The sequence below is a fragment of the Nonomuraea aurantiaca genome (assembly GCF_020215705.1).
In the GTDB taxonomy this organism is placed as follows: Bacteria; Actinomycetota; Actinomycetes; order Streptosporangiales; family Streptosporangiaceae; genus Nonomuraea; species Nonomuraea aurantiaca.
In genome coordinates this window covers 852876-967883 of the sequence record NZ_JAIWNB010000001.1, presented here as the reverse complement: position 1 = coordinate 967883, position 115008 = coordinate 852876, and the positions used below count along the sequence as shown (strand labels likewise).

At 70.0% G+C, this 115008-nt stretch carries 104 protein-coding genes and 1 pseudogene (2 of these 105 running past the window's edge); 50 read left to right on the top strand and 55 right to left on the bottom strand.

All coding sequences use genetic code 11. From position 1 onward, the window contains the following. A protein-coding gene (locus LDL49_RS04430; protein ID WP_225289580.1) for an alpha/beta hydrolase family protein crosses the window boundary here: on the top strand, positions 1-1293 show its 3' portion. The gene continues 201 nt to the left of window position 1, outside the view; the window shows 1293 of its 1494 coding nt (coding positions 202-1494); its start codon lies beyond the left edge, outside the window; it ends in the stop codon at positions 1291-1293. Between the two features lie 39 nt (positions 1294-1332). Here the strand turns inward: LDL49_RS04430 and LDL49_RS04425 are convergent, their stop codons facing one another. Both LDL49_RS04425 and LDL49_RS04420 read right to left on the bottom strand, forming a co-directional pair. Next, positions 1333-2247, bottom strand: coding sequence for an alpha/beta hydrolase (locus tag LDL49_RS04425; RefSeq protein ID WP_225289579.1), 915 nt, complete (start codon positions 2245-2247; stop codon positions 1333-1335). 1 nt (position 2248) lies between these two features. Then, positions 2249-3115, bottom strand: a complete 867-nt coding sequence (locus LDL49_RS04420; protein WP_225289578.1) for an enoyl-CoA hydratase-related protein — start codon at positions 3113-3115, stop codon at positions 2249-2251. A 141-nt stretch (positions 3116-3256) separates the two neighbouring features. On the opposite strand from LDL49_RS04420, the gene LDL49_RS04415 reads away from it, so the two are divergent. After that, entirely contained in the window at positions 3257-4684 is a 1428-nt protein-coding gene (locus LDL49_RS04415; protein ID WP_225289577.1) for an LCP family protein, read from the top strand. Here the strand turns inward: LDL49_RS04415 and LDL49_RS04410 are convergent. From LDL49_RS04410 to LDL49_RS04395, 4 genes are read right to left on the bottom strand one after another with little or no spacing between them, the layout of a single operon-like run. After that, positions 4659-5615, bottom strand: coding sequence for an asparaginase (locus tag LDL49_RS04410; protein ID WP_225289576.1), 957 nt, complete (start codon positions 5613-5615; stop codon positions 4659-4661). The two genes, LDL49_RS04415 and LDL49_RS04410, sit on opposite strands and share 26 nt — an antisense overlap. Next, the gene (locus tag LDL49_RS04405) at positions 5608-6441 is read right to left on the bottom strand and encodes an amino acid ABC transporter permease (RefSeq protein ID WP_225289575.1); all 834 of its coding nucleotides are present in this window, start codon (positions 6439-6441) and stop codon (positions 5608-5610) included. The genes LDL49_RS04410 and LDL49_RS04405 overlap by 8 nt, the downstream gene beginning before the upstream one ends. Before the next feature lie 16 nt (positions 6442-6457). Continuing rightward, complete coding sequence (locus tag LDL49_RS04400; RefSeq protein ID WP_225289574.1) at positions 6458-7102, bottom strand: amino acid ABC transporter permease; 645 nt, start codon at positions 7100-7102, stop codon at positions 6458-6460. After that, positions 7102-8007, bottom strand: coding sequence for a glutamate ABC transporter substrate-binding protein (locus LDL49_RS04395; RefSeq protein ID WP_225289573.1), 906 nt, complete (start codon positions 8005-8007; stop codon positions 7102-7104). The genes LDL49_RS04400 and LDL49_RS04395 overlap by 1 nt, the downstream gene beginning before the upstream one ends. A gap of 107 nt (positions 8008-8114) precedes the next feature. Here LDL49_RS04395 and LDL49_RS04390 point away from each other — a divergent pair, with 107 nt between their 5' ends. Further along, positions 8115-9251 carry an ROK family protein gene (locus LDL49_RS04390; protein ID WP_225289572.1) on the top strand — a complete coding sequence of 379 codons (1137 nt, stop codon included), beginning with the start codon at positions 8115-8117 and terminating at the stop codon, positions 9249-9251. A 161-nt stretch (positions 9252-9412) separates the two neighbouring features. Here the strand turns inward: LDL49_RS04390 and LDL49_RS04385 are convergent, their stop codons facing one another. Genes LDL49_RS04385 through LDL49_RS04375 form a run of 3 tightly spaced genes read right to left on the bottom strand, consistent with a single transcriptional unit; the run spans position 9413 to position 12684 of the window. Continuing rightward, positions 9413-10000, bottom strand: coding sequence for a cysteine hydrolase family protein (locus LDL49_RS04385; RefSeq protein ID WP_225289571.1), 588 nt, complete (start codon positions 9998-10000; stop codon positions 9413-9415). Between the two features lie 51 nt (positions 10001-10051). Next, complete coding sequence (locus tag LDL49_RS04380; RefSeq protein WP_225289570.1) at positions 10052-10873, bottom strand: alpha/beta hydrolase; 822 nt, start codon at positions 10871-10873, stop codon at positions 10052-10054. Positions 10874-10896: 23 nt separating this feature from the next. Next, positions 10897-12684: a class I SAM-dependent methyltransferase gene (locus LDL49_RS04375; protein WP_225289569.1), complete on the bottom strand. Its 1788-nt coding sequence runs from the start codon at positions 12682-12684 to the stop codon at positions 10897-10899. Positions 12685-13183: 499 nt separating this feature from the next. On the opposite strand from LDL49_RS04375, the gene LDL49_RS04370 reads away from it, so the two are divergent. Further along, positions 13184-13357, top strand: a complete 174-nt coding sequence (locus LDL49_RS04370) for a hypothetical protein (protein ID WP_225289568.1) — start codon at positions 13184-13186, stop codon at positions 13355-13357. 12 nt (positions 13358-13369) lie between these two features. On the opposite strand, the gene LDL49_RS04365 is transcribed toward LDL49_RS04370, so the two are convergent. Continuing rightward, on the bottom strand, positions 13370-14509 hold the full coding sequence (locus LDL49_RS04365) for a N(5)-(carboxyethyl)ornithine synthase (RefSeq protein WP_225289567.1): 1140 nt from the start codon (positions 14507-14509) through the stop codon (positions 13370-13372). Positions 14510-14572: 63 nt separating this feature from the next. Beyond that, positions 14573-15034 (bottom strand): respiratory nitrate reductase subunit gamma, encoded by a 462-nt coding sequence (locus tag LDL49_RS04360; protein WP_225289566.1) that lies wholly within the window; start codon positions 15032-15034, stop codon positions 14573-14575. Here LDL49_RS04360 and LDL49_RS59045 point away from each other — a divergent pair. Then, positions 15028-15390 (top strand): hypothetical protein, encoded by a 363-nt coding sequence (locus tag LDL49_RS59045; RefSeq protein ID WP_372470333.1) that lies wholly within the window; start codon positions 15028-15030, stop codon positions 15388-15390. The genes LDL49_RS04360 and LDL49_RS59045 overlap by 7 nt on opposite strands. Next, positions 15365-15715 (top strand): DinB family protein, encoded by a 351-nt coding sequence (locus LDL49_RS04355; protein WP_372470341.1) that lies wholly within the window; start codon positions 15365-15367, stop codon positions 15713-15715. Before LDL49_RS59045 ends, LDL49_RS04355 begins: the two co-directional genes overlap by 26 nt. A 36-nt stretch (positions 15716-15751) precedes the next feature. On the opposite strand, the gene LDL49_RS04350 is transcribed toward LDL49_RS04355, so the two are convergent. The 3 genes from LDL49_RS04350 to LDL49_RS04340 all read right to left on the bottom strand — a co-directional run bounded on the left by LDL49_RS04350 (position 15752) and on the right by LDL49_RS04340 (position 18961). Further along, complete coding sequence (locus LDL49_RS04350) at positions 15752-16756, bottom strand: enolase C-terminal domain-like protein (RefSeq protein WP_225289564.1); 1005 nt, start codon at positions 16754-16756, stop codon at positions 15752-15754. A gap of 21 nt (positions 16757-16777) precedes the next feature. Further along, positions 16778-18151, bottom strand: a complete 1374-nt coding sequence (locus tag LDL49_RS04345) for an MFS transporter (protein ID WP_225289563.1) — start codon at positions 18149-18151, stop codon at positions 16778-16780. 87 nt (positions 18152-18238) lie between these two features. Beyond that, entirely contained in the window at positions 18239-18961 is a 723-nt protein-coding gene (locus tag LDL49_RS04340) for a TetR/AcrR family transcriptional regulator (protein ID WP_225289562.1), read from the bottom strand. A 100-nt stretch (positions 18962-19061) separates the two neighbouring features. Between LDL49_RS04340 and LDL49_RS04335 the strand changes: the two genes are divergently transcribed. Then, complete coding sequence (locus tag LDL49_RS04335; protein ID WP_225289561.1) at positions 19062-20507, top strand: MFS transporter; 1446 nt, start codon at positions 19062-19064, stop codon at positions 20505-20507. 46 nt (positions 20508-20553) lie between these two features. Here LDL49_RS04335 and LDL49_RS04330 read toward each other — a convergent pair whose 3' ends face one another. The 6 genes and pseudogenes from LDL49_RS04330 to tnpA form a co-directional block, all read right to left on the bottom strand. Beyond that, complete coding sequence (locus LDL49_RS04330) at positions 20554-21723, bottom strand: VWA domain-containing protein (RefSeq protein WP_225289560.1); 1170 nt, start codon at positions 21721-21723, stop codon at positions 20554-20556. After that, the gene (locus LDL49_RS04325) at positions 21720-24107 is read right to left on the bottom strand and encodes a DUF5682 family protein (protein WP_225289559.1); all 2388 of its coding nucleotides are present in this window, start codon (positions 24105-24107) and stop codon (positions 21720-21722) included. Before LDL49_RS04325 ends, LDL49_RS04330 begins: the two co-directional genes overlap by 4 nt. Then, complete coding sequence (locus LDL49_RS04320; protein ID WP_225289558.1) at positions 24104-25168, bottom strand: ATP-binding protein; 1065 nt, start codon at positions 25166-25168, stop codon at positions 24104-24106. Before LDL49_RS04320 ends, LDL49_RS04325 begins: the two co-directional genes overlap by 4 nt. Next, complete coding sequence (locus tag LDL49_RS04315; protein WP_225289557.1) at positions 25165-26499, bottom strand: DUF5691 domain-containing protein; 1335 nt, start codon at positions 26497-26499, stop codon at positions 25165-25167. The genes LDL49_RS04320 and LDL49_RS04315 overlap by 4 nt, the downstream gene beginning before the upstream one ends. Then, complete coding sequence (locus LDL49_RS04310) at positions 26496-28145, bottom strand: SWIM zinc finger family protein (RefSeq protein ID WP_225289556.1); 1650 nt, start codon at positions 28143-28145, stop codon at positions 26496-26498. Before LDL49_RS04310 ends, LDL49_RS04315 begins: the two co-directional genes overlap by 4 nt. A gap of 33 nt (positions 28146-28178) precedes the next feature. After that, a pseudogene (tnpA, locus tag LDL49_RS04305) lies at positions 28179-28439 on the bottom strand (IS200/IS605 family transposase); the annotation flags it as partial. A 71-nt stretch (positions 28440-28510) separates the two neighbouring features. On the opposite strand from tnpA, the gene LDL49_RS04300 reads away from it, so the two are divergent. The 4 genes from LDL49_RS04300 to LDL49_RS04285 all read left to right on the top strand — a co-directional run bounded on the left by LDL49_RS04300 (position 28511) and on the right by LDL49_RS04285 (position 31801). Beyond that, positions 28511-29368 (top strand): RNA-guided endonuclease InsQ/TnpB family protein, encoded by an 858-nt coding sequence (locus LDL49_RS04300; protein ID WP_225289555.1) that lies wholly within the window; start codon positions 28511-28513, stop codon positions 29366-29368. A 188-nt stretch (positions 29369-29556) separates the two neighbouring features. Then, positions 29557-30111: a cupin domain-containing protein gene (locus tag LDL49_RS04295; RefSeq protein WP_225289554.1), complete on the top strand. Its 555-nt coding sequence runs from the start codon at positions 29557-29559 to the stop codon at positions 30109-30111. Positions 30112-30116: 5 nt separating this feature from the next. Continuing rightward, the gene (locus LDL49_RS04290; protein WP_225289553.1) at positions 30117-30674 is read left to right on the top strand and encodes an NUDIX domain-containing protein; all 558 of its coding nucleotides are present in this window, start codon (positions 30117-30119) and stop codon (positions 30672-30674) included. A gap of 476 nt (positions 30675-31150) precedes the next feature. Continuing rightward, on the top strand, positions 31151-31801 hold the full coding sequence (locus tag LDL49_RS04285) for a response regulator (RefSeq protein ID WP_225289552.1): 651 nt from the start codon (positions 31151-31153) through the stop codon (positions 31799-31801). On the opposite strand, the gene LDL49_RS04280 is transcribed toward LDL49_RS04285, so the two are convergent. The 5 genes from LDL49_RS04280 to LDL49_RS04260 form a co-directional block, all read right to left on the bottom strand. Then, a complete protein-coding gene (locus LDL49_RS04280; protein ID WP_225289551.1) occupies positions 31793-32965 on the bottom strand; it encodes an MFS transporter in 1173 nt (390 codons plus the stop codon). The genes LDL49_RS04285 and LDL49_RS04280 overlap by 9 nt on opposite strands. A gap of 52 nt (positions 32966-33017) precedes the next feature. Further along, a complete protein-coding gene (locus tag LDL49_RS04275) occupies positions 33018-33782 on the bottom strand; it encodes an SDR family NAD(P)-dependent oxidoreductase (RefSeq protein ID WP_225289550.1) in 765 nt (254 codons plus the stop codon). Positions 33783-33795: 13 nt separating this feature from the next. Next, positions 33796-34593: a family 3 encapsulin nanocompartment shell protein gene (locus tag LDL49_RS04270; RefSeq protein WP_225289549.1), complete on the bottom strand. Its 798-nt coding sequence runs from the start codon at positions 34591-34593 to the stop codon at positions 33796-33798. Between the two features lie 36 nt (positions 34594-34629). Continuing rightward, positions 34630-36414, bottom strand: a complete 1785-nt coding sequence (locus LDL49_RS04265) for a carbamoyltransferase family protein (RefSeq protein ID WP_225289548.1) — start codon at positions 36412-36414, stop codon at positions 34630-34632. 116 nt (positions 36415-36530) lie between these two features. After that, on the bottom strand, positions 36531-37895 hold the full coding sequence (locus LDL49_RS04260) for an FAD-binding oxidoreductase (RefSeq protein WP_225289547.1): 1365 nt from the start codon (positions 37893-37895) through the stop codon (positions 36531-36533). 195 nt (positions 37896-38090) lie between these two features. On the opposite strand from LDL49_RS04260, the gene LDL49_RS04255 reads away from it, so the two are divergent. The 4 genes from LDL49_RS04255 to LDL49_RS04240 are packed head-to-tail and all read left to right on the top strand — an operon-like array spanning position 38091 to position 42961. Then, entirely contained in the window at positions 38091-39323 is a 1233-nt protein-coding gene (locus LDL49_RS04255; protein ID WP_225289546.1) for a DegT/DnrJ/EryC1/StrS family aminotransferase, read from the top strand. Next, on the top strand, positions 39320-40237 hold the full coding sequence (locus LDL49_RS04250; RefSeq protein ID WP_225289545.1) for a sulfotransferase: 918 nt from the start codon (positions 39320-39322) through the stop codon (positions 40235-40237). The genes LDL49_RS04255 and LDL49_RS04250 overlap by 4 nt, the downstream gene beginning before the upstream one ends. Positions 40238-40256: 19 nt before the next feature. Continuing rightward, positions 40257-41819: an AMP-binding protein gene (locus LDL49_RS04245; RefSeq protein WP_225289544.1), complete on the top strand. Its 1563-nt coding sequence runs from the start codon at positions 40257-40259 to the stop codon at positions 41817-41819. Between the two features lie 2 nt (positions 41820-41821). Next, a complete protein-coding gene (locus LDL49_RS04240) occupies positions 41822-42961 on the top strand; it encodes an acyl-CoA dehydrogenase family protein (protein WP_225289543.1) in 1140 nt (379 codons plus the stop codon). On the opposite strand, the gene LDL49_RS04235 is transcribed toward LDL49_RS04240, so the two are convergent. Both LDL49_RS04235 and LDL49_RS04230 read right to left on the bottom strand, forming a co-directional pair. Beyond that, positions 42935-43612, bottom strand: coding sequence for an adenylate kinase family protein (locus LDL49_RS04235; protein WP_225289542.1), 678 nt, complete (start codon positions 43610-43612; stop codon positions 42935-42937). The two genes, LDL49_RS04240 and LDL49_RS04235, sit on opposite strands and share 27 nt — an antisense overlap. A 3-nt stretch (positions 43613-43615) precedes the next feature. Next, positions 43616-44860, bottom strand: coding sequence for an ROK family transcriptional regulator (locus tag LDL49_RS04230; protein WP_225289541.1), 1245 nt, complete (start codon positions 44858-44860; stop codon positions 43616-43618). Positions 44861-44990: 130 nt separating this feature from the next. Here LDL49_RS04230 and LDL49_RS04225 point away from each other — a divergent pair, with 130 nt between their 5' ends. The 5 genes from LDL49_RS04225 to LDL49_RS04205 are packed head-to-tail and all read left to right on the top strand — an operon-like array spanning position 44991 to position 49326. After that, positions 44991-46037 carry a sugar ABC transporter substrate-binding protein gene (locus LDL49_RS04225; RefSeq protein WP_225289540.1) on the top strand — a complete coding sequence of 349 codons (1047 nt, stop codon included), beginning with the start codon at positions 44991-44993 and terminating at the stop codon, positions 46035-46037. Positions 46038-46044: 7 nt separating this feature from the next. After that, a complete protein-coding gene (locus tag LDL49_RS04220) occupies positions 46045-47019 on the top strand; it encodes an ABC transporter permease (protein ID WP_225289539.1) in 975 nt (324 codons plus the stop codon). Then, positions 47016-47762, top strand: a complete 747-nt coding sequence (locus tag LDL49_RS04215; protein ID WP_225289538.1) for an ATP-binding cassette domain-containing protein — start codon at positions 47016-47018, stop codon at positions 47760-47762. The genes LDL49_RS04220 and LDL49_RS04215 overlap by 4 nt, the downstream gene beginning before the upstream one ends. A gap of 35 nt (positions 47763-47797) precedes the next feature. Then, entirely contained in the window at positions 47798-48673 is an 876-nt protein-coding gene (locus LDL49_RS04210; RefSeq protein WP_225289537.1) for a sugar phosphate isomerase/epimerase family protein, read from the top strand. Continuing rightward, positions 48670-49326 (top strand): nucleoside/nucleotide kinase family protein, encoded by a 657-nt coding sequence (locus LDL49_RS04205; protein WP_225289536.1) that lies wholly within the window; start codon positions 48670-48672, stop codon positions 49324-49326. The genes LDL49_RS04210 and LDL49_RS04205 overlap by 4 nt, the downstream gene beginning before the upstream one ends. 207 nt (positions 49327-49533) lie before the next feature. Here the strand turns inward: LDL49_RS04205 and LDL49_RS04200 are convergent, their stop codons facing one another. The 10 genes from LDL49_RS04200 to LDL49_RS58185 form a co-directional block, all read right to left on the bottom strand. After that, positions 49534-49743: a hypothetical protein gene (locus tag LDL49_RS04200; RefSeq protein WP_225289535.1), complete on the bottom strand. Its 210-nt coding sequence runs from the start codon at positions 49741-49743 to the stop codon at positions 49534-49536. Further along, complete coding sequence (locus LDL49_RS04195; protein ID WP_225289534.1) at positions 49733-51052, bottom strand: protein kinase family protein; 1320 nt, start codon at positions 51050-51052, stop codon at positions 49733-49735. The genes LDL49_RS04200 and LDL49_RS04195 overlap by 11 nt, the downstream gene beginning before the upstream one ends. Beyond that, entirely contained in the window at positions 51049-52662 is a 1614-nt protein-coding gene (locus LDL49_RS04190; RefSeq protein WP_225289533.1) for a WXG100-like domain-containing protein, read from the bottom strand. The genes LDL49_RS04195 and LDL49_RS04190 overlap by 4 nt, the downstream gene beginning before the upstream one ends. A gap of 89 nt (positions 52663-52751) precedes the next feature. Then, entirely contained in the window at positions 52752-53747 is a 996-nt protein-coding gene (locus tag LDL49_RS04185; protein WP_225289532.1) for a phosphotransferase enzyme family protein, read from the bottom strand. A gap of 53 nt (positions 53748-53800) precedes the next feature. Further along, positions 53801-54286 (bottom strand): DinB family protein, encoded by a 486-nt coding sequence (locus LDL49_RS04180; protein WP_225289531.1) that lies wholly within the window; start codon positions 54284-54286, stop codon positions 53801-53803. Positions 54287-54354: 68 nt separating this feature from the next. Further along, positions 54355-54822 carry a hypothetical protein gene (locus LDL49_RS04175; protein ID WP_225289530.1) on the bottom strand — a complete coding sequence of 156 codons (468 nt, stop codon included), beginning with the start codon at positions 54820-54822 and terminating at the stop codon, positions 54355-54357. Then, positions 54806-55606: a PAS domain S-box protein gene (locus LDL49_RS58190; RefSeq protein WP_225289529.1), complete on the bottom strand. Its 801-nt coding sequence runs from the start codon at positions 55604-55606 to the stop codon at positions 54806-54808. Before LDL49_RS58190 ends, LDL49_RS04175 begins: the two co-directional genes overlap by 17 nt. Before the next feature lie 93 nt (positions 55607-55699). Next, the gene (locus LDL49_RS04165; RefSeq protein ID WP_225289528.1) at positions 55700-57088 is read right to left on the bottom strand and encodes an amino acid permease; all 1389 of its coding nucleotides are present in this window, start codon (positions 57086-57088) and stop codon (positions 55700-55702) included. A gap of 17 nt (positions 57089-57105) precedes the next feature. Further along, a complete protein-coding gene (locus LDL49_RS04160; protein ID WP_225289527.1) occupies positions 57106-58068 on the bottom strand; it encodes a MerR family transcriptional regulator in 963 nt (320 codons plus the stop codon). A gap of 45 nt (positions 58069-58113) precedes the next feature. Further along, positions 58114-58824, bottom strand: a complete 711-nt coding sequence (locus tag LDL49_RS58185) for a GntR family transcriptional regulator (RefSeq protein WP_225289526.1) — start codon at positions 58822-58824, stop codon at positions 58114-58116. Between the two features lie 116 nt (positions 58825-58940). On the opposite strand from LDL49_RS58185, the gene manD reads away from it, so the two are divergent. Genes manD through LDL49_RS04135 form a run of 4 tightly spaced genes read left to right on the top strand, consistent with a single transcriptional unit; the run spans position 58941 to position 64132 of the window. Continuing rightward, positions 58941-60149: a D-mannonate dehydratase ManD gene (manD, locus tag LDL49_RS04150; RefSeq protein WP_225289525.1), complete on the top strand. Its 1209-nt coding sequence runs from the start codon at positions 58941-58943 to the stop codon at positions 60147-60149. After that, complete coding sequence (locus tag LDL49_RS04145; protein ID WP_225289524.1) at positions 60146-61678, top strand: mannitol dehydrogenase family protein; 1533 nt, start codon at positions 60146-60148, stop codon at positions 61676-61678. Before manD ends, LDL49_RS04145 begins: the two co-directional genes overlap by 4 nt. 13 nt (positions 61679-61691) lie before the next feature. Next, the gene (locus LDL49_RS04140) at positions 61692-63089 is read left to right on the top strand and encodes an MFS transporter (RefSeq protein ID WP_225289523.1); all 1398 of its coding nucleotides are present in this window, start codon (positions 61692-61694) and stop codon (positions 63087-63089) included. Next, complete coding sequence (locus LDL49_RS04135; protein ID WP_225289522.1) at positions 63086-64132, top strand: L-idonate 5-dehydrogenase; 1047 nt, start codon at positions 63086-63088, stop codon at positions 64130-64132. Before LDL49_RS04140 ends, LDL49_RS04135 begins: the two co-directional genes overlap by 4 nt. Positions 64133-64243: 111 nt before the next feature. On the opposite strand, the gene LDL49_RS04130 is transcribed toward LDL49_RS04135, so the two are convergent. Next, on the bottom strand, positions 64244-64513 hold the full coding sequence (locus LDL49_RS04130; protein ID WP_225289521.1) for a hypothetical protein: 270 nt from the start codon (positions 64511-64513) through the stop codon (positions 64244-64246). 248 nt (positions 64514-64761) lie between these two features. Between LDL49_RS04130 and LDL49_RS04125 the strand changes: the two genes are divergently transcribed. Then, positions 64762-65562: a type IV toxin-antitoxin system AbiEi family antitoxin gene (locus tag LDL49_RS04125; RefSeq protein WP_225289520.1), complete on the top strand. Its 801-nt coding sequence runs from the start codon at positions 64762-64764 to the stop codon at positions 65560-65562. On the opposite strand, the gene LDL49_RS04120 is transcribed toward LDL49_RS04125, so the two are convergent. From LDL49_RS04120 to LDL49_RS04090, 7 genes are all read right to left on the bottom strand, one after another. Beyond that, positions 65543-65821, bottom strand: a complete 279-nt coding sequence (locus tag LDL49_RS04120; RefSeq protein ID WP_225289519.1) for a hypothetical protein — start codon at positions 65819-65821, stop codon at positions 65543-65545. The genes LDL49_RS04125 and LDL49_RS04120 overlap by 20 nt on opposite strands. Position 65822: 1 nt before the next feature. Then, entirely contained in the window at positions 65823-71732 is a 5910-nt protein-coding gene (locus LDL49_RS58180) for a WXG100-like domain-containing protein (RefSeq protein ID WP_225289518.1), read from the bottom strand. A gap of 33 nt (positions 71733-71765) precedes the next feature. After that, positions 71766-72095: a hypothetical protein gene (locus tag LDL49_RS04110; RefSeq protein WP_225289517.1), complete on the bottom strand. Its 330-nt coding sequence runs from the start codon at positions 72093-72095 to the stop codon at positions 71766-71768. A gap of 110 nt (positions 72096-72205) precedes the next feature. Next, positions 72206-72853, bottom strand: a complete 648-nt coding sequence (locus LDL49_RS04105; protein ID WP_225289516.1) for a dienelactone hydrolase family protein — start codon at positions 72851-72853, stop codon at positions 72206-72208. A gap of 45 nt (positions 72854-72898) precedes the next feature. Then, positions 72899-74911, bottom strand: coding sequence for an erythromycin esterase family protein (locus LDL49_RS04100; RefSeq protein ID WP_225289515.1), 2013 nt, complete (start codon positions 74909-74911; stop codon positions 72899-72901). Positions 74912-75090: 179 nt separating this feature from the next. Then, positions 75091-81186: an RHS repeat-associated core domain-containing protein gene (locus tag LDL49_RS04095; protein WP_225289514.1), complete on the bottom strand. Its 6096-nt coding sequence runs from the start codon at positions 81184-81186 to the stop codon at positions 75091-75093. A 21-nt stretch (positions 81187-81207) separates the two neighbouring features. After that, positions 81208-85140: a LamG-like jellyroll fold domain-containing protein gene (locus LDL49_RS04090; protein ID WP_225289513.1), complete on the bottom strand. Its 3933-nt coding sequence runs from the start codon at positions 85138-85140 to the stop codon at positions 81208-81210. A gap of 377 nt (positions 85141-85517) precedes the next feature. On the opposite strand from LDL49_RS04090, the gene LDL49_RS04085 reads away from it, so the two are divergent. The 5 genes from LDL49_RS04085 (at position 85518) to LDL49_RS04065 (ending at position 89709) form a co-directional block, all read left to right on the top strand. Next, on the top strand, positions 85518-86684 hold the full coding sequence (locus tag LDL49_RS04085; RefSeq protein ID WP_308016063.1) for a protein kinase domain-containing protein: 1167 nt from the start codon (positions 85518-85520) through the stop codon (positions 86682-86684). A 182-nt stretch (positions 86685-86866) separates the two neighbouring features. Then, positions 86867-87091, top strand: coding sequence for a type II toxin-antitoxin system VapB family antitoxin (locus LDL49_RS04080; RefSeq protein ID WP_225289512.1), 225 nt, complete (start codon positions 86867-86869; stop codon positions 87089-87091). Beyond that, on the top strand, positions 87088-87489 hold the full coding sequence (locus tag LDL49_RS04075; protein ID WP_225289511.1) for a PIN domain nuclease: 402 nt from the start codon (positions 87088-87090) through the stop codon (positions 87487-87489). Before LDL49_RS04080 ends, LDL49_RS04075 begins: the two co-directional genes overlap by 4 nt. 347 nt (positions 87490-87836) lie before the next feature. Further along, positions 87837-88316 carry an RrF2 family transcriptional regulator gene (locus tag LDL49_RS04070; RefSeq protein ID WP_225289510.1) on the top strand — a complete coding sequence of 160 codons (480 nt, stop codon included), beginning with the start codon at positions 87837-87839 and terminating at the stop codon, positions 88314-88316. Between the two features lie 88 nt (positions 88317-88404). Next, positions 88405-89709, top strand: a complete 1305-nt coding sequence (locus tag LDL49_RS04065; RefSeq protein ID WP_225289509.1) for an MFS transporter — start codon at positions 88405-88407, stop codon at positions 89707-89709. A 15-nt stretch (positions 89710-89724) separates the two neighbouring features. Here LDL49_RS04065 and LDL49_RS04060 read toward each other — a convergent pair whose 3' ends face one another. Both LDL49_RS04060 and LDL49_RS04055 read right to left on the bottom strand, forming a co-directional pair. After that, the gene (locus LDL49_RS04060) at positions 89725-89991 is read right to left on the bottom strand and encodes a GntR family transcriptional regulator (protein ID WP_225289508.1); all 267 of its coding nucleotides are present in this window, start codon (positions 89989-89991) and stop codon (positions 89725-89727) included. A 117-nt stretch (positions 89992-90108) separates the two neighbouring features. Then, the gene (locus LDL49_RS04055) at positions 90109-90522 is read right to left on the bottom strand and encodes a GntR family transcriptional regulator (protein WP_225289507.1); all 414 of its coding nucleotides are present in this window, start codon (positions 90520-90522) and stop codon (positions 90109-90111) included. Positions 90523-90624: 102 nt separating this feature from the next. Between LDL49_RS04055 and LDL49_RS04050 the strand changes: the two genes are divergently transcribed. From LDL49_RS04050 to LDL49_RS04035, 4 genes are all read left to right on the top strand, one after another. Further along, a complete protein-coding gene (locus LDL49_RS04050) occupies positions 90625-90852 on the top strand; it encodes a hypothetical protein (protein ID WP_225289506.1) in 228 nt (75 codons plus the stop codon). A gap of 4 nt (positions 90853-90856) precedes the next feature. Beyond that, a complete protein-coding gene (locus LDL49_RS04045; protein WP_225289505.1) occupies positions 90857-91153 on the top strand; it encodes a hypothetical protein in 297 nt (98 codons plus the stop codon). Between the two features lie 271 nt (positions 91154-91424). Beyond that, entirely contained in the window at positions 91425-92960 is a 1536-nt protein-coding gene (locus LDL49_RS04040; RefSeq protein ID WP_225289504.1) for an aldehyde dehydrogenase family protein, read from the top strand. Between the two features lie 107 nt (positions 92961-93067). Further along, a complete protein-coding gene (locus LDL49_RS04035) occupies positions 93068-94432 on the top strand; it encodes a CehA/McbA family metallohydrolase (protein WP_225289503.1) in 1365 nt (454 codons plus the stop codon). A 67-nt stretch (positions 94433-94499) separates the two neighbouring features. Here the strand turns inward: LDL49_RS04035 and glnII are convergent, their stop codons facing one another. Then, a complete protein-coding gene (gene glnII, locus LDL49_RS04030; RefSeq protein WP_225289502.1) occupies positions 94500-95519 on the bottom strand; it encodes a glutamine synthetase in 1020 nt (339 codons plus the stop codon). Positions 95520-95724: 205 nt separating this feature from the next. Between glnII and LDL49_RS04025 the strand changes: the two genes are divergently transcribed. Then, positions 95725-96279, top strand: coding sequence for a hemerythrin domain-containing protein (locus tag LDL49_RS04025; protein WP_225289501.1), 555 nt, complete (start codon positions 95725-95727; stop codon positions 96277-96279). Here LDL49_RS04025 and LDL49_RS04020 read toward each other — a convergent pair. Both LDL49_RS04020 and LDL49_RS04015 read right to left on the bottom strand, forming a co-directional pair. Beyond that, on the bottom strand, positions 96276-99260 hold the full coding sequence (locus tag LDL49_RS04020; protein ID WP_225289500.1) for an AAA family ATPase: 2985 nt from the start codon (positions 99258-99260) through the stop codon (positions 96276-96278). The genes LDL49_RS04025 and LDL49_RS04020 overlap by 4 nt on opposite strands. Before the next feature lie 10 nt (positions 99261-99270). After that, on the bottom strand, positions 99271-99918 hold the full coding sequence (locus LDL49_RS04015) for a hypothetical protein (RefSeq protein WP_225289499.1): 648 nt from the start codon (positions 99916-99918) through the stop codon (positions 99271-99273). A 262-nt stretch (positions 99919-100180) separates the two neighbouring features. Between LDL49_RS04015 and LDL49_RS04010 the strand changes: the two genes are divergently transcribed. After that, positions 100181-100516 carry a carboxymuconolactone decarboxylase family protein gene (locus LDL49_RS04010; protein WP_225289498.1) on the top strand — a complete coding sequence of 112 codons (336 nt, stop codon included), beginning with the start codon at positions 100181-100183 and terminating at the stop codon, positions 100514-100516. On the opposite strand, the gene LDL49_RS04005 is transcribed toward LDL49_RS04010, so the two are convergent. Further along, the gene (locus LDL49_RS04005; protein ID WP_225289497.1) at positions 100476-100790 is read right to left on the bottom strand and encodes a PQQ-dependent sugar dehydrogenase; all 315 of its coding nucleotides are present in this window, start codon (positions 100788-100790) and stop codon (positions 100476-100478) included. The genes LDL49_RS04010 and LDL49_RS04005 overlap by 41 nt on opposite strands. A 96-nt stretch (positions 100791-100886) precedes the next feature. Between LDL49_RS04005 and LDL49_RS04000 the strand changes: the two genes are divergently transcribed. Further along, complete coding sequence (locus tag LDL49_RS04000; protein ID WP_225289496.1) at positions 100887-101072, top strand: hypothetical protein; 186 nt, start codon at positions 100887-100889, stop codon at positions 101070-101072. Between the two features lie 44 nt (positions 101073-101116). Here the strand turns inward: LDL49_RS04000 and LDL49_RS03995 are convergent, their stop codons facing one another. Further along, positions 101117-102049, bottom strand: a complete 933-nt coding sequence (locus tag LDL49_RS03995) for a trypsin-like serine peptidase (protein WP_225289495.1) — start codon at positions 102047-102049, stop codon at positions 101117-101119. Between LDL49_RS03995 and LDL49_RS03990 the strand changes: the two genes are divergently transcribed. From LDL49_RS03990 to LDL49_RS03965, 7 genes are all read left to right on the top strand, one after another. Next, positions 102042-102242, top strand: a complete 201-nt coding sequence (locus LDL49_RS03990; RefSeq protein ID WP_225289494.1) for a hypothetical protein — start codon at positions 102042-102044, stop codon at positions 102240-102242. The genes LDL49_RS03995 and LDL49_RS03990 overlap by 8 nt on opposite strands. Before the next feature lie 202 nt (positions 102243-102444). After that, the gene (locus LDL49_RS03985) at positions 102445-103230 is read left to right on the top strand and encodes a neutral zinc metallopeptidase (RefSeq protein ID WP_225289493.1); all 786 of its coding nucleotides are present in this window, start codon (positions 102445-102447) and stop codon (positions 103228-103230) included. 144 nt (positions 103231-103374) lie between these two features. Continuing rightward, positions 103375-103506 carry a hypothetical protein gene (locus LDL49_RS56620; RefSeq protein ID WP_263654472.1) on the top strand — a complete coding sequence of 44 codons (132 nt, stop codon included), beginning with the start codon at positions 103375-103377 and terminating at the stop codon, positions 103504-103506. A gap of 139 nt (positions 103507-103645) precedes the next feature. Next, positions 103646-104086, top strand: coding sequence for an Hsp20/alpha crystallin family protein (locus LDL49_RS03980; protein WP_225289492.1), 441 nt, complete (start codon positions 103646-103648; stop codon positions 104084-104086). 107 nt (positions 104087-104193) lie between these two features. Continuing rightward, positions 104194-104520, top strand: coding sequence for a MerR family transcriptional regulator (locus LDL49_RS03975; protein WP_225289491.1), 327 nt, complete (start codon positions 104194-104196; stop codon positions 104518-104520). 111 nt (positions 104521-104631) lie between these two features. Beyond that, complete coding sequence (locus tag LDL49_RS03970) at positions 104632-104946, top strand: hypothetical protein (protein WP_225289490.1); 315 nt, start codon at positions 104632-104634, stop codon at positions 104944-104946. A 138-nt stretch (positions 104947-105084) separates the two neighbouring features. Beyond that, positions 105085-105834: an SDR family NAD(P)-dependent oxidoreductase gene (locus tag LDL49_RS03965; RefSeq protein ID WP_225289489.1), complete on the top strand. Its 750-nt coding sequence runs from the start codon at positions 105085-105087 to the stop codon at positions 105832-105834. 161 nt (positions 105835-105995) lie between these two features. On the opposite strand, the gene LDL49_RS03960 is transcribed toward LDL49_RS03965, so the two are convergent. After that, positions 105996-107213 (bottom strand): ABC transporter ATP-binding protein, encoded by a 1218-nt coding sequence (locus LDL49_RS03960; protein WP_225289488.1) that lies wholly within the window; start codon positions 107211-107213, stop codon positions 105996-105998. A 171-nt stretch (positions 107214-107384) separates the two neighbouring features. Between LDL49_RS03960 and LDL49_RS03955 the strand changes: the two genes are divergently transcribed. Next, the gene (locus tag LDL49_RS03955; RefSeq protein ID WP_225289487.1) at positions 107385-108461 is read left to right on the top strand and encodes a LacI family DNA-binding transcriptional regulator; all 1077 of its coding nucleotides are present in this window, start codon (positions 107385-107387) and stop codon (positions 108459-108461) included. A gap of 128 nt (positions 108462-108589) precedes the next feature. Here LDL49_RS03955 and LDL49_RS03950 read toward each other — a convergent pair whose 3' ends face one another. Next, positions 108590-109075: a glutathione peroxidase gene (locus LDL49_RS03950; protein WP_225289486.1), complete on the bottom strand. Its 486-nt coding sequence runs from the start codon at positions 109073-109075 to the stop codon at positions 108590-108592. Between the two features lie 198 nt (positions 109076-109273). Here LDL49_RS03950 and LDL49_RS03945 point away from each other — a divergent pair, with 198 nt between their 5' ends. Beyond that, positions 109274-109696, top strand: coding sequence for an aggregation-promoting factor C-terminal-like domain-containing protein (locus LDL49_RS03945; protein ID WP_308016062.1), 423 nt, complete (start codon positions 109274-109276; stop codon positions 109694-109696). A 339-nt stretch (positions 109697-110035) separates the two neighbouring features. Continuing rightward, a complete protein-coding gene (locus LDL49_RS03940; RefSeq protein WP_225289485.1) occupies positions 110036-110605 on the top strand; it encodes an aggregation-promoting factor C-terminal-like domain-containing protein in 570 nt (189 codons plus the stop codon). Positions 110606-110624: 19 nt separating this feature from the next. Here the strand turns inward: LDL49_RS03940 and LDL49_RS03935 are convergent, their stop codons facing one another. Then, positions 110625-111275, bottom strand: a complete 651-nt coding sequence (locus LDL49_RS03935) for a TetR/AcrR family transcriptional regulator (RefSeq protein WP_225289484.1) — start codon at positions 111273-111275, stop codon at positions 110625-110627. 86 nt (positions 111276-111361) lie between these two features. Here LDL49_RS03935 and LDL49_RS03930 point away from each other — a divergent pair, with 86 nt between their 5' ends. From LDL49_RS03930 to LDL49_RS03920, 3 genes are all read left to right on the top strand, one after another. Next, positions 111362-112474, top strand: a complete 1113-nt coding sequence (locus tag LDL49_RS03930; protein ID WP_225289483.1) for a ferritin-like domain-containing protein — start codon at positions 111362-111364, stop codon at positions 112472-112474. A 97-nt stretch (positions 112475-112571) separates the two neighbouring features. Next, complete coding sequence (locus LDL49_RS03925) at positions 112572-113810, top strand: NAD(P)/FAD-dependent oxidoreductase (protein WP_225289482.1); 1239 nt, start codon at positions 112572-112574, stop codon at positions 113808-113810. A gap of 168 nt (positions 113811-113978) precedes the next feature. Beyond that, positions 113979-115008: the 5' portion of a DegT/DnrJ/EryC1/StrS family aminotransferase gene (locus LDL49_RS03920; protein WP_225289481.1), read on the top strand. The gene runs 113 nt beyond the window's last position; only the first 1030 of its 1143 coding nucleotides appear in the window; its start codon is at positions 113979-113981; its stop codon lies beyond the right edge, outside the window.

Here is a 115008-nt window from a genome sequence, read left to right as displayed (position 1 = left end):
CTCCAGGCGGAGGGCCAGACACTGGTCGGAACGGTCCGCGCCCCCACGACGCCGGGCCGGCATCCGGCGATGGTGTTCGTGTCGGGGTCGGGCAACGGCTCGCGGACGGAGTTCACGCCGCAGGCGGAGTTCCTGGCCAAGGCGGGCGTGGTGACGCTGGCGTTCGACAAACGGACGGTCGGCTACAACTTCCGCGACCGGGACTTCGGGCTGCTCGCGGACGACGCGCTGCGCATGGTCGAGTACATGCGCACGCGTCCCGACGTGGACCCCACGCGCACCGGGTTGTGGGGGGTCAGCGAGGGCGGCTGGGTGGTGCCCATCGCGGCGGCCAAGAGCCGCGACGTGGGGTTCGCGGTGCTGGTGTCGTCGCCGAACGTGTCGCCGCTCAGGCAGGTGGCCTGGGCGTTGAACGAGCAGCTGCAGCGCCTGCACGCGCCGATCGGCGTGCGCGACCTGCTCACCAGGGCGATGGGCGGGGTGGGCTTCAACTTCCTCCGGTACGACGCGATGCCCGCGCTGCGCCAGATCAGGCAGCCGGTGCTGGCGTTCTACGGGACGATGGACCCGTCCATCCCGTTCGTGGAGTCGTCCCAATCCCTGATCACCGCGCTCAAGGCGGCGGGCAACGACCAGTACACGATCCGCTTCATGGACAAGGCCGACCACGCCATGCGGATCAACGGCGGCCCGTTCGCGCACGGCTACCTGGAGACGCTGGCGAACTGGATCATCGGCCTGCCCGGCACGGCACGGCCCCCGCTGCACGTGGCGGGCGCGACGCCGGTGCAGCGCTTCGAGGCCAGCGACGTCCCCGCCGCTCCGTGGTACGCGGGCGGCACGATGCTGGGGCTGACGATCTGCCTGGCCGCCGTCGGCTACGTGGCGGGCCCCGTGGCCGCGATGGTGGTACGCCTGCGCGGCCGCCGGCAGACCCCGGCCGACACGAACGCCAGGCTCTGGCCGCCGATCAGGCGGAGGCTGCGCCGGATGGCGTGGACGGGGCTGGGGCTGCTGGTCTCGGTGCTGGCGTTCATCACGGTGCTGGTGCTGTTCTCGGTGAACCAGGCCGGAGCCTGGCCGGCCGTGCTGGCCGGCTGGCTGGTGGTGCGGGTGCTGGCCGTGCTGATGCTGGTGCAGGAGGTCACGGCGGTGGCGGCGGTCGTGGCGGGGCTGCGGGAAGGTATGCGGCCGAGCCGCTGGCAGCACGTGGCGATCGCGGGCGTGCTCGGCGGCACGGGGCTGCTGCTGGTGGCGGCGGCCTACTACGGGCTGTTCGCGTTCCCCTGGTAGAGGAGGGCGCTCAGCCACCGACCTGGTAGACGAACGCGCTCAACCTTCGGTCTGGTAGACGAAGGCGTTCAGCCAGCGGTCGATCTGGGCGAACACCTGCTTGCGCACCGGCTCGGCCGACAGCACCAGGTCGTGCATGCCGTCGGGGATGCGTACGCACGTGACGTGCGGGCCCACGCAGGTGGCCCAGCGGGCGATGTGGCGGGGATCGAGTACGGTGTCGGCCGAGCGGGCCTCGGGCACGAAGTCGCGTACCCGCAGGCCCGTGGCCGAGGCGAGCACGAGCACCGGCACGTCCACGGCCAGGCCGGCGTGCAGCCGCCGCTGCGCCCGGCGGATGGCGGCCAGCCAGGTGGCGTGCACGGAGAAGCCGCCGAGCGGCTTGAGCGCCAGGTCGTAGTCCCATTCGCCCTGTTCGGTGCGGTGCAGGCTCTGGCCATACGCGAGGCTGACGCCCAGCGGCAGCGCCCGGCTGGAGTACGACAGCGGCGTCTTGAGCAGGTCGGCGGCCAGGCGCAGCGGGGCGGGCACGTTCAGGTCGAAGAACGGGCTGTTGAGCACGAGCCCCTGCACCAGGCCCCGGCCACGGACGCGGTCGGCCCACAGCGCCGCGACCAGGCCGCCGGTCGAGTGCGCGTTGATCGTCAGCTCGTCGTGGTCGCCCTTGATGACGCGTACGGCCTCGTCGATCTCCGGGAAGTACTCCGTGACGCTCCTGACCAGGCCCCTGGTCTGGTGCGGCAGCAGCGACCTGCCGTATTTGCGCAGGTCGAGGGCGTAGAAGTCGACGCCGCGGCCGAGGTAGTGGTCGGCGAGGTGGTCCTGGAAGAAGTAGTCGGTGAACCCGTGAAGGTAGAGCACCGCCCTGCGGGAACCGGCTCGGCGGGAGATCAGCGTCGCTACGACGTCGCCTTCGAAGTCGGGCGGCATGGACAGAACGGTGGTGTCGTACATGCTAGACACGATAGGGATTTACCGGCCATGACGGCACACTGCCCGGCAGGTCCTCACTGATCTTCATCGGGAACTCGGCCGGCCGCTTCTCCAGGAACGACGTCACCCCCTCGACGGTGTCGGGCGCGGACCCGAGCTCGGCCATCAGCCGGGAGTCGGCCGCGTGCGCCTCCCAGGGCGACGAGGCCGACAGACCCGACCACATCAGCCTGCGGATCGCGGCGACCGACACGGCGGAGGTGTTGTCGGCGATCTCCCTGGCCAGCGCGTAGGCGGCGGGCAGCAGCTCCTCGGCGGGCAGCACGCGGGACACCAGACGGCCCTCCAGCGCCTCGGAGGCGGGGAAGACGCGCCCGGTGGCCACCCACTCCATGGCCTGCGCGATGCCGACGAGCCTGGGCAGGAACCAGCTCGACGCGGCCTCGGTGACGATCCCGCGGCGGGCGAACACGAAGCCGAACTTCGCCGTGTCGGCGGCCAGCCGGACGTCCATCGGCAGTGTCATCGTGACGCCCACACCGATGGCGGGGCCGTTGATGGCGCCGATGACCGGCTTGAGCGACCGGGCGATGCGCAGCGCGACCGTGCCGCCGCCGTCGCGCGGCGCGCCGTCGACGAGTTCGCCTTCACCGGGCTCGCGGCGACTGAAGGTGTCGCCGCCACCGCCCAGGTCGGCCCCGGCGCAGAAGGCCCGGCCCGCGCCCGTGACCACGACGGCGCGCACATCGTCATCGGCGTCCGCGAGGTCGAACGCCTTTACCAACTCTCCGCGCATGGCAAAGGTGAAGGCGTTCAGCCTCTCGGGGCGCTTCAATGTGATCGTGGCGACCCGGCTGGTCACGCCGTAGTCGATCTGGGAGAAGGACATACGCCGAATCTTATTCGGTTACTAATGTTCACTCTCCCCTAAAGACATATTTCGCATTCTGTCCGTAGGCTGCCGCCTCGATTCGGCCTACGGTGAAGTTCGCGGGGAAACGGGGATGGCGTGAGGCAGGCAAGGAAACCGGTGAGCGCCACGGCGGTTCTCGGCTGGCTGGTGCTGGCCGCGCTCGCGCCGGGGGCGGCGCATCTGCGCGCCGGATGGCGCAAGACGGGTCTGATACTGCTCGGCTGTTACGCGGCGGGGCTGCTCGCACTTCTCGCCGTCAGGCTGAGCACCGACAACCTGCTGGGCGATCTGACCCAGGACAGCTGGCTGACGGGCATCACCGCCGGCGCCGTCGTGCTCGGGCTGGCGTGGTTCGCGCTGATCGTCCACTCGTTCATCGTGCTGCGGCCCGGCAGCCTGCCGCAGGCCGGGCAGGTCCTGGTGGGCACGTTCGCGGGACTGCTCGCCGTGGTGGTCGTCATGCCGTTCGGGATGGTCACGAGTTACGTCTGGACGTCCCGGAACGCGCTCAACGACATCTTCGTGAACGAGGGCACCCCCGAGCCGCAGGCCGAAGAGACGACGACCCGCCCCGAGGACCCGTGGGCGGGCCGTACGAGGGTGAACATCCTGCTCATCGGCGGCGACGCCGACGACAACAGGATCGGTGTACGCACCGACAGCATGAACGTGGCCACCGTCGACGTGAAGACCGGCAACACCGTGCTGATCAGCCTGCCGCGTAACCTGGAGAACGTCCGGTTCCGTCCGGGCACGCCGATGGCCCAGCACTTCCCGGACGGGTTCCGCCTGCCGCCCGACCCGGGTGGCGGCCGCAGCGACCTGCTCAACAGCGTCTGGGAGTACGCCGACGCGCACCCCGAGATCTTCGGCGGCAAGCAGCACCAGGGCCCCAAGGTACTGATGGACACGATCGGCTACACCCTCGGGCTCAAGATCGACTGGTACGCCCTGGTCAACATGTGGGGGTTCGCCCGGCTGATCGACGCGATCGGCGGGGTCACGCTCACGGTCGAGCAGGACGTGGTGTTCGGCCGGTACAACGAGGGCCTGGTCAAGGCGGGCACGCGCAAGCTGAAGGGCGCCGACGCGATGTGGTACGCCCGCTCGCGTACCTTCAGCGATGACTTCACCCGGATGCGCCGTCAGCGGTGCGTGATCGGCGCACTGCTCGACCAGGCCGACCCGGCGACGGTGCTGACCAGGTTCAACCGGATCGCCGGGGCCACCAAGGAGCTGATCAGGACCGACATCCCCCGGCCGATGCTCAAGCACCTGGTGCCGCTGGCGCTGCAGGTCAAGAACGCCAAGGTGACGAGCATCCAGTTCGTGCCGCCGCTGATCAGCACCGTCTCCCCGGACTGGGCGAAGATCCGCGCCATCACCGAGAAGGCCATCCGCGATTCGGCGGGCGGCCGGCCCACCGCGGCCACGGCTTCACCGGAGTCTTCTTCGGCGCCGAAGTCCACCAAATCGCCCTCGTCCAAGAAGCAGAAAGAGAGCGACCCCACCAAGACCCTTACCGAGGGCTGCGGCTCGCTGTGAAGATCCGGCCGACCGGCGCGCCGCCGCCGAGCACGGCCACGCTCTCGAACGCGGCGGCCGACGACACCTCACACCCCATCTCGCGGAGCACGGACAGGGCGATGACCGTGGTGGCGCGCGGGCTGCCGTCGATGACCTTCACCGCGACCGAGTGCCCGGACTCCGTCGCCACGACCAGCACGCCTTCCGCGCCGCCCTTGACCAGGGCGCCGGGCAGGGCGCGCATGAGCTCGGTGTTCTGGTGGCCGGTCCCGCCGACGTACTCGGGGTGCTCGCGCATCGCGTCAGCGACCTGGCGCGGCGCGCTGCCAGGCGCGGCCAGCACGAGCGCCTGTACGGCCCGCGCCAGGCCGGTCAGTGAGAGCCCGAACAGGGGTGCCCCGCAGCCGTCCACGGCGACGTGGGCGGCCTTCTCCCCCGCCAGTTCCTCGGTGACCGAGCGCACCCGGAGCTGCACCGGGTGCTCGGCGGCCAGGTAGGAGTCCACGTCCCAGCCGTTGGCCACGGCGGCGGCCAGCATCGCGGCGTGCTTGCCCGAGCAGTTCATCCGCTCGCGGGAGACGCCCTGCTCCTGCCTGATCAGCGCGTGCATGGTGGCCTGGTCCTCGGGCCAGGTCGCCGGGCAGCCGAGCGCCCCGAAGTCCAGCCCGTAGTCGGCCAGCAGCTCGCCGACCAGCCGTACGTGGAAGTCCTCGCCCGTGTGGCTGCCCGCGGCGATCGCCAGGCGTGGCCCGGTCAGGGCGGCGCCCGCCACCAGGCAGGCCAGCGCCTGGAACGGCTTGGCCGACGAGCGGGGCAGCACCGGCGCCTCGACCCAGCCGAGCTCGACCGCGGCCCGGCCCGACGGGTCGAGGCCGACGGCGCTGCCGTAGTGGAGGCTCTCGACGAATCCGGAGCGCACGACCTCGGCGAGGAGGGCGAGTTCAGGCACGAGCGAATCTCCTTCTGGTTCTGGGGATGGCAGGGGCCGCGCGCCGGCGGGCCTCCAGCGTACGGGCCAGCTTGGACAGCGACGCGTTGACCACCAGGTAGACCAGCGCGACGACGAGGTAGGTCTGGATGAGATAGCCGTTGTAGGCGGCCAGGACCTTGCCGCTGTAGAGCAGCTCGGCGTAGCTGACGACGAACCCGAGCGCGGTGTCCTTGAGCAGCCCGACCGACTGGCTGACGATCGACGGCAGCACCCGGCGGGCGGCCTGCGGCAGCACGATCAGGCGCATGGTCTGGCCGTGGGTGAGGCCGACCGCCAGGCCCGCCTCGCCCTGGCCGCGCTCGATGGAGCGGATCCCGGCGCGGAAGATCTCGGCGAACGCCGCCGCGTTCGACACCGACAGCGGCACCACGAGCTTCCAGAACAGCGGCAGGTCCAGCCCGTACTTCGGCAGCGCGAACAGCACCACGTACACCAGCAGCAGCGCCGGGATGGTCCTGACCACCTCGACATAGGCGGCGGCGGGGACGCGCAGGAGGCGGTGGCGCGACAGCCGGCCCAGGGCCAGCACCAGCCCGAGCGCCATCGCCAGCGCGGCCGAGACCACCGCGGCCAGCGCGGTGGACCACAGCCCGGTCAGGAGATAGCGCCACATGGGCCAGGTGGCGTACGGCTGCCAGCGCGCGGCGTCGAGCTGCCCGTTGGCGGCGAACTGCCGGACGGCCAGCGCGAGCAGCGCCAGGGCGGCGAGCGTGCCGGCGACGGTCGCGATCCGGATCCGCCGCCGCGCCCGGGGGCCCGGCTCGTCGAACAGAGCGGTGCTCATGCCTTACCCCAAGTGCTCATCGCAGGATCGCCAGCCGTCGTTCGAGCCGGCCGGTGACGAAGCCCGCGCAGGCGGCGATCAGCGCGTACGCCGCGCCCGCGCCCACGAAGATCGGGATGGGCTGGGCCTCGAGGAGGTTCACCCGGTTGGCCGCCGCGGTCAGGTCGACGACGCCGACGGCCGCCGCGAGCGCCGTGTTCATGGTGAGCGCGATGAAGATGTTGCCGATCGGCTGCACCACCGTACGCAGCGCCTGCGGCAGGATGACGTGCCGCAGCGACTGGCCGAACGTCAGCCCGATCGCGCGGGCCGCCTCGCCCTGCCCCTTGGCCACCGAGTTCACGCCGGACCGCAGCGCCTCGCCGATGTAGGCGGCCTCGTACACGGCGATCACCGCGATGGCCGTCACCCGCAGGTCGGCCTTGATGCCGATCTCCGGCAGCCCGAAGAACGCCAGGACGAGCAGCACCAGCAGCGGCAGGTTCTGGAAGGTCTCGACGTACGCGGTGCCGAGGGCGCGCAGCACCCGTACCGGGCTCACCCGCAGGGCGGTGACCAGCACGCCCAGCACCGCCGCGCCGAGGAACGACGCGGCGGTCAGCTGGAACGTCACGAGCAGCCCCTGCCACAGCTCGGGCAGGTGGTCGAGGAGGACGGACATCAGGACCCCGGCACGGAGCCGATCTGGGGCGGCTGCGGAGCCTCGCCCACGACGACCGTGCCGATGGAGCTCTTCCAGATCTTCTGCCAGGCTCCGGCGTCCTGCATCTTCTTCAGCCAGGCGTTGGTGAACGTCTTGAACTGGTCGTCACCGTGCTTGAGCCCGATGCCGTAGGGGTCGACGGTGAAGGGCTTGGTGACGATCTGGATCGACGGGTCCTTCTTGGCGTCGGCGATCAGCAGCGTCTCGTCCTGGACGTAGGCGACGCCCCGGTCCTGCTTGAGCGCCTGGAGGCACTCCGGGTCGCTGCCGAACGTGATGATCTCCGCCTGCGGCGCGAACTTCTTGATCGCCGGGATGGCGGGCGTGTTGGCGCCCGCGAGGACCTTCTTGCCGTTCAGGTCCTCGGGCTTGGCGATGCCCGTCGCGCCCTTCTTGACCGCGATGGTCAGACCGGAGGTGTAGTACGGCCCGGCGAACGCCACCTGCTTCGCCCGTTCCGGCGTGATCGTGTACGTCTGGAAGACGACGTCCACGGTGCCGTTGGCGAGCAGCGCCTCGCGGGTCTCCGAGGCCGAGTTGACGATCTTCACCTTGGGCTGGCCGATGATGTACTTGGCCAGCGCCTTGCCCAGATCGGCGTCGAAGCCCTCGACCTGGCCGGTGGCCGGGTTCTGCTGGGAGAGCAACGGCGCGTCCAGCGAGCCGCCGACGATCAGCTCGCCGCGCTGCTTGATCTTCTCCATGGTGGAGCCGGGCAGGATGTCCGCGGCGGCCGCGACAGGCGCCTGCGCGAGGACGTCGTCCTTCTTGGCCTCTCCTCCGGGCACGGCGGGGCTGCTCGTCTCGCCGCAGGCCGCCAGGCCTAACAGGGAAACGGCGACGACAGCGACAAGTCTCTTCATGACCATCCACTTCCTTCGAAATCGAAGATGAAGCGGAACGTAGTGGCAGATTTCGTACGAAGTCAATACGTTGTCGCAGGAAGACCGGACATGATATTCCTCTCAGCATGAACCAGCGGCTGCCCGTGAGCGGGGCACAGGGGGACCTGCTGCGTCTCGTGGCCACCGGCCGGGCCGAGTCGCGGGCCGACCTCGCCCGCTTATCCGGACTGGCCGCCTCCAGCGTCTCGCTGCGGGTCGAGGAGCTGATCTCGCTGGGCCTGCTCGGCGAGGAGGGGTCGGGCGCCTCGCGGGGCGGGCGGCGGCCCCGGCGGCTGCGTCTGTCGCCGTCGGCGGGGGTGCTGGCGGTCGCCGACCTCGGCGCGCACCACGCGCGGCTCGGGCTGCTCGACCTCAGCGGCGCCCCTCTCGTGGTCGAGGAGCGGCCCTGCGAGATCGCCCGGGGTCCGGAGGCCACGCTGGACCTCCTGTCGGACGCCTTCGACGAGCTGCTGGCCGTACATGTGCCGGATGACGTGCCGTTACGCGGGGTGGGCACCGGCATCCCCGGCCCGGTGGACCCGGCCACCAGCCGGGTGGTCACGCCGTCGCGGATGCCGGGCTGGAACGGGTTCCCCGTCGCCGAGCACCTGGGCCTGCGCTACGACCTGCCGATCCTCGTCGAGAACGACGCCAACCTGATGGCCGCCGGCGAGGCCAGGCACTGGCCCGGCTGCGACAACCTCATGGTCCTCAAGGCCGGCACCGGCATCGGCTGCGGCGTGATCGTCAACGGCCACCTGCACCGGGGCCGGGGCGCGGCGGGCGACATCAGCCACGTACGGGTACGGTCCGACTCCTCCGTCCTGTGCGCCTGTGGCCACCCCGACTGCCTGGAGGCGTACGCCAGCGGGGCCGCCCTCATGTCGGCCCTGGCGGACGCCGGTATCACCGTGGCCCGTCCCGCGGACATCGTGAGCCTGGTGGACGACGCGATCCCCGAGGCCACCAGCCTGGTGCGGGGCGCGGGGCGGCGGATCGGCGAGGTCCTCACCGTGTTGGTCAACTTCTTCAACCCGGACGTGATCGCGGTGGGCGGCAGCCTGTCGGCGGCCGAGCCGCTGATCACCTCCATCAGGGCGGCGGTGTACGAGCGCTGCCTGCCGCTGGCGACCCGCGACCTGGAGATCGCCCCGGCCCGGGCCGGCCGGGACGCCGCCCTCCTGGGCGCCGGAGCGCTCCTGCTGGAAGCGGCGCTGGTTTAGGCGGCCATTCGCCCTTGCGACACACCGGAAGCACCGTCACCACGGTGGCGGGCGCTTTTACGCTAACGTGCCGCAATGTCTGGGCCCGCAAGCACTGGACCCGCCGCTGCTGACGCGGCCCCGTACTCGGCCGGCCCGTCCGCGCAGCGGGCGGGCCAGCACTACTCCTCGCCCACCAGGTCGAACAGCTCGCGCCATTTGCCGACCGTGGCGAACACCACGGACATCGCGGCCAGCGCCGGGTCGCGCGCCTCTCCGTAGGCGGTCGTGCAGTCGCTGGCCACGTAGGGGTCGAAGCCGCGCTGGTCGGCGGAGCGCACCGTGGTCTCCACGCAGACGTTGGTCAGGATGCCGACGGCAAGGAGCCGGTTGACCCCCAGGCCGCGGAGCAGGACCTCGAGATCCGTGTACAGGAAAGCGTCGTAGCGGTTCTTGTCGATGACGTGGTCGCCCTCGGCGGGTGCGAGCTCGTCGATGATGTCGGCGTCCCAGGAGCCCCGTACGAGCGGCTCCGGATCGCGCGGCCACAGATTCGCGGAACGGGCCGGCATGTCGATCAGGCCGGGCCGGAAGACATGCCGCGTGTAGATCACCGGCAGGTGAGCGGCACGCGCGGCGGCGAGCAGCTCCTCGTTCGCGGCGACGACCGAGGACAGGTCGGGCAGTTCGCCGCCCAGGGACGCGATGGAGCCTCGGGGGTGACAGAACCCGTTCTGCATGTCGACGACAAGGACGGCGGCGGCGTTCATCGGCGCGCTTCCTTCGGGATCGGCTTAAGGTCCGGAAGCCACACCAGACCCCTATCGCGGGATCAGCCCCCGGATGTCGGCGAAGAGCCGTTCGTGCGCGGCCGCCGCCTCTGGGCTGGTCAGGTCCATGCCCTGGATGAATCCGTGGACGAGGCCGGGTTCGCACCGGTGCGTGACGTCGACTCCGGCTTCGGCCAGGCGGCGGGCGTAGGCGTCACCCTCGTCGCGCAGCGCGTCGTGTTCGGCGGTCACCACCAGGGCGGCCGGCAGACCGGACAGATCCGGCTGGTGCAGGAGACTCGCCGACCGGCGCCCAGCCGGGTCAGGCACCCACTGGGCGACGAACCAGCTCAGTATGTCGGCGGCGAGCCCGTAGCCTGTCCCCTTTTCGGTGACGCTCGGCAGGGAGAGCGTGAGATCAGTGTTCGGACATATCAACATTTGTACGACAGGCAGCGGGGCACCCGCGTCCCGCAACCGCAGGCAGGCCATGGCGGCGAGATATCCCCCCGCGCTGTCGCCCGCCACGGCCACCGGCCCCGCCCAGCGGAGCACGTCGACGACGTCGTCGATCGCAGCCGGGTACGGATCCTCCGGAGCCAGCCGGTAGTCCACCGCCAGCACCTCGACATCGCACTCCTTGGCGATGCGGCGACAGGTCCTGTCGTGCGTCTCCAGGTCACCGAAGACCCACCCGCCACCGTGCACGAACACCAGCAGCGGGCGCGGCTCGGCGGAGGGCCGATAGTGGCGCAGCGGCAGACCTGAGGGGCTGGTCACGTCCGCGACGTGCGGCAGGCCGGGCCCCTTCGGCCGGGTGCCGTTCCTGCTCCGCGCGCTCTCACGGAGTTCACTGGCGAGAAATCGGGACACGCCAACGAATGATAGAGGCCCCCTCAAAGGGGAGGAATGCCACGGTCTTCCCCGCTGACGCTGCCGCGGTTCTCGTCGCTGACGCCGCTGCGGTTCTCCTCGCTGACGCCTTTGCGGTTCTCCTCGCTGACGCTGCCGCGGTCTTCCTCTCTGGCGGCGGGGCGGTGGAAGGTGGCGCGGCAGCGGTGGCGTTCGGGGTCGCGGAGGTCCTCGATGCGGTCCGCGACCAGACCCTCCGTTGCGAAGGACGCGATCTCGGACGGCGTGAGAGGCCACGGCGGCGCGAACACCGGCCCTCCCTCCTCACGCGCCGAGGCGATCACCAGAAGCGTGCCGCCCGGCCCCACGAAGTCGGCGATCGAGGCGACGGCCCGCGCGTGGAGGTGCTCCGGCAGGGCTTGGACGGTCATGATCTCCACCACCAGGTCGAACGCCTGCCGCCACTCGCCGGGCGGAGCGAGCAGGTCTGCGGCGCGATACTCCACCCGGGACCCGGGGAAGCGCTCCTGGGCCAGACGCACGGCCGACTCACTGACGTCGAAGGCGACCGTGTCGAAGCCGAACCGCGACACGTACTCGGCGTCGTCCCCCAACCCGCACCCGACCACCAGCGCTCGCCGACCCACTCCCGTTCCGGGCCCTATTTCCGCCCCGGAACCGGAGCCGAGACCGGAACCCGAGCCTGACTCCGAAGGGAGCCACTCGACGAGCAGTGGGTGGGGAGTCTGTGAGTCCCACGGGACGATCGCCTCACCCGTCTCCGACTCCGCGTACAGACGCTCGAACCACCCCGTCGGATCGCCGGCCGCCAGCGACTCCGCCGCCAGCCGCCGGGAGTCCTCATCCCGGTCCCGCTCCGTCAAAGGTCCTCCAAGTTCGAGTCCATACGGCAGGCCGCGCCCCGCTCTGTCGGCGAGTGCCACCAAGTCGACCGTATCGCCCAGCGGCCCGACAAAGCTGCGTTGCTGGAGGACCGGGGCGACGTACCCCAAACGCCACAACTCACCACCGAAGAACGGCATCAGCACGCAGACGGCCGGGCTGGGGTGCGGGCACGGGAGGTCGGCGTGCCACCAGGAGAGCTCCCCCGCCCGGCCGTCGACGGCCAGCTGGACGACGTCCCGCGCGGTGGCCTGCCGCCCGAGCAGCTTGCTCGCGGCGACGATGACCTGGTCCCGCCACTGCGCATGAAACGAGCCCCATCCGTCCCAGGGAATGTCATGCAGGGAGTGGAAGGCGCGCGGTGTGGCCCTGGTGCGTTCCCACAGGACGACCTGCCCGAGCCTGCGTTCCAGCTTCTCCGTGACACCGGCGACGACCGGGTCGGCGACGGCGTCAACGGGCTCGCCGGAGTTCCACCCGAGCTCCTCCAGCAGCCTCGCCTCGTGACGCTCGAAATCCTCTGCCACGAAGGAGTCGACATTCGGCTGCATCCGCCCGAGCAGACCGTCTTCCCTGATCTTCCAGAGGAAGCTCTGATAGATGTCCGCGACATAACCCCCGCCATGCGACATCGCCGGGCCCGCGTACCGCTCGAGGTGCCACTCGAAGGCACAGTCGATCATGCAGGCCCGCCGCGTGGCGCGGGCCAGGACGTCGCGTCCCACCAGCTCGGCGGTCGCCGACCAGAGGTCACTGCGGATCCGGTGAGCGTGTACGCGCAGCCACTCCCGCTGTGGCAGCGACTCACCCTCCGCCTCCCGAACGCGGTCCAGGAAATTGAGGTGGAGGATCCAGCGCACCCGCCAGGTCGCGGACGGAGCAAGGGTCAGCTCCCTGACGACCAGAGTACGCAGATCGTCCTCGTCCAAGCCTATGAGCAGCGGCAGGCCCAGGAAGAGGACACATCCGTCGCGCCGGTCGGGCCAGGCCGCCAGACCGCCCCAAGCCCCCGGGGTTCAGGCGCAGGATGGCGACCAGCGTCCGCCACCTGGTTAACGCCGGTACATCCCCCACATCAAGCCCCTTTATCGCGAAATTTCGGGATAAAGGTAGGGGGGCTAGATCACATAGCCGTCACGAGATACCGGTAAGAAACATGCCGTGAGCCCCGAACGGTCTTGTGACTTTGCCTGGTCAATGCTGGGCGGTCATGAAACACCCCGATGGAGCGGGTTGTGCCTGCGCATCCTGCAGGCCGCCCTCGTGTACCTGTTGACTGAACTAACGAGAGTGTTTGTCGAGTTCAGAAGACAGGCACTGAGAGGGGCGTCTATGGTCCCGGCTCGTGATCGAAAGGGACGATTCCCAGCGGGATCTCGCAGCGTTGGTCATGCCGAGGGTGGGTGCGTTCGTCGAGACGGGAGATGTGTGGGGCCCTACCGGCTGGTTGATCCGGCCGGGCAGGTAGTTGGGCCGGTCGCGGTGTACCTGAGCGATTTACAGGAGATCGGACGACCGCCGACGACGCAGCGCTCGTACGGGATGGACCTGCTGCGCTGGTTCCGGTTTCTGTGGGCGATCGAGGCCACGTTTTGTGAATGATCACGCAACGCTTCAGTTCGGATGCGGGTAGTCCGGTGAGCGATGCTGGAAGGACAGGATGGCGGGGTTCTGGATGACGCCGTCACGGATCTCGATGGCTTGCCGGATGGTGTCGCTCTCGTCCCAGGCCGTGGGGCCGGTGAGCACCGTCCGCAGATGCGGCAGTAGGGACTCGCTGATCTCCCAGGTGGCGGAGTCCCACAGGTAGGACGGGCTGTGGTCGACGGCGTAGTAATGGACCTTGTCCCCCACCTCGAACATCGGCTGGGTGAACGACGTGGGCCGCGCCCAGCTGAAGCCCATCCCCTCATCGCACGACACGTCCACGATGAGAGTGCCCGGCGCGAAGGCGGCCAGATCGTCATTGTTGGCGAACATCAGCGGATTGTCGGTGTTCTGGAGCACGCAGTTGACGACGATGTCATGGTCGGCGATGAACGAGGCGAGCGGTATCCGGCCGCTGTCGGTGAGCGCGTAACTGCGGTTGAGGTCGTCGGCCTCGTGCTCGAAACGCACGATGCGCGCCGAGTGGATGGGCGAGGCGACCGCGGTGACGTCGCGAAAGGTGAGCAGATCGATGTCGTTGACGCCGTGCGCGTTCAGGGCCGTCACCGCGCCCCGGCCGGTCGCGCCGAAGCTGATGACGACCGCCCGCAGCCGCCGCCCGTAGTCGCCGGTCTTCCCGGTGAGCGCCAGGGCGTGCAGAACCGAGCAGTAGCCGGCCATTTCATTGTTCTTGTGCAGGACGTGCAGGTTGAAGCTGCCGTCACTGTTCCAGTGGTTCATCGCCTCGAAGGCGATCAGAGTGAGTCGCCGGTCGATCGCGAGCTGGGTCACTTCCTCGTCCTGTACGCAGTGCGGCCAGCCCCACAGGATCTGTCCGTCGCGCAACTCCTTGAGGTCCTGGGCCAGGGGCTTGGGGAGCAGGATGACATCGCAACGCGCCACCAGCTCCTCCCGTGACAGCAACCCGGCCACGTGCGGCGCCAGTTGCTCATCAGAGATGCCGAAACGCTCGCCGTAGCCGCGTTCGAGGTAGATGAGGTGCTGAAGATCGGCTTCGATCCGCTCAAGGTGCAGCGGGTGGATGGCCAGCCGGTGCTCGTTCTCCTTGCGCGAGTGTGACACGACGCCGAGACTGAGCTGATCCATACGGGCTCCCTTGGGTTGACCCTATGTCTAGCAGGTCCACATCGGTGTTACGCGCAGTGGCCATCAGCGTGAGGGTTCCCAGCCGCGCCGAGGCGCGCGGGCGCCGGTGGTCTGGTCGGCGCGGCTGCGGTAGACGATGTAGGGGCGGGTCAGGTAGCCGATGGGCGCGGTGAGCATGTGCACCAGCCGGGTGAACGGCCAGATGGCGAACAGCAGCAGAGCGCTGAGCACGTGCACCTGGAACAGGATCGGCGCACCGGCCATCAGCGCGGGATCCGGGCTGAAGAAGAAGATCGACCGGAACCACGGCGAGCTGGTGGCGCGATAGTTGTAGCCGCCCCCGATGACGTTGGCCGCCACCGTGGCGGCCAGACCGAGCACGATGGTGATGCTCAGTACGGCGTACATGAGCTTGTCGTTGCGGGTGGTGGCGGTGAAACCGGTCCGACGGTGCGTCGCCGGTAGATGAGGACGGCCAGGCCGCCGAGGGTGGCGGCGCAGTGCTATGGGCTGCGATCGTGTCAAGTGCGGCGTCGCTCCTGTCTGTGGTCGGCCGGGCGGTTTTCGCCGCGGCAAGTTGGGCGCGGCGGCGGGCGTGCGGGCGCGCCGATCCCGCTGATGACCCACGATGGCCGGCCTCGGGGGCACGCACCCGCGTCGAGTACGGCCGCTGGTGCCGGCACGCGTGCGGCATGGCCTGCCTGCAGATGGCCCTCGATCACCGCGACGGGCACGCCCCGCCGCTGCAGGAGCTCCTGCATGGCTGCCGCGCCTACGGCGGCTACGTCGAGCACGACGACGGCCGGATCAAGGGCCTGTACTACGCGCCGTTCGCCGACTACGTACGCGCCGCGCATCGCCGGCGCGCTGGCCGGCGGTGAGCGCGCCAGCCGCGCCGTCCTGACCGCCCCGGCCGATCCCGCCGCCGCACCCACCGTCGAACGGCTCACCGCGTTTCGCGACACCGTCGCTGAACGCGTACACGCCCGGATGAACGACATCGCCGGCGGCCGCGTCACCGCGCCGGGCCAGCTCACCGTTGTCGCCCGCCACCTCCTGGTCGCCCTGATCAACCACGAGTATCAGCACGACCAGTGGATCGGCGAAGTCCGCGCCCATGACCTCGGCCACGCCCTTCCTCCTGACCCGGGCACCGGCCAGGTCTCCCGCTTGGACGGATACCTCGTTCTCAACCCGCTCGCCTGACCACACGCCAAAGGACCGCGAGCTCTTGGCACCGCGTCACGCGCGAAAGGAGTCCTTGGCCATCCGGCGTACCCGGGCCTCGTCGATGATGTGCCCCAGCCCCGCCTGCGTCAGCGGCACCGCCACCACCCCGCCGTTCGCCCCCACGATCGGCGTCACGATCTGGTTGTTGCGTGGCGGCTGCGTCACGTCGCACGGCAGCGTGCACCCCGGCAGGCTGGCCACCGCCACCGTGGCCGCCCGGGCCAGGCCGGCGCCCTGGCCGCCCGCGCACTGGATGTCCCAGCCGGCCGCGGCGGCCCGGTCGTGCGCCCGGCGGGCCTCGCTGAGCGACGGGAAGGCGGTGGGCCGCAGGATCAGCACCCGCGCGGCCCGCAGGGTCAGGTAGTCGTCGAGCTCCGCCGACGAGCGCACCTCGACCGCCACCGAGGCCGCCACCTCGTCCTGCAGCGAGGCGTGCGCGTAGACGTCGCCGACGGGGAAGGGCCGTTCGATGACCTCGACGCCGTAGGAGTCCAGCGCCACGAGCTGGCCGCCCTCGGAGTAAGCGCCGCCGCCGTCGACGGCCAGCGTCAGGGCCGGATAGGCCAGGCGTACGGCCCGCACCGGCTCGACGTCCCAGCCGGGACGAACGTCCAGCGTCACGTGGCCGTAGCCCGCGCAGACCTGCTGGTTGACCCGTGAGACCAGGCTCTCGAGCGACGGGTCCGGTTCGAGCCGGACGGTGGCCACCAAGGAGGTGCGGGTGCCGCCGATCGCCTCGGCGAGCGGCACGCCGCGCATCCTGGTCCACAGGTCCCAGCAGGCCATGTCGACGGCCGGGTCGCCGCTCGCGACGGCGTCGGGATGCTCCCAGTCGACGCCGATGAGCTGGGCGCTCAGCGACTCCTCCAGCCGGGTCCAGGTCTTGGGCTCCGGGTCCAGCGCCTCACCCCAGCCGGTCATGCCGGCGTAGTCGGTGAGCTTGACGAGCAGGCTCTCCGACCGCCTGCCATACGGCAGGACCAGCCGGAAGACCTCTAGCTCCCGCACTCGCGGCATGTACCCCCCTCTGCGACGAAGCTACGAAACGACTCCTTCCAGTGTGCCTGCCTTCGTGTGCTGGGCAAAACGCGGGGCGATGACGGCAGCCAGTACGGCGAGGGCGAAGGTGAAGGCGAGGCCCACCAGATAGGTCTCGCCGGTGGCGGTGAACAGGGCTCCGGTGACGGCGACGGCAACGACGGTGAACACGGACTCGCCGACGCCGAGGGCCGCGGTGTTCTGGCCCGCCTCTCCCGGCGCGGACATCTCCAGCACCAGTACGGACACCGTGGGGTGCAGCGCGCCGATGCCGAGCCCGGAGATGGCCATGGCCACGTACGCGAGGGCGATCGGCACGGAGTCGACCAGCACGAGCGACATCAGCGCGATGCCGGCGGCGATCATGATGGCGCCACCGCGCAGCGCGGCCAGGTGGCTGATGGCGCCGCGGCCCTTGATCCAGGATCCGGTGGACCAGCCGAGCGCGCCGACGGTCAGGACGATGCCGGCGCCGGTGGGCGTCAGGCCACGCTCGCTGATCAGCATGAGCGGGATGAGGACCTGGGCCGCCATCAGCGAGCCGTAGGCCAGGCCGCGGAGCACGGGAGCGCTCGGCAGCCCGCGGGCGGCCCGGAGCGAGCCGCGGGGCAGCAACCTGGGCAGGGACACAGCAAGCAGGACGATCCCGGCCGCGAGCAGGGGCAGGCCGCGGAGCTGGAGCGCGCTGCCGTACTGGATCAGCGCGGCGGCGACGGCGGTCAGCGTGGCCCAGACCAGCTTGCGCCCGAGGCCGGGGGCGGGCTCGGCGTCGCCGCCGCTGAGGCCGGCGCCCGCGGTGCCGCGCCACAGGAGCAGCGCGCTGGGCACGACGATCAGGGAGACGCCGAGGAAGATCCACCGCCAGTCGGCGTTCTCCACCACGAACCCCGCGATGGCCGGGCCGACCATGGAGGGCACCACCCAGGCGGCCGAGAACAGCGCGAACACCCTGGGATGCATCTCACCCGGATAGACCCTCGCCACGAGCACATAGAGGGCCACCTGGATCAGGCCCGCGCCGAGCCCCTGGATGAACCGCCCGGCGACGAACACCTCCATGTTCGGGGCGAACCCGGCCACCAGCAGTCCGGCCACGAAGCCCGCCACGCCGGTGCCGACCGGCGGCAGCGGGCCTTTCACATCGCTCCACCTGCCACCGAGCACGGTGGCGATCACGCTGGCCGCGAGGGTGGCGCTGAAGGCCAGGTTGTACAGGTGCATGCCGCCGAGCTCGCGCGCCACGACGGGCATCGCCGTCGCCACCGCCATCGCCTCGAACGCCACCAACATGACGAGCGCCACCAGCCCCACGCTGAGCGCCCGGTACTTCGCCGACACCACACTGACGGGAGGTGCTTCAAGAGTTGCGGTCATGTCCGGCAAACTATGCCGAACACCCCGGTCAGCACATCGGGCGCCGGCCCTAGGCCCTTGGGCTTAGGGAACCCGGGGCCTGCGGGCCTAAGGCATCCGGGAAGCGAGACCGTCGATCATCAGATCGAGGCCGTACTCGAAGCGCGCCCGCCCGCCCTCGGCGATCAGATCGTCGACGTGCTCGCTGATGTGCGGGAACTGCTCGGGAGGCAGGGCGCGGTAGTGGCTCTCGATGTGGCCGACGAACGACTTGAAGTATTCCTCCAGGCCGAGACCCGTGGCCCGCATCCTGCCGAAGTGCAGCGAGCCTTCGAAGGCGTCGCCGGAGATGTAGAGGGCGATCCGGTCGACGGCGAGCGAGGCGTCACGCGGCGACATGCCCGCGTCGATGAGCAGGCCGAAGACGTATTCGGCGATCCGCAGCGCGTTCGGGCCGATGGGGATGCTGGCCAGCGCGGCCCTGGCCACGTCGGCATGGCTGCCCAGCACCCGGTGGCACTCGATCGCGTACTCGCGCAGCTGCTCCTTCCAGCGCGCCGGGTCGGGGTCGGCCAGGTGGATCTCGCCGAGCACCCGGTCATAGATGAGCTCCAGGAGCTCCTCCTTGTTGGCGACGTGCGCGTAGAGCGAGGCGGGCCCGGTGTCGAGCTCCTGCGCGACGCGGCGCATGCTCAGCCCGTCGAGACCCTCGGCGTCAAGGATCCGCAATCCCGTCTCGACGATCAGGTCCTGGCTGAGCTGCCGCCTGAGCTGAACCGGCTTACGCGCCTTGCGCCACGGCGGGGTCGGGACGTTCTCGCTGCTTCCCATGACGAACATTGTACTTGACACGAACGCCGTTCGCCAATAAAACAGTGTTCGTAGCGAACAGTGTTCGTAGTATGAAACGGTGTTCTACCAAGGAGTCCTCATGACCGTCACCGCCCCCCAGGCGGGCTCGGAGGTCCAGCCCTACCGCTGGCGCTGGGTCGCGCTGTTCGTCATCCTGGCCGCCGAGGTCATGGACCTGCTGGACGCGCTGGTCACCTCCATCGCCGCGCCGACCATCCAGAAGGATCTGGGCGGCTCGTCGAGCCTGGTGCAGTGGCTGGTGGCCGGTTACACGCTGGCCATGGCGGTCGGCCTGATCACCGGTGGCCGGCTCGGCGACCTCTACGGCCGCAAGCGCATGTTCGTGATCGGCGCCCTGGGCTTCACCGCCGCCTCATTGCTGTGCGGGATCGCCGCGAACCCGGAGATGTTGATCGCCGGGCGCGTGGTGCAGGGCCTGTTCGGCGCCGTGATGCTGCCGCAGGGACTCGGCCTGATCAAGGAGATGTTCCCGCCGCAGGAGATGGGCAAGGCGTTCGGCATGTTCGGCCCGGTCATGACGATCTCGTCCGTGGGCGGTCCGATCCTGGCCGGCTGGCTGATCGACGCCGACCTGTTCGGCACCGGCTGGCGCATGATCTTCCTGATCAACCTGCCCCTCGGGCTGGCCGCCGCGCTGGCCGGGATGCGGTTCCTGCCGGAGTTCAGGCTCTCCAACGCCACCAAGCTCGACCTGGTCGGCATGCTGCTGGTGTCGGCCGCCGCGTTCCTGCTGATCTTCCCGCTCATCCAGGGCCGCGAGCTGGACTGGCCCGCCTGGACGTTCGTGTCGATGGCCGCCTCGATCGTGGTGTTCGCCGTCTTCGGCCGGTACGAGAGCCGCCGCGCCGCTTCAGGAAAGGACCCGCTGGTCACGCCGAGCCTGTTCCGCAAGCGCGCCTTCACCGGCGGGCTGGTGGCCGGGCTGGCCTTCTTCACCGGCATGATCGGCCTCAGCCTCGTCTTCACCCTCTACACCCAGGTCGGGCTCGGCTACAGCCCACTCAAGGCCGGCCTCACCGGTCTGCCGCAGGCCATCGGCGGCGTGATCGGCTTCGGCCTGGCCATGTCGGGCCTGCAGGAGAAGCTCGGCCGCGGCCTGCTACAGATCGGCACCGCGGTGATGGCGGTGGGAGCGGGGGTGCTGGGCCTGACCATCCACCTGGTCGACACCGACGTCAGCCCCTGGCAGCTGTCCCCCGGTCTGGCCTTCGTGGGCATCGGGATGGGGCTGACCATGGCGCCGTTCTTCGACATCGTGCTCTCGGGGGTCGAGCCGCACGAGTCCGGCTCGGCGTCGGGCACGCTGACCGCGACCCAGCAGCTCGGCGGCGCGCTCGGCAGCGCCCTGCTCGGCACGCTCTTCTTCAACCTGCTCAAGAGCCAGTGGAGCTTCGGCTCGGCGATGCAGGTCACCATCTGGGTCGAGATCGGGCTGCTGGTGCTGACCTTCCTGCTGGCGTACCTGCTGCCGCGCAAGGCCAGCGTGGAGCAAGCGGGGCACTGAGCTTCTCAAGGGCCGCGACCTGGCGTCGCGGCCCTTTCGCAGCGTTTCAGGAATCCATGCCGACGTGCCGTTCGGCCCACTGGGCGATGTCGCGGCGCTCGATCGCGGCGGCCATCAGGTCCGGGAACGCGTCAGGCGTGCACGCGAAGGCCGGGACTCCCATCGCGGCCAGCGCGGCGGCGTTCTCGTGGTCGTAGAAGGGCGCGCCCTCGTCGGACAGCGCCAGCAGCACGATCACCTGGACACCCGCCTGGGTCATCGCGGCGACCCTGCGCAGCATCTCCTGCCGCATGCCGCCCTCGTAGAGGTCGCTGATGAGGATGAAGATCGAGTTGGCCGGCCGCGAGATGAGGCCCTGGCTGTAGGCGATGGCCCGGTTGATGTCCGTACCGCCGCCCAGCTGCGTGCCGAACAGCAGCTCGACCGGGTCATGCAGCTGATCCGTCAGGTCCACCACGGCCGTGTCGAACACCACCAGCGACGTCTTGAGCGACCGCATCGAGGCCAGCACCGCGCCGAACACGCTCGAATAGACCACCGAGGCCGCCATCGACCCGCTCTGGTCGATGGCGAGCACCACCTCGCGTTGCACGGACCGCTGCCGGCGCGCGTAGCCGACGAGCTGCGAGGGCACGACCGTGTTCTTCTCGGGCAGGTAGTTCTTGAGGTTCGCCCTGATCGTCCGGTCCCAGTCGATGTCGGACACCCGCTTGGGCCGGTGGGTCCTGGCCGAGCGGTCGAGCGCGCCGGTGACGGCGGCCCGGGTCTTCTGGGCGAGCCTGCGTTCGAGCTCCTGTACGACCTTGCGCACCACCGCCCTGGCCGACTCGCGTGCCTGGTCGGGCATGACCCGGTTGAGCGCCAGCAGCGTGCCGACCAGGTGTACGTCGGGCTCGACGGCCTCCAGCATCTCGGGTTCGAGCAGCAGCCTGGTGAGGTTGAGCCGCTGGATCGCGTCCTTCTGCATGACCTGGACGACGGTCGAGGGGAAATAGGTTCTGATGTCGCCCAGCCACCGCGCCACCCGGGGCGCCGAGGCGCCGAGGCCGCCGACGCGGTCGTACACGGCGGCCAGCGCCCGGTCCATGTCCGCGTCGGCGCCCTCGAGCCCGCCGACGCCCGCACCGCCTTGGCGGCCGGCGCAGATGCCGTCGGCGTCGCCACCGCCCAGCACCAGCCGCCACCTGCGCAGCCGCTCGTCCATACGGTCAGTCATGCTCTCTCCCGCCGATCCGCGCTCTCCCCCGGGACCGCATGCTCTCCCCCGCCAACGCGCGCTCTCCCTAAGATCGCCAGTACGGTCCGCTCGGCCGCCGCCGCCCACTGTTCGTCCACGTCCTGCTCCCCTGCCCGCTCCGACCACTCCGACCGCTCCGCCGATCGGACGCGCTCGCCGATCGCCCGGCGTTCGGGTGCGGCGAAGCTCCCGAACGTACGGCGGAGCAGCGGCAGCACGTCGACGAACTGCGCGCCGTCCAGCCCGGTCAGCCAGGTGTCGACCAGGCCGAGCAGCCTCGGATCGTGGACCAGCAGCAGCCCGCCGCCGCCCAGGAAGCCCTCGATCCACGAGGCGGCCCTGGTGGGCGCGTGGCCCCGGGACATCGCCCGCGACATCCGGTCGTCGGCGTCGTCGAGCTCGCCGGCGTCGAGCAGGATCCTGGTCAGTCGCCCCTCGATCAGCCCGTGCAGGTCGGGGCGGTCACTCATCCCACGCAGTGTGACCAGCCACCGGCTACGCGGCGACGCCGCACGGGAGCCCGGAGCCGTCGGCTCCTCTGACATCAGTGCGACGGCCGTGTGGACGGCGTCGACGCCGCTGAGCAGTGCGGCGGCCGCCTCGTCGTCGAGGCCGGTGACCGCGACGGGCAGGCCGACGCAGATGCGGTCGAGCATGGATCGGACGATCACCGCCAGGCCCTCCGCCGACGTGCCGCGTACGTCGCCGTAGCGGTGGGCGCGGACCATCGCGGGCAGCGCGGCCATCAGGTGGGTGACGTCGGTGTCGAGCGCGGCCTTGGCCGAGAGGGCGGCCAGGACCTCGGGCAGCGCCTCCGGCAGGTCGGCCAGCAGGCAGCGTTCGACCAGCCCGGTCAGGTCGGCCAGCGTCACCGACTCCGCCGAGGCGAGGTCACGGGCCCGCTGGGCGGCGGCCGAGGCGACCGTGATGCCGAGGGCCGCCGCCTCCACGAGCGCCAGGTCGAACTCGGGCCGCCACTGCAGTGTCCACGTCTCCCTGAACGTCCCCTTGCCCCTGGCCTCCCCCAGCACCCCCCACTCCACGTCGAGCAGCCGCAGCCGGTGCAGCAGGTGGCTGCGGTCGAGGTCGAGCGGCTTGCGCAGGTCGAGCCCGAACTCCCGGTCCAGCGCCTCCGGCTTCAGCTTGAGCCGTCGCTGCTGCTCACGCAGGTCGCGCTGGAGCGGCACCATGGGCGTGCCGTCGGAGACGTGGCCGAGCCGATCGCCGACGACCAGGCGCCGCTGGATCAGCTCCACCGCCAGGTCGTCGCCCTCGCACAGCACCGCCCTGGCCGCCTCGGTGACCTCGCCGAGCCCGGCCAGCGGGCGTCCGCGCAGGGTGGCGAGGCTGTGCGCGAGGCGTACGGACTCGATGACGTGCGCGGACGACACCGCGAGGCCCTCCTCGCGGAGCACCGCCGCCGCTCCGGCCAGCCACCGCTCCACGGGCCGGTCGGGGGCGGTGAACAGGTGGTGGTACCAGCCGGGCGAGGAGATGCCCGCGCCGTAGCCGCTCCACGAGGCCAGCCGCCCGTACGTCCACGGCACCCACGTCAGCTGCGCCTTCACCTTGGGCAGGCCGCGCAGGAGGGCGTCGTCGGCCTTGGCCGGGGGCAGCGGGGCGGTCAGGGCGGGGACGTGCCAGGCGCCGCAGATCACCGCGATGCGGTCGTGGCCGTGTTTGATGGCGTTGCGGATGGTTTTGCGCATGTACGCCTCGCGCCTGGCCTCACGCTCGTCGGGCTCGTGGCCCTCGCGGACGGCGGCCATGGCCTCGGCGATCACTTCGAACGGGGTGTCGCCCCGGTGCTCGACGACGTCCTCCCACCAGCGCTCGGGATCGTCGTAACCGGCTGCCGCGGCCAGGGTGCCGATGGGATCGACCCGCAAACGCTCGGGGTCGGCGCCGGGCAGGGGCTCGGGCTCCGCCTCGGGGCCGAGCTCAGGGTCGGCGTTGGGAGGGTCGGCGTTGGGAGGGTCGGCGTTGGGAGGGTCGGCATCGGGGGTGTCGGCATGGGGAGGATCGGTGTTGGGGGTGTCGGCGGTGGGAGGGTCGGCCAGACTGTGGGCTGCCGGGAGGTCGCAGAAGCGTACCGGGATGCCGGCCGCCGTGCCGTACAGGATGGCCTGCCACTCGGGCGAGAACCCGGCGAACGGCCAGAAGGCCGCGCTGGACGCCTGGCCGGGCACGTGCGCGAGCAGCGCGACCGGCGGTTCGAGCTCGGGCGCCAGCGCGACCAGTGCGTCGGCCTCCGGCGGTCCCTCGATGAGGATCAGGTCGGGGCGGAGGCGTTCGAGCTCCGCCCGGACGGCGCGCGCCGAGCCGGGGCCGTGGTGCCGGACGCCGAGGATCGAGACGCTCATGAAGCCTCGCGGCAGGCGCGGTAGAAGTCGCGCCAGTCGGAGCGCTCGCGGACGACCGTTTCGAGGTATTCGCGCCACACCACCCGGTCGGACACCGGCTCCTGCACGACCGCGCCCACGATCCCGGCGGCCACGTCGGAGGGCCGTAGCACGCCGTCGCCGAAGTGGGCCGCGAGGGCGATGCCGCTGGTCAGCACCGAGATGGCCTCGGCCGTGGACAGGGTGCCGCTGGGTGATTTGACCTTGGTGCGGCCGTCCTCCGTCACACCCGTACGCAGCTCCCGGAACACCGTCACCACGCGGCGGATCTCCGCCAGCCCCGTGCTCGTCTCGGGCAGCTCCAGCGAGCGGCCGAGCTGGATGACGCGGCGCGAGACGATGTCCACCTCCTCCTCGGCGGTGGCGGGCACCGGCAGCACGACGGTGTTGAAGCGGCGGCGCAGGGCGCTGGACAGCTCGTTGACGCCCCGGTCGCGGTCGTTGGCGGTGGCGATGACGTTGAAGCCGCGTTCGGCCTGGACCTCGCGGTTGAGCTCGGGGATCGGCAGCGTCTTCTCCGACAGGACGGTGATCAGGGCGTCCTGTACGTCGGAGGGCATGCGGGTGAGCTCCTCGACGCGGGCGATCCGGCCCTCGGCCATGGCCCGCATGACGGGTGACGGGGTCATCGCCTCGACGGACGGGCCTTCGGCCAGCAGCCGCGCGTAGTTCCAGCCGTAGCGGATGGCCTCTTCTGCCGTCCCGGCCGTACCCTGCACCAAAAGGGTCGAGTCGCCGCTGATCGCGGCGGCCAGGTGTTCGGACAGCCAGGTCTTGGCCGTGCCGGGCACACCGAGCAGCAGCAGCGCGCGGTCGGTGGCCAGGGTGGCGACGGCGACCTCGACGATGCGGCGGGCGCCCACGTATTTCGGGGTGATCTGCCGGCCGTCGCCCAGGATGTACGTGGTCACGGCCCACGGTGACAGCTTCCAGCCGGGCGGCCTGATCCGGTCGTCGTCCTTGGCGAGCACGGCCAGCTCCTCGGCGTACTGGTCTTCCGCATGGGGGCGCAGAACGGTCATGAGAGCTCCTTCATCAGGTCGGCACGGAAGCGCAGCAGGGCGGCGACCTGCTGAATGGGCGGCACGGGCGAGTAGTTCTCGGCCAGTTCGGCGAGCGTCGGGTCGATGTGCTCGCCGGCCAGTTTGATCAGCTCGCCGAGGTTCCACGGCTGGGTGGTGGCCACCTTGGTGATCTTGCGGAGGACGGCCGTCGCCAGCTTCTCCCGCCAGTGCGAGGACACGCCGCCCAGCACCATGATCAATTGGCTGTCCAAGTCATGCTTTTTCACGAAATCGGCGGCAAGCTGCTGCTGCTCATCCGGCCCCAGCGCCTCCAGCAGGTCCGCGATCGGATCCCACGCGAACATCGCCCGCGCCCACTCCGGATCCCGCTGCAGCACGGCCGCGCGCACCCAGGCCGTCTTCACCTCGCCGTCCCAGTCGGGGATCTTCATCTTGAGCAGCTTGGCGGGGCTGCCCCAGAGCCCGAGGGGCGCGCGGGCGACGACCTGCTGGAGCCACCAGGCCCGCTCACCGGTGCCCCTCGGGGGCTTGGCCCGGATGCCGTCGCGCTCCATCGCCTTGTCGCACGCGGTGGGCGCCTCGACGAGGATCGTGCCCTTGGTGACGGTCAGGCAGCTTCGCGCGCGTACGGCCATGCGCTGGGCCAGGCGTGAGTCGGGGAGGCGGGTGAGGAGGTTGGCGGCCTGCTGGCGTACCTCTCGCCTGCGGTCGTCGAGGGCCTGCTCCAGGAACGGCTCGTCGTCCATCGACAGCCCGTCGGCCAGCACCTCGACGAACGCCGCCCGGTCGTCGGGCCCCTCGCGCTCCCAGCCGGCCTCCAGCAGTTCCCGAGCCTGCTTGGGCTCCTGCCTCCGGAGGTGGCTCAGGTAGGCGCGGCGGTCGGCCGGGCTGCCCAGCTCCCACGTCTCGCCGGTCGGCTCTTCGAGCAGGTACGCCCAGGCCGGGTTCAGGGCGGCCAGCCACCTGCCACGCTGCCCGGCGACCAGGCCGAGATTCGCTCTGATGGAGGGGTCGCGTCTGCCCCGGTCGAGCAGCTCGGGCAGAACGTATGGGGGCACTCTGCGCCCTGCGGTGGAGGCGGCGGCCAGCCATTCGGGGAGCAGGCGGTCGTACTCGCCGCCCAGGATCCTGGCCAGGCGCTCGGCGGCTTGGGCGGTCACGGCGGGCAACTCCTCATCGTTCGCCCGCTCCTGCTCGGCCGTCTCACCGAGCTGCTGACCGGCGCGACGGCGCACCACTTCAACGGCGGCGCTTTCCAGCAGGTCTCCCCCGTACGGCCTGCGGTCGGTGCCGACCAGTGCCGTCGATGCCAGGTCGTCCCAGGTCACAGGATCACCGCCGTTCCGTCGTCGGCCCAGGTGGTCAGTGGACGCAGGCCCAGCGGGGTCCATTCAGCGGCCACGGTCACCGGCCGGCCGCCGGAGACGGCGATCAGCCGCCACGGGTCACGTGACCTCGGGTGCAGCGGAAACCCGCCCACAGAAGTGCGGCCGGGAACCACGCCCGCCAGCACCACGGGCCAGGAGTCGGTCCACGGGTCGGCGGCCACGGCGGCGGCGATCTCGCCGAGCGCCTCCTCCGGCGACGTTCCGGGCGGGACCGGGCCGCCGAGATCACCCCGACCACCGAGATCACCCCGGCCCCCAAGGTCCACCCGGCCGGGGAGATCCGCCCGGCCGCCAAGGTCCGCCCGGTGGGCGAGATCCGCCCGGCCACCGAGATCCGTTCGGCCACCGAGGCCTGCTCGACCGTCGGGGACGCTCCGGTCGGAGGTGTCGCCCTGGCCGGCGATGGTAGTCCGGTCGGCGGGAAGGCTTCGAAGGGTGGCGTGGCGGGTGGCCACCAGGGCGCGGAGGGGTGCGGCGCCCGGGTAGAAGACGACGTCGGCGTCGATCGTGGTGCCGGTGACCAGCGAGGCGTCGAGCGGCTGGCCGGAGGCGGCGAAGGAAAGAACCAGCGCCGCCCGGCCCGTGTCGTGGCCCCGGAGCCAGACCCGGCGGGCGGTCAGCCGGTCGTGTTCCTCGTCGCGCCTGCCCACCACGTGCCACCGGTCGCGCACGACCGGCCGAACCAGCACGTCCTCCCGTGCGACGGGGAAGCCCGCGCGGATCAGGACGGTCTGGCGCAACGGCCCCGGCAGCTCGGCCCGCCGCCGGTAGGCGACCGCCAGCAGGTTGATCAGCGAGTATTCGGTCAGCAGCCGACTCGGCCAGTCGTCAGCCATGCGCACCTCCCGCAACCGGGAGAGCGCGTTGGCGACACCCGGCGCCTGGGCGTCGACGAGGCGCTTGGCCAGGTCGTCCCATTCGTCGGCATCGGTCCCCGCCAGGCCCTGCCGCACCTGGTCGGCCAGCCACCGTTCGAGCTCGGCCAGCCCGGCAGACACACGGGCATGCCGTACGAACTCAGCCCCCGCACCTCGCCCGCCACCCGACCTACCTGAGGACGACGCCCCGGCACCACCGACCGCCACGCCCGAGCCATGCCCATCTTCCGAGCCCGAGGCCGTGCCCGGCTCAGGGCCCTGGTGAGCGCCCTGCCCCTCGTCCGGTGCCTGTCCGTCGGCCGACTCCGGGTCGCTCTCGGCTTCCGCGGCCGCACGGGCGCGGGCGGCCTCGAGCTTGGCCGCCGCCTTGTCGGCGCGTTCCGTACGCTGAGCGATCCACTCCGCCGCCCACGGCGGCAGCGCATCGGCGGCGGGCACCCCGTCCGCCGACCACATGAGCAGCAGCCCGAGCGCGTGCTTGCACGGGAACTTCCGGCTGGGGCAACTGCACCGATATGCGGGCTCGGAGAGATCGACGCACGCCTTGTAGGGCGTGGCACCGCTCCCCTTGCACTCACCGAACAGCACGTCGTCAGTCGTGCCGCGCAAGCTCCATTTGCCAGGTGTCGCCACGCCCTGCGCCGCCTTCTGGGACGAGGCGTCGGGGGCGAGAGCGAGCACCTGATCACGGCTCCACCGTTCGATCACTTGCCGCAGACTAGCCAGCTCGACCGACAATTACCGAACGGTGAACTCCTTGCGCAGGTAGTGCGAGGAGACGCCCTTCAACGAGTTGACTCGTTTGCTGATCGCGACCTTGGGCGGGTAGTGAACGAGCAGGTGGATGTGGTCGTGTTCGCCGTTGAACTCGCGGAGTTCGGCCTCGAAACTGTCGCACACCTCGATCATGATGTCTTCGCAGCGGCGCAGCATCACGTCGTCGAACACGTTCTTGCGGTATTTGGTCATGAAGGCCAGATGGATGTGCGTCGCGGAAGCCACGTGTGTGCCGCAGCGGTTATTCCCCTTCCGAGCCCATTGGCCAGACGATAATGTGTTCGAGTCGGTGAGACGTGGACGTCGCGTGGGAGACGGGGGTGTTGCGCATGCTGGTGGGCCGGAAGTACCGCTTGGAGTTCGACTTCGGGCAGCGGGCGTTCGCCGAGAGGCTGGGCGGGATCTGCCGGGCCGTGTGGAACACCGGTCTCGAACAACGGCGGGAATACCGGCGGCGCGGGCAGTGGATCAACTATGCCGAGCAGTGCAAGCAGCTCGCCGAGGCGAAGAAGGACCCGTACTGCGGCTGGCTCGCCGACGCTCCCGCCCAGGTGATCCAGCAGACCCTCAAGGACCTGGACCAGGCGTGCCGCAAGCATGGCACGTGGAAGGTGCGCTGGAAGTCGAAGGCGAAGTGGCGGCCCTCGTTTCGGTTCCCCACCGCCCAACACCTGCCCGTGGAGCGGATCGGCCGCAGGTGGGGGCGGGTGTCGCTGCCCAAGTTCGCCGTCAAGCCGAAGCCCGACCCCGGCCGGCCGGGCAGGTTCCTGTGCAACGGCGCGGCGGCGAAGTCCGGGCTCAACAGGGCGATTCTCGACAAGGGTTGGTATGGCCTGGAGGTCGCGCTTCGCTCGAAGGCCCGTTACACCGGCAGTGTCATCCATAAGATCAATCCTGTGTACACGTCTCAGACGTGCCCGGAATCTGCGTGCGGGAAGGTGGACGAGAAGAGCCGCAAGAGCCAAGCGATCTTCTCCTGCACTTCTTGCGGGCACACCGAGCACGCCGACATTGTCGGGGCGAGAAACATCAAGAGCAAAGGGCAGGCGGCCGGGCTGGTCGTCTCAGGGCGTGGAGACCCACCCGGGTCCGCGAAACGTCAAGCACCCCGTTCCACAGCACGGGCCGCGCAAGCGGCACGAGCTGCCGCATAGCGGCACGGGAATCCCCGTCCCTTCAAGACGGGGAGCAGGTCAACGCCCGCTCCGACCGATAGAAAGAAGATTCACACGGCGACTGGTCAGGGTGAGACGACTTGCACCCGGCCATCCGTTCGCCACTGAGAGGCGGTCCGGCGGCGGCCTCACCGCCGCCGCAAACCCCAGCACGTAGGATCTCCCACGTGGAGCTGACGATCTATCCGGGCGGCCCGTCCATCCAGGTCGCCGACGAGGCTGAGGCCCTGGCCAGCGAGCTGGACGGCCAGCTGGTCCTCGACGGCACCCGATTCCTGCGCCGTGACGTCACCGGCGCGGCGATCGCGTTCGAGGATCGCCCGCCCATCGCCCGCGCCCTGGACCTGCTGCCCCATCCCGAGGGCGGCTGGTTCCGTGAGACCTGGCGGGCGCCCGTCTCCTTCCTGCCCGCCGGCTATCCCGGCTCCCGTTCCTCCGCCACCGGCATCTACTTCCTGCTGGGGCCCGGCGAGGAGTCGGTCCCGCACGTGGTCCGGTCCGACGAGGTGTGGCTGTGGCACCGGGGCGGTCCGCTGAGCCTGACGATCGGCGACGAGAGCGTCATCCTGGGCCCGCTGGTCGAGGACGGCCAGGTGCCGCAGGCCGTGGTGCCGGGCGGCGTGTGGCAGTCGGCCCGGCCCGCCGGCGGCGAGGAGGTCCTGGTCAGCTGCGTCGTCTCACCGGGGTTCGACTTCGCCGACTTCACCGCGCGTACCGAGTAGGAGCCATGGACGTACGACCGGACAGCGAGCATCCCATCAGGCGCCTCTCGACCGAGGTCGTGTACGAGAGCCCGTACCTGCGCATGCGCGAGGACCGCATCCGCCGCCTGGACGGTTCAGAAGGCATCTACTCCTACGTCGAGAAGCCCGACTACGCGCTGGTCATCCCGGTCGAGAACGACGGGCTGCATCTGGTGGAGCAGTACCGCTACCCGATCCGCGCCCGCTCGTGGGAGTTCCCGCAGGGCACGTTCCCGCAGATGCGGACCGGCGATCCCGAGCACCTGGCGCGCGAGGAGCTGCGCCAGGAGACCGGCCTGACGGCGGCGGACATGCGGCACCTGGGGCGGCTGAGCTGCGCCAAGGGCATGTCGTCACAGGGGTTCGACGTGTTCGTGGCCACGGGGCTGGAGCCGGGACCCAACGAGCTGGAGGTCGAGGAGCAGGATCTGCTGCATCGGTGGTTCAAGCGCGCGGACTTCGAGGTCATGATCCGCGACGGCGAGATCACGGACGCCGCGACGCTGGCGGCCTACACGCTGTTCCTGCTCTCGAGCCAGTAGGTCATCACGGCACCGCTCGAACGGCAGCAAGGGCAAAGGGCTCGATCGCCGACCTTTTAAGGACGGGATCGTCAAGAATTCACGATGGCCATCGATAGGACGGCATCTAAAGCGCCGTCTGCACAGCAGCACTGAGCCTTTTCGTCTCGCGGCGAGGGAGTGCGACTTCCTCACACCAGCAGGGTCCCGGCTCCGCGTGGCCACGCCGACGCTACCCGGCGATCGTAGCCGTTGGACGGCGGGCCGACAGGGCTATCCCCCCGCCATCCAGGCCGTGGAGACGGACAGTGACCATCTCTCACCCGCGCCCCGGCACATTACCCACTTGTCCAGCTCCAAGTCGGACCAAATGTCAAGATGCCGCACCCCCTAGAAATCCCTGATTTGGCGTGTACTAGGACGGCATAACCGAACAGATGTGACATGCTGCCCACAAATCACGGAAAAGAGTTCGCATGTGCGGTGCGTCACTAAGAGTGATTATCTGTGATAAATACGCGATAACCCGATTCGGCCTCCTGTCGATCCTGGCGTCCAGGGACGACGTCAACGTGATCGAGACCACCGACAGCGGAGTCCATGCGATCATGCTCGCCCGCAAGCATCATCCCGAGGTCGTGGTCACCGGGCTGACTCTCGGCGGGCTGTCCGGGCTGGAGCTGATCCAGCGATTACGGGCCGAGAAGCTGGACCCCGAGCCACGGGTGGTCGTGTTCACCGTCGACCACACCGATCAGACGGTCACCGACGTGCTGCGCGCGGGCGCGAACGGGCTGCTGACCCAGGATTCCACGCAGGACGAGGTCGTCGCCGTCATCAGGGCGGCGGGCCGGGGGCAGACCATGCTCTCGCCCGTCGTGACGCAGCGGCTGGTCGACTGGTTCAGGCAGCGGGAGCCCCCTCCCGCCGAGCTGGAGCAGCCCACGCTGGCCGGACTGACGCCGCGCGAGCAGCAGGTCCTTCTCCTGGTCGCGCAGGGGCGGTCGACCGAGGAGGTGGCGGGAGAGTTGTACATCGGGGTCAGTACGGTACGCACCCATTTGCACCGGCTCCGCGCGAAGCTGAAGGCCAAGGATCGGGCCCAGCTGGTCTCCTTCGCCTACCGCTCCGGCCTCATGTCAACCTGACGGCCGTTGGTCTCCTTCGCCCCTCGCCACTCCGGCCTGCCGGGTAGGGATCTGGCGCGTCGCCAGTGGGCCGAGGGCGAGTGAGCCGAGGACGACGGCCGCCGCCAGCGCGAACGTCCCCGGATAGCTGATGTCCGCGACCACCCCGCCGACCAGCCCCGCGAGCCCGAAGAAGATGTCGTACAGCGAGCTCAGCGCCCCCAGCGCCGCCCCCCGCTCCGCCTCCGGCGCCCGGCTGATCGTGATCATCGCGAGTGACGGGTAGAGCAGGGTGAACCCCGCCCCTGACAGCACCGCCCCCGCCGCCGCCACCCACCAGCCGGGCGCGAATCCGATCATGGCCAGACCGGCGGCCTCCGCGAGGCTCGACGCGACGATCACCGGCATCGGGCCGAGCCGGTCCGGGAGGCGGCCGGCCACGAGCCGGGTCGTGATGTACGCGGCGCTGAACACGCTGAGCAGTACGGGCCCGTTGGAGATCCCTCTGGAAGCCAGGGCCAGCGCGCCGAAACCCACCAGCACGCCGTACCCGAACGCCCCCATGCCCAGTGCCAGCCCCGGCAGCACCGCGGCGCCCGGGATGAGCTTGCGCGACACGACCGGCAGCCGCGCGCCGGACGGCAGCAGGCTCAGCACCGCGACGGCGACGAGCGGCAGGACCACGGCGGCGGCCCACACCGCCGGGTAGGAGCCGAGACGGTACAGCGCCTCGCCCAAGGCGGGACCGGCCATGAAGCCGCCCCACATGGCCAGGCCGTACCAGCCGACGATCTGTCCCCGGCGGTTCTCGGGCGCGAGCTGGACCGTCCACACCGACCCCGCCGTGAACAGCAACGCCTCGGCGACGCCCATGACGAGCCGGGTGGTGATGAGGCCGGGCAGGCCCCACGGGAGCGCGTACAGAGCGCCGACGACGGCGGCCAGGGCCGAGCCGGCCAGCATCAGCCGGCGACCGCCGAAGCGCTGCGCGAGCTGGCCGCCGTAGGGGCGCAGCGCCAGTGTCACCGCCGCCGTCGCGGTGAAGGCCGCGCCGACGGCGAACGGCGTGCCGCCCAGTTCCTCCGTCACCAGCCGCGGGATCACCGGCACCGCCGCGCCGAACGCCGTGAACGTGACGAACAGCGCCGCCACCAGCCCGGCGAACGTCCGCGCCCAAGTGGTCACAGGCCGCAGGCGCCGCCGTTCATCAGCAGGACCACTCATGAACGAGCACCGCTCACAGGCCGCGGGTGTTGCCGCCGTCAACCAGCAACACCACGCCCGTGATGAAGGAGGTGTGCTCGCTGGCCAGGAACGCGGCGATCGCCCCGAAGTCGCCCGGCCGCCCGATCCTGCGCATCGGCAGCCCCTCGGCCACCCGGGCCAGCGCCGCGTCCGCCTCGTCGCCGAACTGGTGGTCGAGCGCGGGCGTGCGGTGGAAGCCCTGGGCGAGGACGTTCACGGTGATGCCGCGCGGGCCGAGGCTCGGTACGAGCCCCTTGGCGAAGCCCAGCACGCCCAGCCGGGCGACGGCCGACAGGCCGGTCAGGGGCAGCGGCTGGCGTACCGCCTCGGAGGTGAGCATCAGCACCCTGCCCCAGCCGGTGTCCAGGTGCGGCAGGGCGGCCAGGACGACGCTCACGTGCGGGATCGTGTTCTCCTCCAGCGCCCGCCGGTACACGGGCACGTCGAACTCCTCCAGCGACCCGTGCGGCACCCCGCCCGAGCTGCTGACCACGATGTGCAGCGAGCCGAACTCGTCGGTGGTGCGCCCCACCCACTTGGCCACGGCCGCCTCGTCGCGCACGTCCACGCTGGTGCTGAGCACCCGTCCCGGACCCGCGGCGTCGATCTCGGCGTGCGCCCGCGCCAGCCGGTCGGGCTCGCGCGCGCAGATGGAGACGTGCGCGCCTTCGGCCGCCAGCGTGCGGGCCACGGCCAGCCCGAGCCCGCTGCTGGCCGCCGCCACGAGCGCGACACGTCCGTTCAACCCAAGGTCCATGACCAGACACCTCTCAGGAGAGCAGCAGGAAGTGCTGCGGCAGATGTACGGCCAGGCCGACGCGAGTGCTCGCCTCGATGACCTCGGTGTCCCGGCGCAGCCGCAGCGTGGACTGCGCGGGGTCGAGCAGCGTCACGGCCGCGCGGAAGTCGCCGAGCAGCGCGTCCCCCGCGCCGATCATGCGGGTGCGCGAGACGCGGATCCCGGCCGTCGCCAGCCGGTCGAGCGTCCCGTCCCGGACCAGCTTCCAGTACAGGCCCGGGTGGGTGACGATGCCGTCGCACGAGCCGCCGGTCTCCTCGACCTCGGCCGCCGCCGCGGTCAGCGCGTCCTCGGGATCGCCGTCGAACGGCGCGTGGCGCGAGTCCGCCAGGTGCAGCAGCCCGTCGATCGCGCCGTCGCCCGATCCGTGCAGCAGGATCTGGTTCTCGACCGTGGACAGCCGTACGAGCACGCGATAGTCCACGAAGGCGGCCAGCAGGCCGGGCTCGTCGAGCACGCCCTTCGGCACGGGCACGCCGACCTTGACCTCGGTCAGGGCGGCCACGCGGACGCTGGCGGCGAAGACGGACTCGGGCGTCTCGGCGTACGAGGTGCCCGACGGCGCCAGCTCGGGCGGCGGCGCCTCGTGCACGTAGGGCACCTGCCCGTCGCCCACCTTCGCGCTCTTCAGCAGGTGCCGGACCGTGTAGCGCGGCCGGGTCTTGAACAGCGGGAACGCCTCGGTCAGCGCCAGCCGGTACGGTACCTCGACGTCGCCGCCGTTCCGCGAGCCCGCCACCGCCCACGCGAACTCCTCGCCAGGAGACATGCCTTGCCCCTCCCCGAAAGACCGTTGAAATGGTTGTCAACGCTGAGCTGATTTGGTGGCTACAAACCGTCCGAGCACGAGGTAATCCATCTCGGTCTTCAGGAAGCAGTCCATGGCGTCGGCCGGAGAGCACACGATGGGCTCGCCGGCCACGTTGAACGAGGTGTTGATGAGACAGGGCACCCCGGTCAGCTCGGTGAAGGCACGGAGCAACTCCGCCAGCAGCGGGTTGTCCTCCTCGCGGATCGTCTGAATCCTGGACGTGCCGTCCACGTGCGTGGCTCCGGGAATCAGGTCGCGGTAGCCGGGCCGTACGGGGAAGACGAACGTCATGTACGGCGAGGCCCGCTTCTTTCCCATCTCGAACACCTCGGGGGCCACGTCCTCGAGGACGACGGGCGCGAACGGCCGGAACGGCTCCCGGTGCTTGATCCGGTCGTTGATGATGTCCTTGATATCGCCGAACCGGGGATTGGCCAGAATGCTCCGGTTGCCCAGCGCGCGCGGCCCGTACTCGGTCCGGCCCTGGAACCAGCCGAGCACGCACTTCTCCCGCAGCAGCGCGGCCGTCTCCCGCGCCACGTCGCCGGGTGCCAGCTCGCGCCATTCGACGCGCCCCGCGTGAGCGTCGAGCGTGGCGCGGATCTCCTCGTCGCCGTACGCGGGCCCCAGGTACGGCGAGCCGGAGACCCTCGGCTTGTCGCCCGCCTCCTGACTGGCGTAGAAGGCGGCGCCGATGGCCACCCCGGGGTCGCTGGCGCCGAAGCTCACCTCCATCTCGGTGAACCTGGACCCTTCGAGCAGCTTGGTGTTGTTGACGCAGTTCAGCGCCAGGCCGCCCTCGAACAGCAGCCGCGGGAGCGCGCTGCGCTCCTCCAGCGCGCGCAGCTGGTGGGCCGTCACCGCCTCGATCATCTCCTGGGCGGCCCCGGCTACCCGGACGCGCACGTCGAAGTCCTCCCGCCCGTCCGGGTCCGTGTCGAAGATCCGGTCGAACAGCGCGTAATAGGCGCGGACGGCCCGCGGCGCGTAGGGGATGGTGTAGCGGCCGTTGTCCGTCAGCGCCACCACGTGCTTGAGCAGCGGATTGGGCTCCGGCGGCGGGCCGTAGCCGGCCAGCCCCATGACCTTGTACTCGTCGTTGTTGGGCACGAAGCCGAGATACCTGGTCAGCACCGCGAACAGCAGGGCCAGCGAGTTGTCCCCGTCCACGGTCGCGTCGTCGAACAGGCGCACCTTGCCGTCGCGCACCTCGCCGAGGATCGCCGACAGCCACTCCGCCCGGCCGTCGCTGACCACGAAGGCCGCGTCCCCGCCCCCGGACAGGTGGTATCCCGTCATCAGGTGGGCGAGGTGATGCGGCACCGTGACCAGCTTCTCGGCCGTCAGCGGGTGTCCCGTGTGCTCGTGGAAGTCGGCGAGAATGGCCTCCCGGCTGAAAATCCGGGTATAGGTGTCGTCGAGCCGCCGCAGCCTGGCGAATTTCTTGTCCACCGGCGCGTCGGCGTCCACGATCTCGACGATCATGTTGTTCATGACGTCCTGGGAGAAACGCCAGGAATGCGCGAAGACATCGACCTCTTCGTATGTCTTCCCGGCCTCCCTTAAAACCCATTCGATGGCCTGGGCCGGAAACCGGGCGGTCTTCTTCTCGCGATTGAGCCGCTCCTCCTCGACGGCCGCGACCAATTCCCCGTCCACCATGAGGGCCGCCGAGGAATCATGGCCGTAAAGCATGTGGCGGTCGATTCCCGTCGACCCGTAATAACGCGCGAAGAGTTCGGCGACCTTACCGAACCCGTTGTATCCGAGGACGATCACGAGAACTCCTTGCGGTGAAGGACCCGAGTCCCACCAGTGAAGGTCATGCCGCCCTGGACGGCGTCCACTTGGTGATGACCCCGGGGGCGACGCATCGTTGAGCCGGTGGACGCGGCTCAGCGGACGGCCGAGGGCGCGACGTTGTAGTTGGCGCGGAAGAAGTTGTCCGGGTCCAGCCGCCGTTTCACCGAGGTCAGCCGGTCGAAGGCCGTCTCGCCGAAGGTCTTCCTGGCCCGGTCGCCGGTGGACGCATAGTTGATGTAGCCGTCGCCCCAGCGGCTGTACGGCTCGGCGGCGGCCGAGACGGACCGCGCCCAGGCGATCCGCTCCTCGTCGGCGGCCGGGTCGGCCCAGATGGCCGTGCCCGTGACGTTGAAGGCGGCGCCGCGGAAGGGCACGGCCGTGGCCTCGGCGGGCACCCGCCGCACCGCGCCGTGCAGCGCCTCCACGAGGATCCCGTCCCTGAAGGGCCCCAGCCACCGGCCGGCCAGGAACCGCTCGACCAGCGCGTCGGCCAGCGCGTCCGGCAGGGCGTCGGCGAAGCGGGCGCTCCAGTAGTGCCGGAGCCCGAACGCCAGGCGGCCGAGCGCGGCCTGCAGCGACAGGTACGACCTGGGCATGAGCTGCCAGTCGAGGATCTCCGGCCCGCGCAGCCGCTTCTCCAGCGCCGCCCGGTAGCCTTCGTCGTCGCCGCTGTAGGCCACGCAGATCACCGCCGCCGGGACGTGCGTGGGACCGTACCTTTTCAGGAACAGCGTGCAGTTGAGCTCGTCGGGCGCGTCGAGCATGAGCTCGCGGAACAGGCGCACCGCCCGGCCGAGCTCGGCGCGCGGATAGGCCACGCAGCCGCCGTACAGCAGGCCCACCGGGTGCGTACGGAAGCGGAACTCCGTCACCACGCCGAAGTTGTGGCCCGCGCCGCGCAGCGCCCAGTCGAGCTCGGGATCGCGCTCCGCGTCCACCTCGACCACCTCCCCGGCGGCCGTGACGAGCTGGTAGGAGAGGACGTTGTCGCAGGTCAGGCCGTATCTGCCCATCAGGTGTCCGAGGCCGCCGCCCAGGGTCAGGCCGCCGACGCCGGTGGTGTCGAAGGTGCCGCCCGTGGTGGCCAGCCCGTACGCGGTGGTCGCCAGGTCCACCTGGCTCCAGGTGGCGCCGCCGCCGACCGTGGCGATGCGCTCGCCCGGATCGACCGTCACCGAGCTCATCAGCCGCAGGTCGATGACCAGCCCGTCCTCGACGGAGGCGTACCCGGCGACGTTGTGCCCGCCGCCGCGCACCGCCGTGACCAGCCCGGCCTCGCGCGCGGTACGGATCACCGCCCGCAGCTCCGCGACGTCACGCGGCAGGCAGATCAGCCGCGGCCGCAGATCGTGCATGCCGTTGAAGAGCAGCCGCACCTCGTCATAAGCGGGGTGGCAGGGTCCGACCACCCGATCGGGACAGGCGGCGTTCAGAGCGTTCAGCGTGGAGACCGTCACTGGCTCGTTCCTTTCTCAGGTCGAGGTTCTTCGACGGCTTATCACGCATTTGTGACACACGCGAGGGGGGTTGCCTTTCCGGGGACTTGCCGCGATAGTCGGCTCTTAGGTCCGACGCGCGCTCTCAGGTCCATCGTGTAATTCACTACCCGGCCAATAGCTCACGTTATTTGCATCAAGAGATTCGAGGGACCGGTGAATCCACCTCTGACCACCTGGCCCACTTATGACAAGGGCGATGTCTTCCTCAGCCCGGAGGACCTCGCCGCGGCGATCGAGGCGCTGCGCGCCCAGTTGTTCTTCCGTTACGATTTCCGGCCGCACGAGGAGACATTTACCGGGCTCTTCGAACGGCGGCTGTGCGAGGTGTTCGGCGCCCGGCACGCGCTGGCCTGCGCCAGCGGCACCACCGCGATCACCCTGAGCCTGCTCGCGCTCCAGCTGCCCGCCGGCTCGCCGATCGCCTGTCCCGCGTTCACCTTCGCGGCCACGCCGAGCGCGATCCTGCTCGCCGGGCACCGGCCGGTGCTCGTGGAGTGCGACGAGAACCTCCACCTGGACGTGCGCGACCTGCGCCGGGTCTTCGACGAGGGCGCCAAGGCGGTCGTCGTGGTGCACATGCGCGGCTTCGCCAGCGACATGCCGGAAATATGCCGACTGGCGGAGGAGTACGGCGCCTTGGTGGTCGAGGACGCGGTGCCCGCCCTCGGCGCGCGGCTCGACGGCCGCTACCTGGGTACGTTCGGCCACTTCGGCGCCTTCAGCACCCAGTCCGACAAGTCGCTCAACACCGGCGAAGGCGGGTTCCTGCTCACCGACGACCCCGAGGCGTACGCCCGCGCGGTGGTCTACAGCGGCGCCTACGAAGGCCGGATGGCCCGCCACTTCCCCGGCAAGGTCCCGGACGTCGACGACCGGGCGTTCCCCATCTTCAGCTTCCGCATGGACGAGATCAGGGCGGCGCTGGCCGGGGCCCTGCTCCACCGGCTGCCCGACCGGCTGGCCGCCCATCGCCGCAACTACGACTACGTGGCCGAGCGGCTGGCGGACCTCGACGGGATCGCGCTGCGGCAGCCGGTGGCGCCGGGCGCCTACCTCGGGGAGGCGCTGGTCTTCCGGCTGCCGGGGGCCACGCCGCGGGAGTGCGTCGCCTTCGCCGAGGCCGTCGCGGCCGAGGGGGTGGACGCCCGCGCGCTGGGCGACCGCGACGACGTCAACGTACGCGCCTTTTGGAACTGGCACTTCCTGCTCGGCGACAACCCGGAGGCCGCGCGGAGCCTCTTCCCGACGTCGGCCCGCTATGTCAGCGAGGCGATCGACATCCCGCTCTCGGCGAACCTGGACCTGGCCGACTGCGACCGTCTGGTGACCGCCGTCAGAAAAGCCGCCGCCCAGAGTGCGCTCGCCGGACGGACCGCGAGCCGATGACCCCCGCGGCGCCGCGAGTGCTCTACGTCACGGGCTGGTGCAGATCGGGCAGCACGCTGCTCGGCAACCTGCTCAACGAACTGCCGGGCGTCGCGCACGTGGGCGAGCTCAACTACCTGTGGTCCAACGGTGTGCTCGGCACCGGCACCAACAGCACCTGCGGCTGCGGCAAGGACCTGCAGGACTGCGACGTGTGGCGGCAGGTGCTACGCGAGCTGGACGGCCACTCGCTCGCAGCGGAGATGATCGGCCTGCACAACGCCCGCCTGCGCACCCGCTTCACCCAGGAGCGGCTGCGCGAGGCACGGGGCCTGGCCCGGCCGCCGCGCGACGTGCGGCGGATCAGCGAGGTCAAGCGGCGGCTCTACACCGCGATCGGCGCGGCGCTGGACGCCGAGGTGATCGTCGACACCTCCAAGTTCCCCGCCGAGGCGGCCCACCTCATGGGCCTGCCCGACCTGCGGCCCCAGGTGCTGCACATGGTGCGCGACCCCAGGGCGACCGCCTACTCCTGGCACCGCGCCAAGGGCTACATCCCGGCCATGAGCCCCCTGCGCAGCAGCGCGTACTGGACCGGCTTCAACGCGGCGTCGGAGTGGATCGCGCGCGCCTATCCCGGCAGGTGCCTCAGGCTCAGGTACGAGGACTTCGCCGCGCGGCCCGCCGAGACGATCGGCCAGGTCATGGCGTGGGCGGGTCTCCCGCCGCCCGGCCCGGTGCTCGACGGCGACACCGCCCGGCTCGGCGTCAACCACACCGTGACCGGCAATCCCGACCGGCTGCGCACCGGGCCCGTGGCCATCAGGCCCGACGACGCCTGGCGCACCGCCCTGCCGGCCTCGAGCGTCGCGCTGAGCACCCTCGCCGCGCTGCCGCTCATGAGCAGGTACGGCTACCGCCTGACGAGCCTCTGACACGCCGATGGGAGCACCCGTGAACTGGCGAAGCAACGCCGAGCACTGCTACCGCGAAGGCTGGTGGCGGGACGGCACACCCTTGGACGACCTCCGGCGGGCCGTGGAGCGCTCCCCCGGCCGCGTCGCGATCACGGCGCACCAGGCGGGCGCCGCCGACCTGGTCAAACTGACATACGCGGATTTATCGCGACTCGTGGAGCGGTTCGCCGGGGCCCTGACCGAGCTGGGCGTCGGCCCCGGCGACGTGGTCGCGCTCCAGCTGCCGAACTGGTGGCAGTTCCCGCCGCTCGCGCTGGCCTGCATGCGGGTCGGCGCGGCGGTCAACCCCATCATCCCGATCCTGCGCAAACGCGAGGTCGGCTTCATGCTGGAACGTACGGAAGCGAAGGTCTGCGTCGCGCCCGCGTCGTTCCGCGGCTTCGACTACGCCGGGATGCTCGCCGAGATCGCCAAGGAGGTGCCGACGCTGCGGCACGCGGTGACCATCGGCGGCGGCCCGCTCGACTTCGACGACGTCTTCATGTCCGGCGGCGACGTCCGGCTCGGCCAGCCGGAGGCGGACCCCGACGATCTGGCCCAGGTGATGTTCACCTCGGGGACGACGGGCGAGCCCAAGGGCGTGATGCACACCCACAACACGCTGTACGCCGGCATCCGCACCGAGGCGGAGGCCCTCGGGCTGGACGAGGATCTGGTCGTCCACATGGGCTCGCCGCTCACCCACCAGGCCGGCTACCTCTATTGCTTCCTGATGCCGCTCCAGCTCGGCGGCCGGGCGGTGTTCCAGGACGTGTGGGACCCGGACGTCATGCTCGGCCTGGTCGAGTCGGAGGGCGTCAACTTCGGCATGGGCGCCACCACGTTCGTGGTCGACGCCATCGCCGCGCAGCGCGCCCGGCCCCGTGACCTGCGGACCCTCGACTCCTTCGCGTGCGGCGGGTCGCCGATCCCGCCGAAGGTCGTGGAGGAGGCGGCCGAGGTGCTCGGCGTGCGCATGTACGCGCTGTGGGGCATGACGGAGAACGCCACGGTCACGATCACCCGCCCCGAGGACCCGCCGGATCTCGCCGCGCGCTCCGATGGCCGCCCCGCTCCCTGGATGCAGGTCCGGATCGCCGGCGACCGCTTGCAGGTACGCGGCGCGAACCAGTGCGTGGGCTACTGGAAACGCCCCGACCTGTACGCCGAGTCCCTCACCGGCGACGGCTGGTTCGACACGGGCGACCTGGCCAGGGACGACGGCGAGGGCGGCATCCGGATCACCGGCCGGGCCAAGGATCTGATCGTCAGGGGTGGGGAGAAGATCCCCGTGGTCGAGGTGGAGGCCGCGCTGTGGCGGCATCCGCGGATCAAGGAGGCCGCGCTGGTGGCCTACCCCGACGAGCGTCTCGGCGAGCGGGCGTGCGCCTACGTCGTCCCGGACGGGGAACCGCCCTCGCTCGCCGACGTACAGCTGCATCTGGAACGGCTCGGCATGGCCCGGCAGTTCTGGCCGGAACGCCTGACGGTCGTCGCCGAGCTGCCGAAGACGGCCTCGGGCAAGGTACAGAAGTTCGAGCTGCGCGAACGGATGGGCTGAGCATGGACTTCGCCTTCGACGACGAGCAGGAGCGGCTGCGCGCCCGGGTGCGCGACTTCGCGGCCGAGCGCCTCGCCCCGCACTACCAGTCCGACGACCGGGCCGCGGCCATGCGCCCCGAGCTGCCCGGCGAGCTGGCCCGCATGGGCCTGCTCGGCCTGCGCGTCCGCAAGGAGTACGGCGGCGCGGGCGCCGACGCCGTGACCACCGGCCTGGTGCTCGAAGAGCTCGCCCGCGCCGACGTGAACAGCTGCTACCTGGTGCTCAACGCCGCGCTCGTGGCCGACATCCTCCAGGCCAACGCCTCACCGGAGCAGCGGGGCGCCTGGCTGCCCGCCCTGGCCTCGGGAGAGCTGATCCCGGCCATCTGCCTGACGGAGCCCGAGCACGGCTCGGACGCCGCCGCCATCGAGTTCCGCGCCACTCCCCAGGACGGAGCCTGGCTGCTGCACGGCGAGAAGACCTCGATCATGCTCGGCATGACCGCCACGCACGGCCTGGTCTTCGCCAGGACGGGCGGTCCGGGCGCGCGGGGCGTCACCGCCTTCCTCGCCGACCTGGCCGCGGCGAAGCGGGAGGCGTTCACCGACCTCGGCAACCGCGCCGTGGGCCGTGCCCACCTGACCTTCGACGGCCTGAGCACCGGGCCCGAGACGATCGTGGGCGGCGAGGGCCTCGGCTTCGTCCAGGTCATGCGGGGCTTCGACTACTCGCGGGCGCTGATCGCGTTGATGGCGACGGGCACCGCGCAGGCGGCGATCGACGACGCGCTGGAGCGGGCGCGCACCCGCAGCGCCTTCGGCCGCCCGCTCGGCGCCTTCCAGGGACTCAGCTTCCCCCTGGTCGAGTACGCCACGCAGCTGCGGGCCGGCAGGGCGCTCTGCTACGAGGCGCTGTGGCGCAAGGACCAGGGGCTCCCGCACACGACCGAGGCGAACATGGTCAAGTGGTGGGTGCCGAGGATGGCCGCGGACGCCGTCCAGCAGGCGCTGCTCACGTTCGGGCAGGCCGGTTACTCGGAGGAGCTGCGGCAGGCCCAGCGGCTGCGCGACGTGATCGCGCTGCAGATCGCCGACGGCACCGCCCAGATCACCAAGCTGGTGGTCGCCCGGCAGCTACTCGGCCGCGACGCCGCGCCCTGACTTTTCCGGGACGTACGGCGGCAGGTGCAGGCGGGCGCGGATGTTGCGCTGGACGGTGGCCTTGTCGTCGCGGGCGTCGACCGTCATGACGTACTCCTTGCCGCGGAACAGCTCCACGACCGGGTCGATCTTGTCGTGGTATTCGCGCAGCCGCGTGGCGAGCGCGTCCGGGGCGTCGTCCTCGCGGGTGACGAGCTCGCCCCCGCACACGTCGCACCTGCCCTCGGTCGCGGGCCGGTGGGCGATCAGGTTGTAGTCCATCCCGCAGCGCGAGCACAGCCGCCTGGCCAGCACCCGGCGCCGCACCTCCGCGTCGGGCAGGTCGAGGTGGATCACGCCGTCGATGTCGTAGCTCTCCAGGAAGAACTCCGCCTGCCGCCGGCTGCGCGGGAAGCCGTCGATGATGAAGCCGTAGTTCCAGTCGTGCTGCTGGAGGCGCTCCCTGACGACGTCCTCGACCAGGTCGTCGCCCACGAGCTCACCGGCCGCGACCAGGCGGCGGACCTGGGCGCCGAGCTTGGTGTGGCTCTTGACGTGCCAGCGGAAGATGTCGCCGACGCTGATGTGCACGAGGTCGAGGTCGGTGGCCAGCAGGGTGCTCTGGGTGCCCTTGCCGCTGCCCTGCACGCCGAGGATCACGTATTTCCGCATGTCTCATTCTCCCCCGGGGACGGGGAGCATGATCTCGGTGGCCGCCGCGCCGCGATCGACGAGCTCCTGGACCCGCTGGGGAGCGTAGATCCCGTCCACGAGCAGCTGCGCGAGCCCGAGTATGCCCGCGTCGGGGTCGAGGTCGCTGCGGACGATCTGGAGATTGCGGGTGGCCAGCGGCAGTGACCGCCGGTAGACGATCTCGCGGATGCCGGCGAAGAGCTGCTCGTCGGTGTGCGCGAGCTGGCCGCCGATCGCGATGATGCGCGGGTTGAACAGGTTGACGGTGTCGGCGATGGCGCCGCCGAGGATGCGGGCGGCGCGCCGCGCCAGGCGTACCGCGGCCAGGTCGCCCGAGCGGATCAGCCCCACGGCGTCGTCGACGGTGGTGACGTCGCGGTCCGCCGCCTGGAGATCGCGGACGAGCGCCCAGCCCCCGGCGTAGGCCTCCACGCAGCCGAGGTTGCCGCACCGGCAGAGCGGCGGCTCGGCCACGTCGTCGACCACGACCTGGATGTGGCCGATGTCGCCGGCCGCGCCGTCGGCGCCCCGGTGCACCTGGCCACCCGCGATGAGGCCGGTGCCGACACCGGTGCCGATCTTGACCATGAGCAGGTGCGGGACCTCGGGGTAGCGCAGGCGCTGCTCGCCGAAGGCCATCGCGTTGACGTCCTTGTCGACCAGCACCGGGCAGTTGTAGCGGGCGGTGAACCAGCCCGGGATGTCGAAGCGGTCCCAGCCGGTCATGATCGGCGGGCTGACCACCCGCCCGCTCGCGAAGTCGACGGGACCGGGCACGTCGATGCCGATGCCGAGCACGTCGCCCGGCTGGTGGCCGCGTTCGTCGAGCAGCTCGGCGAACAGCCCGGACACGATCGTCAGGATCGCCGCCGGGCCGCTGGTCACGTCGGCGCGGACGTCCCGCTCCGCTCGCACCTCCCCGCCCAGGTCGCACACGGCGGTGCGCAGGCCGGTGGCGCCCACGTCGGCCACCAGCAGCACGCCCCGGTCGCGGTTGACGACGAACTGACCGGCGGGCCGGCCGCCCGTGCGCGCCTCCGTGGGCGCGGGGATGAGCAGCCCGGCGGTGAGCAGCCCGTCGAGGCGCTGGTTGACCGTGGTGCGCGACAGGCCGGTGCGCCGCATGACGTCGGCCTTCGTGAGCCCGCCGGGGATGTCGCGGAACAGGCTGAGGATCTCGCCCGAGCTGACTCCCATCCGCAAGGCGGACACGCCTGTTATGGCCATTAGTCCACTCTATCGGCGACCGAGAGTGCACGTAAGTCAAGAATGTTTCGACTTAAAAAGTCGAAACATGGGTTGTCAGAGTTCAGAAGTAGCCATACGGTCATCCCATCGACGCCGAAAGGGGCATCCGATGCACATGACCTCGCAGGGAAGGCGGGCGACGGCGGTCACCGCCGCGCTGGCGGCCGGGACGCTGGCTCTGGGAGCCTGCGGCTCCAGCGTGTCCGCCGGGCCGTCCGGCAAGAACGCCGCCGCCGCCGAAGCTCCGAGCGTCGCCGCGGTGATCAAGGGGCTGGACAATCCCTTCTTCCAGACGATGAAGCAGGGGATGGACGACCAGGCCAAGGGGAGCGGCGTGGCTCTCACGGTCCAGGCGGCCGACTCCATCACCGACACCACCGGGCAGGCGGACAAGCTCAACGGCCTGGCCGGGCAGCCCTTCTCCTGCTTCGTCGTCAACCCGATCACCGGCACCAACCTCATCCAGGGCCTGGCCAAGATCGGCGCGCAGGACAAGCCCATCGTCAACATCGACAGCCCGGTCGACGCCGGGGCCGCTGGCAGCGCCAACGTCAAGCTGGCCACCTACATCGGCACGGACAACGTCGAGGCCGGCAAGATGGCCGGCAAGCGGATGAGCGAGCTCGTGCCCGCCGGTGACGTCGCGGTCATCGGCGGCATCGCGGGCGACGTCACCAGCGGCGCCCGGGTCGAGGGGTTCCAGCAGGGCATCGGCCCCCATCTCAAGGTCGTCCAGACCGTCGCCGCGAACTGGGAGCGCCAGACCGCGCTCACCGCCGCGACCGACGTCATGCGCGCGCAGCCGGATCTGCGGGGCTTCTTCGTCGCCAACGACGACATGGGGCTCGGCGTGGCGCGGGCCATCGCCAACGCCGGCAAGGCGGGACAGATCAAGGTCATCAGCGTCGACGGCATCAAGGACGCCCTCCAGGCGGTCAAGGCCGGCACGCTGGACGGCACCGTCGCCCAGTACCCGTACGCGATGGGCCTGATGGGCGTCGAGGCGTGCCAGGCCGCCACGAAGGGCAAGGCGCTGCCGCCCAAGGTGAAGTCCCCGGTCGAGCTGGTCACCAAGGACAACGCGGACAAGGCGCTGGCGGCCACGCCAAAGCCGTTCGGCACCTACACCGACCCGTTCAAGAGCCTCATCCAGTAGGACAGAGATGGCAAACACCGCAATCGCCACGCCCGACCGCGAAGCCTGGACCACGCGCCTGAAGGACGTCGGCTTCTGGGCCGAGTGGGCGGCCCTCGTCGGGCTGGTCGTCCTGGTGATCGTCTTCCAGGCGCTGAACCCCACGTTCCTCAGCGCCGGCAACATCGCCTCGATGCTGGTCGCCGCGGCCATCCTGATCATCCTGAGCGTGGGCCAGACGTTCGTCATCGCCACGGCGGGCATCGACCTGTCGATCGCCTCCGCGATGACCTTGGGCGCGGTCGCCTTCGGCCAGGCCTACGCGATGGGCTGGGGGCTGTCGCTGTCGTGCCTGGCGGCCATCGTCGCCTCGGGCCTGGTCGGCGTGGTCAACGGAGTGATCATCGCCCGGGGCAGGATCACCGACTTCATCGTGACGCTCGGCACCCTTTCGGCGGCCTCCGGGCTGGCGCTGATCCTGTCCGAGGGCAAGCCCGTGACGATCATCGACGCGGCGCTGCTGCGTCTTTCGACCGGCGGGATCGGGATCTTCGGCTGGTCGTTCGTCATCGCGGCGGTCGTCGCGGTGCTGGGGCACGTCCTGCTGTTCCACACCCGGTTCGGCACGCACGTGCTGGCCACGGGCGGGGCGGCGGAGTCCGCGACGGCCATGGGGATCAGCACCCAGCGCGTCAAGATCGCCGTTTACACGATCTCCGGCGTGCTCGCCGGGCTCGGGGCCATCCTGCTGGTGGCCCGGATCGGCGCGGCCGAGCCGGCCGCCAACACCTCCTTCCTGCTCAACTCCGTGGCCGCGGTCGTGCTCGGCGGAGTGAGCCTGTTCGGCGGGCGGGGCAGCATCATCGGGCCGGTCATCGGCGCGCTCCTGCTCGTCGCGCTGGTCAACGGGCTGACGCTGCTCGGCGTCTCGCAGTTCTACCAGCCTCTCGCCGTCGGCATCGTCGTGGTGCTGGCCGCGCTCCTGACAAGGTTCCAGCGATGACGAACACCCTGCTCGACTGCCAGAACGTGTCCCTGTCGTTCGGCAACGTCCGCGCCCTCGCCGACGTCTCGCTCTCCCTGCGCCAAGGAGAGATCACGGCGCTGGTCGGCGACAACGGCGCCGGCAAGTCCACGCTGGTGCGCTGCGTCTCCGGGATCCACCGGCCCGACAGCGGCCACATCATCTTCGAGGGGGAGCAGGCCGACTTCCACTCCCCCGACGACGCCCGTAGGGCGGGCATCGAGACCGTCCACCAGAACCTGGCCCTCGTCGAGGACCTCACCGTGTGGCAGAACCTCTTCCTCAACCGCGAACTCGTCCGCGGGTTCGGTCCTGTCTCGTTCCTGGACCGGCGGGCGATGCAGGCCCGCGCGCGGGAGATGGTCTCCACGCTCGCGGTCAACGTCCCCGCGGTGAAGTCGCGCGTCCGGCGGCTGTCCGGCGGGCAGCGCCAGGCCGTCGCCATCTGCCGCGCGGCGGGCTTCAGCTCCCGGCTCGTCATCATGGACGAGCCGACGGCCGCGCTGGGCGTCCAGGAGACGGCCCGGGTCGAGGAGCTCATCCTGCGGCTGCGCGACGAGGGGCACACGGTGCTGCTCATCAGCCACAACTTCGCGCAGGTCATGCGCCTGAGCGACCAGGTCTGGGTGATGCGCGCCGGTCGCTGCGTCGGCGGACGCCGTACGTCCGAGATCACCGGCGAGGAGATCGTCTCCCTCGTCACCGGCGCCACCGCCCAGTGAGCCCCGTACCGAACCACCGAGAAGAAAGCACCACGATGACCACCACGACCAACCCCATCGGCGTGCACGCCCTCGTCTGGGTCGGCGACACCACGCCCGCGTCGGTGGAGCACGCCGTCCGCAAGACGAAGGAGACCGGGTTCGACCTGCTCGAACTGTCCCTGCACGACTCCGCCAACCTCGACGTCGCGGCCGCCCGCGACGCCTTGCGGTCGGCGGGCCTCGGCGTGGCCTGCTCGCGCGGCCTCGCCTTCGACGCCGACGTCTCCAGCGACGACGCGGACGTGGTCGCGCGCGGCGAGAAGCTGCTGCACGACTCGCTCATCGTCACCCACGAGCTCGGCGGCACGCACTTCACCGGCGCCCTCTACAGCGCCCTGGGCAAGTACGACCGCCCGCTCACCGACGCCGGCCGCCGCAACGTGGTGACGGTGCTGCGCGGCCTGGCGCAGGAGGCGCGGGGGCGCGACATGACGCTCGGCCTGGAGATCTGCAACCGCTACGAGACCAACGTCATCAACACCGCGCGCGACGCGCTCCGGCTCGCCGACGACATCGGGGAGGACAATGTCCTCATTCACCTCGACACTTACCACATGAACATCGAAGAGGACGATCTCGTACGCCCGGTGCACGACGTCGGCGACCGGCTCGGCTATGTCCACATCGGCGAGAACCACCGGGGCTACCTCGGCTCCGGGCATCTGGACTTCACCTCGTTCTTCCACGCGCTGGCCGACATCGGCTACCAGGGGCCGATCACCTTCGAGTCCTTCTCCTCGGCCGTGGTGATGCGCGGGCTGTCCAACGACCTGGCCATCTGGCGCAACCTGTGGTCCGACGGCGCGGACCTGGCCCGCCAGGCCCACGGCTTCATCACCGGCCAGCTCCACGCGAGCCGAGCTCGATGACGACCCTCCACGACCTGGCGGCCCGCGCCCGCTCCCTCGTACGAGACGGCCACCGCGCGGTGCTGGGCATCACGGGCAGCCCCGGAGCCGGCAAGTCCACGCTCGCCGAGAACCTGGTCCAGCTGCTGCGACAGGACCGGCCCGCGCTCGACTGGGTGGCGCACGTGCCGATGGACGGCTTCCACCTCGCCGACGTGGAGCTCGAGCGGCTCGGCCGGCGCGACCGCAAGGGCGCTCCCGACACCTTCGACGCCGCCGGGTACGCCGCGCTGCTGCGCCGCCTGCGCCAGGACGAGGACGACGTGATCTACGCCCCGGCGTTCGAACGCGACCTGGAACAACCGATCGCGGGCAGCATCCCGGTCCCGCGTACCGCCCGCCTCATCGTCACCGAGGGCAACTACCTGCTGCTCCACGACGGCGACTGGACCCGGGTCCGGCCCGAGCTCGACGAGGTCTGGTACTGCGATCTCGACGAGGACGAGCGCGTGCGGCGGCTCGTCGCCCGCCATGAGCGGTTCGGCAAGGAGCACGACGCGGCCGTGGCCTGGGTGATGGGCACCGACCAGCGCAACGCGACCCTGGTCACCGGCACCCGCACGCACGCCGACCTCGTGATCTCCGACCCGACCCTCCGCACGCTCAAGGCCTGACGCCCGCACGCGCTCCGGCCGACGCGGACGCCTGCGCGCCCCGGCCCGCGCGGACGCCCGATGACCGCCTGCTCCTCCGGGGTGCACGCGTCGAGGTCGCCCGCGATGGCCAGCCGCGCCTGCAGCCGTACCTCCGCCTCGGTCGCCCGTTGCTCCCCCCTGGATGAGGTCGGCGACCAGCTCGGCCGGGTCGTCGCTGTAGCTGCGTCACCATCCGTGCACCAGCTCGTAGGCGTACGGCGTGCCGTCCTGTTTGAGCGGCTGCTGCGGCGTGCGGTCGACCCCGACGTGGATGTGGCCGCCGGTGGACGTGGTGATCTCGCCTCCATGGGATCGGATGATGTCGGCGACCGTCGCCAGGTTCGCCCACGTCTCCGGGCTGTCGCGCAGGATCGGGGAGATCACCTCAGCCGCCACGAGATGGTCGCTGAACTCCAGCTCCACCCGCGGTGGACGGCCTCGTCGTAGGCCTCTGGAAGGCGTCGAAGCCCCAGCCGAAGTGGTGCCCCAGCCGGGCGGCGGGGCCGGCGTCGACGGCGATGAGCGGGGTGTCCCCTGTCGCGTGGTCCGCCACCTGGTAGAGGCGGTCCATCATGACCTCGTACTCGGCGTGCAGGCCGTGCCGTTCGAACTCGGGCCGCAGCGCCTGCAGGCGTTCGGTGATGAGGTCGACGTCCTGTCTGGTGAGCGGGTTGTCGACCCAGCCGAACAGGCCGTCGGGCCGCCGCCCGACGAAGTTCGAGGCGAACGGCTGGTCCCGGTGGATGGTGATCCGGTCGCCGTCGAACGACCGCGCGTGGTCGATGGCGAAGAACCGGCCGTCGTCGGTCACCATCAGGTTGCGGGCGGCCCGGTCCGAGTTCGCCGTCAGCACGTCGAGCAGGCCGATGAGGATCGCGTCCCGCCTGCCCTTGAAGCCGGACAGGATGTGCGCCACCTCATGGGCGCCCGAGGCGTCGATGAAGTCGGCGAGCACGGCGCCCTTGGCGTAGGGGTCGAGCATGGCGCGGGCCACGTTGGCCCCGATCGCCTGCCCCACCTGGGAGACCACCACCTCGATGCGCGCCGGGCGCTCCGCCCGGCCGTGCATCTCCTTCCTGATGGCCTGCGGCACGTCGTCCAGCGTGATGATGTCGACTTTCCCATCCGATCCCCCTCGGATGGGGACGTAGGTCGCCTCCTCCGCGTCGATCGCCGCGCGCAGCGCCTCGGGAGCCGCCGGTACGCCCTCCCCCGGCGGCCTCACCTCGGCGGCCATCGCCGGCCGTTCGACCCTGGCCTCCGGCACGGCGATGTGCCAGGCGCCGTCACCCCGGTGGGGGAGCATCGGGCGGCCGTCGGCCGTGTAGCCCTGGATGTTCGCGGTGTGCGCCTGCCGGTCGGCGCCGATGTAGACGTACCTGTCGCCCGCGATCACGTCGCGGCCGGTCACGTCGGCCAGCTCCTGCAGCAGGCCGCGGTTGGCGGCGGTCCCGCAGCCGAGCACCCGCAGGGCCGCGTCGGGCGCGTCGACCAGCCGGGGGTCGTGCACGAGCATGGTGCCGAGATCGCCGGCGGTCAGCCGGTGCTCGCCGATGAGGAAGTGGGTGCCGTCCGCGGCGACGCCGACGTCGATGATGCCGGAGGTGGGACGCAGCAGTCGCGGATCGGCGGTGGGCATCGACATGGACCCCGGGTCGCGGTACCACACGCCCGCCGCGACCTCCTCCCTGAAGCGGCCGATCATCTCCGCGTGCCGCGGTTCGAGGTGCGGCGCCGGCTGTACGGGTAACGGTTCGTGTCCGACCTCGACCAGGTAGAGCCTGGTCCCGGCCTGGCCGTCCGGCGCGATGTAGGCGCCCTCGTGCGCGCCGAGGACCCGCATCCTGGTGCCCGGCGCCTGGGCCACCTGGCCGTCGCGAGGTCCCGGCCCGTTCTGGAGTAGGTGACGATCTCCGTGGGGGCGAGGTGGTCCGCGGTGTAGGACCGCGTGTTGAGCACCATGTCGGGCAGCGTGAACTCGGCGCCCGGCTGCATGTCCCTGACCGGGAAGTCGACCCTCCGGTAGACGGTGGCCGCCGTCTCGGTTTCCCGTCCGACGCGGTTCTGGCCGTTCGGATCGCCACCGTTCGGTTCGCCACCGTTCCGGCCGCCACCGTTCTGGCCGCTCTGCCCGGTCTGCCCGTCGCCGTTCCGGCCGAAGTGGTGCATCAGAGCGTCGGCGATCGGCCGGGGAGCGGGGGCAGGCGCGGCTTCCGGGTGTGGCCGGGCCGTCTCCTGGGACGCTTGAAGCACGTGGGCGTCTCCGCCCCGGTTGATCAGCTGGTCGATGCTGCGGCCGTGGGAGCCCTCCCGTACATGGGCGAGGTCGGTGTGCCGCGCGTCCGCACCCCGCGCCACGCGCGGTCTGGACCCATCAGGGACAGGGCCATCAGGGACGGCCGCCGGCTCCTGCGGCCTCGGACCCTCACCCCTGGTCGGCGCCGGCTTCTCAGCATCGGGCCGGGCCGCCCCGCCACCGTCGGCGCGAGGCCCGTGCGGACTCCAGCTCGCCAGATGACCGTCCGCGACACTGACCACACCCGAGGTGAACGCCTGGGCCACCACCTTCAAACTGACCGGCCGGCCGCTCAGCAGCGCACCCGCCACCGTCGCGCCGGCGGACGCCACCCCCGAATGCCCCATCAACATCCACAACGACCGCGTCGGGAGCGCCCACGCCAGCCCCGTCAGCAACCCGCCGTTCAGCGCCCCCATCCCCGCCGACGTGCCGACCTGCTTCCAGTCGATGGCGTCGCGCCGCGACTGGGTCCCCTGGACGTACAGGTCCATGGCGCCCATCAGGAGCCCGAAGCAGGCCACGTTGACCGCCAGGCGCTGCCCGAACTGCCGGACCATCCACCGCGCCGCCTGCGCCCGTACCTTGAACAGCCCCCGCACCGTCAGCCGGCCGGCGGGATGCAGCAGCGCCCACGCCAGCCACAGCATCTGCACCATGAACAGCAGCACGGTCAGCTTGATCATCCGCTTGGTGTACTGCACCTGCACACCCAGGTCGTTCAGCCCGATGGCCATGGTGACCAGCTGCTTCACCAGATCGGCCTGCCGCCCCCCGACGACCTCCCCCGCCCGTTTCACGAACGCCTTGAGCGCGTCGCCGTCCCACTCCCCTTGCACCCCGCGGGTCAGCCACTGCCCAGACCCGTCGGCCGTGGCCACGATCCGCCGCGCGGCCCGCACCAGCGCGTCGGCCATCCGGAACAGCGCCCGCTCGTCGGCCTGCGGCCAGTCCGAGCCCACCACCCAGCCGACCCACGGCCGCAGCCACCCGGGGATCTCCATCCCGTCAAGCCACATGGAACCCAGCCCTTGGGATCCTCTTCTTTCTCCGGCACACCAAGATCTCTCCCACTATGCCGGGATTTTCCGCACCTTGCAGGAAGATGTCAGCTCTTTGGCGCCGAATCTGTCAGCTCGCGCACGGTGCCGGTGAGGGCCTCCCACGCCGCCCGGGTGTCGGCGCTCAGCTCATGGGGCGAGCGCAGATCCTCGACGTAGAGGGCCACGTCCTCGATGGCCCAGCGCAGGCGGAAGAGCTCCATGACCGCCGGGTCGGGCCGCCGCCCGGTGAGGTCGGCGTAACGCGCCAGGTCATCCGGCCCGTCGGCGACCAGCCACAGATCACGCTCGGGCGGTGCCAGCCCCACCGTGTCCCAATCCACCAGCACCGGGCCGCCCTCGGCCATCACCACGTTGCCGGGATGCGGCTCGCCGTGGGTCACCACGAGGTCCGCGCCGCTCGCCTCATCGACCCGCCGATCGAACTCCGCCAGCCGCTCCCGTAGCTTTCCGGCGCAGCCGGCCACCAGAGCGCGGGCAGGCTCCGCGTAGGGCCCACCCCGCCAGACCCCGCCCGACGCCTCGATGGCCTCCTCCAGCCGATCCCGCATCGGAACGCGCAACGGCCGGACGGGGGTCGACGGCGGCGGCGTCGTACGGTGCAACTCGGCGAGCATCTCCACGATCTTCCGGCGCTCCCCGGCCACCAGGCGGTCGCCGAACTCCCCGGGACGACCGCTCACCAGCGGAAATACACTCACCGCGTATCGGGGCCCGAGCAGCTGAAGCGACTCACCTCCAGCGGCCGCCAAAGGCGCGACGACGAAGTCGAGCCCCTGCGCACGCAGGGCGACGGCGGTGTCCATGGCCCGGCGTAGCGCGCTCTCCCCGCCCCCGGCCGGGCCTTTCTGCGTCAGGTCCGCGACCGTGACGAACCACCGCGGCCCGCCCGCGTCAGCCGCGATCCAGTGGTAGTCCCCGAAGCCGACCGGCGCGTACTCCAGCGAGACGACCCCGATCCCCCACTTCTCCAGGGCATCCCGCAACGCCCACTCGCCAACTCCCGCCGGCCGGTCCTTCATGCCCGCCAGGTTAGCGACCATGATCGTGCGTCACCATACGCCCGGACGAACTCCGTACCGAGTGACGGGCCGGGCTACGTCAGGACGAGCCAGGTTCGGCCATCGGTCAGCTCGCGTGCCGCGTCGAGGTGCCCGGCATGACACGCCGTCTCGGTGATCACATGCAGGATGACCGTGAGCAGATCCCGGGGCGGCGAGTCACCGAAGAGCTCGCCGGGCCACCAGGCCGGTTCGGCGTCGAGTGGAGTGGCGGCGATGACGGCGTTCGCCAGCTCGATCTCCCGCCGGTACAAGTCCAGCACGGTCTCGACCGGCTCGTCGGGGGCGACCTGCCAGGCGGCGTCCCCGCTTTCGAGCTCGACCGATTCGCCGGCCACGACGGCGCGGAACCAGAACCGCTCGACGTCGAGGGCGAGGTGGCGGACGAGTCCCAGGCACGTCCACCCCGACGGCAGCACCGGCCGCCGCAGCGCGTCCGCCGGAAGGCCGTCCAGTATCCCGAGCACGTGCTCACGCTGGCTGTTCAGGGACGCGAGGAGCGTCTCCGTCTCCTTGGTCATGATCGGTCCTCCACCGTTCGAGGTGGCGCCGATCTTAGCGTCCGCCCGCGAAGTGCTGACAGACCGCCTCATTCCGCCGTTCGGGGGCGCGGCGGATGTCCGATCATGAACGGGCCGGTGGTCTCGGAGACGGCCACCGGAGAGAGTCCCGCCGCGATGAGCTGGGCGCGCAGCGCGATCACGGTACGTTCGAGGGCGCGGATCTGGGCCTGGAACTGGCGGATCTGCTCGCGCATCGCGGCCGCACCGGTCTGCTCGCTGGCCAGGTCGGAGCTGACCTGGGCGGCCTGGCCCTGCAAGCGGGCCACCTGCTTCTCCATCTGGGTCAACGCGTCTTCGTAGATCGTTTTGGCGCGGACGAAGGCGTCGGCGTCCACCTTGGAGCGTTCGAGCTCGGCGTGCCGTTCGGCCTGCATCAGCGCCGTCTGCTGCGTCTTCTTGTTGGCGTCGGTGGCCGCGCGGAAGGCGAGATAGGCCACGCCGAGCGGGACGATGCCGACGGAGAGCTGGATGAGGATGTTACTCAGGTTGGACACTGCCGCCTCCGACTGGCCGCACCACGCCGGTATAGGTGACGCCTTCATCGCCGTGCCAGGCGTTGACGGTCAGGGCGATGGCGAATTCGCTGCCGTCGCGGTGCAGGCCGACCAGCGGGATGTCCCGCCCGGCCAGGTCGGAGCGGCCGGTGGAGCCGACCCGGGCCAGGCCGGCGGCGTGCTGGCCGCGGAAGCGGTGCGGCATCAGGATGGTCAGCGACCGGCCGACCGCCTCGTCGATGGTCCAGCCGAACAGGGTCGCGGCCTGGGGGTTCCACGATTGGATGACTCCGGCGCCGTCGGCGACGATGACGGCCGCCGCGTCGGCCCGGCCACCCGGAAAGCGACTCACCACCACCGCCTCGGGCCAGGTGGCGATCAGCGCGATCCAGCCGCCGAAGGCCAACCAGACCGCGCCCCCGACCCACCCCCGCGGGTTGACGCCGGTGAACGTCGAGAGCAGGTAGACCAGGCCGTACATCATGAGCAGCGCGGTGGCCGCGGCGAAGGCCATCCGGTCCGAGCGCATGAACATCTGCACCAGGCACAGAGCGCCGGTGGCGCACCAGACCAGCGCCCAGACGGCCAAAGGGGCGATGGAGGCCAGCATGGCGTAGCCGGGGGCGACCCGCTGGTCGGCCGGCACGAACGCGAGGGACGCGGCGATGGCCATGCTCAGCAGACCGATGAACCCCAGGGAGGCGCCGCGCCGCCCGATGCGGCGCAGAACGCGGGCGATCGTACGGCGAAGGCGGGGGGCGCCGACAGCGGCTCTGTTACTCACGGTGGCTAGATTAATGCACATAGTTAGCGATCGAGGGGTTACCCACACGCCACCCGCGCGGCCTCATCCCTCGGGCAGCTGATCCAGGGAGCGTCAGGCCAGCTGGGAGTGCCGGCGGCTGTAGCTGAAGTAGATGATCAGCCCGAGCACGAACCAGACGGCGAACCGCAGCCACGTCAGCGGATCCAGGAACGTGATCAGCCAGATCGAGAAGAGTGCCCCGAGGGCCGGCACCACCGGCATTCCCGGTGTGCGGAACGTGCGGTGCAGCTCGGGCTGCCGGTAGCGGAGCACGATCACCGCCACGCACACGACCACGAACGCCAGCAGGATCCCGATGTTCGTCAGCTCGGCGGCCTCCCGGATGGGCAGGAACCCGGCGATCACCCCCGACGCGACCCCCACGATCCACGTGACCCGGGTGGGCACCCGGCGTACCGGGTGCAGCTTGGCGAACCACTGCGGCAGCAGCCCGTCGCGGCTCATCGAGAACCAGACCCGGGTCACGCCGAGCATGAACGTGAACATGACCGTGAGGATGCCCACCACGGCGCCGGCCGCGATCAGCGAGGCCAGCCCGGACAGCCCGACGGAGGCGAACGCCGTGGCGAAGCCGCTCTCCGGGTCGATGTCGCGGTAGTTCTGCATGCCGGTGAGCACGAGCGTGGCCAGCACGTACAGGATCATGGAGATGGTGAGCGAGTAGATGATCGCCTTCGGCATGTGCCGCTGGGCGTCCCGCGACTCCTCGGCCGCGGTGCTCATCGCGTCGTAGCCGAACACCGCGAAGAACACGGTGGCGGCGCCGGTGATCGCGCCACCGACCCCGAACGGGAAGAACGGCGTGTAGTTGGCGGGCTTGATGTAGAAGAAGCCGACCACGATCACCAGCAGCACGACGGCGATCTTGATGGCCACCACCCACGTCTCGAACCTGGCGGCGGCGCGGATGCCGAGGTTCAGCAGGTACGCGATGAGCAGGCACAACAACACCGCGAACAGGTCCACCACGTGCCCGGCGCCGGTGCCGGGCGCGCCGAGCATCCACGCGGGCAGCGTGAAGCCGAGCTGCTGGACGAGGAAGCCGAAGTAGCCCGAGATGCCGATGGCCACGACCGCGACGATGGCGGTGTACTCCAGCAGCAGGTCCCAGCCGATGAACCAGCCGACGATCTCTCCCAGGACGGCGTACCCGTAGGTGTAGGCGGAGCCCGACTTCGGGATCATGCCCGCGAACTCGGCGTAGGAGAACGCGGCGGCGGCGCTGGCCACGCCCGCGATGAGGAAGGACACCAGCACGGCCGGCCCCGCCGTCTGGTTGGCGACCGCGCCGGCCAGGGCGAAGATGCCCGCGCCGATGATGCCGCCCACGCCGATGGCGGTGAGCTGCCACAGGCCGAGTGACCTGGACAGCTCCCCCTCGTGCTCGGTGGCGATCTGCTCCACCGGTTTGCGCCTGAAGACACCCTGCGACGCGACCATGACGCCCCCATCAATGGCTACTTGCGTCCCTCTTTCCCCTCTGAGCTGGCACTATGCGTGCCGCCGGCACGCAGGGCGCGGATGAACCAGTCGAGCGCCGGCGCCAGGCTCTCCGGGGCGGGCCAGCCGTTGATCACCGCGAGCAGCCGGAGGTAGCGCTCCCAGCGCGGGTCGTTGACGCTCTCCAGCCGTACCAGCAGGCGGCGCCGGAGCTCGTCGTCGTCGGGACAGTCGAAGACGTGCGCGTATCGGGCCGTGACCGCCGCCACGACCGCCTCGGCCCGCGGCGAGGCCGGGTCGATGCCGGCCGCCAGGGCCGGGCCCGCCGCGTCGCGGACCAGCGCGGCGGAGTCGCGGCGCAGGACCGTGGTGTCGCCCTGGGCCCGCTCGGCCGCGTACTGCTCGGCCATGCGCCGCACGACGGCCCGGAAATCCGGGTCCTGGGAGAGCTCGGCCAGCTCCACCCACGCCTCGACCTGCTCGGGCTCGGGATTGTCGGGCAGTTCGGGGGCCATCGAGCGCATGATCCCCGCGAACTCGGGGTGGCCGCCGAAGGCGGTGTCGAGGAAGTCGCCGATCAGTCGGCGGCGTTCGTCCTCGGAGAGCTTGGCCAGCTTGTGCATGAGATCCGTCTCCTCAGGTGTGGATCCGCGCCTGGCCACCGCCGTCAGCACCGCGCGCCGCAGCCGCAGCGTGCGGATCTGCACCGCCAGCGCGTCGGCGTGCGCCGCGGCGACCTCGGCGAGCGAGACCTCACGGTCCACGACCTTCCGGATCGTGGGCAGGTCCAGCCCCAGGTCGCGCAGCGTCCGCACCAGTTCGAGGCGGGCGAGGGCGTCGACGCCGTAGCGGCGGTAGCCGGCCGGGCTTCGGTCGGTCGGCGGCACGATCCCGCGGTCGGAGTAGAACCGGATGGTCTTGACCGTCAGGCCGGTCCGCCGTGCCAGTTCGCCGATCGAGTAGAGCGTGTCGCCGTCCATGCCTTCACCCTCGCGCCTCCCCTTAATGGAGACTCAAGCCCGCCACTACTCCCAGACGACGACGTTGCGGCGGACCGGCGCCGAGCCGGAGTCCGTGGCGAACAGTTCCGGCGAGTGCTCCCGGATGCGTTCGACGTCGTTGAAGACCGCCCTGAGGTGGGTGCGCATGGCCGTGCGGGCCAGCGTGACGTCGCCGCGGACGACCGCGTCGAGGATCTCGACGTGCTGGGCGGCGAAGCTCGCCGAGGAGGTCTCATGGAGGCCGAGCCGGCGCGCGCGGTCCAGATGCCCCTTGGCCAGGGCCACGGTCGTCCAGGCGCTGCCATGCCCGCTCAGCCGCAACAGGCCCTGGTGGAAGGCCTCGTCGAGCGCGAAGAACCCCTCGATGTCGAGGCCCGGCCGCTGCTGGTCCCTGAGGTTCTGCCGCAGCTCTTCGACCAGGTCGGTGTCGAGCTCGGCGGGCAGGTCGTCGAGTGAGGCCATCTCCACGGCCTCACGCAGGAACTGCGCGTCGGCCACCCTGGCCGGGTCGACGCGGGAGACGAACGAGCCGACCTGGGGGAAGATCTGGACCAGGCCCTCCTCGGACAGCAGGATCAGGCTCTCCCGGACCGGCGTGCGACTCACCTTCAGCGAGGCCGCGAGCTCGTTCTCCGACAGGGCCGTGCCCGGCGGGAGCTCGAGGGTCAGGACCTTGCGGCGCAGGGCCTCGTAAACAGTGCGACGGCTGGTCCGCCGCTGGTTCGATCCGGCCACACGCTCACCCTACCCGGTCATCGCACAACTAGTATTGCGCATCTGTGCGACAGCTGCTTGTATATCAATACTGCTCGACTACAGGATGTCGGAGATCGTCCGAAGGAGTGGCATTTGTGAGCAAGATCGAGCGTGCCGAGGTTTTCGTCGCCTCCCCGGGGCGGACCTTCGTCACCTTGCGCATCACGACCTCGGACGGTGTGACCGGCCTCGGCGACGCCACGCTGAACGGCCGCGAGCTGGCCGTCGCGAGCTACTTGCAGGAGCACCTCGTCCCGCTGCTGATCGGCAAGGATCCGGCGCGGATCGAGGACATGTGGCAGTACCTCTACCGTGGCGCGTACTGGCGCCGCGGCCCGGTCACGATGACGGCCATCTCCGCCGTGGACACGGCCCTGTGGGACATCAAGGGCAAGGTCGCCGATCTGCCGGTCTACCAGCTGCTCGGCGGGCGCTCCCGTGAGGGCGTCATGGTCTACTCGCACGCCAGCGGCGTGGACGTCCCCTCCCTGCTCGACGACGTCGAGCGGTTCCTCGATCTCGGCTACAAGGCCGTCCGCGCCCAGGCCGCCGCCCCGGACTGCGGCGGCCCGTACGGGCACCGCTCGGGCACGGTGCACGCGCCGGCCGCGAGCTCGCGGCCCGACGAGCAGCCCTGGGACACCGAGGCTTATCTCGGGTTCGCGCCGACCTACCTCGAAGCCGTCCGCGACCGCTTCGGCTTCGGCTTCCACCTTCTGCACGACATCCACCACCGGCTCACGCCGATCGAGGCGGCCCGCTTCGGCAAGCGGGTGGAGGACTGCCGGCTGTTCTGGATGGAGGACCCGACACCGGCGGAGAACCAGGAGTCGTTCCGGCTCATCCGTCAGCACACGACGACGCCCATCGCGGTCGGGGAGGCGCTGACCTCGATCTGGGACGTCCAGCACCTGATCACCGAGCAGCTCATCGACTACGTGCGCACCACCGTCGTCCACGCCGGCGGGATCACACACCTGCGCCGGATCTTCGACCTGGCCGCGCTCTACCAGGTCCGCACCGGTTCGCACGGGGCGACGGACCTCTCACCGATCACCCTGGCCGCCGCGGTGCACGTCGACCTCTCGGTGCCGAACTTCGGCATCCAGGAGTACATGGGCCACCCCGACGAGGCCGCGGAGGTCTTCCGCGGCGGGGTGACGCTGGCCGACGGCATGCTCAACCCGTCGGAGGAGCCCGGTCTCGGCGTCGAGTACGACGAGAAGGAGGCCGCGCGCTTCCCCTATGAGGCTCGCTACCTGCCCGTCGCGCGGCGCCTCGACGGCTCGGTGCATGACTGGTGAAGACCTCGATCCTGCCCTCGCTGAGCCTCGCCACACTCGACCGGATCGCTCCCGACCTGCGCCCGGCCGTCGATCCCCGGGAGCTGCGCCCGAAGGTCGTCCACTTCGGCCTCGGCGCGTTCCACCGGGCTCACCAGGCGGTCTACACCGAGAACGCGGCGGCCCGTAGCGGCGAGCCCTGGGGGATCGTCGCTGTGGCCCCACGCTCGACGCGGGTGGTCAAGGCGATGCGCGTTCAGGACTGCCTGTACTCGGTGACCGAGCGCCACCCCGCAGCCACCACCACCCGCGCGATCGGCTCCATCGTCGGCGCCCTGGCGATGCGCCAGGACGCCGGGCGGGTCGACGAGCTGCTCGCCGACCCCGGCGTCACGGTGCTGACCCTGACGATCACCGAGGCGGGCCACTACCGCCGCCCCGGTACCGGCGGGCTCGACACCGGCGCCCCGGAGATCGCGGCGGACCTCGCGGCGGCGCGGACCGCCGACATCACCACGGTCGTCGGCCGGCTCGCCGCGGGGCTCGCCGCGCGGCTGCGCGCCGGTGGCGCCCCGATCAGCGTCGTGTCCTGCGACAACATGGCCGCCAACGGCGCCGCGCTCGGCACGGTGGTACGCGGCTTCGTCGAAGCCTCGTCGTGGCCGGACCGGCAGGCCGTCCTCGACTGGATGGCGACGTCGGTGGCCTTCCCCGCGACGATCGTCGACCGCATCGTGCCGGCGACGACCGACGCGGACCGGGAGGCGGCCCGCGCCGCGCTCGGTGTGTGGGACGACGTGCCGGTGGTCGGCGAGCCGTACCGGCAGTGGGTCCTGGAGGACTCCTTCGCCGGCCCACGGCCGTCATGGGAGCTCGACGGCGCCCTGTTCGTCCCCGACGTCGTGCCGTACCAGCTCACCAAGCTGCGGTTGCTCAACGGGTCCCACTCGGCCCTGGCCCATCTCGGCGCGGCGGCCGGCTGCGCGACGATCGCCGACGTCCTGGAGACCGGCTGGGGTGAGCGGCTGGTCCGGGCGCTGAGCGCGGAGGTCGCGCCGACGCTGCCCGCTGGTGGTCCCGACCCGGTCGCCTACACTGACGACCTGGTCAAACGGTTCCGCAACCCCAGGATTCGGCACCTGCTCCGGCAGATCGGCTCCGACGGCTCCCGGAAGATCCCGGAACGCTGGTTCGGCGCCCTGCGCTCGCTGCGCGCCGCCCGCGCCCGCACCCCGGCGCTCGAACTGGCGCTCGCCGCCTGGGCGAACGCCACCCGCCCCGCCGACGGCGACCAGCCGGCCGGCGCGACAGATCCCACCGGCCGGCCGTTCGGCACGACCGATCCCGCCGGCGGTGGCCAGTTGTTCGGCACGACGGACCCCGCCGCCGCGACGCTGGCGGCCTGCTGGCACGAGGCGGCCGACCACGAAGACACCATCCGCCGCCTGCTTCACGTGCTCGGCGCGGCGGACCTGGCGGATGACGGCGCACTCGTCGCCGGAACCGCCGCCCGGCTGCCCGCCCTGCGGGCCGGCCACGTCGAAATCTGACCCGGAGTTCACGATGAAAGACAGCACGCACATGGAGCCCGCGGGCGCCGTGACCAGAACGACCCGCGACCTCGTCAGGGCGGCCATGTCCGGCTGGCTCGGCACGGCGATGGAGTTCATGGACTTCCAGCTGTACTCGCTGGCGGCCGCCATCGTCTTCAACAAGATCTTCTTCCCCGACGTCAGCCCGGCCATCGGGCTGATCGCCGCCATGGCCACCTACGGCGTCGGCTACGTCGCCCGACTGGCCGGCGCCATCTACTTCGGCCGGATGGGCGACCGGATCGGCCGCAAGAAGGTCCTCATCATCACCATCCTGCTGATGGGCGCCTCGACCACGCTGATCGGCGTACTGCCGACCTACGCGGTGATCGGCATCCTCGCCCCGATCCTGCTGGTCGCCCTGCGGCTCATCCAGGGCTTCGGGGCCGGCGCCGAGATCGCCGGGGCCACCGTCATGCTCGCGGAGTACGCCCCTGTGCGACGTCGCGGCCTGGTCGCCTCGCTGGTGTCGCTCGGCACCAACACCGGCACGCTGGCGGCGTCGGGCCTGTGGGCGATCCTGCTCGCCGTCCTCAGTGAGGACCAGCTGCTCACGTGGGGCTGGCGGGTGCCGTTCCTGCTGAGCTTCGTGCTCATGGTCTTCGCGGTGTGGGTACGCCGCAATCTCAAGGAGAGCCCGGTCTTCGAGGAGCGCCCCGACGTCGTGGACGGCGTCGCGATGTCCCGTACGCAGGCGGAGGCCGCCTTCCAGGATAAGGACCTTCAGGATAAGGACAAGGGCGTGCTCGAGGCCGGGCTCCGGCAGCGCAAGGGCAAGGCGTTCTTCCTGGCGCTCGGCCTGCGGTTCGGCCAGGCCGGCAACTCGGGCCTGGTCCAGACCTTCCTCGTCGGCTACATCGCCGCCACGCTGCTCGTCGACCGGTCGATCCCGACCAGCGCCATCGTCTACGGCTCGCTGCTGGGCTTCGTCACCGTACCGGTGGTCGGCCTGCTCGGCGACCGCTTCGGCCGCCGGCCCATGTACATCGCGGTCACCCTGCTGACCATCGCCTTCGCCTTCCCGATGATGCTGATGATCATCTCCGGCAGCACGGCGGCCCTGATGCTGGGCATGATCCTGGGGCTGAACGTCGGCGTCCTGAGCCTGTTCTCGCTGGAGAGCGTCACGATGGCCGAGCTGTTCGGCTCCCGGACCCGCTTCACCCAGCTCGCCCTGGCCAAAGAGATCGGCGGCATCCTGGCCACCGCCATCGGCCCGGTCGTGGCGGCCACCCTCACCGCCGTCACCGGCAGCTGGTGGCCCATCGCGGCGATGCTCGTCGTCTACTCGCTCATCACCCTGCTGTCCGCGGTCCTGTCTCCCGAGTCCCGCGGGCGTGACCTGGTCCGGCTGGAGGACGCGGTATGAAGTCGGCTGTCGTACACGGTCCCGGCGATCTCCGGATCGACGAGCGCCCCGATCCGGAGCCGGGGGAAGGGCAGGTCCTGCTCGCCATGGAGTGGGGCGGGATCTGCGGCTCCGACATCTCGTACTGGAAGAAGGGCGCGTCCGGGACCGCCGTGCTCAGGCACCCTCTGGTGCTCGGGCACGAGGTCGCCGGCCGGATCGCCGGGATCGGCGCGGGCGTCAGCGGGCTGGCGGTCGGGCAACCCGTCACCGTGCACCCGGCCGAGCTGGTCGGTGACGGCCGCCTGCCCGACCGGCTCGCCGGCCGCACGAACCTCTACCCCCGCGTCCGCTACTTCGGGTCGGCCGCCTTCGACCCGCACACGGACGGCGGGTTCAGCGAGTACCGGGTGGTCCGCGCGGCACAGATCCGGCCGCTGCCCGAGGGCGTGGACACCGAGCGCGGCGCCCTCGCCGAGCCCCTCGCCGTGGCGATGCACGCCGTGCATCGGGCCGGGGACCTGCGCGGAAGGACCGTGCTGGTCAACGGCTCCGGCTCGATCGGCTCGCTGGTCGTCGCCGCCGCGAAACACCTCGGGGCGGCCACGGTCATCGCCTCGGACATCTCCACGGCCTCGCTCGCCGTCGCCCGTGCCATGGGCGCGGACGAGACCGTCGACGTCGGCGGGGACGCGACGCTCCCCGAGGACGTCGAGCTGGTCTTCGAGGCCTCGGGCAGCCCGGCCGCGCTCGGCTCCGTGCTGCGGGCGACCGCCCGTGGCGGCACCCTCGTCCAGGTCGGCAGCCTGCCCGGCACGGCCGCCTCCGCGGCCCTCGGCGACCTGGTGACCAGGGAGATCACCTGGATCGGCTCCTACCGCTTCGCCGACGAGATCGACGAGGCCCTGCGCGCCATGCGGGACGGCCTCGACGTCTCCCCGATCATCAGCCACCGCTTCGACCTCGACCGGGCGGCCGAGGCGCTCGCCATCGCCGCCGACCCCGCGAGCGGCAGCGGCAAGGTGATGCTGCGGCTTGGATGTTCTTGCCCTTCACCGGGTTGACGACCAGCATGCCGAAGTCGAACGGCGGATAGTGGGCCGAGTCCTTGATGTATCCGGACCAGATGTACATGGTCCGCGCCGCGAACTTGCCGTACGGAGCCGCGCCGTTCTTTAGGCCGGGACGAAGACGAGGTTCTTGCTCCACTTGCCCTTGTCGTCGACGAGCGCGTGCCCCACGGTGACGACCACGTCGCCGTCCTTGCTCCGCACCACGTTGCCGGCGGCCACGAAGTCGTTGCCGGCGGCGCCGGTGCCGAAGACCTTGCCCGCCTTCTTGACGATGAGGCCGCCGGACTTCCAGGTTTGCTGCTTGGCGGCCGACGTAGCGTACGGAAGGACCGAGCGGTTGGTCTGGGCGGCTACCGTGGCCGGGAGGTCCACCTGCGGCCCGGCGGCCTCGGAACGACACGCTCCGCCGGGGCCGCGCCCTCCGCCGGCGCCACCAGCGGCTCGGCGTCACGCATGCGCTCCGGCGTCCAATAGTCGCCGGTTCCGTTGCAGGTCCACCCCCGTAGCGCGTCCTGGCGTTCGATTCCAGCCGGATGGTGCCAGTAGCCCGATATGGTCATGAGCACCGGCCGAGGCTGAGGCGGCTAGGTTCTTTGTCACGCGGGATGTTTGGTGGAGGAATGATGTGGGAAGTTGAGTTCGCCACGCTTTCGGCCGTCGCCGCGCGCCAAGGAGGGCTGATCACGGAGGCGCAGGTCGCCAGGATGGAGATCGACAAGCAGGCGCTGCTCCGGTTCGCCGAGTGCGCGCTGCTGTACGAACTGGACTGGTCGGTCTATCAGTTCGCTTGGGCGTCCTTGGGACCGCGTTACGTCTATCCGCTGGCCGCCTGGCTGGCGATCATGCCCGAGAGTTTCCGCTGGGAGAGGTCGCAGTCCCCCCATGAGGACGCCGTCCTCTCGCACGAGTCGGCCTGCCGCCTGTACGGGCTGGGAGTCGAGCCGAGCCCTTTGGTGACCTTCACCGCCCCGCAGGAGTTCGAGGGTCCCCGGGCAACGAAAATCCATGGCGCGTCTCTGAGGCCGGATGATGTGGCCGTGGTCGAGGGGGTTCCGGTGACGACCCCTCGTCGCACGATCGTCGATGTCGCGGCCGGCTGGGCCGAGCACGGCGAGCTGCGCCGTGTCCTGATGGACGCCGTGCTGAAGGATCTCGTCGATCTGCGTCAGATCCACGCCGACCTGGCGCCGCTGGCGCGACGGCACGAGTTCCCGGAAGACGGCGCGGAGTTCGTGGCCTACTTCATCCCGGACATCTCCCCGGCCGGTTTGTCCCCCCGCAACCAGCGGAGCTACGCCGCCCTGGCGCACCCGGACCGGGTGGCTCAGCTCCAGCCCGGCGTGGCGCGGCTGATTCCGGAGGCCGGGGATGAGACGTTGAGCTGGGACATAGCCGCCGAGATCATCGGGCGGATCGGGTAGGCACCGGTTCGTCCGGATACAGGTCCCGCCACAGGCGCCGCAGGAACAACTGCGTGCTGCCGTCGCTGTACCGCACGGTTCGGTACAGCGAGGGCGCCTGCTCGGGAAAGGCGAGAGCATGGCGCAGCTCCGCCTTGAACCGGGTCATCTCCGCGTCTGCCGGCCGTCCGGCCAGCCGTTTCAGGCTCTCGTAGGCTTCCTCGTCGGCGTCGGGATGGCAGTGGACGCCGCAGATGCGGACCAGCGTCGAATTCGTCATCTCACCCATCTCCCGCAGGTGGCGGGTCCACGAACATCGTGGAGATCTCGTACCCGTCCCTTTGCCGGTTGACCTGGAAGAAGAACTCGACGGTGCCGGCCTCGAAGCTCCGCATGGGCGCGGCCTGCGGCTCCGGCACGCCCGGCTCCTCGCCCGCGCGCCGCGCCCTGACCCAGATCGACCGGTTCGCGACGGCCTTCTCCGCGCTGCCGTCGACCGGCACGATCCGGAATCCGGCACAGTACAGATGACCGTCGGGGCCGAGCAGGTCGTCGATCGGCAAGGACACCCGGCCGGGGCGCCGGTCGGGGTCGAACGGGGTAGCGAGAGCTTCGCGCATGACCGGGTGCTCCAGGCTGCGCGCGAAGGCGACGGCGAAGGCGACGAGATCGTGGATGGCCGTGGCCGTGTCAGGGCAGCGGTGCTCCCTGTCCCCCGGCCGGAACGCGTCGGTCGCGCGGGCCCGCAGGTTCTCGTCGAGCTGCGCCGGATCTTCGAGGCGGGCGACGCGGCCATGGAGCCTGCCGTCGGCGGCGAATGCCCCGTGCCGGGCCAGATGATGACCCTGCCCCTGGTCGATGGTGACGATCACGCGCTGGACGGCGGGGTCCAGGCGGGCCGCAGCGGCCAGCCACGGCCGAGCGGCTGCGTGTCGCGCGATGTAGGCGGCGGCTTCCCGCGTGCTCACCGCCGCAGGGGCGTCGAACCGGTCGAGCACCTGGCGCGGCGTCGGCTGCCCGTCCCCGATGGGGACGTCCAGCCGGTCGGCGTACGGCCGCACCTGCGGCGCCGTCACGCGGCCGACCGCCTCCCCCAGGTCACGGACCTCCGACGGGTCGAGCTGGAAGAGCCGCAGGTCCTCAAGGGCCTGGCGGGCGAAGCCCGGCGAATCGAGCAGGGACTTGATCGCGTTCGTGACCGCGGCGGCGCGTTCGCCCGGATCCAAGCCGTAGGCCCGGGAGATCCGGACGGCGTCCACGTCGAGGCGGGAGCGATCGAGGTGCAGCACGGTGTACGGATGCGCCAGGGACCCGCCTTCGTACTCCTGATCGACGGTGAACTGCGGCTCCAGCACGCCCAGCAGGGCGAGCCGGATACCGTGCCACTTGCGGCCGGCCTCCTCGGGCGTCCTGGCGTCCACGCTCGTCCATCGGCGCAGCTGCTCGGCGTAGTACGCGCTTCGCTTCCAGTCCTGCTCGCTCCAGTACGTCCAGCGGTCCCCGTCGAGCGTGGCAGTGCGGCCCAGCCGGTCCGGCCACAGATCCAGCTCACCGCTGCTCACCAGCCGGTTGATCCGGTCCACTGTGACCGCGACCCGGGCCGGGTAGTAGACGGCGACGGGCTGGCCTCGGCGGTTGGCCGGGTCGGGCAGGTCGGGCCCGAACAGCAGCCGCCGCATCGCCGGAAGCGGAGCCTGGATGGTCCGCGCCGTGACGAACCTCGTGACGGGCCGCCCGCCCGAGTCGAAGCGCGGATTGCGCTGCTCGTCGAGGACCTGCTCGAAGTGGCCGTAGGCCCAGTCCTGCCAGTAGAGCTGCCAGCGGTTGCCCTTGTTGCCGTCGTGCTCCCTGGCCTCGAAGTAGACGGTGGGCATGCCGAGCATGGCCGGGATCTCCAGCGCCCCGCTCTCCATCCCGATCTGCACCACATCGTGCTGGGTCGTCAGCTGATGGAAGAACAGGCCCTGCTCAGCGTAGCTCAGGGCCTGCCCGTCGTTGCGCCCGGCCGTCCAGAACTTCACCAGCGTCTCCGTGTCGACCCCGTCCAGCACCCCTTCCTGGCGCCAGGCCTCTTCTAACTCGGCACGGCCCGCGAAGACGTCGTCGCCGAGCAAGACGACACGCCGCCCGGGGTGCCGCGCGCGCAGCGCCTCGATCGTCTGGCGCAGGACCTCGGGCCGGGTGTCCAGGTGCGGGCCGTGCCTGCCGCCCACCGGCTGGCCCCGGGTGTCGCGGACCCAGAGCAGGGCGTACTGGCCGGCCTGCCCGTTGGCCCGCGAGAGCCGGTCGACCACCGCCTGGGCGCGCGCCGTGCGCCGAGCCGCCGTCATCTCCTCCGGCCCCAGCATCGCGTTCACCATGCGCTGCCGCGCCGAAACCGGGTCGGCCTGGATCGCCCGCAGCGCGAAGAGCTGAGCCCGCATCCACTGCGACTCGCTGTAGTGGCTCTTCTGACTCGTGTTGGCGAACGCCAGCCGGACCCGGTGCGGTTCGACGCCGTAGTCGTCGATCAGCCGCTGCCGCAGGGTCAGGGCGTCCCGCAGCGGCTTGGCATGCAGCTCGATGAGATCGTCGATCAGAGCCGCAGGGCCGGTGCCGTTGACGCCGCGTCCCTTGACCATCCGGTACATCGCGGCGGCGTTGGCCTCATCCAGCGTGATGCCGCTCGGCACGGCGCCCAGGTAGGCCCGGTGGGACTGATGGGCGTCCCACTGGAAGGTCTTGAAGCCGCGGTCCGGTTCGTAGGCGATCTCGACAGTCGTGTCCGGATCGGTCATCAGCGCCGCCGCGTGACTGTACAGCTCGCCGCGCTGGTGGGCGTAGAAGCGCAGGTGCTTGAAGTGCTCATTGTCCGGGCCGGGCACGCGGGTCAGCTCGACGTACGCGCTGTCGTACATCATCCGGCCGCGGATGAAGTCGATCTTCTCGGCGGGGGACAGGTCCGTGCGCTGCTTGAGCCGCGACAACTCCGCGTCGAGGTCGCCCGCGGACAGCCGATCCCACATCGCGATCATGTCCGCGGACGCGTGGACCACCGACGCCGGAGCGGTGCTGGGCACCCCCAGCTGCCGTACGTCCGCGGCGCCGTCCGGGGCGACCGTGTCACCGGAAACGTCCGGAGCCGGCGCGTCGTCCGTCCCCACCCAACGCCGGAGGTCGGGGTCCCAGCGGCTCGGCGGCGGCGCCTCGTCTGCCAGCAGCGGATCGAGGAACGCCTGCGCCACCGGAATGGCCTCGGTGAGCCCGGTGTACGGCAGACCGGGCGTCGTCCTGGCGTACTGGTCGAACTTCCGGAACCAATCCGGGCTGGGAATCTCGAAGGCCGGCGGCACCTTCAGGTTCTCGCCCTGCTCCAGCCGCCAGGCGAACTCCGCGTGCAGCATCGCGTGCGTGGCCGGCCCGTCCCACGAGGAGTCCAGGATGATCATCAAGATGTCGACCAGGTCCTGGCACCGGTACGGCAGGTCGCCCGCCTTGCAGCTGAACAGCCCCTTACCCCGGGCGACGCAGTCGTGGCAGCGCGTCTCCAGCGTTCTGATGCCATGCGTGTAGATGCCCGACACCTTGTGCGCCAGCGTGTCGTGGTAGGAGATGACCCGCAGGTTCGGGCTCTCGTCGGAGTGCCCGGTCGAGAGGATCTGCCGGGGGAAAGGGATGATCTCCGGTTCCTTCCACACCGAACGGGTACGCGGCGGGGCGAGGTCGACGCTGAGCCGCATGATCTCCATGTCACCGCAGTAGACCGTGTGCCCCATCCTGACGGCCTTGCCGTGCAGAATGTACGTCTTGGAGTCCCGCACGAATCTGAGCTGGTCACCGTGATCGCGGGCGAGCGCGGCCTCATACTCATCGGCCATCGCGTCCGGATCCGGGTCCCCCGACATGCGCACGAGATCGATGTCGGTACTCGCCCGCCCGCCCGGATTCCTGGAGAGCATCGCCTGACCGCCCTTGAGCATCCAGTCATCGGGATTGGCAGCGAAGATACGGCCGATCGCACGCTGGAGCGCGAACTGCTGCAGCTCGTCGAGCGCTGACGTCCCGCGCCGGTGAGCTTCGGCCCGCACCTGGCTCATCAGATCGCGCCAGAACCCCAGGAACTGCCGGGGCTCACTGTCCGCGTTCCGGTCGCCGGTCGGGCTGCGGCTGGAGCCGACCCCATCGCTTCGGTCCTCGGCCGGGTCGTCTACAGGCGCTTCCCGCGAGACAGCGCGTTCGGACGGAACATCGCCCTTGCCGGCTAGGAGGTCAAAGAAGCTCCGGCCGCCCATCGCCGGATCGGCGGTGCTCCCCTGCGGACGCCGAGAGGGGGCGTCCTCTGCGGTACGCGGGCTGTCGCCCGGGGTGTCCGGCTGCACCACGGCTGCCGGCTCGGCCCTGCCGGCGGTGTCGGTCTGGGTGGAGCTGAGGTTGTCCCGCACCTTGTCGAACGAGGGATCACCGTTGACGGCGGCGCTGTCCGGCGGGACGTGGGGCGTCTCGTGGTGGCTCGCCTGCGTGACATCCGCACGGTCGGCCACGTCTGCGCGACCCGTCGCCTCCGCGTGTCCCGCTGCCTCTTGGTGATTCGGTGCCTCTTGGTGATCCGCCGCCTCTTGGTGAGCCGCCGCCTCTTGGTGATCCGCCGCCTCTTGGTGATCCGCCGCCTCTTGGTGATCCGCCGCCTCTTGGTGATCCGCCGCCTCAGCGCGATCTATTGCCTGCGCGTGCTCGGTCGTCTCCGTGGGACCCGCCGGTCGTGGGCGGTCGGGCTGGTTCGCCTGCTCTTGTGACTGCTGGTGTGGCTGTTCCGGCCGCTGCGCCGCCCTCGCCGTGCCGGCCTCCGTCCTGGACGCCGGCGCCTTGCTGTCCGGTACGCCCCGAGCATCCGTACGTTCCCGAGAAGCGACGTCCTGGACGGGGAAGCCCCTGGTCTCGACCGGCCCACCACCAGCAGGCACGTCCGGAGGCGCCGGGGCCGCAGCCGCGGCGGTGGCGGCCATGCGGGCCGTGTCACTGGCCAGGGCGGCGGTGACGGCCGTGTCGAGGGCCTGGCGCGGATGGCTGATCGCGCTCATGACGTCGACGCTGAACGGGCTGATCGTGTTCGTCCGCCCCACGCCCGCCACGACGCCGCCGAGCAGCGATTCCGCGGTCGGCATGTCCCACTTGCCGTACACGATGCCGTTGGAGATCATGCCGACCGGCGCGGAGATCACCGCGTTCGTGAGGCCGGTCTGCAGCGCCCGGCCGGGAAAGCGCATGACGGCGTTGAGCGCTCCGGGGGCCTCGCCGGCGGCGGCGTTGAGCGACCTGATCCCGGGCATCCGCCCGACGAACCCGGCCACCGGCCCGGCCACCTTCGACGCGAGCACCGCGCCCGAGGCGTCGCCCAGGATGGTGGAGGCGGTCTTCTGCCCGTCCCACTGCGTACGGGTGCCCCGATCCAGCTGCTCCCTCTGGGCGACGTAGTCCATCAGGAAGCCCTCACCGATCTCCTCGGGAATCTCCCTGAGCATGTGGCTGGCCGCCGCCCTGGCCAGCAGCCCCTTGCCGGCCTGCCGTCCGCCCAGCGCGGCCAGCTTCGGCGCCTGCTTGATGGCGGCCGACCCGGCGTACCTGCCCTTCGCCACCCGTTCCAGCCAGGTGAACACCTTGTCCATGAACGTCCGCAACCGTCCGGCGAACTTGCCGATCAGCGGCATCAACACGCCCGCGCTGGCCGCCGTCGCGAACGCGGAGATGGCGATGGACGAGACCGTGATCCAGAATCCGGCGTTGATCAGTAACTTGGCGTATTGCGTCTCACGCGCGTAGCTGTCGTGCTGGAGGGCGTACGCGTGCGCCAGCGCGGCGAGGGCCGGGATGCCCTTCCCCTCCGCGAGCAGCTGGTCGGCCTGCCTCTTGAACTCCTCAGCGGCCGAGCCGAAGTACCCCTGCATGATCAGGTCACGCGCGGGGCCCCCGGCCGCCGCGAACTCCAGCGCCGCCTGGCTCCAGTCCTCGAAGGCGACGGCCAGCGCCGCCTCGCCGGACTCGCTGGCCTCCGGCCACATCTGTCCCGAGGACAGCAGCGCGATCAGCGCGTCGCACCACGCGGGCAGGCTCGTCCCCCACGCGGGCGTGATGTCCGTGGCATAACCGCCGCTGCCGATCGTGTCGTCCTGCCCGGCCAGGGGGCTGGTGACCGGGGTGCTGACGTTTCGGGTCACGCCTTCCCTTCTCCAAGCATGATCAGGACGGCATCACGCGTCCGTCCGCGCCCTGGACGCCACCAGGTCGGCGTCGGCCCCCGCTGAGTTGGCCACGTTCTCCGTCACCGCCGGGCCGGCCGCCACCGCGAAGTCCGCCGACTCGGCGCCCGCCCGGAGCATGGCGTTGGGGCCGTCGTCGGCTATGTAGGCCTGCTCGAACTCCCGGCCGGCCGAGTCGTGCCCCCACGGCGCGGCGGCGTGCAGGCTCTCGATCCTGCCCCTGGCCTCGGCCAGCTTGTCCCGCAGCTGGACGGCCGCATCCGTCCAGCGCGCCACCCCGCCATCGACCACGTGCCGATGGATCTCCAGCCGCTCCCCCATGGGCCTGTCCTTCACGCGCGTACGCCTGTGCCGCGAATAGACGCTAGTGCGCGACGGACTCACCGGAGCCACGCTTCACCGATCGTCGAAACGATCGACGATCCCGGCCTTCACAGGCGGCTGACGAACCAGTCCGTGGCCAGGCGGGCCACCTGCTCAAGCGTGCCGGGCTCCGCGAACAGGTGGGACGCGCCCGGCACGATCTCCAGGCGGACCTCGCCGGGCATCCGCCGCATCGCCCGGAGGTTGAGGTCGATGACCGCCGGGTCCTCGCCGCCGACGACGAGCAGGGTGGATTGGCGTACCCGGGTGAGGAACTCGTCCGCCAGATCGGGCCGCCCGCCTCGGGAGACGACGGTCCGCACCGCCTCGGGCCGCTCCGCCGCGGCGACCAGGGCGGCCGCGGCGCCAGTGCTGGCGCCGAACAGGCCGATGCCGAGGTCCGCGGTCCTGGCGTCGGCCCTGGCCCAGTCGGTCAGCGCGGCCACGCGGCCGGCGAGCAGGCCGATGTCGAACCTGAGCTCGCCGGTCACGGCGTCGCGCCGTTCCTCCGCCTCGGTCAGCAGATCCGCCAGTACGGTGACCAGACGGGCGGCCTGGAGCCGCCCCGCGACGTAGCGGTTGCGCGGGCTGTGGCGCCCGCTGCCGCTGCCGTGCGCGAACAGCACCGCGCCGCGCGGCTGGGCAGGCACGGCGACGTCGGCGTCCAGGGCCACCTCACCGATCGGGATCCGTACGCCGGCCTCCGCGATGTCCATGCTCCCCTCCCCCAAGGTCCCCTCCCCCAAGGTCCCCTCCCGAAGCTAGACCGCGAACGGGTACGTCTCGGGCGCCTCGCCCCGCTCCCAGACGGCGGTCCGCTCGAGCGGTTCCAGCGCCCGGGTGTCGTCGATATGGATCACCGCGTCGAACTCGTCGGCCACCCTGGCCTGGAAGTAGTGGCTCTGCCGCTCGGTCCGCGGCCGGTAGATCACCCCGATGGCCCGTTGCAGCCGCGCCGCCCGCAGCACGTCGGCGGCGGGCCCGGCGACGTCGAACCAGAGCATGAACTCCCCGCTGCTCGCCTGGTGCAGCAGCTCCTCCACGCTGCCGGGCAGCGCCGACCGGACCACCTTGCGCTCGGCCGGGCCACCCCAGTCGTCTGCGGCGGTGACCGTACCGGAATAGGTGGTGAAGCCGATCAGGCGGCACTGGCCGGGGTGGCGCTCGCGGACCAGCCGGCCGACGTTGAGCTCGCCCCGGGCGCCTATCTCGGTCGCCCGCGCGTCGCCGAGGTGGGAGTTGTGCGCCCACACCACCAGTTTGGCGGGCTCACCGCGGACGCGGCCGAGGTGGTCGGCCAGGTCGTCGAGGGCGTCGGCCATGTGCTCGTCGCGCAGGTTCCAGGAGGAGATCCGGCCGGTGACCATCGAGCGGTAGTAGCGTTCGGCCGACCGCACGCTCATGGCGTTGCGCTGGGCGTGGAACAGCTCGTCCTCGGCCGGCAGGCCGTCCCTCCTGGCGTACTCGCAGGCGTGTCGCTGCAGGTCGGCGAGCTGGGCGACCACCTCTTCCTCGCACGACTCCCCCGCGCCGAAGGCGGCCGCCAGCCCGTACGACTGGGCGTCGCCGTCGGCGTGGTCGAAGCACGCGTACCGCTCGCGGGCCCGCGCCGCGGCCTCAGGGGAGACACGATCGAGGTAGTCGATGACGTCCTGCATGGACCGGTGCAGGCTGTAGAGGTCCAGCCCGTAGAAGCCGACCTTCCGCGACTCGTCGCCGACCCGGTCGTTGTGATCGCGCAGCCAGCCGACGAAGTCCACAACGGCCGTGTTCCGCCACATCCACGTCGGGAAGCGCTCAAAACCGCGCAGCGCCTCCTCCGCTGTCTCGTCCTCGCCGCGATCGCGTACGTAGCGGTTCACCCGGTAGGCGTCCGGCCAATCGGCCTCGACCGCCACGCCGTGGAAGCCGCGTCGCTCGATGAGCTTCTTGGTCATCTCCGCCCGTGCCGTGTAGAACTCGGCGGTGCCATGCGAAGCCTCGCCGATCAGTACCAGCCGGGTATCTCCGACCAGCCCGAACAGGGTCTCGTCCGAGGGCACGCCGTTCTCGACGACCGCGGCGGCCATGCGGACGATCGCCGCCTCGGACCTCCCGCCGCCCGTGCGGGCGCTGTCCGGGTTCCCGGGCCGTGCCGCCGTCCGCAGCAGCTCGCGCACCTCTTCGTCGGTGACCTGGTCGAAGTCCCAGTACGCCTGCCCGACGGCGAAGAACGGGGACGGCGTCGTGGCGCACACGACCTCGTCCACCTCGAGCCGCAGCTCCTCGCAGGTCGAGCTCGGCGCGGCCGGGACCGCCACCACGACGCGCTCCGGCCGCAGCCGCCGCACCGCGAGCAGGGCCGCCCGCATGCTCGACCCGGTGGCCAGACCGTCGTCGACCAGCAGGACGGTACGTCCGCCCAGCTCCGGCATCGGCCGCCCCTCGCGATAGGCCAGCTCCCGCCGCACCAGCTCGCGGCCCTCCCGCTCGGCCGCCTTCCGCACCACCGCCGGCTCGATGCCGAAGCCGCGTACGACCTCCTCATTGAGCACGATCACCCCGCCGCTGGAGATCGCCCCCATCGCGAGCTCCTCGTGTCCCGGCACGCCGAGCTTGCGCACCAGGAACACCTCCAGCGGGGCCTCCAGCGCGGCGGCCACCTCGTAGGCCACAGGTACGCCGCCGCGCGGCAGCCCGAGCACGATCACGTCGTCACGATCGCGGTATTGAGTGAGCAGACCGCTCAGCGCCCGTCCGGCGTCCCGGCGATCACGGAAGGTGTGATCTGCCATAACCGTCCCATCCCATCTCGTGACAGAGCGTGTGACCTGCTCCTACCCCCTCCCTTCCCTCCCTTGGACAATCAGTCCCTCCCTCGAACCACTCAGTCGTGTCTGGTCTCGGCGGGACCGGCGGTGAGCCGGTGGGTCGTGGCCCTATACGGCTGAAATGCTCAGCACGTTACGCGGTCTCATCTATGGGGAAAATTCTGTTTCCCATGCCATTTTCTAACCGTGGGGTCAGTGAAAGGAAACCAGGTCAGCGCGAGATCAAGTCCGGCAAGACCCAACTCACCCGCCTTATTGCCCTTGAACACAGTTTCGCCGAGCAGGAATGTCCCCGCACTCAGGGCGCCCCCTAGACAGGAGATATCGTTTCCGCCGAAACACCCAATAACGCTGTCCGCCGTTCCGAGCGCCCAGAGGCCTTTCGCTGCGGCGCACACCCAGCCGAAAACACACAACGCACTGGCGACCGCACCGAGTGTGCCGAGGATCTTGCCTCGGTTCTCCCACACCCACCCGAAGAAATTGCCCAGCCTGTCGAGACCCTGTCTGATCCCATTTTGGATCATATGCTGCCAGTCCACCTGGAGGAGGACCCCATACCAGAAACTTTTGTCCAGCAGGACTCGCCAAGGGTAATCGCCCTTATAGTCCTCGTATCCCGGGCCGTGGGGGCCCGAATAGTCCTCGTACCCCGGGCCATGGGAGCCCTTATACGGGACGTACTTACCGAGATTCGGATGCGTTCTGCCCCAGGCACGTAGACCCCGGGCGACTTTCTTTTTCAGTTTGATCTGCTGCTCGGTGTGCTTCCGCAGGGCCGTTATCATCCGCTTCTTGGCAGTATTGCGGTGCTTCGTGAGCGCCTTTTTGAGGTGATCCTTGGGAGAGGAGTAGCTCAGCCCGTCGGGGTCGCTCATCGTGGCCGGGTTGTTGTTGCTGTAGGCGTAGGCGTTCATCTGTTGCGGGTCGTACGGGTCGATGACCGGGTCGACCGAGAGGAACCTGCCCATCGCCGGGTCGTATTCGCGGGCGCCCAAACGAGTCAGCCCGGTTTCCGGGTTCGCCGTGCCGCCGACGAAGCCGCGGTCGCCGGCGGACCATGCGGTGGCCGCTCCTCGGGGGTCGCCGAACAGGTCCAGCCGACGGGATGTCGCGACCAGGGTGGTGGCGTTGACAGCAGTCTGGGAGGTGCCGTGCTGGTCGGCGACCGTCCAGGTGAAGCCGTCACCAGTGCGGGTGCCGAGGTCGTCGTAGTAGCGGGTTCCGGTGGTGGAGCCGGTGGCGGTGTTGAGCCGGAGCTCGCCGTCACCGACGAACAGCGTCACCGAGCCGGGATCACGCCGGATGAGCTGCCCTCCCTGAGCGTCGTAGAGGTAGGAGGTGACCTTGCCGCCGGCGGCGATCGATGCGAGCAGTCCCTCGTCGTCCCAGGTCAGGGTCTGCGAGCCACCGGCTCCCGGCCGGCTGGTGGTGTTGCCGGCCGCGTCGTAGCCGTAGGCCGTGGCCGTCGAACCCGTGGTCGTGGCGGTCACCGCGTGCGGCCGGGCGACGCCGTCGCCGGCGTTGGGGTAGGAGTAGGCGGTAACGGTGCCGGTGGTGCCGCCGACGCCTTTGACGGTCTTGGTCTTGCGGTTGCCCGTCAGGTCGTAGCCGTACTGGTGCCAGTAGGGCGCCGGGCCGCCGATGGCCGACGCGGACGGTGTGGTCGCGCAGGTGTCGGTGCCCTGGGTCCAGGCTTCGGTGATCCGGCGCAGGTAGTCGACAGTGAAGCACTGGGTGTCCTTGGTGGACCCGGCGGTGCGGTCCGTGATGCGTGTGACGTTGCCCGCGGGGTCGTAGCCGTAGGTGAGGTCGTTCACCATGACGCCGTTGACCTGTTCGCGTTCGGTGAGCGCCTCGGTGATCCGGCGGGTGCCTTCCTCGTAGTAGGTGGTGCGCCACAGCCGTTTCGCGGCGGGACCGAGCTCACGCTGGGCGACCTCGCCCAGCTCGTTGTACTCCGTGTCCGTGAGGTAGGTCAGGTCGCCGCCCACCGTGTCGGGGTGACCGAGATCGTCGTAGCCGTAGGTCAGCGTCTCCTTCGGGAGATCGCCCAGTTTGGGGAGGGTCTTGGTGGCGGGGCTGCCGTCGGCCGCGTACGTCAGCGTCGTGGTGTAGGTGCCGGCGAGTTGCTGCTCCACCCCCGGGATGGTCACCGACGTCGCTTCCGGGCGGCCGGCCGCGTCATAGCCGGTGACGGCGTTCACGTAGGGCTGTCCGCCGACGTACCGGGTCGAGGAGGTCAGCGCGCCCTTGGCCAGCGTGTCGTAGACGGTCTTGGTCAGCAGCGTCCCGGTGGCCGAGGTCAGATGGGTCTCCGCGGTGCGGCCGAGGTCGTCGTACACCGACACGACGGTCTTGCCGCGCGCGTCGGTGGTGGTCAGCTGCTGGTCGGCGTCGTCGTAGGTCATGGTCGAGGTGCCCTTGTCCGGGTCCTCGGCCTTGACCTTGCGGCCGAGCACGTCGTAGGCGTAGCGCCAGACGTTGCCCGCCGGGTCGGTGACCTTGGCCAGGTCGCCGGCCTTGGTGTAGGCGTAGCGGGTCACGTCGTTCGGGCCGCTCAGGGTCCTGCCCTGCCACTGCACCAGCGCGTAGACCTGGTCGCGGGCGTCGGTGTACGTGGTGGTCACGGTGCCGCCCTCGGGCGGGATGACACTGACCCAGTTGGCGCTGTACGACGTCGACGTGCGCCATCGCTCGCTCATGGTCCCGTCGGGCTTGAGCGTCATGGTGATCTCGGCCCTCTTGCGTTCCGCGCCGTCGTAGGTGGTGACGAGCGCGTTCGGCACGTTGCCGCCCTCCGGCTGGTAGAGCGTCGTCCCGGGGGCGTCGGTGTGGTGGTAGGCGGCCCGTTTCACGCTGACGAGGCCGCGCGAGTCGTACAGGGTGTCGGTCAGGATCCGGCCCCCGCCGGGGCTGGCGGCCTGGGTCTGCCGGGGCCGTAGGAAGCCGTCGTACAGCGCGTACGTCACGATGCGGTTCCCGTTGGGCCCCAGCGTGCTGGTGAGCACCCAGTTCGGCCCGCCGCTCCGGCGCAGACCGTACTCGTAGCGCGTGTTCGGGGTCTGACCGGCCGCCTCGGTACGGCCCGGCTGGTACACCTTCACCAGCCGGCCGAGGGCGTCGTAGGTTAGCGAGGTGGTCCGATCGTTGGCGTCCTTCTCCTGGACGGTGTTCCCCCGTGCCGGGTCGAGGGTGGTGGTCACCGTGTGGCCGAGCGGGTTGGTCACCTTGGTCTCGGTGGTCAGCCCGTTGACCTCGGTGTACGACGTCGTGGTCAGCCGCAGGAGCGCGTCACGCGCCTCCTTGACCCGGCCGTAGGAGTCGAACGTGGAGGTGTCGCTCACCCGGTAGACAGGGGTGGCGCCCTCGTAGGACTTGGCCTCCTCCGTCCTGGTCACCTCTCCCCGGAGCGGCGGCATGCCGAACTCCTGGCCGTCGTACGACAGCCGCGTGTCGGAGATGGCGTCAGCCGGGTAGGACGGGTCGGTGCCGCAGGCCACGCCGACGGTCGTGGTCCTGCTCGGCAGCTCCACCAGCATCAAGGGGACATTCCGCGCGTACGTGGTGGTGGTGCACCGGTCATCGCCGGGCACGGCGACATCGCCGAGATCGTTGACCTTGGTGGGGTTGCCGTACTCGTCGTAGGTGGTCTCCACGCGGGTCACCCGGTTGGTGCCGGTGCCGTACGGTTCGCGGGTCTCTGTCCGGGCGGTCTCCACCTGGTTCGCCTGGAGGCTGCCCTGGGTGGCAGTGAGCCGGATCCACGGATCGTTGATCGCGCCGGTGACCTCCTTGGTGCCGTCGTAGGTGATCTGCTCGCGCAGGAAGCCCTTCAGCGGCTCGGCGTCGGCCAGCGCCACGCCCGCGGAGTCGGTGACGTTGGCCTGCTTGGCGCCGCCGGCGGGGTTGAGCCGGTCGCCGTTCATGCCGCGGAAGTACAGGTACTGGGTCTTGGACTCGGGTTTGTTCTCGTCGTTGGCCGGATCGCCCTTGCGGACCGTGACCTTCTCGAACCCGCGCCAGTCCGACCAGGTGCGTTGGTTCTCGGGGACCAGCGGGTTGTCGTTGTACGCCCAGGCGCCGCCCCCGACGTAGTCGTAGCTGGTCACCATGTCCTTGGTGTCGGTCACCGCGTCGTCCTCGACCACCTTGCTCACCACGTACTTCTGGAACCAGTCGTTGACCGGCGTGGTCGCGGGCGGCATCGTCCACCGCTGCGGGAAGCAGCGCTTGGTATTGGTCTCCGCCGCCGCCGGCAGGGCGCCGGGGGCGCAGTCGGGCCGCGCGTAGCTCACGTTGATCGCGCCGCCGGACTCGGAGACGATGCTGGTGATCCGGGGTTTGTTCAGGGCGGGCAGGCCGTCGGCGACGAAGTTGACCCGGTTGGCCATCATCGTGCCGTCGAACGTCACCGCGTCCAGCGTGATCGCTGTACCGGCCAGTCCGGTCTGGGTGACGCTGTTCAGCCACAGCGCCTTGTCGCCGGAGCCGTCGTTGGCCGGCGGATAGGTGTAGGCGAATTCCCACTGGTCCACGCCGCGGTAGTTCCCGCCGCCGATCGACACCTGGGTGGTCACCTTCGCCAGGCGCTTGGTGGACCAGAACGTCGGCGAGTACCTGTCCGCGCAGGCGATCGACGCGCAGTCGGTGTCCCACGGCACGTCCGGCCAGACGGCGGTGGTGTGGGTGGCGCAGTTCTGGTCGGGCACGCAGCGGTCGGCGGAGTCGAACACCACCCGGGCCGGCGCCGGGCTGGAGTACTCCTGGCCGGCGCGGGTGCCGTAGTCGATGCGCGCCAGGGTGCCGCCACGGGTGTAGGTGCCCGTGCTCGCGCCGTTGTTCTGGGCGTACCGATTGCTCTCCTGGTTGTAGAAGTAGCTCATCGAGTTGCCGTGCGCGTCCACGACGTAGTCGAGGTTCCAGCGGTAGGCCTGCTGGCAGGCCGAGGCGGCGAACGCGGTCTTGTTGTAGCACGGCTCGTCGGTGTCGTTGCCGTACACCGGCTCCGTCCAGGCCGACTGCGTGATCTCGCGCCCCGCCGCCCAGCCGGGCAACCGGTTCAGGCCGAAGAAGTACTGTGTGCCGTCGCCGGTGGTGACCTTCCAGTACTCGCCGTTGTCGTCGCCGTTGGCCTGGGGGTCGTCACGGAACAGGTGCTCGACGCGGGTGCCGTCGTCGTCCTCCGGCCGCCACACGCCGTTCTGGTAGACCAGCGGCCCGGACTGCTCGCCGAAGGACAGCGTGGCGTTCTCGGTCTCCCAGCACAGGTCGCCGGTCTTGGTCTGGCCGTTGTTGCCGCCGAGGTCCTCCGCGCAGCCCTTGTACGACCGCTCGATGAAACCGGGCGCCAGGTTCCAACCCTCACCCACCCACGACGGCTGGTTGTTGGTCGCCACGGTGTGCCCGTCCACCGCGCCGGAGGAGTAGGACAGCGCCAGGGGCGGGTCGAGCTCCCCGGGCACCGGTGGCGTCCGCATCGGGTACGACCAGGCGAAGTCGCCGTTCTGGGCGGAGACCTGCCACTGACTCGACGGGGCCAGCGAGGTGGCCTTGTAGTCGCCCTTCGGCCCGTTCGGCGCCGCGGTCAGCGCGAAGGTGCTCCCGGCGTCGCCGACCGACACCTCGGCCGACACGGTCTCGGCTTTGAGGTCGTTGCGCACGGCGGTGACCGGCGTCCGGTCGCCTGAGGCGGGAGCGAGCCGCAGGCGGGACGCCCAGTCAGCGCCGTACGCGTCCTTGAAGGCCGAATAGCCGACCGTGACCGTCACCGGCCCAGGCTCGGCCTTGCCGTCCGTGCGCCGTACCGAGACCAGCAACCCGGACACGCCCGCCCGCTCGGCGGCGGCCCGGTCCCGTACCTCGACCTTCACCCGCTCCGGCCCCGGCCGGCCCGTGGCCGCCACCCACACGGGCAGCGACCCGGCCCTCGTCTTGGTGGCCGCCGCAGAGCGACCCGACAGTGTGACCTCGGCCATCCCCGTCTCCGGCCAGTCCGCCTTGGCGGCGGACCGGCGGGCGGGCGCCGCCTCCGGGTCGGGCCGGGCGGCCGGCGGCGCGAAGTCCGCGCCAGGCACGGACTCGACCTTGTCCGGCTCGCTCGGCTTGACCGGCCCTTGGAGTGCCATGACGTCCACGACCTGGGCCGGCGTCGCCCCGGCCGGGGTGCTCGCCATGAGCACGACGAACAAGCAGGCCAAGGCCGTGATCGGCCACAGCCGCCAGCGGTTACGGCGCATCAGTCGAGATCCCTTTCCGGGTCAGAGGCCGGTGACGGCGAAACCGAGGGAGCGATCTGGTGTCTGTCCCTCGCACTTGGGATCACGTGAGTCGAACAGGTCGCCCCAGCTCGCCCGGCAGCGGAACAGCTCGACGCCGACGGCGCCGGGCGCCCCGGGCACGGACTGCGGCGCGCTGGTCCAGATGAAGCCGAGCCTGCGCACGACCGTCTTGCCTTCGCAGGCGGCGTCGGCGGAGGTGAAGGTGTCGGTGCCGTCCTGGCAGCTCATCAACGCCGTGGTGCCGGGCAGCTGGGTCATCGACAGGGTCCCCATGTTGCCCTCCGGACGGTAGTTCGCCGGGAGGCGGGCGGTGTCGCTGGCGTGGTCGTACGGGTAGCCCGTCGTGTTGTGCCTGATCAGATGGGTGTAGGCACGCGTGTAGCCGAGCTCGAACTCCTTCGTCTGGCCCTCACACCCGGGATCCGTGGAGGCGAAATGCCCCACGCCGGGAAACTGGCACCGGTAGACCAGGCGCGTGGGCACGCCGGCGGGCGGCGTGATGTAGAAGCGGCCGACGCTGCCGAGATCGGTGTAGGTGCCGCAGTTGTCAGGGTTGAGGAAGTAGTCGGACGTCCCGCTCCGGCAGGAATAGATGACCCGGGTGTTGGGCTCATCGGTGCCGGCCGGCTGACCGAGGGAGAACTCGAAGTGCGAACCCGCCGGCACCGGCCCGTCCGTCACGATGTGCGGGCCCGCGAGGTTGACGTATCGGGCGATCTGGCTTCCGTAAAGACTGCGTCGCTTGGTGACGGGCTTCTCCTTGTCCGCCTTGATCTGGTCGGCGGTACGGACGCCGGTCCACGCGTGCACGTCGTCGATGTCTCCGGCGAACGGCGTCGCCGCGGCGCTGTTCTGCCGGCCCCGCCCGATCTGGAAGGCGCCTGTGGCGTTCACCGTGGCCGTGGCCTTCTTCCAGGCCACCTTCGAGCCGTCGACATAGAGCTGGATCTCCTGAGCCGCCGGGTCGTAGACCCCGGCCAGCTGCGTCCACGCCCCGGCCTGCGCGCTCTCGCCCGAATCGGCGCTGAGGGCGGTCAGCTGGGTGTCGGTCGCGGACTGCGGCAGCGCGAACGACCACTTGTGGGTGTCACCGCGATAGCGCAGCTGGAAGCCGCTCCCCTGGCCGGCGTCCTGGCTGAGGACCGTCCGCCACTGATCGTCGGCCGCCTCCAGCCTGGCCCACGCGGTGACGGTGAAGCCGGCATCGGTACGGAGCACCGGCACGCCGGTCGACAGGGTCTCGGTGCCGCCGCCGAACCGCACCGCCCCGTTCCCCACCTTGCCGGTGGTCCAGGACGCGGCGCTGCCCAGGGCGCCGATCCGGTAGCTGCCGGACACCTCCTGAGCCGTCGTGCCCGTCCCGTCGTCGAGCGGCAGGAACAGCTCCTCGGCCGCCGGGCTGCCGGCCAGGTCGTGGATCTCCTCGGTGGCCAGGGCCCGGTCGTAGATCCGCACCTCGTCCAGCGAGCCCGGCCAGTAGTCGACCGGCCCGGCGGCGTAGCGGGCCCGGCCCAGCTGCACCGTCCCGGTCGCGCTCCACGGCGTGGTGTGAGCGGCGGGCGCGCCGGCGACGCCGTCCACATAGAGCTTGATCTCCCTGGCGGCGGCGTCGTACACGCCGACCAGATGGGTCCACCGGCCGGCGACCGCCGGGCCCGCCGATTCCGCGACGTGACGCTCGGCGGCGTCGGCGTCGGAGGCCGGCATCATGAAGTTCCACTTCTTGGTGCCCGGGTTGTACTGCAGGAAGAACCCGCTGATCCGGGTGCCGTCCTGGCTGACCGCCGTCCGGTAGGCGGTGTCGAGCCGGTCCGGCTTCACCCAGGCCGAGACGGTGAACGTCTTCGCCGTGTCCACGGTGGCGCCGCCCGCGGTGTTCGCGTACGCGGTGCCGCCGTCCAGCCAGAGCGCGTCACCGTGCCGGCCGGTCCGCCAGCGCGCCGCGGTGGAGAGGGTCGCGTCGTGCTGGGCGGGCGACTCGTCGACGGCCTTGGTCTCGACGTACCCGTCGAGCTTCCAGTGGCCCCTCGGCGGCGTGCCCGGCCCGACGATGAAGTGGTAGCGGTACTGCGGCCCCAGGTTGCCCGCGCGGTCGACGCTGCGGGCGTACAGGTCCAACGAGCCGTCCTCGGGCGGCGTGACCAGCACGTTCGCGCTGCCCGAACTGGCGGTGGCGGAGGAGAAGGTGTTCTCCAGGCCGTACAGGGAGTACTCGAATCCCTGCACGTCGCCGACGCCGTCGGCGCTCAGGGTGAATCCGCCCGTGCGCCCGATGCCGCCGCCTCTGGGGCAGGGGTCGTAGTCCGGTGGCGGGCATTCGGGGTAGGTCACCGAAGTGATCTTCGGCGCCTTGTCCGGGCCCTTCCTGTCGATGGTGACGTCACACCACTGCCCCCACGGCCCGAAGTCGACGCCGTCAGCGCCCCGTACGCGATAGGCCAGATTGGCGCCGTCCGCGGCGTTCGCCGTCGGCACGTCCATGGTGAAGGTGGAACCGGACGCCTTGTACTCCGTGGCGGCCACCCCGAGCCGCGCGCCGAACCTGGTGTACCACTCGAACTGGGCCTGCACCAGGCCACCGTCGGGATCGGAGACGACCGCCGCCATCTGCGGCCCGCGCGGTCCCTTGTTGGGGTCGTTGTCGATGTAGGGATTGATGTACGGCTCGTTCGGCTGCACGGCGCACGCGGTGTTCTCCACCGTCTGGCCGGTCGGCGTGTTGGGGTAGCTGTTGTACGTGATGACCAGGCTGGGGTTGGTGTTGAACTTCTTCCAGCCATACGCGTCGCCCTCGTTCGCCGCCTTCAGCATGATCGCCGTGAGGCCGTTGCTGTTCGCCACCGCCGTGTTGACCGCGGCGGTCGCGTCGAACCCGACCCAGTTGCCGGGGCAGGCACCGCTGTAGCCGTAGGCGACGTTGACCGTTCCCAGGCCGACCGGGCCGCCGCCGGGGAAGGGCTGGTTGTTCCAGGTCGTCCCCGCGCCGACGGGGTTCGTCCCCCACGCCTCGACCGGCCGGGCCGAGCATGAGGGGGCGTAGTTCTCGAAGGCGTTGAACTCCGCCACCTGAACGTGCTTGCCGACCATGAACGACGCGTCGTACTGGAAGTACGAACGGGCCACCCCGATGCCGTTGCAGCCCGGCCAGTTGCAGTAGCCGACCTTCGCCAGGTTCTCCCCGTCACCGCCCCAATAGGCCTGCGACGGATGGCCGGACAGCACCATGGCGAACCCCGTCTGGCCCGCGGCGAAGTCCGGATCGATGTACATCGGGAACGTCGCCGCCGGATCGGCCAGCAGCTTCTTGTCCGGCCGCAGGACCAGCGTGTCCTTGCCCAGCTCCAGCTCGCCCACGGCCCGCTTGGCAGCGGACGGCGTCGAGTCCCACGTCATCGGCGCGCCGGACGCGAAGACCTGCTTCCCCTTGTCGTCGAAGGCGGCGATGTTCCCGTGCCCGTCGTCGCGTACCGAGACGCCCTTCGCCGCCAGGCCGAACGTCAGCTCGGCTAGCTTCGGATTCGCCGCCGCGGCCTTGTCCTTCACCACCAGCACCTCGGTGAAGCCCTGGGCGGTCGCGGTCATACGCAGATCCACCCCCGCGATGACGTCTGGGTAGGTCGCGGAGTCCCGGCTCAGCACCGGCTTCGGCAACGGCGCCGGCCAGCGCAGCTCGACCTGCGCCTTGCCCTGCCCCAGCCGTACGAGAGGCTGGTCCCCGCCGCCGGAGAAGACGACGGGAACCGTGGTCGCGCCCGGCTCCACACCGCCGTCGGCCCGCAGCCGCAGCGCCGTGTCGACCGGCACCCACCCGGAGTCACGCTTGACGCGAACCGGGATGGTCCGCAGCTCGGCCGTGAACGATCCGTTCGGGTTGGCGTAGACGTCCCGGCTCTCGGCCTGCTCCGCGGTCACCGCGACCCGCTTACCGGACCGCTTCGCCTCACCGACCGCCCAGGACGCGGAGCCCACCGGATCGCCGGCGGTGAAATGGGGTGAACTCGCCTCTGCCGGCGCCGGCGCCGCCACGGGTAATAAGCCGGCACATAAGGCCGTCAATCCCACGAGCGGAGCACGCAAACATCGCCACATCAGGTCTCCAAAAGGTCATCGGGGGCAGCCTGCAACGGTCCTGTTGAGGTGCCGGTTCCGGGGGAAGAGGCCGCACGTCTTGGCCAGGCTCAGTGTCAGCTGCCGAAGATCCTTGAGCCAGGGCATACACCGGACATTTGGCGGACTTTGTCCCGCCTTACGCACCAGGTCTGGCCGGGGGCTCGCGGTGATCTCAGGAGGTGCGGGACACCGCCCTGTCCGGAGTGGTAAGCCAGAGGCGTGCCCGATGTACGGCTGCGGATGACCTTTCGCTACATCCACGAACCGCTGCACGTGGACGAAGACGCCTTTTCCATGCTCGGCAACGAGGCGTTCGTGGCCGAGCTCAAACAGCGGTTACGCTGGCTGACACGCTGTCCTACGTGGCCGGCCTGGGCGTCTTCCGGCTCGACCTCAAGCCGGCCAACATCATCGTCAATCCTGCCGACGGTCCGGTGATCGTCGATGTCGGCATCGCGAAGAGTGCCGAAGACCACAACTCGACCATGCCCAACATGAGAGTGGGCACCCCCTCGTACATGTCACCTGAAGGAGTACAGGGGACGACGCAGGACCTCAGATCGGATATTTACACACTCGGGCTGGTTCTGGCCTTCGCCGCCACCGGCCGTTCGCCGGCGGGCAGCGAGAACATCCAGGACGTGCTCCTCCGCATCCTGCAGGGCAATCTCGACTTCACCGGCATCGAGCCGCCGCTGCTCGACGTGATCAGACGCGCCACCCGTCTCTATCCGGCCGACCGCTTCCAGAACCCCGGCGAGCTGCGGGCCGCACTGCTCGGGCAGAGCACCCCACCGCCTCCCCAGTCGATCTCCGAGTACGTCGAAGCCGACCTTGACGATCCAACGCCGCTGGCCACCCACCCGGACCTGCCGTATGCCCCACTGGGGCCCGAGAACGCCGGGACCATGGTCTACGGCGTGAGGTGTCCGAACGGGCACTTCACCGACGGGGAGCGCCGCACCTGCATGGTGTGCGAGGCGGATTTGGGGCAGTATCCGACGAACTACAGCGCCATCCGTCCCAAGCTGGGCGATCTCGTGCTCGACGACGGCCGCGAGCTCCCTCTTGACGACGGTTACGTCTTCGGCGGCAATCCAGGGGACGACGCATATGTCCGTACGGTGAGGGTGGAGGGCGCCGACAAACAGCACCTGATGATCCAACTGGACGGCTGGCGCATCTACGCCTACGACCTGGACTCGGCGAGCGGGACGGCGATCAGGTTCACCGAGGACGGCGAGTTCCAGGACGTCCCACCCGGAGCCATCGTGAGCCTGCACCCGGGGATGTCGATCCGCCTGGCCGGCCAGGCCACCATCACCTACCGAGGCCGTGCCGGCTGACCGCTGTCACGTTGGCTCTCCAACACCAGGCGAACGACGGCTACCAGCCCGTCCCATGGATCTTGGCTCGTGAGCGCGTCCAGGAGTTCCCGGACGCATGCCGACTCCAGCCGAAGCGAACCGCTGCGGAGCCGACTGCTGATGTACCAATTCCGATTCGTAGATAAAGGCGAGGTGGCATCATGACCAAGACCTTGATCGACCTCGACGACGAAGCCTTGGCCGAGGCCGCGAAGCTGCTCGGCACCTCCTCCAAGAAGGACACGGTCAACGCCGCCCTGCGAGAGATCGTCGATCGACGCAGACGCGCGGCGGCCGTGGCTCGCATGCGCGAGATGGTGGCCGCGGGAGAGATCGACTTCTCCGTCATCGACAAGGGTGACAGCGCGCAACAGGGCGTGGCGTGACGGAGCTCTACCTCATCGACACCAGCGCATTGGTCCGCTTCTACCGCGGCCAGGTCGGGACAGAATGGGACCAGGCCGTCTCCGCCGGGCTCGTCGGCATCTGTGAGCCGGTCAGACAGGAGTATCTTCGCGCCGTCGGCGGCCGACCCGCCTTCTACGAGGTCGGCAATCTCCTCCACGAAACCTTTCCGTACTACTTCATCCCCGAATCGGCCTGGAACGAGAGCGGCGAGTTGCGGCGCGAACTCGCCGACAAGGGCTGGCACCAATGTGCCTCGCCGGTCGACCTGCTCATGGCGGTGACGGCCCGGCACCACAAGCTCACCGTGCTGCACGCGGACGCCTACTTCGACACGATCTCCCGCCTTACCGGGCAGCCGGTGCGCTGGATCAGCTGACTTGCGCAGGGCGTGACCCTGGCTCGCAAGGTCACTATCACGGCCGAATCTCCTGTCTGAGCCGCGGTTTCCAGGTACGTTCGCGGTGAACGCGGCGAGCCCTCCCGTCTCCTCTCGCGATCCGGCCACGCCGCCATGTGTGTGCCTGGAGGGTTCCTGGTGGCAAGAACTCGCCGAAACAAACAGAGCAGGGGGCTTCGGCCCGCGAAGCCCTCCCCCGATCGCCCGCCCCCAAAGAGGCAGGCGATCCGGCGGCGGCCGAGTCCGCCGAGGCCGGGCGAAGCAGACCGGCGCTGGTCTGAGGCTTCGGACGAGTTCGATTAATCGGGACATGTAATATCCCTGATATGTTCATGGGCGAGGGCGTCGAGTGGGGCCTGCACTGCTGTCTGGCACTGGCATGGCTGGAAGAACAGGCACCGGTGGCCACGAGCCAGCTGGCGGAGATCTTCGTGCTCCCGCCCGCCTACCTCAAGAAGCGGCTACAGCCGCTGGTCCGGGCGGGCATCCTGGCGTCCACCCCGGGCGCGCGCGGCGGCTACCGCCTGGCCCGTACGCCCGAGCGCATCACGCTCATGGACGTCGTGAGCGCGATCGAAGGGTCGGCCGAGGCGTTCCGCTGCGCCGAGATCCGGCAGCGCGGCGCCGGCGCGGAGACCCCGGCCCGGGAGTTCGAACGCCCATGCGGCATCGCCACCGCGATGCGCCGAGCCGAGATGGCCTGGCGGCGAGAGCTGGCCGCTCAGACGCTCGCGGACCTCATCGCCGCCAGCCCCAGCGGCGCCCCCCGCCGAGTACAACGCTTCCACCAGCGACTCGGCAGCTGACGCCACGGCCCGGCCGATCGACTGGGCTCTTACGACCGACGACACGGCCCGGCCGATCGGCCGGGCCCTCTTACGAAGGAGAATCGGGATGCCAGATGTCTCGATAATGGTCGGCCGAGCCGCCGCACCACCGACGCGCCGGGGGCGCCGGCCGGTCGGCCGTGCCGACCGGGGCGGGGCGGCTCACCAGCACCCATCCCGGCCGGACGGGCTGGGCCCGGTCCTGGTCCTGGCCCTGGGCACCTTCTCCGTGGGCACCGACGCCTTCGTCATGGCCGGCTTCCTGCCCAGCACCGCCGCGAACCTCGACGTATCCACCGCCACGGCCGGGCAGGCCATCACGGTCTTCGCCGTGGCGTACGCCTTCCTGTCTCCGCTCCTGGCCGCCGCGACCGCCCGCGCCCCGCGCCGCGCGCTCCTGGTCACCGCCCTGCTCGTCCTGGGCCTGGCGAACCTCGGCTCCGCCCTGGCCCCTGACTTCGCGCTGCTGATGACCTCCCGGATCGCCGCCGCCGCAGGAGCCGCCGCGTTCACCCCGAACGCGGGCGCCGTCGCCGCCACCCTCGTACGCCCGGAACGACGAGCCCGAGCACTGGCCGTGGTCATCGGCGGGCTGACCATCGCCACCGCGCTCGGCGTGCCGCTCGGCGACCTGGCCGGCCACTGGCTGGGCTGGCGTTCCGCCCTCGCGCTGGTCGCCGGCCTCTGCCTGATCACCGCGATCGGCGTGGCCCTCCTGCTGCCCGCCCTGCCCGCGAACCCGGCGGTCCCGCTGCGCACCCGCCTGGCCGTCCTGGGCAACCCCGCCTTCCGCGCCATCCTGCCGCTGACCGTACTCGGCATGGCAGCCGCCTACATGGTGTACGCCTACAGCGTCCCTGCTCTGTCAGCCGTCGGAATCAGCCCCTCGGCCACCGTCTGGGTCCTGGCCCTTTACGGGGTGGGCGCCGTCGCAGGCAACCTCGCCGTCGGATACGCCACCGACCGCTGGGGCGGCGTCCGCGTCTTGACCACCGGCTACCTGACGATGGCCACCGGCCTGGGGCTCCTCGGCACGATGGCCGCCACCCACACCACTTCCCCGGCCTTGGTCGGTCTGCTCGCCATGGCCTGGGGCGCTGGTAGCTGGTGCCAAACGCCGCCGCAGCAGCACCGGCTGATCGCCGCCGCCCCACAGGAGGCTCCGCTGGTCGTGGCCCTGAACTCCTCCGCCATCTACGTCGGCATCGGCACCGGAACCCTCCTCGGCGGACTGACTGTCTCCTACGGCGCCACGAGCATGTACGCAGCCGCCACCGCTCTGGCCGTCCTCGCCTTGACCTACCTCCTGGCCACCGTCGGCAGAGCTCGGGGCAACAGATCTCGGGGAAAGGAAGCCGAAGGCAGCCCCTGACCGGCGACCTGGTGCTCAGTCTGTGGACGCTTGGTTCTCGGCGCGTTTGGTGTCGTTGGGCACGCCGACGAAGGTCCCCTTGCCCAGGACCGAATAGAGCGTGCCGTCGGCCAGCAGGGCATTGAGCGCCCGGCGGGCTGTCCCTTTGGAGACACCCAGTTCGACAGCCAGTCGCGGCTCGCCAGGGACGGGCATGCCCGGTTGGTATACGCCTGCTGCGATCCTTCGGCGGATCTCGTCTGCTACGGCCTGCCAGCGGAGCTCATCAGGCTTGAAGTCCACGGGGCAACGATAGGGCCAAGTACCCACTCATTCCCCGAGGTACCTACGAGGAGGCAGTGGGCCCCTGATCGCTGGCTCGTTGACGAGAACGTCCAGCACCGGCCGACGGACAGCCGACTACCCCTGGTCACTGACCTCGATGATGGTCTGGTCTGCGGGCAGCAAGCGAGTTTCTCCGTCTGGGGATGTGATGACCAGTATCGGGATGCCTTCAGCCATGCCGAGTTCCTTGCGCTCGGGTTCGGTTGGCATGCGTGCCATCAAACTCGTGCCGTGAGCGATGGGAACGGTAACCGCCTCGCCTGCGTCTCGGACGCGTGAACCTCGGAGTTGGGTATCGATGAGCCCTTCGCCTCTGAGTACGGCCATAGCCCGACGGACAGAGTCACGGGAGATACCGAACTCGGCCACATAGTCGCTCTCGGCGGGAAGCCTCTGCCCAGGGCGAAGCTCTCCCTGTTCGATGCGCGCCCGGATCAGGTCCGCGAGCTGCTTGTAGACCGGGCGGTCGGCGCTGGGATCGATGGCCATGGCTTCGAAGCTACGTAGCACTGTACGTGCTTCACATTGCAGATACGTTCGTATGTAGCTACATTCGTAGAAGCATTGACCAGTCTTAAGCAAGGCAGGCCCGTGACACTTCATGAACTCGCAGCCCAATACCCGAGCTGGGTGATCTGGCGCAGTACGGCCGATAACGGCCTCGGATCCTGGTACGCCACACGGCGCGGAGTCCCCCTGACCAACGTGCAGGTGAATGCCGGGATGGCACAGACGGTGTGTGCCGATGATGACGCCGCCCTGGTCCAGGAGTTGCGACGGCAACAGGAGATCGCCCTTCCGTCCGGCGACGAGGCATAATCCCATGGCGAATCTGGCCCAGCTCGATGACGAATACCACGGGCTTCACGCAGCGGCGGTGCAACCTGGCTACAGGCGCGTGGCCTGGCAGGAATGCCATGAACGCACCACACGGGTGCGCGTCTGCGACTACACCTGCGAGTGCCAACAGATCGTCTACGAGTTGTGTCAGGCGGGCGGCTTGATGTTCGTCCGGCGCTTCTACCGCCGCGATGGCGTGCTCGAACATCAAAGCGATTGGCTGCGTGCCCCCGCAGCGACACAACTGTGGTCGCGCATCCTGCTGGGGCAAGCTCGATGAAGCCTGGTCGCCGATCAACTGCGGTAGCTCAGCGACTGGGCCCGCCGGTCAAAGGAGTGCTGACGACCTTGCCAGGCACTTCCTGGCCCCAGACGGTCAACCCCCGGGGAGCGCGAGGGGCCGGGGCCCCTCGCCGGGGCGGAGCCCCAATGAGCACAGTCTGAGCGCAAGCGGAGCCCATGCTTGTGAGCAGGGGGAACAGCCTGAGCGCAGCGAAGTCCGTGCTTGAGGGATGATGGGCTGTGGCTGAGGACCAAATGAGGAGGCTCCGGTGACCCGTCAGATCGTCTCCGTTGTGGGTGGCAAGGATGCCGCCGGCACCGACACGTACGAATCGACCAACCCCGCACGCATCGCCGAGGTCGTCGCCCGCGTCGGCCTGGTCGATGCCCAGACGTTCGCCGACGCCTGCCGCACCGCCAAGGACGCGCAGCGGGAGTGGGCCAAGGTGCCGGCTCCGGTGCGGGGGCGGGTGATCGCGTCGATCGGGCGGCTGGTCGAGGCCAATGCCGAGGCGCTGGCCCACCTGGTCACCCAGGAGATCGGCAAGCCGTACGCCGAAGCCCTGGGCGAGGTGCGGGAGATCGTTGACACGTGTGACTTCTTCCTCGGCGAGGGCCGCAGGCTGTACGGGCAGACCGTGCCGTCGGAGATGCCGGACAAGAAGCTTTTCACCTTCCGCAACCCGGTAGGCGTGGCGGCGGTGATCACCGCCGGCAACTTCCCGGTCGCGGTGCCGTCCTGGTATCTGGTTCCGGCGCTGCTCTGCGGCAATGCCGTGGTGTGGAAGCCGGCCGAGTACGCGGCGGCCTCCGCGCACGCGATGTACCAGCTGTTCGCCGCCGCGGGGCTGCCCGACGGGGTGCTGAACATCGTGTTCGCCGACGGCGTCCAGACCTTCCAGGGGCTGGAGCTGGCGCTGGAAGAAGGCACGGTGCACAAGGTCGGGTTCACCGGGTCCAGCGAGGTCGGCAGGAAGATCGGGGAGCTCACCGGGCGGCATCTGCAGGCGGCCTGCCTGGAGCTGGGCGGGAAGAACCCGATGGTGATCATGCCGGACGCCGATCTCGATCTGGCCGTCGAGGGGGCGCTGTTCTCCGGCTTCGGTACGGCCGGCCAGCGCTGCACCAGCCTGGGCACGGTCATCGTGCATGAGAGCGTGCACGATGAGTTCGTCGAGCGGTTCGCCCAGGCCGTACAGAACGCCAAGATCGGTGACCCGGAGCAGGACGTGCTGGCGGGCCCGCTGCTGGACCAGAAGTTCGCGGATCGGTACGAGGAGTACCTGACCTGGATCCAGCCCCACCACCGCGTGGTGTCAGGAAATATCGGGAAAATCACTGACCAGGCCCCGCGCCAAGACTTCACCGGTGACGGCGGCCTCTTCTACCACCCCGTGGTGGTCGATGGCGTCAAGGCGACCGACCAGCTGTTCCTGGAGGAGACGTTCGGGCCCATCGTGGGCGTGACGACCTTCGAGACGATCGACGAGGCCATCGAGCTGGCCAATCTGCCCGGCTACGGCCTGTCCAGCTCGATCTACACCACCGACGCCCGGCACGCGTGGAAGTTCCGCGAGGGCATCTCCGCCGGCATGGTCAGCGTCAACAACTCGACGTCCGGCGCCGAGGCGCACCTGCCCTTCGGCGGCAACGGCAAGTCCGGCAACGGCAGCCGCCAGTCCGGCATGTGGGTGCTCGACCAGTTCACCCGCTGGCAGGCGATGAACTGGGACCACTCCGGTCACCTGCAGAAGGCCCAGATGGACGTCGTGGACATCGCGCCGGATATGAGCTTCCGGCTCTAGGTCCTTCTACCTTGAGGGAAGAAAACCACCCCGCCGGGAAGCACCGGCTTTCCGGCGGGTGATGGCCGTGTCACGATAACGGCGCCTTCGATTACAGGGAGAAGCCGATGCGTGACGATCCGACACCGTTAATCGAGGCGCCGACCACCCCGGCGCCGTCGACCAAGGCGCGGGCTACCCAACGGGCTGCTCAACAGACCGCGCAACGGACGATCCGGCTGCGGGCAGGCTTCCCCTGCCGCTGGAGTGTGTGGAGCACCGACGGCAAGGGCTGGTTCCCGCGCAACACCCCGCCGGCCCGCGACCTCGACGGCCTGCCGTACTTCCACGGCGACGACCTGGTGCTCCACGTCCCCCACGAACCGCTGACGGTCAGGGCGGCCCGAGGCATGGAGTACGGCTGGGCGGAGACGACCCTCGTGCCGGGCGACGGCGAGACGCTGGTCGAGCTGACGCCGCGGCGCATCTACGACGCGGCGGCCCGCGGCTGGTACGGCGCCGACCTGCACGTCCCCCTCACCCGGTCGTCCCAGTGGGTGGCCGACTCGCAGCACGGCGAGGACCTGCACGTGGTCAACCTGCTGCCGGGCGACCAGGACGCCGTCGAACGATGGTCCGGGCGCGATCTGCCGTGGTCGGACGAGACGCACGTGGCCAGGGTGGATCTCGCCCACCACGCGCTCGGCCCCGAAGAGGGCTACGACAACGTCCGCAAGCTGCGCGAACGGGGCGCGCTCATCGGCTACGCCAACGCCTTCCGCGGTCCGGTCGAGACGCCCGAGCAGCTCGTCGGCGCCGGCGATCCGCGCTACGACGCGCGGCTGTCGGTGGTCGACGCGGCGCTCGGCCTGGTCGACAGCTTCTGCTCGGCGATCGGCTCGGACCGCGCCTACCGCCGGCTGATCGGCGCGGGCAACCGCGTCGCCGCCGTCGCCGGTACGGCCCACCGGCTCGGGCCGATCGGACGCGAACGCACCTACGCGCACGTGGCCGGACGGCTGACCGCCGAGTCCTACGCCGACGCCGTACGGTGCGGCCGCACGTTCGCCACGACCGGCCCGTTTCTTGAGCTGTCCATCGAGGGCCAGGGCCCCGGCGCCACCCTCGACCTGGCTCCCGGCAGCAGGGTGCGGGTCATCGGGCGGGTGATCGGGCCGCTGGTGGAGAACGTACGGCTGCTGACCGCCGACGGCGAGCTGGCCGCGGGCCCGCCCGGTGAGGTGGCGGCGGAGCTGACGGTGATCTGGCCGACCTATGTGGTGGCGGTCGCCGAGGGCGGCGGCCAGGTACGGGCGCACACGAGCCCGGTCTACCTCGACGTCGAGGGCCGCCGGGTGGCCAGGGAAGAGGACGTGACGTTCTGCCTGCGCTGGCTGGAACTGCTCGAAGAGCTCGTCAGGGACCGGGTGTGCGCCGACTACCTGGCGGTCGTGGAGGAGGCCCGCAGGGTCTACCAGTCCCGCCTGGCGTGAGAAAACGGAGGAACGCGGGCCCCATATCGGGGGTGCCCGCGTTCCTCTTCACGTATTACCGGGAGGATCAGACCTGGCCGGCCTTTTCCAGGGCCGAGCAGCAGGTGTTGACCAGCAGGCGGGTGACCACGTACGGGTCGACGTTGGCGTTGGGGCGGCGGTCCTCGATGTAGCCCTTCTTCTCCACCTCGACCTGCCACGGGATGCGTACGGAGGCGCCGCGGTTGGAGACGCCGTAGCTGTACTTGTTCCACGGGGCGGTCTCGTGGGCGCCGGTCAGGCGGCTCTCGATGCCCACGCCGTACTGGGTGATGTGCTCCATCGGCTTGTCGCCCTCGCCGAGGGCCTCGCAGGCGGTGATGATGGGCTCGTAGCCCTCGCGCATCGCCTTGGTGGAGAAGTTGGTGTGCGCGCCGGCGCCGTTCCAGTCGCCACGGGCGGGCTTGGCGTCGAGCGTGGCCTCCACGCCGAACTCCTCAGCCGTGCGGTAGAGCAGCCAGCGGGCGATCCACATGTGGTCGGAGACCTCCAGCGGACCGGCCGGGCCCACCTGGAACTCCCACTGGCCTGGCATGACCTCGGCGTTGATGCCGGAGATCGCGAGGCCGGCCGCGAGGCAGCGGTCGAGGTGGAGCTCGACGATCTCGCGGCCGAAGATCGCGTCGGCGCCCACGCCACAGTAGTAGGGGCCCTGCGGGGCGGGGAAGCCGCCCTCGGGGAAGCCCAGCGGGCGGCTGCCCTTGAAGAAGGTGTATTCCTGCTCGATGCCGAACCAGGAGTCCTGGTCGGCGAACTGCTCGGCGATCGGGCGGAGCAGGGCGCGGGTGTTGCTCTTGTGCGGCGCGCCGTCGATCTCCTCGACCTCACACAGGACCAGCACGCTGGAGCCACCGCGGATCGGGTCAGGACAGGTGAAGACCGGACGGAGCACGCGGTCCGAGGAGTGACCCTCGGCCTGGTTCGTGCTGGAACCGTCGAAACCCCAGACCGGCGGCTCGGCTCCGTCAGCCAGGATTCTGGTCTTCGAGCGCAGCAGGGCGGTGGGCTCGGTGCCGTCGATCCAGATGTACTCAGCCTTGTAGCTCACGTCGGTCCTTTCAGGGTGTCTCACAGCCACGCCGAGTCTTGCGGTCAACCGTTTCCCGCTTTTTGCCCGAATGTGAACGTCGTGTTAATCAGTACCGAGAGTCCACCGCGCCATAAGATCATTCATGAGAAAATAGGGGGATCTTCATGTACGACCTGTGGTCCGGCGCCTTCCTTGCGCCGGCGGCCGCCGGGCTGGAGCGCCGGTGGTAGTGACCGACCTCGATGAGGCACGCAGGCCACGCGGCCACAAGCACGATCCGGAGGCGCTCACGCCGGGACAGCGGCAGCTCGGGCGGCACCTGATCGACGTGCACGACGGCTACCGTCAGGAGATGCGGCAGGTCCTGGACGCGCTCGACCAGGTCGCCGCGGGCGCCCTGGACGCGGCCGCCCTGCGCTCGGTGATCAACCAGCTGACCATGCGCCAGAACTACTGGACGCTGGGCGCGTTCTGCGCGACGTTCTGCCGGCTGCTGACCGTGCATCACACGATCGAGGACGAGGCCATGTACCCGGCGATACTCGAGCGCGACGGCTCGCTCGGGCCGGTGATCGACAAGCTCAAGGAGGAGCACGAGGTCATCGCCGGGCTGCTGACCCGGCTCGACCAGGCGTGCGTGGACCTGGTGGCCGGCGACACCGGCCTCGACCGGGTACGGGCCGAGGCCGAGCGACTGGCCGCCGTCCTGTCCTCGCACTTCGCCTACGAGGAGGAGGAGCTGGTCGAGCCGATCGGCCGGCTCGACATACGCGTTTAGGGCCTCCTGTCCGTTTCCCTGCCGTCGTAGCCGAGCAGCCGCATGGCCGTGTCGGGGTCCATCGCGGCGGCCAGCAGTTGTGCCCTGGCGTGGGCCTGGTCGCGTTCGTGTTCCGCCTTGGCCTGCGCCGCTCGTACGGCCTTGATGGCGATGAGCGCCAGGCCGGCGCCCACGATCACCGCCACCACGACGACGAACAGGACGAGCAGCAGTCCGGGCGAGGCCAGCCCGGCGACCGGGGCCGCGCCCGTCAGGGCCAGGCCGGTGAGGAGCGCCAGCACGACGAGCGCCAGCAGGCTGGCGACGACGACCCACACCCGGCGCCTGGGTGGCGGCGGTTCGACCGGCAGGGGCGACAGCGCCGCGTAGACGGGCGCGGGCTCGGGCGCCCACGGCACGAACTCCGGCCGGCCCGGCTCGGCGACGAACTCCGGCCGCCCCGGCTCGGCGACGAGCTCGGCGGTCACCACGACGGGCTCGGCGGCCGGGCTCGCGGGCTGGACGGCCGCGACCGGCCCGGGCTGAAGGACCTGGCCGGGGTGAAGAACCGGCCCGGGCTGAAGGACCGGCCCAGGTTGAAGGGCCGGCCCGCCCGGCCGGCCAGCAGTCTGGCCGTTGGGCTGGTAGGCAGGCTCCTCCACCTGCCCAGGCAGGTCGCGCTCGATCCGGCTGTGCTCCTTGTGCGCTCTGGCCGCGTCCCGGTGGTACTCCTCCAACTCCCCGTACAGCTCGTCGGAGGCGTAGATCGTGCCGTCGATGAGCGGCCCGGTCGCCCGCTCGATGATCGCCACCACGTCGTCGCCGTTGAGCGTCTTGTGCGTCTCCAGCGCGTGCGCGAGGCAGAGCACGTCCCGGCGATGCTCCTCCAGCAGCCGCTCGGTCTTCTCCAGCAGCCGGACCAGGTTGAACTCGATCCGCTCGCCCAGCACGTCGGGCGCCAGCTCGGCCTGGCTCCGGCTCGGCTCCCGCTCGGTGATGCCGATGGGGCCGCCACCGCCGCGCCGTGGCATCGCCTTGCCGCCGTGGATCTCCAGCTCCTGCAGCGCGGGAAGGGAGGTGACGCCCGAGCCCATCCCCCAGTACGACTCCATGAGCGCCGTCAGGAACGTGGCCGAGTGCAGGTCGCTGGAGACGCCGGAGGAGTTGTCCTCGCCGAAGAACATCCGCTCCCCCGCCAGGGAGGCGAGCGAGACCATGATGTCGGCCTCGTATTCGGACTTCCACCGGGTGAACTGGTCCTCGGGCTTGATCGAGGCGACCATGCCCAGGTAGTCGGCGCCCTTCTCGATCGTGGCGATGTCGATCTCCAGGTGGAAGCGGGTCACGTAGGCCACCACGGCGTGGCATGCCTCGTGCACCGCCACGGCGTGCCGCTCCCGCTCGATGTACTCGACGTCCTCGGGCGGGCCGAGTTGCTTGAGCCGCTTGGCCCGCAGGACGTCGGACCAGGAGATGGTCTCCCGGCCGTCGCGGATCGCGGTGATCAGCGACTCGTTCACCAGGTCCTTGATCGTGGCGCCCGTCGCGTACGGGGTGATGGTGGCGAGCTTGTCGATCTGCTGCTCGGTCAGCTCGTGGTCGACCTTGTCGAAATAGCCCTGGTACGTGCGGACCCGTCCGGCTTTGGAGGGGTAGCCGACCTTGTAGATGCGGTCGATGCGGCCGGGCCGCAGCAGCGCCTCGTCGAGCGCGTCGGGCCGGTTGGTGGCCATCATGACGAGGATGCGGAACTTGGGCGGCGGCTTGGGCCGCATCCCGAGCAGCCGCCTGACCAGGCGGTTGAAGAAGCCGCGCGGCTTCTTGAGCCCGGACAGCTCGGTGAGCAGGGCCTGCAGGGTGCCCGGGTCGCCGCTGTTCATGCCGCCGCCCATGAAGAAGCGGTTGCGGGTCTCCGGCTCCTCCACCTCCCGCCGGGCGCGGAAGGCGAGCACCGAGCGGGTCTCCTCGGACAGATAGGTGGCACCGTGACAGCCGGAGAAGCCGCCGCCGCCCTGTCCCGGCGGGCCCTGCTGGGCGAGCCGGCCGCGCTTGCCGAGCGAGTCGGCCTCGTCGAAGAAGACGATCACCCCGCCGTACCTGAGCGCGAGCTTGCGCAGCTTCCTGAAGAGCGTCTTGACCTTGAGGATGCCGATGCCCATGAACATGTTCGTGAACGCGCCGGGGTCGACGAACACGTACGGCTTGCCAGTCTCACCGGCCACCGCCTCGGCCATCAGCGTCTTGCCGGTGCCCGGCGGCCCCCACAGCAGCAGGCCGCTGGGCACGTACCCGCCGCGCTTCTCGATCTCGTCGGGTCGTTCCAGGAAGACGATGTTCTCCTGGACGCGTTCGACCACGTGGTCCTGTCCCCAGACGTCGGAGAAGCGGGTCTTGATGTCGTCGGGGAAGTACGTCTCGACGCCGCCTCTGGACAGGAACCAGAACAGGCCGACGAACTGGATGATGACCACGAAGAACAGGAACACGATCTGGATCAGGAACGGCATCGCCTTCCAGATCAGCGCGGGCGCGCTGAACAGGGCGAGGAACGGGCTGGTTTCGAGCACCGCGCCGAGTACCAGCGCGATCAGCACCACCCAGAAGATGATCTTCGCCGCGCGGGAGAAGCGATACCTGGTCCAGTCGTCGAAGCGCCGGTGGGACCACCGCTCGAACCCGCCGAAGACGCGATGGCTCCAGAAGCGGTGGTAGGCCGACCACCGCTCGCTGACGAAGAAGTGGAGCTGCCGCAGCGCCTCGACGCCCAGCAGCCAGAAGATCCACTGGTAGGTGTACGCGATGACCCACATGGCCTCGCCGAAGGACACGATGCCCTCGTAGTCGGCCATCACCTTCCAGGTGAGCACGAGGAAGGCGAGGACCAGCCCGATGAGGAACTTGCTGCGATCCCAGAACCGCATCTTCTTCCTGGTCACGGCTTCGGGATCGGAGGGGCCGCTACCGGGCGCGCGCAGCCCGCCGTGATGCGTGGTCGTGGTCAATGACGCTCCCTCATCCGGGCAGCCGGAGCAGCTTGAAGGTTTGCTCGATCTTGTCGAACTCGGCCGCGCGCGCTCGGAAGCAGATCGCCTGGCAGCCGATGAGCATCACGGAGACCGTGGCTCCCTGCTCGTCGAGGATGGCGGTGTGGTCGAAGGTCTGGACGTCGCCGCCGATCTGGTAGTTGAAGCGAACCCGCACTCCCCTGGCACCACGGTCCAGCTGGAGGATCTGATCGCTGATCGACTCGAACCGGTTGAACAGCGGCTGCCGCCCCGCCTCGGTCGCCTTGGACAGGTAGACCGCGCGGATCTGCGCGGTCACCGGCAGGACGAAGTCACGCAGCCGATCCAGCGACATCGTGTCCCGCTGCTCGTCGGTGAGCTTGTGCACGGTGGCGTAGATGAACGGATCCGTCGAGCTGAGCAGGTGCGCGACGGACGGCTGCGCCGACTGGTCGAAGGCCGTGGACCAGACCCGCTCGCGCCGCAGCCGGGCCGCCTCCGAGTTCGGATGGTCGCCCGACAGGGAGAGCTCGATCGGATAGGCGTTGAGCTGGCTGAAGGAGGACGGCACCTTGAAGTAGGTGGTGCCTTCCCTGTCACGTACGTAGGTGAAATCCGGCTGCCCGCACGCTGACAGCATGACGATCGCGGTCATGAGCGCGATCCAAGCCCGTGTCTTTTTCACCAGGGCTTACCTCCGCTTTACGGACCAACGGAGTTGTTGTGCCCGTTTTCATGCGGAATGAGGCCGAGTGTACGGTGATAAATCTTGACCAAATCTTGGCCGGGCCTTGTCTTCAGTTGTTACAGATCCTCCCGGAGCGGGGGCCGATGCCCGTACTACGTTGGCGTGCCCCCATTGGTTCAACCGGCAAAGTAGCGAAAGATAGAGGGATCCCTGCTACCCGGAGCGGACAATGACAGAACCGGCCATGGAGACAGTGGACAGCTTCGGCATGACGGCGGAGCGGATGTTCGCCGACGTCTGGTCGCGCGGCGTCCTCTCGGCCAAGGAGCGCCGCCTGCTCCTGCTCGGCCTGCTCGTCGGGCAGGGCATCGACGACCAGCTGGAGGTGCAGCTCGACGCGGCGTTGCGGGCGGGCGAGCTGAGCGAGAGCGAGCTGCGGGAGGCCGTGGTCTTCCTCACCCACTACGCGGGCTGGACGCGCGGCTCGCGGCTGAACAACCAGGTCGAGGACCTCATCGAAGCCGTCAGGCGGGGTCGATCCGACAGACGGGACCTTGGCGGCTGAGCGCGTAGAGCTCCCCGTCGAGCCCCTCCCCGAACGACGAGAGCTGCTCGACCTGCCCGACCTTGGCGCCCTTGGTCAGCTCGTCCACGGGCGCGGCGGGTGGGGGGTCTCCGCCGCTGCCCCCGTCGCCCAGCGCGATGTTGAGCAGGCCGTCGGGGCCGAAGGCGAGCCGGCCGCCGTTGTGGTTGGCATAGGGCTGTCCTGGGTCAGAACGTCCCGCCTGCGGGTGGCCTTCGTGCCGTCGTACGCCCATTCGGTCCAGGGCGCGGTGCACGCCGCCCATCCTCGCACGCCCATCCCTAACCGGGACATATCACCGCGCATAACCCTCTGCCCCATCGATCGGGGCGCTTGGTCGTACGATGGCGGTATGAGGCGTAAAGCCATCGCACTTGTGGCAGCCGCCGCCGCCCTCGTGGTGGCGGTGACGGTGGTCGTGATTTTCCGTGGTCCCGCTTCCGACGAGGCGGCGACAGGCGTCCACAATACGCGCGCTCCGCAGGACATCGCGTCCCACTGGACCAAGGAGCGCATGAATGAGGCCAGTCCGGGATGACGAAAAGCGAGGGGCCGTTAAGCCCCTCGCCTCTTTTATCGTGATTAGTGGGCTGTTACATCGTTATAAACGTTGACAGCCCCGTCACCGTGGTAGGGCGACTTGTAGACGATGCTGGTCGGGTTCTGGTTGGCGTCGACGTCCCGGTGGCTGTTGGCCCCGATGATGTAGCCCCAGCCGCGGCTCACTTGCAGGTCCTGCAGCCAGGGGCCGCCACTGGAGCCGTGGAACATGTCGTTGTTCATGTGCATGCGGTCGTCGGACGAGCCGGCGCGGGTGACGTTGCCGAAGCAGTACCACAGGTCGTTGCCGGTGAAGTCGGTGCGCTGGTAACCGTCCTGCGGGAAACCGAATGCGTTGATGCCGGTCCACGCCTGGCCCTGGTTGAACTTGTAGCCTTGAGAGCCGAGCCAGTCCTGGAGGTTGCCGCGGGCCGGCTGCGGGTTGAAGGCGATGGCCGCGATGTCGTAACTCCAGTTGTGGTTGTTGAACCAGCCGTTGGTCGTGTTGGCGTATCGCCAGGTCCAGCGGCCCTGGGGCTCGAGACCGTTGTCGGCGTCGGGGACGAAGATGAAGTCGCGGAACCAGCCGGACGCGCCACCGCTCCCCGCGTGCACGCAGTGGCCGGACGTCCAGACCGTGTTCTTGTTGGCGGCGTTGATCACGCTGCCGGTGCAGTAGCCGGAGCTGTTGTCGTTACGGGTGTAGTAGATCTTGCCGATCGTGAGGGCGGGCATGCTGCCCTGGCGACCCCAGCGCTCGGCCCGCTGGCCGGCGAGCAGACCGGTCGACGGGCCGGCGGAACGGCTGATCCTCCTGGTCGGCAGCGATCCCTCGGCCGCGCGGGCGGGCAGGACGTTCTTGACCTGCTCCGGCACCGCTTTGTCCGGGACCGCGACGACCGGCTCCGGCGTGGCCGCGCGCATGCGTTCGGCGGTCCAGTGGGCCTGAATGCTCTTGCTGTCGGACTTGTTCACCGCCCCCGTGGCGGATGCGGCAGGGGAAGGTGCTGCCGTCGCGGTCGCGCTCAACCCCGAGACGGCCAACAATGTCGCAAAAGCGACAATTGCGGCGTGCCTTGAGCGTGGACTCATGAATCTTCCCTTCCATGAAGCGATTGTGACGAACTTTTTCATCTTGAGAGGTCGCCGCTTCAATGTGAAGGGGTAAGGGAATTAATTTTCGCCGACGCTCGAATGACGGCGCTGATTTTGATATCTAACATTTCACACGACAATAAATAGCATTTGTGACGGTACTGGTGATGGGCGAGTCAATAGCGGTGTTGTTGCACCAGTGACGCTGTGTGAAGGAGCAGCCACAAAGGTATTGATGCTGCGAAAACACGCCCGCGGCCCTATTGTCACCCCTCGTGAGAAAATTTCCGATCATGACGCTGACCGTCGCGTCGATGCTCTCCTTAGCCGGTACGGCCAGCGCCGCGACGACGGCGGCCGACCCCGTCAAACACCCCAAGCTGATCGCCAACCCCCTCTATGAGGCCGGCGCGCTGCCCGCCACGACCTGTGACGAGCCGCCGGTCAAGCGCAACGACCGCAAGCTGGCCCGCGCCTACATCGACGCGATCGTCGCCTGCCTCGACACCACCTGGGAACAGCACCTCACCGCCGCCGGCCTGCCCTTCAGCAAGCCCAAGGTGCGGCATGTGGACAAGCTCCCGAAGACGTACTGCGGCATGAAGACGAACAACGAGGACTCAACGACCTACTACTGCGGCCGCACCAACACGCTGATCTTCCAGGTCGGCAAGTCGTGGCTCAAGGACCCGTCCGACATGTGGCTGCTCAGCACGGTCTCCTACATGTACGGCTGGCACGTCAAGAAGCTCGTCGGGATCGCCGACGCCTTTGACGTGCTGTCGGTCCATAGCAAAGCCGAGGACCGCGAGCTGAGCCGGCGCAGCACGCTCCAGAACGAGTGCCTCTCCGGCGCGTTCATCAAGAGCGTCTGGCCGCTGAAGGGCAGGACCACCAAGGACTGGAACTACCTGCAGAGCATGCAGGATGGCGACGCACCCGGCGAGGCCCGCTGGTACGGCAAGACGGCCACCATCGTCGCCTGGAGCAAGCGCGGCTTCGCCACCGGCGACCCGGGCTCGTGCAACACCTGGGCGGCACCCTCCTCCAAGGTGGCCTAGCCCTTTTCCCATCGGCATCCGGCGACCGCCCTACCGCGGTCGCCGGATCGCCATGCAGGCCGTCCGTCGCCGAGAATTACGGTCATCGGAGACTCTAGGTAGTCTTAATATCACCCTAAGCGACATACTGGCGAGGAGGCCGGCATGGGCAAGCACGAGCGTGAGCGCGACGAAAAGGATGAGCAGGAGGGCAAGTCCTTCGAGACCGAAAAGCCGGGGCCGGACCAGCGGGCAGGCGGACGCGGCAAGCACAGCAGCGGTCGCGGCGAGAAGTGACCGAGGACGCGCCGCGGTAACCAGTTGACAACTCCACCCGGAGGGAACTTATAATTCCAGCTGTAGGTTTCCTCTTGGACGGAGGATAGGTATTCCGGGGGACCGAGGAGCCCCCGGGTGTCTTCGGAGGTGAAGCGCGATGCTGCTCACGTCGATCGACCCGTTCATCCAGGAGTTCGAGCGTCAGTTCGACCGCCTCGCCCGCCAAGCAAGCGCTCAGGGCAACGGGGCGACGATGCCGATGGACGGACTCCGCCGCGCCGACGATGTGGTGCTGCGGTTCGACCTGCCCGGCGTCGACCCCGACTCCATCGAGGTCACCGTGGACCGCGGCGTCCTGTCGGTGACCGCTCGACGCGAGGAGGAGTACGAGCAGGACGAGCGCCTGTTCGTCCGGGAGCGCGTCATGGGCTCCTTCACTCGCCGGGTCTACCTCTCCGAGCACCTGGACGCCAACGCGATCGAGGCCGCCTACAACAACGGCGTGCTGGCGGTGCGGATCCCGGTGCTGGAGCAGGCCAAGCCGCGCAAGGTGGCCATCCAGCGCACCACCGAGTCGCACAAGGCGATCAAGAGCTGAACGCCCGCGCGGCGCCCCTGCACCTGGCCAGGCTACGGCCCCGCCCCGGTACGGCCCCTACGTGCGCCACCGGGCGGGGCCGCCGCATTCCGACAGGAGGAACGGTCATGAAACTACCCATGGACGACGAGCACGCGGCCCTCTTCACTGTGGGCCAGGTGGCGAACATGCTGGACGTACAGCAGGCGTTCCTGCGCCGCATCGACGACAACCAGGTCGTCTCCCCCCAGCGCTCGGCGGGCGGACAGCGTCGCTACAGCCGCCACGAGATCGGCCGCGTCCAAGAAGTGGTGACGATGATGGACCAGGGCATGACGCTGCCGGCCATCCGCCGCATCATCGAGCTACAGCACGAACTCGCCCAGATCACCCGCGAACGCGACGAACTCGCCCGGCGCCTGGCGGACGCCGAATCCCGCCCGGAGAAAAAGTAAGCAGAGCCCCGCTCCGCCGGGTTGGCCCAGTCGTGGGCCATCAACAGCATAGCCCCGAACCCGCCGGACTGGTCGAGCAGCCGCCGCACCTGCGCCTTCGCGTCCTCAACGGTGCCGATCACACAGATGCCGTACTCCACGTCCCGGACGGCCTGCTCGCGAGTCTCGGCGACGTGCATGACGCCGACCAGCCGCCAGGCGGCGCGCTCGACGGTGGTCCCGTATGTCGCGGCGCGCTCCTCCATGACGTTCCAGTGGTGCGCCAACGCGTCGAACCCGTCGGCGGTGAGCGTGGCGCCGATCGACAGCAGGCCGAGACCGTGGCGCCCGGCCAGGCGCGGGCCGGGCGGCGACGCCACCGCGGCGACCGCCACCTCGAACATCGGGTCGCTGTACGGCCGCAGCTGCAACCCACGCCGAGCATGACCCGGCCGCGCGTCAGGTGATCCAGCAACGCCATGCGGTCGGCCACCCAGAGCGGGTTGCGGTCAGTCCACTCGAGAATCCCCACCACGGCAATACGCTCCCACCAGGCGGTGACGGGAGAGGCGTTAGGGTGCTGCCATGCCTACCGCATTGATCACTGGCGCGACCGCCGGCATCGGCGCCGCCTTCGCCCGCCGGCTGGCCGCCGACGGGTTCAGCCTGGTCCTGGTGGCTCGCGACGAGGCCCGGCTGGGCGAGGTCGCGGGCCAGCTCAAGCTCAGGTACGGCGTCAGCGTCGAGTCGCTGCCCGCCGATCTCGCCACCGACGACGGCCTCACCCGGGTCGAGGCGCGGCTGCGCGACGGCGTCGATCTCCTGGTGAACAACGCCGGCTTCGGCCACGCCGGCAGATTCCTGGAGGTGCCGGTCGAGGACGAACTCCGCATGCTCAAGGTCCACTGTGAGGCCGTGCTGAGGCTGACCCTCGCCGCACTGCCCGGGATGAGGGAGCGGGACAGGGGCGCCGTGATCAACGTGGCCTCCGTCGCGGCGTTCTTCGTCCACGGCACCTACAGCGCGTCCAAGGCGTGGGTGGTGAACTTCAGCGAGGCGACCGCGGCCGAGCTGGGCCATCCGCGCGTCAAGGTGATGGCCCTGTGCCCCGGCTTCGTACGCACGGAGTTCCACGACCGGGCGTACATGGACACCTCCCACATCCCCGGCTTCCTGTGGCTGAAGGCCGACAACGTGGTCAACGCGGCCATGCGCGACCTGGCCCTGGGCAAGCGGGTGTCGATCCCGGACCTGCGCTACAAGGCGGTCGTGGCGATCGGCAGATTCGTCCCTCGTACGATCGTCAGCGGCACGGCGGCGAAATTCGGCCGCTGACGAGGCCGTGCGAGGTCGGACAAGCAAGCGGGCCCCTACCGCGGGAGGGGGTCGCGGTGGGGGCCCTGGCTGGGTGCGAGGTGGTCGCACCCAGGCGGGTGTGAGGGGGACTCACGCCCAGTCCGGCCGTGAGCGGGCTCACTACCGAGATCAGGTGGAGATCACTTGCCGACGTTCGCCTCGTGGCCGATGGCCAGGCCGGAGGTCGGGTCGAAGAAGTGCAGGTTGTGCGTGTCCAGCACCAGGTCGAGGCTCGAGCCGGGACGGGCGTGACTGCGGGCGTTCACGCGGGCGGTCCACAGCGACTTGTCGCCCAGCAGCGGCAGCGCCGCCTCCTCGTCGTCGCCCGTGTCGGCGGCGGCGACGGTGTCCTTGTGCTCGACCGGCGGGGCGTCGATCAGGAACAGGACGTTGATCTCGGAGCCGAGCTCCTCGGTGACCTCCGCCTTGACGGCCAGCGTGGCCCAGCCGTTGGCGTTCTGGCCGGCGGAAGCGGCGTCCTCGAAGTCGGACGGGCGGATGCCGAGGATGACCTGCTTGCCGATGTACTGGTCGAGGCCCGGCTTGTCGCTGAACGTCGACTCCGGGATCTCCAGCTTGATGTCGGCGAACGTGACGGCGGTGCCACCGTCGCGGACCAGCTCGGCGGTGACGAAGTTCATGGCGGGCGAGCCCATGAAGCCGGCGACGAACAGGTTGACCGGCTTGTCGAACAGGTTCTGCGGCGTGTCGACCTGCTGCAGGATGCCGTCGCGCAGGACGCAGACGCGGTCGCCCAGCGTCATGGCCTCGACCTGGTCGTGCGTGACGTAGACGGTGGTGACGCCGAGACGCTCGTGCAGCGTGTTGAGCGAGGCGCGCATGGAGACGCGGAGCTTGGCGTCGAGGTTCGACAGCGGCTCGTCCATGAGGAACGCCTGGGGCTCGCGGACGATGGCGCGGCCCATCGCGACACGCTGGCGCTGACCACCGGACAGGGCGGCCGGCTTGCGCTTGAGGTACGTCTCCAGGCCGAGCATCTTGGCGGCCTCGTTGACGCGCTTCTGGATCTCCGGCTTGGGCATCTTGCGAAGCTTGAGGCCGAAGGCGAGGTTCTCCTCGACCGTCATGTGCGGGTACAGCGCGTAGTTCTGGAAGACCATGGCGATGTCGCGGTCCTTCGGCGGCAGGTGGTTGACCACCTTCTCGCCGATCGCGATCTCGCCACCGCTGATGTCCTCCAAACCGGCGATCATCCGGAGCGCGGTCGACTTACCGCAACCGGATGGGCCGACCAGCACCATGAACTCGCCATCCTTGATCTCAAGGTTGAGCCCGTTCACAGCCTTAACGCCACCGGCGTAGATCTTGTCGACATTGGTCAGAACGATGGATGCCATGACATTCCTTCGCGCTCCCGGGCGGGTGACCCGGATGATGTGCGGGGAGTACCCATTCGCATGGATACGTTTTCAAGCATCTCACCCGAAACGGACAAGTGTGTCAAGAGATCAGGGCATGTCAGTGTCATGGTCTTCCAGGGCGGCGGAAAGCATGATGGAATCGTTTCCATGGAATCGAGGCGGGCGACCATCAAGGATGTGGCCGAGGCGGCGGGCGTCGGCGTCGCGACCGTGTCCCGGGTCCTGTCCGGCGGCTCGGCCAGCCCGGAGACGAGGGAGCGGGTGCTGGCCGTCGCCGCCCACCTCGACTACCGGCCGAGCGCGCTCGGCCGCAACCTCCGCCAGCGGCGCACCGGCGGCATGGGACTGTTCGTGCCCGACCTCACGGACACCTTTTACGGCCAGCTGGCCGAGGGCGTGCTGGCCTGCGCGCGCTCGGCGGGCGAGCCGGTGGTGCTCGGCTCGACGGGCGACGATCCCGAGCAGGAGGCCGAGCTGGTCGGCATGCTGCTGGAGCAGAGCGTGGACCGGGTGATCGCGGTCCCGTCGGGCGGTGCCGAGACGTGGGCCCCGGCGATCAAGGCGGGCATGACGGTGGTCTTCGCGGATCGGCTGCCGTCCGACGCGCCGTTCGACGCGCCGTCGGACAGGGACTCCGCGTCGCGTGGCGTCGCCGACCTCATGCTGCTCGACGGCCTGCCGCCCGCCTCGCGCGCCCGGCCGCTGGACGTCCCCGCCGTGCTGGCGGACGACCGGGCCGGCATCCGTACGGCGGTGCGCTACCTGAGAGGGCTCGGCCACCGGCGCATCGCCTTCCTCGGCGGCCCGGGGCACGGCAGGCGGGTGGCGGCCTTCCGCGAGGCGGTGGGGGCGCCCGTGGACGAGGAACTGGTCGTGTTCGCCACGGGCAGCCGCGACTCGGCCTACGCGGCCGCGTCCGGGCTGTTCCAGAGCCGTCCCGACCTGACGGCCGTGGTGACCGGCGGCAACGTACTGGGCGAGGCGGCCGTCCTGGCGGCCAGGGAGCTGGATCTGCGGGTGCCGCGCGACGTGTCGCTGGTGATGTACGACGACGTGCCGTGGGCCGAGCTGTGCTCCCCACCGCTGACCGTGATCGCCCAGCCGGGCCGCGACATCGGCTACCGGGCGGCGGAGCTGGTGCTGCGGGCGGGAAGCAGACGGCCCCGGAGCGTACTGCTCCCGACGGAACTCATCGTCCGCGGCAGTTGCGGCCCTCTGCACTAGCCGCCCCTGCCGCCACCCGGCGCCCCGGGCGTCTGTTCTTTTGAGGCACCCCAGCCACGGCGGACCGCCTTCTTCCGCTCCCCCCGAAGGGGCATCCCTCCCCCGGGACATCAGCCACAACGGACCGTCTAGACGACCTTCTCGATCGCCGCGATGACCGCCGGGTCGTCCGGGGTGGTGCCCGGGCGGAAGCGGGCGACCACGGCGCCGTCGCGGTCGACGAGGAACTTCTCGAAGTTCCACTGGACGTCGCCGCCCGCCCCGTCCGCGTCGGGCGTCTCCACCAGCTCCTCGTAGAGCGGGTGCCGGCCGGGCCCGTTCACCTCGGCCTTCTCCAGCAGCGGGAAGTCCACGCCGTACGTGGTGGCGCAGAACTCCTGGATCTCCTCGGCCGAGCCGGGCTCCTGGCCCATGAACTGGTTGCACGGCATGCCGACCACGCTGAACCCGCGCTCGCCGTACTGCCGCTGCAGCTCGACGAGGCCGGTGTACTGCGGGGTGAGGCCGCACTTGGAGGCCACGTTCACGATGAGCACGGCCTTGTCGCCGACGAGCTCGGCGAGGGTGGTCGGGGCGTCCGCGAGGGTGCGGACCGGAATGTCACGAAGACTCATGAGCCGACCCTACAGAACGCCCCTCTCACGCCCCCTCTCCCGGTTTGTGATGCACTCCACATTTTTCCGACATTTCCCCTGAACAGCCCTAAAAGGTGATCTTTGCCAACGATCTACTTTTTCATGGTCAATTCGCGGTAAATCGGGCGGATAGGGCAGGGTGGCGCGGTCCCCCGAACCCATCGAAAGGGAACCCGCATGCCCATGCTCCGCCGTACGAGCGCCTTGATCCTGTCCGCCACATTCGTGGCGACAGGCGGCGCGACGGCCGCACAGGCGCAGAGCTCCCAGACCAGCTCCCAGGCAAGCACGCAACGCGCCACCGATAAGAACAAGGCGATCGCCAAGCACATGGTCGCCAAGCGCGGCTGGACCAAGGCCCAGTACCGCTGCCTGGTGCGCCTCTGGTCCCGAGAGAGCGGATGGAACCACCGGGCCGGCAGCGGCTCGGGCGCCTACGGCATCCCGCAGGCGCTGCCCGGCCACAAGATGGCCACCAAGGGCCGCGACTGGCGCACCAACCCGCGCACGCAGATCGCGTGGGGCCTCGGCTACATCAAGCAGCGATACGGCTCCCCGTGCCGCGCGTGGGCGCATTTCCAGTCCCACCATTGGTACTGATCCACACCCCCAGCCCGTCCCTGTTTTTGCCAAAGACCAGGTCAACGGGCGAACGGGCCGCGCCATGGCGGTCCTGCGAGCCTGCCAAATATCTCTAGCGATCACGCCAGCGTCTTCCCAAAGCCAATCACCGAGAGTGATTGACGGTGACTGTGCGTAATAGAAACCGGCTAGAGAAAACGTCGTGGAGCCCTCCGGGCCGCCCAGCAGCATGTGGGTGTCAACGGAAGCCCGGGGGGCCGCGCGGACCCTCCTCGTCCGAGCCACGGACGCGGACCGGCAAGGGCGCCGGGGAAGCGAGAGCGCCTGTCCGTACGCGACCTGGCAGCAAGGATCGACATGGACAGCAACCGCGCCCTGCGCTACACGTTCATCACTCTGACCACGCTCACGGCCGTCACCGGCAGTTCGACCCTCGTCTGGGCCGAAGCCGGACCGCGAACCGCACAACCACGAACAGCCCAACCGCGAATAACCGCACCGCGAGCAGCACCGCGGATACCCAAGCCCCGGCCCATCGAGGGCTCATGGCACGCCCCCGTGATCAAGACCCGTTCCTGGACCACCTCCGCGCGGCCGAAGATCAAGATCAAGGCCAAGGCGCCGAAGAGCCGGAACAAGGGCATCGCCCTGAACCAGGTCGTCCAGCGCGCCTGGTCCTACGAGGAGTTCCAGTGCCTGGACAACCTCTGGACCAGAGAGAGCAACTGGAACCACCACGCCTACAACAGCTCCTCAGGCGCCTATGGCATCCCGCAGGCGCTCCCCGGAGGAAAGATGCGGGGAGCGGGCGAGGACTGGAAGTCCAACCCTGAGACGCAGATCCGCTGGGGCCTGGGTTACATCAAGGGCAGATACGGCAAGCCGTGCGGCGCCTGGGGCCACTTCAGAGCGCACAACTGGTACTAGAACAGGAGGGCATCCGGGATCACCGGGTGCCCTCCCTCTTCCGCTTCGGCAGCACCGTGATCGCCTGGATCAGCAGCTCGACGCCGAAGTCGAAGTCGGCGTCGTGGTCGCAGCTGGACAGCAGCGGGGCCAGCGCGTTCACCTCGGGGAACAGCGCGGGATCGACGTCGTCCGGGTTGACCATGTGCTGGCGCGGCGGGGCGAACGTCGGCGTGACCCCGACCTCGCGCAGCAGCGAGCCCACGATGTAGGCGATGAACATCCGCAGCACCCGCACCGCGTCGACCCCGTCGAACCCGGCGCTGCGCAGCGTGGCCAGGGCCCGCTCGACCGGCAACAGCCCGGCGTTGGAGTGGAGCTGGCGGCTGACGACGAGCATCGTGGAGCGCGGATGACCGTGCGCGATCTGGCGGAAGGCGCGGGCCTGCATCCGCACCCGGTCGGTCCAGTGGGCGTCGGGGTCGTCGGTGAACTCGATCTGGCTGAGCACCGCCTCGGCGACGCCGTTGAGCAGGGCGTCCTTGTTGGGCACGTGGTTGTAGAGCGACATCACGCCGACGCCGAGGTCCGCGGCGATGCGCCGCATGGACACCGCGTCGGCCCCCTCACGCTCGATGAGGTCGATCGCCGCGGCGACGATGCGGGTCCGCGAGAGAGGCTCGGTGGGCATAGCTCATTCTATTGACGTACGTACGCCGTACGTGCAAGCCTCGACAGTGGACGTACGGTGTACGTAGCCCCCCTGCGGAGGACCCCATGTCGACGCACGATCTCTACACCATCCCGGCCGAGCTCTCCACGTGGGACGTGGAGATGTCCGGTGCCACCAGGTTCACATGGGAGTACGACGACGGCAGGGATCGGATGCTGGCCCTGTACCAAAAGGGCAAGGACAAGCAGTGGGACTCCACCAAGCGCATCGACTGGGACCTCGAGGTCGACCCGTACAACGTGCTGGGCATCCCCGACCAGACGATCGCCATCTACGACACGCCGCTCTGGCACCGGATGGACGACAAGCAGCGCCAGGACGTCCGCCTGCACGGCGCCGCCTGGCAGTTCTCGCAGTTCCTGCACGGTGAGCAGGGCGCGATGATCTGCTCGGCGAAGATCGTGGAGTCGGTCCCCGACCTCGACGCCAAGTTCTACGCCGCCACCCAGACCATGGACGAGGCCCGGCACGCCGAGACGTACGCCCGCTTCCTCCAGGAGAAGGTGGGCCTGGCCTACCCCATCAACGAGCACCTCAAGTCGCTGCTCGACTCGACGCTCAGCGACTCGCGGTGGGACATGCCCTACCTGGGGATGCAGGTGCTGATCGAGGGCCTGGCGCTGGCCGCGTTCGGCGTCATGCGCGACATCACCACCAAGCCGCTGCCCAAGCAGATCCTCGCGTACGTCATGCAGGACGAGGCCAGGCACGTGGCCTTCGGCCGGATGGCGCTGCGCGACTTCTACGGGAACTTATCCGAGGCCGAGCGGCGCGAGCGCGAGGACTTCGTCATCGAGGGCTGCTACCTGATGCGCGACCGGCTCAGGGGCCGGGAGACCTGGGAGAACCTGGGCCTGTCGAAGGCGGAGGTCGAAGAGGCGGAGGTGGCCACGGAGCACTCGGAGTATCTGCGGCTGTTCCGGTCGCTGCTGTTCAGCCGGATCGTGCCGTGCGTGAAGGACATCGGGCTGTGGAGCCCGCGGTTGCAGCAGGCGTACGCGGACATGGGCGTGCTGGAGATGGCGGGCCAGTCGCTCGACGCGCTGATGCGGCAGGACGAGGACATCGCCGACAAGCTCGACGAGGCCCGCTTCGCCGAGGAGGAGGCCGAGCGGCACGCCGAGGTCGCCGCGACCATCGAGATGGGCTCCGGCTGACGGTCGCCGACCCCCCAAGAGCTCCGGCGAGTGGTTTAAGTGTTGCCTCCTGTGCCATATGCACCTTGTGAGCATTCGCCGGAGGGGGCATCTCGCCATGGTCCAGGAATCAGCACGGTCCAGCAGGCCGCATGTCGTCGTCGTGGGCGCGGGCTTCGCCGGGCTGAGAGCCACCCGGGAACTGGCCCGCGGCGGCGCGCGCGTCACGCTCGTCGACCGCCATCCCTACTCCACCTTCCAGCCGCTGCTCTACCAGGTGGCGACGGCCGGGCTCGCCGCCGGGGACATCACGTACCCGACGCGGGCGTTCGCCGCCAAGTATCGGCGGGCGCGGGCCCGGCGGGGCGCGCTGACGAAGCTGCACCCGGCCGAGCGGCGGGTGGAGTTCGACGACGGCACCTCACTCGACTACGACTACCTCGTGCTCACCACCGGAGTGACCACCAACTGGTACGGCATCGAGGGCGCGCGGGACAACAGCTACCCGATCTATTCGGTCCAGGACTCGATCGTGCTGCGTAAACGGCTGCAGAGCCTCTTGCAGCAGGTCGCGGAGGGCAAGCGCGAGAGCGCGCACGCGGTGGTGGTCGGCGCGGGCGCGACCGGGGTGGAGATCGCGGGCACGATGGCCGAGCTGCGCCAGCGGACGCTCCCGGTGACCTATCCGGAGATCAAACCCGATCAGACGAGCGTCACCCTGGTCGAACGGTTCGACTACGTGCTCGCCCCCTACAAGCCGCGGCTGCGCGACGCGGCCGCGAACGCGCTGCGCAGGCGCGGCGTGCGCCTGAGGCTCGGCAGCACGGTGGCCTCGGTCGAGCCCGACGCGGTCGTGCTGAGCGACGGCACCCGGCTGCCGAGCGACGTGACCGTATGGGCACTCGGCGTCGCCGCGCCCGCCGAGGTGTCGAACCTGGGCCTGCCGCAGGGCAAGGGCGGCCGGATCGAGGTCACCCAGGCGCTCAACGTCGCGGCATACCCCGAGATCTTCGTCGCCGGCGACCTGGCCGGGCCGCCCGAGCCGCTGCCGCAGCTCGCCCAGCCCGCCATCCAGATGGGCGAGCACGTGGGCAAGCAGATCCTGGCGCTGGCCCATGGCCGTCCCGCGGCGCCCTTCTCCTACAGCGACCCCGGCATCATGGCCACGGTCGGCCGGGGGTCGGCCGTGCTGCAGCTGTCCAACGGCATGACCATGCACGGCCCGCTCGCCTGGCTGGCCTGGATCGGGCTGCACGTGACCTACCTGCTGGGCGGGCGCAACCGGGTGAGCGTCCTGGTCAGCTTCCTCACGCGGTACGCGGGGCCGCGCCGCAGCGCGGCCACCGTCGTCGAATAGCGGATATCAGTTCGTTACGCCCGCTAAGCCCGATCGAGGCGCTGCTGCTATAAATCTGCAAAGCGATCAAGAGCGGGGAGGGGAGCGATTGGACCGGTCCTTCCTGTACGGCCTGGCCGACCGGGCGCTGAACCGCCACGGCCGATTACCCGCTCGGACAGGTGGCCGATGAGCCCCCTGGAAAGTCTCATGCGGCATCGGATCGGCCAGGACTGCCTGCATGTGCCGTCGGCCCGGTTCGGCCTGCTGCTGGCGCTGCGCCACTGGTTCGACCCCGGCGACCGGGTGCTGATCGCGCCGACCACCTCCGAGGCCGTGCTGTTCGTCGTGCTGGCCGCCGACCTGGAGCCGGTAATGGCGCCGGTGTCGTGGCGCGACGGCAACATCGACGCGCCGCGCGTCAACTGGAGCGGCCTGGCCGGCGTCATCACCACTCACCTGTACGGCCAGCCGGACCAGATCAAGGACCTGATCAGGCAGTGCGAGCGGCGCGGCCTCGTCCTCATCGACGACGCCGCCCACGCCTTCCAGACGATGGTCGGCGGGCGCGCGGCCGGCACGTTCGGCCAGGCCGGCGTGTTGAGCCTGGCCAAGCACGGCCGGGCGTCCGGCGGCTTCCTGACCACACCCAACCCCGGCGCGCTGGCGGCGCTGGCCGAGGCGAGAGACGCGCTGCTGCTGTCCGGTGAGCCGCGCGAGCAGCTGGAGGCCGTGCTGCAGCCGATGCTCCGCGAGACCCTCCACCGCACCGGCGCGGTCCGGCTGATGTGGCACCTGTCGCGGCGCCTCGGGATCGTCAAGTGGAGCGGGCACCGCCCCACACCCCATGAGGACGCCCTCATGGCCGTCAGGGGAAACCTGTCGGCCATGGACCCGTGGCTGGGGATCGACCACGACGGCTGGCGGATGCGCCCGGGTCCCGCGCTCTGCCGCTACCAGCGCTCGCGCCTGCGGGCGATCGACCGCGAGCGCGAGCGCCGCCTGGCCGGGGTGGAGGTGCTGCGCCGGACCCCGTGGGTGGCGGCGGGCGTCCGCGAATCCCCCGTACGTCCGCTCCTGCGGGTGCCGCTGCTGGTCGACAGACGAGACGAGATCGTCGCCGGGCTGGAACGGCTCGGTGTGGTGCCCGGTTTCGTCTACGATCCGCCGCTGGACGACTATCTGCCGACGATCCGGCAGGGGCCCACTCCCGAGATCG

Coding starts and splice junctions, on each gene's coding strand:
- LDL49_RS04425 (WP_225289579.1), bottom strand. CDS start 2,247: ATGTACGACACCACCGTTCTGTCCATGCCGCCCGACTTCGAAGGCGAC.
- LDL49_RS04420 (WP_225289578.1), bottom strand. CDS start 3,115: ATGTCCTTCTCCCAGATCGACTACGGCGTGACCAGCCGGGTCGCCACG.
- LDL49_RS04405 (WP_225289575.1), bottom strand. CDS start 6,441: ATGAGCACCGCTCTGTTCGACGAGCCGGGCCCCCGGGCGCGGCGGCGG.
- LDL49_RS04400 (WP_225289574.1), bottom strand. CDS start 7,102: ATGTCCGTCCTCCTCGACCACCTGCCCGAGCTGTGGCAGGGGCTGCTC.
- LDL49_RS04395 (WP_225289573.1), bottom strand. CDS start 8,007: ATGAAGAGACTTGTCGCTGTCGTCGCCGTTTCCCTGTTAGGCCTGGCG.
- LDL49_RS04390 (WP_225289572.1), top strand. CDS start 8,115: ATGAACCAGCGGCTGCCCGTGAGCGGGGCACAGGGGGACCTGCTGCGT.
- LDL49_RS04385 (WP_225289571.1), bottom strand. CDS start 10,000: ATGAACGCCGCCGCCGTCCTTGTCGTCGACATGCAGAACGGGTTCTGT.
- LDL49_RS04365 (WP_225289567.1), bottom strand. CDS start 14,509: ATGGATCAGCTCAGTCTCGGCGTCGTGTCACACTCGCGCAAGGAGAAC.
- LDL49_RS04350 (WP_225289564.1), bottom strand. CDS start 16,756: ATGCCGCGAGTGCGGGAGCTAGAGGTCTTCCGGCTGGTCCTGCCGTAT.
- LDL49_RS04345 (WP_225289563.1), bottom strand. CDS start 18,151: ATGACCGCAACTCTTGAAGCACCTCCCGTCAGTGTGGTGTCGGCGAAG.
- LDL49_RS04340 (WP_225289562.1), bottom strand. CDS start 18,961: ATGGGAAGCAGCGAGAACGTCCCGACCCCGCCGTGGCGCAAGGCGCGT.
- LDL49_RS04335 (WP_225289561.1), top strand. CDS start 19,062: ATGACCGTCACCGCCCCCCAGGCGGGCTCGGAGGTCCAGCCCTACCGC.
- LDL49_RS04330 (WP_225289560.1), bottom strand. CDS start 21,723: ATGACTGACCGTATGGACGAGCGGCTGCGCAGGTGGCGGCTGGTGCTG.
- LDL49_RS04325 (WP_225289559.1), bottom strand. CDS start 24,107: ATGAGCGTCTCGATCCTCGGCGTCCGGCACCACGGCCCCGGCTCGGCG.
- LDL49_RS04320 (WP_225289558.1), bottom strand. CDS start 25,168: ATGACCGTTCTGCGCCCCCATGCGGAAGACCAGTACGCCGAGGAGCTG.
- LDL49_RS04290 (WP_225289553.1), top strand. CDS start 30,117: ATGGACGTACGACCGGACAGCGAGCATCCCATCAGGCGCCTCTCGACC.
- LDL49_RS04275 (WP_225289550.1), bottom strand. CDS start 33,782: ATGGACCTTGGGTTGAACGGACGTGTCGCGCTCGTGGCGGCGGCCAGC.
- LDL49_RS04270 (WP_225289549.1), bottom strand. CDS start 34,593: ATGTCTCCTGGCGAGGAGTTCGCGTGGGCGGTGGCGGGCTCGCGGAAC.
- LDL49_RS04250 (WP_225289545.1), top strand. CDS start 39,320: ATGACCCCCGCGGCGCCGCGAGTGCTCTACGTCACGGGCTGGTGCAGA.
- LDL49_RS04240 (WP_225289543.1), top strand. CDS start 41,822: ATGGACTTCGCCTTCGACGACGAGCAGGAGCGGCTGCGCGCCCGGGTG.
- LDL49_RS04235 (WP_225289542.1), bottom strand. CDS start 43,612: ATGCGGAAATACGTGATCCTCGGCGTGCAGGGCAGCGGCAAGGGCACC.
- LDL49_RS04230 (WP_225289541.1), bottom strand. CDS start 44,860: ATGGCCATAACAGGCGTGTCCGCCTTGCGGATGGGAGTCAGCTCGGGC.
- LDL49_RS04225 (WP_225289540.1), top strand. CDS start 44,991: ATGCACATGACCTCGCAGGGAAGGCGGGCGACGGCGGTCACCGCCGCG.
- LDL49_RS04220 (WP_225289539.1), top strand. CDS start 46,045: ATGGCAAACACCGCAATCGCCACGCCCGACCGCGAAGCCTGGACCACG.
- LDL49_RS04215 (WP_225289538.1), top strand. CDS start 47,016: ATGACGAACACCCTGCTCGACTGCCAGAACGTGTCCCTGTCGTTCGGC.
- LDL49_RS04210 (WP_225289537.1), top strand. CDS start 47,798: ATGACCACCACGACCAACCCCATCGGCGTGCACGCCCTCGTCTGGGTC.
- LDL49_RS04205 (WP_225289536.1), top strand. CDS start 48,670: ATGACGACCCTCCACGACCTGGCGGCCCGCGCCCGCTCCCTCGTACGA.
- LDL49_RS04195 (WP_225289534.1), bottom strand. CDS start 51,052: ATGATCGGCCGCTTCAGGGAGGAGGTCGCGGCGGGCGTGTGGTACCGC.
- LDL49_RS04190 (WP_225289533.1), bottom strand. CDS start 52,662: ATGTGGCTTGACGGGATGGAGATCCCCGGGTGGCTGCGGCCGTGGGTC.
- LDL49_RS04185 (WP_225289532.1), bottom strand. CDS start 53,747: ATGGTCGCTAACCTGGCGGGCATGAAGGACCGGCCGGCGGGAGTTGGC.
- LDL49_RS04180 (WP_225289531.1), bottom strand. CDS start 54,286: ATGACCAAGGAGACGGAGACGCTCCTCGCGTCCCTGAACAGCCAGCGT.
- LDL49_RS04165 (WP_225289528.1), bottom strand. CDS start 57,088: ATGGTCGCGTCGCAGGGTGTCTTCAGGCGCAAACCGGTGGAGCAGATC.
- LDL49_RS04160 (WP_225289527.1), bottom strand. CDS start 58,068: ATGGACGGCGACACGCTCTACTCGATCGGCGAACTGGCACGGCGGACC.
- LDL49_RS04140 (WP_225289523.1), top strand. CDS start 61,692: ATGAAAGACAGCACGCACATGGAGCCCGCGGGCGCCGTGACCAGAACG.
- LDL49_RS04135 (WP_225289522.1), top strand. CDS start 63,086: ATGAAGTCGGCTGTCGTACACGGTCCCGGCGATCTCCGGATCGACGAG.
- LDL49_RS04125 (WP_225289520.1), top strand. CDS start 64,762: ATGATGTGGGAAGTTGAGTTCGCCACGCTTTCGGCCGTCGCCGCGCGC.
- LDL49_RS04120 (WP_225289519.1), bottom strand. CDS start 65,821: ATGACGAATTCGACGCTGGTCCGCATCTGCGGCGTCCACTGCCATCCC.
- LDL49_RS04110 (WP_225289517.1), bottom strand. CDS start 72,095: ATGGGGGAGCGGCTGGAGATCCATCGGCACGTGGTCGATGGCGGGGTG.
- LDL49_RS04105 (WP_225289516.1), bottom strand. CDS start 72,853: ATGGACATCGCGGAGGCCGGCGTACGGATCCCGATCGGTGAGGTGGCC.
- LDL49_RS04100 (WP_225289515.1), bottom strand. CDS start 74,911: ATGGCAGATCACACCTTCCGTGATCGCCGGGACGCCGGACGGGCGCTG.
- LDL49_RS04095 (WP_225289514.1), bottom strand. CDS start 81,186: ATGCGCCGTAACCGCTGGCGGCTGTGGCCGATCACGGCCTTGGCCTGC.
- LDL49_RS04080 (WP_225289512.1), top strand. CDS start 86,867: ATGACCAAGACCTTGATCGACCTCGACGACGAAGCCTTGGCCGAGGCC.
- LDL49_RS04070 (WP_225289510.1), top strand. CDS start 87,837: ATGTTCATGGGCGAGGGCGTCGAGTGGGGCCTGCACTGCTGTCTGGCA.
- LDL49_RS04065 (WP_225289509.1), top strand. CDS start 88,405: ATGCCAGATGTCTCGATAATGGTCGGCCGAGCCGCCGCACCACCGACG.
- LDL49_RS04055 (WP_225289507.1), bottom strand. CDS start 90,522: ATGGCCATCGATCCCAGCGCCGACCGCCCGGTCTACAAGCAGCTCGCG.
- LDL49_RS04045 (WP_225289505.1), top strand. CDS start 90,857: ATGGCGAATCTGGCCCAGCTCGATGACGAATACCACGGGCTTCACGCA.
- LDL49_RS04035 (WP_225289503.1), top strand. CDS start 93,068: ATGCGTGACGATCCGACACCGTTAATCGAGGCGCCGACCACCCCGGCG.
- LDL49_RS04015 (WP_225289499.1), bottom strand. CDS start 99,918: ATGACCGCGATCGTCATGCTGTCAGCGTGCGGGCAGCCGGATTTCACC.
- LDL49_RS04010 (WP_225289498.1), top strand. CDS start 100,181: ATGACAGAACCGGCCATGGAGACAGTGGACAGCTTCGGCATGACGGCG.
- LDL49_RS04000 (WP_225289496.1), top strand. CDS start 100,887: ATGAGGCGTAAAGCCATCGCACTTGTGGCAGCCGCCGCCGCCCTCGTG.
- LDL49_RS56620 (WP_263654472.1), top strand. CDS start 103,375: ATGGGCAAGCACGAGCGTGAGCGCGACGAAAAGGATGAGCAGGAGGGC.
- LDL49_RS03980 (WP_225289492.1), top strand. CDS start 103,646: ATGCTGCTCACGTCGATCGACCCGTTCATCCAGGAGTTCGAGCGTCAG.
- LDL49_RS03975 (WP_225289491.1), top strand. CDS start 104,194: ATGAAACTACCCATGGACGACGAGCACGCGGCCCTCTTCACTGTGGGC.
- LDL49_RS03965 (WP_225289489.1), top strand. CDS start 105,085: ATGCCTACCGCATTGATCACTGGCGCGACCGCCGGCATCGGCGCCGCC.
- LDL49_RS03960 (WP_225289488.1), bottom strand. CDS start 107,213: ATGGCATCCATCGTTCTGACCAATGTCGACAAGATCTACGCCGGTGGC.
- LDL49_RS03955 (WP_225289487.1), top strand. CDS start 107,385: ATGGAATCGAGGCGGGCGACCATCAAGGATGTGGCCGAGGCGGCGGGC.
- LDL49_RS03950 (WP_225289486.1), bottom strand. CDS start 109,075: ATGAGTCTTCGTGACATTCCGGTCCGCACCCTCGCGGACGCCCCGACC.
- LDL49_RS03945 (WP_308016062.1), top strand. CDS start 109,274: ATGCCCATGCTCCGCCGTACGAGCGCCTTGATCCTGTCCGCCACATTC.
- LDL49_RS03940 (WP_225289485.1), top strand. CDS start 110,036: ATGGACAGCAACCGCGCCCTGCGCTACACGTTCATCACTCTGACCACG.
- LDL49_RS03935 (WP_225289484.1), bottom strand. CDS start 111,275: ATGCCCACCGAGCCTCTCTCGCGGACCCGCATCGTCGCCGCGGCGATC.
- LDL49_RS03930 (WP_225289483.1), top strand. CDS start 111,362: ATGTCGACGCACGATCTCTACACCATCCCGGCCGAGCTCTCCACGTGG.
- LDL49_RS03925 (WP_225289482.1), top strand. CDS start 112,572: ATGGTCCAGGAATCAGCACGGTCCAGCAGGCCGCATGTCGTCGTCGTG.